At 64.6% G+C, this 114,089-nt stretch carries 105 protein-coding genes and 6 pseudogenes (1 of these 111 running past the window's edge); 62 read left to right on the plus strand and 49 right to left on the minus strand.

What is annotated here, in order from left to right:
• From ACFXIV_RS21455 to ACFXIV_RS21475, 5 genes are all read right to left on the minus strand, one after another.
• The coding region (locus ACFXIV_RS21455) for an AMP-binding protein (protein WP_379421306.1) at window positions 1-352 on the minus strand (352 nt) is incomplete at its 3' end.
• Between the two features lie 40 nt (window positions 353-392).
• The gene (locus ACFXIV_RS21460; protein WP_379396449.1) at window positions 393-1,220 is read right to left on the minus strand and encodes a mycofactocin-coupled SDR family oxidoreductase; all 828 of its coding nucleotides are present in this window, start codon (window positions 1,218-1,220) and stop codon (window positions 393-395) included.
• Window positions 1,221-1,256: 36 nt separating this feature from the next.
• Window positions 1,257-2,009, minus strand: a complete 753-nt coding sequence (locus tag ACFXIV_RS21465) for an SDR family oxidoreductase (RefSeq protein ID WP_379421307.1) — start codon at window positions 2,007-2,009, stop codon at window positions 1,257-1,259.
• Window positions 2,006-2,986: a hypothetical protein gene (locus ACFXIV_RS21470; protein WP_379396445.1), complete on the minus strand. Its 981-nt coding sequence runs from the start codon at window positions 2,984-2,986 to the stop codon at window positions 2,006-2,008. The genes ACFXIV_RS21465 and ACFXIV_RS21470 overlap by 4 nt, the downstream gene beginning before the upstream one ends.
• A 7-nt stretch (window positions 2,987-2,993) precedes the next feature.
• Entirely contained in the window at window positions 2,994-5,618 is a 2,625-nt protein-coding gene (locus tag ACFXIV_RS21475; RefSeq protein ID WP_379396443.1) for a PEP/pyruvate-binding domain-containing protein, read from the minus strand.
• A gap of 487 nt (window positions 5,619-6,105) precedes the next feature.
• Between ACFXIV_RS21475 and ACFXIV_RS21480 the strand changes: the two genes are divergently transcribed.
• A complete protein-coding gene (locus tag ACFXIV_RS21480; RefSeq protein WP_379396442.1) occupies window positions 6,106-6,228 on the plus strand; it encodes a hypothetical protein in 123 nt (40 codons plus the stop codon).
• 7 nt (window positions 6,229-6,235) lie between these two features.
• Here the strand turns inward: ACFXIV_RS21480 and ACFXIV_RS21485 are convergent, their stop codons facing one another.
• Window positions 6,236-7,006 carry a tyrosine-protein phosphatase gene (locus ACFXIV_RS21485; protein ID WP_379421308.1) on the minus strand — a complete coding sequence of 257 codons (771 nt, stop codon included), beginning with the start codon at window positions 7,004-7,006 and terminating at the stop codon, window positions 6,236-6,238.
• Complete coding sequence (locus ACFXIV_RS21490) at window positions 7,003-7,638, minus strand: PaaI family thioesterase (protein ID WP_379396440.1); 636 nt, start codon at window positions 7,636-7,638, stop codon at window positions 7,003-7,005. The genes ACFXIV_RS21485 and ACFXIV_RS21490 overlap by 4 nt, the downstream gene beginning before the upstream one ends.
• 379 nt (window positions 7,639-8,017) lie before the next feature.
• On the opposite strand from ACFXIV_RS21490, the gene ACFXIV_RS21495 reads away from it, so the two are divergent.
• From ACFXIV_RS21495 to ACFXIV_RS21525, 7 genes and pseudogenes are all read left to right on the plus strand, one after another.
• The gene (locus ACFXIV_RS21495; protein ID WP_379421309.1) at window positions 8,018-9,514 is read left to right on the plus strand and encodes a carotenoid oxygenase family protein; all 1,497 of its coding nucleotides are present in this window, start codon (window positions 8,018-8,020) and stop codon (window positions 9,512-9,514) included.
• A 37-nt stretch (window positions 9,515-9,551) separates the two neighbouring features.
• On the plus strand, window positions 9,552-10,244 hold the full coding sequence (locus tag ACFXIV_RS21500; RefSeq protein WP_379396436.1) for a nitroreductase: 693 nt from the start codon (window positions 9,552-9,554) through the stop codon (window positions 10,242-10,244).
• 281 nt (window positions 10,245-10,525) lie between these two features.
• Window positions 10,526-12,430, plus strand: coding sequence for a flavin-containing monooxygenase (locus ACFXIV_RS21505; protein WP_379421310.1), 1,905 nt, complete (start codon window positions 10,526-10,528; stop codon window positions 12,428-12,430).
• Between the two features lie 146 nt (window positions 12,431-12,576).
• Complete coding sequence (locus ACFXIV_RS21510; RefSeq protein WP_379421311.1) at window positions 12,577-13,584, plus strand: transposase; 1,008 nt, start codon at window positions 12,577-12,579, stop codon at window positions 13,582-13,584.
• A 275-nt stretch (window positions 13,585-13,859) separates the two neighbouring features.
• Window positions 13,860-15,323: a wax ester/triacylglycerol synthase family O-acyltransferase gene (locus ACFXIV_RS21515; RefSeq protein WP_379396430.1), complete on the plus strand. Its 1,464-nt coding sequence runs from the start codon at window positions 13,860-13,862 to the stop codon at window positions 15,321-15,323.
• Window positions 15,324-15,343: 20 nt separating this feature from the next.
• The gene (locus tag ACFXIV_RS21520) at window positions 15,344-16,000 is read left to right on the plus strand and encodes a TetR/AcrR family transcriptional regulator (protein ID WP_379396428.1); all 657 of its coding nucleotides are present in this window, start codon (window positions 15,344-15,346) and stop codon (window positions 15,998-16,000) included.
• 193 nt (window positions 16,001-16,193) lie between these two features.
• Window positions 16,194-16,506, plus strand: a pseudogene (locus ACFXIV_RS21525) (transposase); the annotation flags it as partial.
• A gap of 156 nt (window positions 16,507-16,662) precedes the next feature.
• Here the strand turns inward: ACFXIV_RS21525 and ACFXIV_RS21530 are convergent.
• Genes ACFXIV_RS21530 through ACFXIV_RS21540 form a run of 3 tightly spaced genes read right to left on the minus strand, consistent with a single transcriptional unit; the run spans window position 16,663 to window position 20,433 of the window.
• Complete coding sequence (locus tag ACFXIV_RS21530; RefSeq protein WP_379396426.1) at window positions 16,663-18,792, minus strand: molybdopterin-dependent oxidoreductase; 2,130 nt, start codon at window positions 18,790-18,792, stop codon at window positions 16,663-16,665.
• Window positions 18,789-20,171: an FAD-dependent oxidoreductase gene (locus ACFXIV_RS21535; RefSeq protein WP_379396424.1), complete on the minus strand. Its 1,383-nt coding sequence runs from the start codon at window positions 20,169-20,171 to the stop codon at window positions 18,789-18,791. The genes ACFXIV_RS21530 and ACFXIV_RS21535 overlap by 4 nt, the downstream gene beginning before the upstream one ends.
• Before the next feature lies 1 nt (window position 20,172).
• Window positions 20,173-20,433: a ferredoxin family protein gene (locus ACFXIV_RS21540; RefSeq protein WP_379396422.1), complete on the minus strand. Its 261-nt coding sequence runs from the start codon at window positions 20,431-20,433 to the stop codon at window positions 20,173-20,175.
• Window positions 20,434-21,149: 716 nt separating this feature from the next.
• On the opposite strand from ACFXIV_RS21540, the gene ACFXIV_RS21545 reads away from it, so the two are divergent.
• Complete coding sequence (locus ACFXIV_RS21545; RefSeq protein ID WP_379396420.1) at window positions 21,150-21,461, plus strand: hypothetical protein; 312 nt, start codon at window positions 21,150-21,152, stop codon at window positions 21,459-21,461.
• A gap of 192 nt (window positions 21,462-21,653) precedes the next feature.
• Here ACFXIV_RS21545 and ACFXIV_RS21550 read toward each other — a convergent pair whose 3' ends face one another.
• Window positions 21,654-23,480 carry an AMP-dependent synthetase/ligase gene (locus ACFXIV_RS21550; RefSeq protein WP_379396418.1) on the minus strand — a complete coding sequence of 609 codons (1,827 nt, stop codon included), beginning with the start codon at window positions 23,478-23,480 and terminating at the stop codon, window positions 21,654-21,656.
• 144 nt (window positions 23,481-23,624) lie between these two features.
• Entirely contained in the window at window positions 23,625-24,788 is a 1,164-nt protein-coding gene (locus ACFXIV_RS21555; protein WP_379396416.1) for a thiolase family protein, read from the minus strand.
• A 374-nt stretch (window positions 24,789-25,162) separates the two neighbouring features.
• On the opposite strand from ACFXIV_RS21555, the gene ACFXIV_RS21560 reads away from it, so the two are divergent.
• Window positions 25,163-25,333, plus strand: coding sequence for a hypothetical protein (locus ACFXIV_RS21560; RefSeq protein ID WP_379421312.1), 171 nt, complete (start codon window positions 25,163-25,165; stop codon window positions 25,331-25,333).
• A 16-nt stretch (window positions 25,334-25,349) separates the two neighbouring features.
• Here the strand turns inward: ACFXIV_RS21560 and ACFXIV_RS21565 are convergent, their stop codons facing one another.
• Window positions 25,350-25,982: a TetR/AcrR family transcriptional regulator gene (locus ACFXIV_RS21565; RefSeq protein WP_379396412.1), complete on the minus strand. Its 633-nt coding sequence runs from the start codon at window positions 25,980-25,982 to the stop codon at window positions 25,350-25,352.
• Window positions 25,983-26,210: 228 nt separating this feature from the next.
• Between ACFXIV_RS21565 and ACFXIV_RS21570 the strand changes: the two genes are divergently transcribed.
• The 8 genes from ACFXIV_RS21570 (at window position 26,211) to ACFXIV_RS21605 (ending at window position 33,742) form a co-directional block, all read left to right on the plus strand.
• Window positions 26,211-27,002, plus strand: a complete 792-nt coding sequence (locus tag ACFXIV_RS21570) for an enoyl-CoA hydratase/isomerase family protein (RefSeq protein WP_379396410.1) — start codon at window positions 26,211-26,213, stop codon at window positions 27,000-27,002.
• 1 nt (window position 27,003) lies between these two features.
• The gene (locus ACFXIV_RS21575; protein WP_379396408.1) at window positions 27,004-28,149 is read left to right on the plus strand and encodes an acyl-CoA dehydrogenase family protein; all 1,146 of its coding nucleotides are present in this window, start codon (window positions 27,004-27,006) and stop codon (window positions 28,147-28,149) included.
• 24 nt (window positions 28,150-28,173) lie between these two features.
• Window positions 28,174-29,298 (plus strand): acyl-CoA dehydrogenase family protein, encoded by a 1,125-nt coding sequence (locus tag ACFXIV_RS21580; RefSeq protein ID WP_379396406.1) that lies wholly within the window; start codon window positions 28,174-28,176, stop codon window positions 29,296-29,298.
• Window positions 29,295-30,317, plus strand: a complete 1,023-nt coding sequence (locus ACFXIV_RS21585) for an acyl-CoA dehydrogenase family protein (RefSeq protein ID WP_379396404.1) — start codon at window positions 29,295-29,297, stop codon at window positions 30,315-30,317. Before ACFXIV_RS21580 ends, ACFXIV_RS21585 begins: the two co-directional genes overlap by 4 nt.
• Window positions 30,314-30,781, plus strand: a complete 468-nt coding sequence (locus ACFXIV_RS21590) for a PaaI family thioesterase (protein WP_379421313.1) — start codon at window positions 30,314-30,316, stop codon at window positions 30,779-30,781. The genes ACFXIV_RS21585 and ACFXIV_RS21590 overlap by 4 nt, the downstream gene beginning before the upstream one ends.
• A complete protein-coding gene (locus ACFXIV_RS21595) occupies window positions 30,778-31,602 on the plus strand; it encodes an alpha/beta fold hydrolase (protein ID WP_379396400.1) in 825 nt (274 codons plus the stop codon). Before ACFXIV_RS21590 ends, ACFXIV_RS21595 begins: the two co-directional genes overlap by 4 nt.
• 105 nt (window positions 31,603-31,707) lie before the next feature.
• Window positions 31,708-32,604, plus strand: coding sequence for an enoyl-CoA hydratase (locus ACFXIV_RS21600; protein ID WP_379396398.1), 897 nt, complete (start codon window positions 31,708-31,710; stop codon window positions 32,602-32,604).
• A 1-nt stretch (window position 32,605) separates the two neighbouring features.
• Window positions 32,606-33,742, plus strand: a complete 1,137-nt coding sequence (locus tag ACFXIV_RS21605) for a CaiB/BaiF CoA transferase family protein (protein ID WP_379396396.1) — start codon at window positions 32,606-32,608, stop codon at window positions 33,740-33,742.
• A gap of 532 nt (window positions 33,743-34,274) precedes the next feature.
• Here the strand turns inward: ACFXIV_RS21605 and ACFXIV_RS21610 are convergent.
• The gene (locus ACFXIV_RS21610) at window positions 34,275-35,471 is read right to left on the minus strand and encodes an acyl-CoA dehydrogenase family protein (protein ID WP_379396394.1); all 1,197 of its coding nucleotides are present in this window, start codon (window positions 35,469-35,471) and stop codon (window positions 34,275-34,277) included.
• A 708-nt stretch (window positions 35,472-36,179) separates the two neighbouring features.
• Between ACFXIV_RS21610 and ACFXIV_RS21615 the strand changes: the two genes are divergently transcribed.
• From ACFXIV_RS21615 to ACFXIV_RS21635, 5 genes are all read left to right on the plus strand, one after another.
• Window positions 36,180-38,768, plus strand: a complete 2,589-nt coding sequence (locus ACFXIV_RS21615) for a PEP/pyruvate-binding domain-containing protein (protein WP_379396392.1) — start codon at window positions 36,180-36,182, stop codon at window positions 38,766-38,768.
• A 45-nt stretch (window positions 38,769-38,813) separates the two neighbouring features.
• Complete coding sequence (locus ACFXIV_RS21620) at window positions 38,814-39,740, plus strand: hypothetical protein (protein WP_379396391.1); 927 nt, start codon at window positions 38,814-38,816, stop codon at window positions 39,738-39,740.
• A 178-nt stretch (window positions 39,741-39,918) separates the two neighbouring features.
• The gene (locus ACFXIV_RS21625; RefSeq protein ID WP_379396389.1) at window positions 39,919-42,018 is read left to right on the plus strand and encodes a hydantoinase/oxoprolinase family protein; all 2,100 of its coding nucleotides are present in this window, start codon (window positions 39,919-39,921) and stop codon (window positions 42,016-42,018) included.
• Window positions 42,015-44,294 carry a hydantoinase B/oxoprolinase family protein gene (locus ACFXIV_RS21630; protein ID WP_379396387.1) on the plus strand — a complete coding sequence of 760 codons (2,280 nt, stop codon included), beginning with the start codon at window positions 42,015-42,017 and terminating at the stop codon, window positions 44,292-44,294. The genes ACFXIV_RS21625 and ACFXIV_RS21630 overlap by 4 nt, the downstream gene beginning before the upstream one ends.
• Window positions 44,291-45,928, plus strand: coding sequence for an AMP-binding protein (locus ACFXIV_RS21635; RefSeq protein ID WP_379396385.1), 1,638 nt, complete (start codon window positions 44,291-44,293; stop codon window positions 45,926-45,928). Before ACFXIV_RS21630 ends, ACFXIV_RS21635 begins: the two co-directional genes overlap by 4 nt.
• Window positions 45,929-46,111: 183 nt before the next feature.
• Here ACFXIV_RS21635 and ACFXIV_RS21640 read toward each other — a convergent pair whose 3' ends face one another.
• The 4 genes from ACFXIV_RS21640 to ACFXIV_RS21655 all read right to left on the minus strand — a co-directional run bounded on the left by ACFXIV_RS21640 (window position 46,112) and on the right by ACFXIV_RS21655 (window position 47,998).
• Window positions 46,112-46,615: a hypothetical protein gene (locus ACFXIV_RS21640; protein ID WP_379396383.1), complete on the minus strand. Its 504-nt coding sequence runs from the start codon at window positions 46,613-46,615 to the stop codon at window positions 46,112-46,114.
• Window positions 46,569-47,063 carry a tetratricopeptide repeat protein gene (locus ACFXIV_RS21645; RefSeq protein WP_379396381.1) on the minus strand — a complete coding sequence of 165 codons (495 nt, stop codon included), beginning with the start codon at window positions 47,061-47,063 and terminating at the stop codon, window positions 46,569-46,571. Before ACFXIV_RS21645 ends, ACFXIV_RS21640 begins: the two co-directional genes overlap by 47 nt.
• Before the next feature lie 286 nt (window positions 47,064-47,349).
• Window positions 47,350-47,505 (minus strand): hypothetical protein, encoded by a 156-nt coding sequence (locus ACFXIV_RS21650; protein WP_379396379.1) that lies wholly within the window; start codon window positions 47,503-47,505, stop codon window positions 47,350-47,352.
• A gap of 217 nt (window positions 47,506-47,722) precedes the next feature.
• A complete protein-coding gene (locus tag ACFXIV_RS21655) occupies window positions 47,723-47,998 on the minus strand; it encodes a trypco2 family protein (RefSeq protein ID WP_379396378.1) in 276 nt (91 codons plus the stop codon).
• A gap of 743 nt (window positions 47,999-48,741) precedes the next feature.
• Between ACFXIV_RS21655 and ACFXIV_RS21660 the strand changes: the two are divergent.
• The 3 genes and pseudogenes from ACFXIV_RS21660 to ACFXIV_RS21670 all read left to right on the plus strand — a co-directional run.
• A pseudogene (locus ACFXIV_RS21660) lies at window positions 48,742-48,930 on the plus strand (MMPL family transporter); the annotation flags it as partial.
• Window positions 48,931-48,988: 58 nt separating this feature from the next.
• Entirely contained in the window at window positions 48,989-49,600 is a 612-nt protein-coding gene (locus tag ACFXIV_RS21665) for a lipocalin family protein (RefSeq protein WP_379421314.1), read from the plus strand.
• Window positions 49,601-49,771: 171 nt separating this feature from the next.
• Entirely contained in the window at window positions 49,772-50,461 is a 690-nt protein-coding gene (locus tag ACFXIV_RS21670; RefSeq protein WP_379396374.1) for a hypothetical protein, read from the plus strand.
• Here ACFXIV_RS21670 and ACFXIV_RS21675 read toward each other — a convergent pair.
• The 6 genes and pseudogenes from ACFXIV_RS21675 to ACFXIV_RS21700 form a co-directional block, all read right to left on the minus strand.
• The gene (locus ACFXIV_RS21675) at window positions 50,427-50,726 is read right to left on the minus strand and encodes a hypothetical protein (RefSeq protein ID WP_379396372.1); all 300 of its coding nucleotides are present in this window, start codon (window positions 50,724-50,726) and stop codon (window positions 50,427-50,429) included. The genes ACFXIV_RS21670 and ACFXIV_RS21675 overlap by 35 nt on opposite strands.
• Before the next feature lie 761 nt (window positions 50,727-51,487).
• Complete coding sequence (locus ACFXIV_RS21680) at window positions 51,488-51,973, minus strand: hypothetical protein (protein ID WP_379396370.1); 486 nt, start codon at window positions 51,971-51,973, stop codon at window positions 51,488-51,490.
• Between the two features lie 175 nt (window positions 51,974-52,148).
• Window positions 52,149-52,691: pseudogene (gene mhpB, locus ACFXIV_RS21685) on the minus strand (3-carboxyethylcatechol 2,3-dioxygenase); the annotation flags it as partial.
• 68 nt (window positions 52,692-52,759) lie between these two features.
• A complete protein-coding gene (locus ACFXIV_RS21690) occupies window positions 52,760-53,530 on the minus strand; it encodes a hypothetical protein (protein ID WP_379396368.1) in 771 nt (256 codons plus the stop codon).
• 22 nt (window positions 53,531-53,552) lie between these two features.
• Window positions 53,553-54,833, minus strand: a complete 1,281-nt coding sequence (locus ACFXIV_RS21695; protein WP_379396366.1) for an ATP-binding protein — start codon at window positions 54,831-54,833, stop codon at window positions 53,553-53,555.
• Between the two features lie 30 nt (window positions 54,834-54,863).
• Window positions 54,864-55,361: a hypothetical protein gene (locus tag ACFXIV_RS21700; protein WP_379396364.1), complete on the minus strand. Its 498-nt coding sequence runs from the start codon at window positions 55,359-55,361 to the stop codon at window positions 54,864-54,866.
• Window positions 55,362-55,574: 213 nt separating this feature from the next.
• Between ACFXIV_RS21700 and ACFXIV_RS21705 the strand changes: the two genes are divergently transcribed.
• From ACFXIV_RS21705 to ACFXIV_RS21715, 3 genes are all read left to right on the plus strand, one after another.
• Window positions 55,575-55,877 (plus strand): hypothetical protein, encoded by a 303-nt coding sequence (locus ACFXIV_RS21705; RefSeq protein ID WP_379396362.1) that lies wholly within the window; start codon window positions 55,575-55,577, stop codon window positions 55,875-55,877.
• Window positions 55,874-57,082: an AI-2E family transporter gene (locus ACFXIV_RS21710; protein WP_379396360.1), complete on the plus strand. Its 1,209-nt coding sequence runs from the start codon at window positions 55,874-55,876 to the stop codon at window positions 57,080-57,082. The genes ACFXIV_RS21705 and ACFXIV_RS21710 overlap by 4 nt, the downstream gene beginning before the upstream one ends.
• 393 nt (window positions 57,083-57,475) lie before the next feature.
• Entirely contained in the window at window positions 57,476-57,784 is a 309-nt protein-coding gene (locus ACFXIV_RS21715; RefSeq protein WP_379396358.1) for a hypothetical protein, read from the plus strand.
• Between the two features lie 340 nt (window positions 57,785-58,124).
• Here the strand turns inward: ACFXIV_RS21715 and ACFXIV_RS21720 are convergent, their stop codons facing one another.
• Window positions 58,125-58,766, minus strand: coding sequence for a nitroreductase family protein (locus ACFXIV_RS21720; protein WP_379396356.1), 642 nt, complete (start codon window positions 58,764-58,766; stop codon window positions 58,125-58,127).
• Window positions 58,767-58,835: 69 nt separating this feature from the next.
• Here ACFXIV_RS21720 and ACFXIV_RS21725 point away from each other — a divergent pair, with 69 nt between their 5' ends.
• On the plus strand, window positions 58,836-59,249 hold the full coding sequence (locus ACFXIV_RS21725; RefSeq protein ID WP_379396354.1) for a winged helix-turn-helix transcriptional regulator: 414 nt from the start codon (window positions 58,836-58,838) through the stop codon (window positions 59,247-59,249).
• A gap of 127 nt (window positions 59,250-59,376) precedes the next feature.
• Here ACFXIV_RS21725 and ACFXIV_RS21730 read toward each other — a convergent pair whose 3' ends face one another.
• Window positions 59,377-59,871 carry a hypothetical protein gene (locus tag ACFXIV_RS21730; protein ID WP_379396352.1) on the minus strand — a complete coding sequence of 165 codons (495 nt, stop codon included), beginning with the start codon at window positions 59,869-59,871 and terminating at the stop codon, window positions 59,377-59,379.
• A gap of 213 nt (window positions 59,872-60,084) precedes the next feature.
• Window positions 60,085-60,915, minus strand: coding sequence for an alpha/beta fold hydrolase (locus ACFXIV_RS21735; protein ID WP_379396350.1), 831 nt, complete (start codon window positions 60,913-60,915; stop codon window positions 60,085-60,087).
• Window positions 60,916-60,977: 62 nt separating this feature from the next.
• Between ACFXIV_RS21735 and ACFXIV_RS21740 the strand changes: the two genes are divergently transcribed.
• Complete coding sequence (locus ACFXIV_RS21740; protein WP_379396348.1) at window positions 60,978-61,520, plus strand: helix-turn-helix domain-containing protein; 543 nt, start codon at window positions 60,978-60,980, stop codon at window positions 61,518-61,520.
• Between the two features lie 259 nt (window positions 61,521-61,779).
• On the opposite strand, the gene ACFXIV_RS21745 is transcribed toward ACFXIV_RS21740, so the two are convergent.
• Complete coding sequence (locus ACFXIV_RS21745; RefSeq protein WP_379396346.1) at window positions 61,780-62,259, minus strand: nitroreductase family deazaflavin-dependent oxidoreductase; 480 nt, start codon at window positions 62,257-62,259, stop codon at window positions 61,780-61,782.
• A 192-nt stretch (window positions 62,260-62,451) separates the two neighbouring features.
• Window positions 62,452-63,069: a TetR/AcrR family transcriptional regulator gene (locus ACFXIV_RS21750; RefSeq protein ID WP_379396344.1), complete on the minus strand. Its 618-nt coding sequence runs from the start codon at window positions 63,067-63,069 to the stop codon at window positions 62,452-62,454.
• Window positions 63,070-63,144: 75 nt separating this feature from the next.
• Between ACFXIV_RS21750 and ACFXIV_RS21755 the strand changes: the two genes are divergently transcribed.
• From ACFXIV_RS21755 to ACFXIV_RS21770, 4 genes are all read left to right on the plus strand, one after another.
• A complete protein-coding gene (locus ACFXIV_RS21755) occupies window positions 63,145-64,167 on the plus strand; it encodes a GlxA family transcriptional regulator (protein ID WP_379396342.1) in 1,023 nt (340 codons plus the stop codon).
• A gap of 146 nt (window positions 64,168-64,313) precedes the next feature.
• Entirely contained in the window at window positions 64,314-65,276 is a 963-nt protein-coding gene (locus ACFXIV_RS21760) for an alpha/beta hydrolase (RefSeq protein WP_379396340.1), read from the plus strand.
• 72 nt (window positions 65,277-65,348) lie between these two features.
• Entirely contained in the window at window positions 65,349-66,065 is a 717-nt protein-coding gene (locus ACFXIV_RS21765) for an alpha/beta fold hydrolase (protein ID WP_379396339.1), read from the plus strand.
• A gap of 34 nt (window positions 66,066-66,099) precedes the next feature.
• Window positions 66,100-66,300, plus strand: a complete 201-nt coding sequence (locus ACFXIV_RS21770) for a hypothetical protein (protein WP_379396337.1) — start codon at window positions 66,100-66,102, stop codon at window positions 66,298-66,300.
• Window positions 66,301-66,554: 254 nt separating this feature from the next.
• On the opposite strand, the pseudogene ACFXIV_RS21775 reads toward ACFXIV_RS21770, so the two are convergent.
• Window positions 66,555-66,770, minus strand: a pseudogene (locus ACFXIV_RS21775) (ANTAR domain-containing protein); the annotation flags it as partial.
• A gap of 264 nt (window positions 66,771-67,034) precedes the next feature.
• Here ACFXIV_RS21775 and ACFXIV_RS21780 point away from each other — a divergent pair.
• From ACFXIV_RS21780 to ACFXIV_RS21820, 9 genes and pseudogenes are all read left to right on the plus strand, one after another.
• Complete coding sequence (locus ACFXIV_RS21780; protein WP_379396335.1) at window positions 67,035-67,556, plus strand: anti-sigma factor; 522 nt, start codon at window positions 67,035-67,037, stop codon at window positions 67,554-67,556.
• Window positions 67,557-67,939: 383 nt separating this feature from the next.
• A complete protein-coding gene (locus tag ACFXIV_RS21785; RefSeq protein WP_379396333.1) occupies window positions 67,940-68,113 on the plus strand; it encodes a CsbD family protein in 174 nt (57 codons plus the stop codon).
• 311 nt (window positions 68,114-68,424) lie between these two features.
• The gene (locus ACFXIV_RS21790; protein ID WP_379396331.1) at window positions 68,425-68,757 is read left to right on the plus strand and encodes a hypothetical protein; all 333 of its coding nucleotides are present in this window, start codon (window positions 68,425-68,427) and stop codon (window positions 68,755-68,757) included.
• A 60-nt stretch (window positions 68,758-68,817) separates the two neighbouring features.
• Window positions 68,818-69,384 carry a type 1 glutamine amidotransferase domain-containing protein gene (locus ACFXIV_RS21795; protein ID WP_379396329.1) on the plus strand — a complete coding sequence of 189 codons (567 nt, stop codon included), beginning with the start codon at window positions 68,818-68,820 and terminating at the stop codon, window positions 69,382-69,384.
• Window positions 69,385-69,513: 129 nt separating this feature from the next.
• Window positions 69,514-69,635: pseudogene (locus ACFXIV_RS21800) on the plus strand (glycoside hydrolase family 15 protein); the annotation flags it as partial.
• Window positions 69,636-69,844: 209 nt separating this feature from the next.
• Window positions 69,845-69,979, plus strand: coding sequence for a hypothetical protein (locus ACFXIV_RS21805; RefSeq protein ID WP_379396327.1), 135 nt, complete (start codon window positions 69,845-69,847; stop codon window positions 69,977-69,979).
• 178 nt (window positions 69,980-70,157) lie between these two features.
• Window positions 70,158-71,222, plus strand: a complete 1,065-nt coding sequence (locus tag ACFXIV_RS21810; protein WP_379396325.1) for an iron-containing redox enzyme family protein — start codon at window positions 70,158-70,160, stop codon at window positions 71,220-71,222.
• A gap of 6 nt (window positions 71,223-71,228) precedes the next feature.
• Complete coding sequence (locus ACFXIV_RS21815; protein WP_379396323.1) at window positions 71,229-71,879, plus strand: HemK2/MTQ2 family protein methyltransferase; 651 nt, start codon at window positions 71,229-71,231, stop codon at window positions 71,877-71,879.
• Window positions 71,857-72,057, plus strand: a complete 201-nt coding sequence (locus ACFXIV_RS21820) for a CDGSH iron-sulfur domain-containing protein (protein ID WP_379396321.1) — start codon at window positions 71,857-71,859, stop codon at window positions 72,055-72,057. Before ACFXIV_RS21815 ends, ACFXIV_RS21820 begins: the two co-directional genes overlap by 23 nt.
• Before the next feature lie 21 nt (window positions 72,058-72,078).
• On the opposite strand, the gene ACFXIV_RS21825 is transcribed toward ACFXIV_RS21820, so the two are convergent.
• Both ACFXIV_RS21825 and ACFXIV_RS21830 read right to left on the minus strand, forming a co-directional pair.
• On the minus strand, window positions 72,079-72,945 hold the full coding sequence (locus ACFXIV_RS21825) for a lysophospholipid acyltransferase family protein (protein ID WP_379396320.1): 867 nt from the start codon (window positions 72,943-72,945) through the stop codon (window positions 72,079-72,081).
• Window positions 72,946-73,840: 895 nt separating this feature from the next.
• Window positions 73,841-74,299 carry a MarR family winged helix-turn-helix transcriptional regulator gene (locus ACFXIV_RS21830; RefSeq protein WP_379396318.1) on the minus strand — a complete coding sequence of 153 codons (459 nt, stop codon included), beginning with the start codon at window positions 74,297-74,299 and terminating at the stop codon, window positions 73,841-73,843.
• Window positions 74,300-74,428: 129 nt separating this feature from the next.
• Between ACFXIV_RS21830 and ACFXIV_RS21835 the strand changes: the two genes are divergently transcribed.
• The 4 genes from ACFXIV_RS21835 to ACFXIV_RS21850 all read left to right on the plus strand — a co-directional run bounded on the left by ACFXIV_RS21835 (window position 74,429) and on the right by ACFXIV_RS21850 (window position 77,560).
• Entirely contained in the window at window positions 74,429-74,866 is a 438-nt protein-coding gene (locus tag ACFXIV_RS21835; protein WP_379396316.1) for an SPW repeat protein, read from the plus strand.
• A 215-nt stretch (window positions 74,867-75,081) separates the two neighbouring features.
• Window positions 75,082-75,936, plus strand: coding sequence for an alpha/beta fold hydrolase (locus ACFXIV_RS21840; protein WP_379396314.1), 855 nt, complete (start codon window positions 75,082-75,084; stop codon window positions 75,934-75,936).
• 275 nt (window positions 75,937-76,211) lie between these two features.
• Entirely contained in the window at window positions 76,212-76,646 is a 435-nt protein-coding gene (locus tag ACFXIV_RS21845; protein ID WP_379396312.1) for an STAS domain-containing protein, read from the plus strand.
• A gap of 785 nt (window positions 76,647-77,431) precedes the next feature.
• Window positions 77,432-77,560, plus strand: coding sequence for a hypothetical protein (locus tag ACFXIV_RS21850; RefSeq protein ID WP_379396310.1), 129 nt, complete (start codon window positions 77,432-77,434; stop codon window positions 77,558-77,560).
• Between the two features lie 47 nt (window positions 77,561-77,607).
• On the opposite strand, the gene ACFXIV_RS21855 is transcribed toward ACFXIV_RS21850, so the two are convergent.
• The 4 genes from ACFXIV_RS21855 to ACFXIV_RS21870 all read right to left on the minus strand — a co-directional run bounded on the left by ACFXIV_RS21855 (window position 77,608) and on the right by ACFXIV_RS21870 (window position 80,516).
• Window positions 77,608-78,009 carry a hypothetical protein gene (locus ACFXIV_RS21855; RefSeq protein ID WP_379396308.1) on the minus strand — a complete coding sequence of 134 codons (402 nt, stop codon included), beginning with the start codon at window positions 78,007-78,009 and terminating at the stop codon, window positions 77,608-77,610.
• A 102-nt stretch (window positions 78,010-78,111) separates the two neighbouring features.
• Window positions 78,112-79,548: a CHAD domain-containing protein gene (locus ACFXIV_RS21860; protein WP_379396306.1), complete on the minus strand. Its 1,437-nt coding sequence runs from the start codon at window positions 79,546-79,548 to the stop codon at window positions 78,112-78,114.
• Window positions 79,549-79,608: 60 nt separating this feature from the next.
• A complete protein-coding gene (locus tag ACFXIV_RS21865) occupies window positions 79,609-79,764 on the minus strand; it encodes a DUF6131 family protein (RefSeq protein ID WP_379396304.1) in 156 nt (51 codons plus the stop codon).
• A gap of 176 nt (window positions 79,765-79,940) precedes the next feature.
• On the minus strand, window positions 79,941-80,516 hold the full coding sequence (locus ACFXIV_RS21870) for a TetR/AcrR family transcriptional regulator (protein ID WP_379396302.1): 576 nt from the start codon (window positions 80,514-80,516) through the stop codon (window positions 79,941-79,943).
• Between the two features lie 26 nt (window positions 80,517-80,542).
• Here ACFXIV_RS21870 and ACFXIV_RS21875 point away from each other — a divergent pair, with 26 nt between their 5' ends.
• Together ACFXIV_RS21875 and ACFXIV_RS21880 are read left to right on the plus strand one after the other, a co-directional pair.
• Window positions 80,543-81,187, plus strand: coding sequence for a nitroreductase/quinone reductase family protein (locus ACFXIV_RS21875; RefSeq protein WP_379396300.1), 645 nt, complete (start codon window positions 80,543-80,545; stop codon window positions 81,185-81,187).
• 569 nt (window positions 81,188-81,756) lie between these two features.
• Window positions 81,757-82,443, plus strand: a complete 687-nt coding sequence (locus tag ACFXIV_RS21880) for a hypothetical protein (protein ID WP_379421315.1) — start codon at window positions 81,757-81,759, stop codon at window positions 82,441-82,443.
• Between the two features lie 398 nt (window positions 82,444-82,841).
• On the opposite strand, the gene ACFXIV_RS21885 is transcribed toward ACFXIV_RS21880, so the two are convergent.
• Window positions 82,842-83,717 carry an SDR family oxidoreductase gene (locus ACFXIV_RS21885; RefSeq protein ID WP_379396298.1) on the minus strand — a complete coding sequence of 292 codons (876 nt, stop codon included), beginning with the start codon at window positions 83,715-83,717 and terminating at the stop codon, window positions 82,842-82,844.
• 112 nt (window positions 83,718-83,829) lie between these two features.
• Here ACFXIV_RS21885 and ACFXIV_RS21890 point away from each other — a divergent pair, with 112 nt between their 5' ends.
• The gene (locus ACFXIV_RS21890) at window positions 83,830-84,405 is read left to right on the plus strand and encodes a TetR family transcriptional regulator (RefSeq protein WP_379396297.1); all 576 of its coding nucleotides are present in this window, start codon (window positions 83,830-83,832) and stop codon (window positions 84,403-84,405) included.
• A gap of 185 nt (window positions 84,406-84,590) precedes the next feature.
• Here the strand turns inward: ACFXIV_RS21890 and ACFXIV_RS21895 are convergent, their stop codons facing one another.
• Window positions 84,591-84,896, minus strand: a complete 306-nt coding sequence (locus ACFXIV_RS21895) for a muconolactone Delta-isomerase family protein (RefSeq protein WP_379396295.1) — start codon at window positions 84,894-84,896, stop codon at window positions 84,591-84,593.
• Window positions 84,897-85,051: 155 nt separating this feature from the next.
• Between ACFXIV_RS21895 and ACFXIV_RS21900 the strand changes: the two genes are divergently transcribed.
• The 3 genes from ACFXIV_RS21900 to ACFXIV_RS21910 all read left to right on the plus strand — a co-directional run bounded on the left by ACFXIV_RS21900 (window position 85,052) and on the right by ACFXIV_RS21910 (window position 87,258).
• Window positions 85,052-85,966, plus strand: coding sequence for a LysR family transcriptional regulator (locus ACFXIV_RS21900; RefSeq protein WP_379396293.1), 915 nt, complete (start codon window positions 85,052-85,054; stop codon window positions 85,964-85,966).
• Between the two features lie 178 nt (window positions 85,967-86,144).
• Window positions 86,145-86,861, plus strand: a complete 717-nt coding sequence (locus ACFXIV_RS21905) for an SDR family NAD(P)-dependent oxidoreductase (protein WP_379396291.1) — start codon at window positions 86,145-86,147, stop codon at window positions 86,859-86,861.
• Window positions 86,862-86,889: 28 nt separating this feature from the next.
• Window positions 86,890-87,258 carry an SgcJ/EcaC family oxidoreductase gene (locus ACFXIV_RS21910; RefSeq protein ID WP_379396289.1) on the plus strand — a complete coding sequence of 123 codons (369 nt, stop codon included), beginning with the start codon at window positions 86,890-86,892 and terminating at the stop codon, window positions 87,256-87,258.
• A gap of 15 nt (window positions 87,259-87,273) precedes the next feature.
• Here ACFXIV_RS21910 and ACFXIV_RS21915 read toward each other — a convergent pair.
• From ACFXIV_RS21915 to ACFXIV_RS21925, 3 genes and pseudogenes are all read right to left on the minus strand, one after another.
• Window positions 87,274-87,483 (minus strand): annotated as a pseudogene (locus ACFXIV_RS21915) (alpha/beta fold hydrolase); the annotation flags it as partial.
• A 159-nt stretch (window positions 87,484-87,642) separates the two neighbouring features.
• Window positions 87,643-87,849 (minus strand): hypothetical protein, encoded by a 207-nt coding sequence (locus ACFXIV_RS21920; protein WP_379396287.1) that lies wholly within the window; start codon window positions 87,847-87,849, stop codon window positions 87,643-87,645.
• 454 nt (window positions 87,850-88,303) lie between these two features.
• Window positions 88,304-89,191, minus strand: a complete 888-nt coding sequence (locus tag ACFXIV_RS21925; RefSeq protein WP_379396286.1) for an oxidoreductase — start codon at window positions 89,189-89,191, stop codon at window positions 88,304-88,306.
• A gap of 345 nt (window positions 89,192-89,536) precedes the next feature.
• Here ACFXIV_RS21925 and ACFXIV_RS21930 point away from each other — a divergent pair, with 345 nt between their 5' ends.
• Window positions 89,537-89,929, plus strand: a complete 393-nt coding sequence (locus tag ACFXIV_RS21930) for a response regulator transcription factor (RefSeq protein ID WP_379421326.1) — start codon at window positions 89,537-89,539, stop codon at window positions 89,927-89,929.
• Window positions 89,930-90,053: 124 nt separating this feature from the next.
• Here ACFXIV_RS21930 and ACFXIV_RS21935 read toward each other — a convergent pair whose 3' ends face one another.
• The gene (locus tag ACFXIV_RS21935) at window positions 90,054-90,743 is read right to left on the minus strand and encodes an alpha/beta fold hydrolase (RefSeq protein ID WP_379396284.1); all 690 of its coding nucleotides are present in this window, start codon (window positions 90,741-90,743) and stop codon (window positions 90,054-90,056) included.
• A 400-nt stretch (window positions 90,744-91,143) separates the two neighbouring features.
• On the opposite strand from ACFXIV_RS21935, the gene ACFXIV_RS21940 reads away from it, so the two are divergent.
• Both ACFXIV_RS21940 and ACFXIV_RS21945 read left to right on the plus strand, forming a co-directional pair.
• A complete protein-coding gene (locus ACFXIV_RS21940) occupies window positions 91,144-91,884 on the plus strand; it encodes an SDR family NAD(P)-dependent oxidoreductase (RefSeq protein ID WP_379396282.1) in 741 nt (246 codons plus the stop codon).
• Window positions 91,885-92,233: 349 nt separating this feature from the next.
• Window positions 92,234-93,736: a catalase gene (locus ACFXIV_RS21945; RefSeq protein ID WP_379396280.1), complete on the plus strand. Its 1,503-nt coding sequence runs from the start codon at window positions 92,234-92,236 to the stop codon at window positions 93,734-93,736.
• Between the two features lie 29 nt (window positions 93,737-93,765).
• Here ACFXIV_RS21945 and ACFXIV_RS21950 read toward each other — a convergent pair whose 3' ends face one another.
• From ACFXIV_RS21950 to ACFXIV_RS21980, 7 genes are all read right to left on the minus strand, one after another.
• Window positions 93,766-94,860 (minus strand): Gfo/Idh/MocA family protein, encoded by a 1,095-nt coding sequence (locus ACFXIV_RS21950; RefSeq protein WP_379396278.1) that lies wholly within the window; start codon window positions 94,858-94,860, stop codon window positions 93,766-93,768.
• A 94-nt stretch (window positions 94,861-94,954) separates the two neighbouring features.
• Window positions 94,955-96,340, minus strand: coding sequence for a mercuric reductase (locus ACFXIV_RS21955; protein WP_379396276.1), 1,386 nt, complete (start codon window positions 96,338-96,340; stop codon window positions 94,955-94,957).
• Between the two features lie 99 nt (window positions 96,341-96,439).
• Complete coding sequence (locus ACFXIV_RS21960) at window positions 96,440-97,012, minus strand: NADPH-dependent FMN reductase (RefSeq protein WP_354844137.1); 573 nt, start codon at window positions 97,010-97,012, stop codon at window positions 96,440-96,442.
• Between the two features lie 241 nt (window positions 97,013-97,253).
• Entirely contained in the window at window positions 97,254-97,646 is a 393-nt protein-coding gene (locus ACFXIV_RS21965) for a MarR family winged helix-turn-helix transcriptional regulator (protein ID WP_379396274.1), read from the minus strand.
• A 346-nt stretch (window positions 97,647-97,992) separates the two neighbouring features.
• Window positions 97,993-98,694: an SDR family NAD(P)-dependent oxidoreductase gene (locus ACFXIV_RS21970; protein ID WP_379396272.1), complete on the minus strand. Its 702-nt coding sequence runs from the start codon at window positions 98,692-98,694 to the stop codon at window positions 97,993-97,995.
• On the minus strand, window positions 98,691-99,680 hold the full coding sequence (locus ACFXIV_RS21975; RefSeq protein WP_379421316.1) for a zinc-binding alcohol dehydrogenase family protein: 990 nt from the start codon (window positions 99,678-99,680) through the stop codon (window positions 98,691-98,693). Before ACFXIV_RS21975 ends, ACFXIV_RS21970 begins: the two co-directional genes overlap by 4 nt.
• A 337-nt stretch (window positions 99,681-100,017) precedes the next feature.
• Window positions 100,018-100,524 (minus strand): transglycosylase SLT domain-containing protein, encoded by a 507-nt coding sequence (locus tag ACFXIV_RS21980; protein WP_379396268.1) that lies wholly within the window; start codon window positions 100,522-100,524, stop codon window positions 100,018-100,020.
• A gap of 1,077 nt (window positions 100,525-101,601) precedes the next feature.
• Between ACFXIV_RS21980 and ACFXIV_RS21985 the strand changes: the two genes are divergently transcribed.
• The 5 genes in view from ACFXIV_RS21985 to ACFXIV_RS22005 are tightly spaced (each overlapping or abutting the next) and all read left to right on the plus strand, a layout consistent with a single transcriptional unit that may run on beyond the window.
• The gene (locus tag ACFXIV_RS21985; protein WP_379396266.1) at window positions 101,602-108,543 is read left to right on the plus strand and encodes an SDR family NAD(P)-dependent oxidoreductase; all 6,942 of its coding nucleotides are present in this window, start codon (window positions 101,602-101,604) and stop codon (window positions 108,541-108,543) included.
• Window positions 108,536-112,960, plus strand: a complete 4,425-nt coding sequence (locus ACFXIV_RS21990) for a beta-ketoacyl synthase N-terminal-like domain-containing protein (RefSeq protein WP_379396264.1) — start codon at window positions 108,536-108,538, stop codon at window positions 112,958-112,960. Before ACFXIV_RS21985 ends, ACFXIV_RS21990 begins: the two co-directional genes overlap by 8 nt.
• Window positions 112,957-113,268, plus strand: coding sequence for an acyl carrier protein (locus ACFXIV_RS21995; RefSeq protein WP_379396262.1), 312 nt, complete (start codon window positions 112,957-112,959; stop codon window positions 113,266-113,268). Before ACFXIV_RS21990 ends, ACFXIV_RS21995 begins: the two co-directional genes overlap by 4 nt.
• Entirely contained in the window at window positions 113,265-114,002 is a 738-nt protein-coding gene (locus ACFXIV_RS22000; protein WP_379396258.1) for an alpha/beta fold hydrolase, read from the plus strand. Before ACFXIV_RS21995 ends, ACFXIV_RS22000 begins: the two co-directional genes overlap by 4 nt.
• Window positions 113,995-114,089, plus strand: the 5' portion of a protein-coding gene (locus ACFXIV_RS22005) for an alpha/beta fold hydrolase (RefSeq protein ID WP_379396256.1). Its footprint extends 721 nt past the window's final position; the window shows 95 of its 816 coding nt (coding positions 1-95); it begins with the start codon at window positions 113,995-113,997; the stop codon falls past the right edge of the window. The genes ACFXIV_RS22000 and ACFXIV_RS22005 overlap by 8 nt, the downstream gene beginning before the upstream one ends.

Here is a 114,089-nt window from a genome sequence, read left to right on the forward strand (position 1 = left end):
CGTCGTCGCGCCATGTCGTGATCTCGTCCTCCTGCACCCATTCTGGTGCATCAGAACTCCCACAACCGCTGGACCTGCTCAGCGGGCTCCAGTCAAACCGAGTGTTCACCGGAATGACGATCGCGCCCAATCGCAGAGCCGCGAACGCGACAGCTATGTACGCGGGGGAGTTGGTCGCGGTCACCGCCACTCGGTCCCCTCGCTGTACACCTGCCCTCTCCAGTGCGGCTGCAATGTGCGCGCACCGGCGGTCGAGTTCCGCCCATGTCCACCGTGTGGTCCCGGCCAAGACGGCTTCCCGATCTGGTACCCGACACGCATTTTGTATGACAGCGCCACTGATCGTCGGCATCGTCTACACCCTTCTAATCTGGCCAACGCCCAGCAGCGCCCTACAGCGCGCCACCGGCGTCCACAATGTGCGTCGTTCCGGTGACGTACCTTCCAGCGTCGGAAACGAGGTACAACACGGCATTGGTGATGTCGATCGGCTCGGTGAGAGCGACGGGCATTCTGTTGAGGGTGCGCGCCGCGGCCTCGAAGTCGTGGCGGGTCGGAGCCTCCAGGTCTGGCCGGAACAGCTTGTAGGTCGCGTCGTTCAGCACCATGTCGGTAGCGACTGTCGTGGGATGCACTGTGTTCACGCGAATACTCTGTGCTGCCAACTCTTTTGCGAGAACCTTCATCAGCCCGACCAGCCCGGACTTGGCGGCTGCGTAGTGAGCGATGTTCGCGTTGGCGACGAGCGCGGCGAGTGAGCTGATTATGACAATCGATCCGCCACGTCCGCCGGCGACAATATGTGGTGTCGCCGCACGGACGGTTCGCCACACCCCGGTCAAGTTGATGTCGATCATCGTCGTCCAGGTCTCCTCGGACATCTCCAGAGTTGGTGCCGGCGCCGATATGCCCGCATTGGCGACGACGATGTCGAGCCGACCGAGTTCCCCCACCCCGGCTTCCACCGCGGCAGTGAGTGCCCCCAGATCACGAACATCGGCGACGGTAGCCGCAATTCGCCGACCGGCGGCTTCCACCTCTCGCACGGTCTGGTCGAGATCTGGTCGGGTCGCCATGGGGTACGGCACCGACTCGATCGGAGCGCATATGTCGAGTGCGATGATGTCCGCGCCCTCGCGTGCCATCTGCACCGCGTGGGTCCTGCCTTGGCCCCTTGCTGCGCCGGTGACGAGCGCGACTTTGCCGTCGAGCGAACCCATCCGTACTCCTTCTCTTCGTCTCTTCATGTTTCGGTCTCAGCAGTCGGCCGGCTGGCCGACTGGGCGTAAGACAATTTCGTTCACGTCAACGGTGGGCGGCTGGTCCAGCACGAACATGACTGCACGCGCTACGTCGTCTGGATCGAGCATCGGGCGTTGTCTCAATTCGTCACGCAAAATGCCGGTGTCGATGACACCCGGTTGGATCACCGTCACACGCACCCCGGTCCCCACCGCCTCGGCTCGAACCGATGCAGCAAGCGCCGACACGGCCCATTTCGTCGCCGAGTACAGCCCGGGCCGCATGATCCGGCCGGAAACGGATCCCATGATGACCAGATGGCCGCCGGACTCTTCGAGCCGAGGCAACACTGCTCGCGCGCTGAGTGCGGTCCCGAGCACATTCGTCAGAACCATGCTCTGCCACTCGTCCGGATCTGCCCCGCCGTGCCCGAAAAACGACGCTGACAACGCGATCCCGGCATTGATCACCGCGCCGTCGATGCCGCCGAGCCTCTCCGCCACCCCGTCGACGGCCTTTGACACTGCGATCCAGTCTGTGACATCGGCGCTGACCGCCACGGCGGCAGCTGGTCCCACCTCGTCGACTATCGCGGCAAGTTTGTCCGCGCCGCGGGCCAGCAGAGCCGTGCGGTACCCCGCCGCGACAGCGTGGCGAGCCACTGCGCTCCCCACACCCCCCGAAGCACCTGTGATCAGCAAAGTTCGCCGATTTCTTGTGGGCTTCAGGGGGTTGGCTCTCGGCAGAGCGGGCTTCCCGGAAGTCAATGAACTCTCCGGACGAACCCGTACTCGGATTGCCCATAGCCGATAGCACCGTTCGCGGTGCGGACCTCGAGGATCTCGTCGAACGCGCTGAACGTCGGCCCGTCGCGACGCGGCAATCCGATCGGGCACCATCCGCCCCACAGACGCCGTTGGTCGCCGAGCACCAACTCAGTGCCATCAGCGAGGTCATACCTGGTCTCGATCGCGAATCCCGCGATGTCCTTGGGGATGTGGACGTCGACGACCGGAATGGTGCCGGCGTCACTGATAATGCCCCCACCTGTTCTTTGTGAGCCGTCCGGGTGCAGATGCTTGATCACCGCGATATCGAAATCATCAGTGGTGACCCACAAGTAGTAGTACTCCGGGAACTGAATCGAGTCGTCACGGTAGCCCCAGGTGCGGGTTCGGTACCCGAGCGCGGCGATGGGGTAGGTCACACCGTCGAGAACGAAGAACCCCGTCATAGTCAACGGGTGTTGGAAATGTTGGAGGGGCTCCTGATCCTGGTAGCGCGGAATCGACCCCCCGGACCCGAAGTCGATCGGTCCACGACGCGGGGCCAGTATCAATCGTCCTTGCAACCGCGGATGATCGATGACGATTTCGCTTTTCATATCGAACTTGATCGAGTTGCTGTCGAACCGCGAGGCCCGAGCAGGCAACGGCTCGCGCAAATCGAAACTTTTGCCCTTGATCATGAGATTGAGCTGAGCTTTCGTCGTCTCGTGATTCGGCGAGGAGTTCCAATGAAAGAACCCGTACGCCTCGTTTGCGACATCCCAGAACGCGAGATAGATGTGGTCCTTCCAAGGCGGAGCGCCGGCGTCCACCGACTCTCTCGCGGGGTAGCTGTTCGGACCCCATACCGGGTCGAGGTCGTAGAATTCTTGATCTACCGGCGGAGCGAATGATTGTGCAAAAGACATTGGTCTGTCTCCCAAATCTTGCATCGAATATTTGACGATGAAATTCACGCGTGGATCAGGCCGGAACGCTCCGCGCGGACGCAGACCGACGTTCGAGAATCTGGATCGTTCCAGCAGCACCGTCGATTCTGACCCGGTCGCCAGTGCAGATGTGCCGAGTCGCCGACTTCGTGTTGACCACGCATGGAATGCCGAGCTCCCTTGCGACAACGGCCGCGTGGCTCATTACGCCGCCGATGTCGGCGACCAGCGCCGCAGACAAGAACATGAGCGACGCCCAAGCCGGGTCGGTATCTCGCGCGAAGAGGATCTCACCTTCCTCGACGATCGCCTGGGCCGGATCGAGGACCACACGCGCGATACCTTCCACGATTCCCGGGCTCGCAGGTGTGCCGGAGATGGCGCCGATGACCTCGTCTGGTTCCGCTACCACCGGAGTCGGCATTCCACGCCAAGCATCAGGCACGTCGATCGTTTCGTATCGCTCGCGAAGCGCCCTACGAGCGCGAACCAGATCCCGGGCCCCTGGGACGTGCAGATCGCGGATCTCATCGACCGTCAGATAAAATACGTCCTCGACATTCGCAATCTCACCGCTAGCGACGAGGAATTCGCCGCTGCGGCGGATCGATGCGCGCACCACATCCAGTGCCTGCATGAAGGCAGCCTTGGACACACCGCGCATCGGCAGGTAGTGCCGAGACATCGCCAGTACAAAGCGAGCGTGAAGGTGCCGGCGCCGAGGAAGCGATGCCAGCAGTTCCCGCTCGAGCCGACGTCGCCTCGAAATCCGGTCGACCGAGGATAGACGTGGATCGTCGCTATCAGGTCGGCTGCGGTACTGAGCGATCTGGCTAATGACCATGGAAGGGTCCTCACGCCAGCTTTTGTTCGATAGTTCGCCTTCACGCCAGCCGTGGAACCCATGACGGGCAAGAAACTCATCGAGTGTCAGCCGGTCACGCGAGCAAAGCCACATGTCCTCTACCAAGGCACTTTCCTCATGCCCTCCATAGCCTGCGACGATCTCGTGGGCAGAAACATCTGTGGCGGACGCAATACGTCGCAACATTTTGGCGGTGGTGTGAAAGGCCCCCATAGTCAGGTTGACTTGCAGTGCCAAACTCGTGGTGAAGAGACTGATGGCCTCATCCAGAATCTCGATCGTCCGACGAGCATCAGAAGTCTGCAACTCTTCCAGGGCAGTGCGCCAAAACTGGTCGACCCGCGATCGATTCGCGCGCATACGACGCGGGACTACAAGGAAAGGCAATGGCGTGCGCAACAACGATCGGGGATGGTAACGCCTTTTGGATGCGGGTTCCATCCCACCCGGAACCGTAGAGAAGAACTGTCCTATAAGTTCGGCGCCGCTCATCCCCGGCACACGGTCCGCCCACTCCGCCAATAGATCCACACGGAGGGCAGCGCGGCCATAGAACACTCCGACGATCCAGTCCTGTGGACTGGACGGAATCAGAGCCTCTGTTCGAGATAACGCACCGAGGAACCTGAAATGGTTCCGGTTGACATGTTCACTGACAGGTAACCAAACCGACCATGTCATTGGCGTTTCGACACCGGGGATCGACTCCTGCATGTTGGTCACGGTCCATAAACCATCCCGTGCCGCATGTCCGTGCAGCATCGTTGGCTCATCGAGGTCGACCTGCGTCATTCCCGACTGCGCCGTCGCGCGCGTGCCGCGAGACCCGTTGCTCCACACCGTCTCTGCGCGCGTTTGCAGGAGGAAGAGTTCGCGATCGCTGTCCGGCTCGCCGACCATCGCCCACTCGACGTCTTGCGGTGCGCCGAGGGCTTCCTGAAGTGTCAGTCCCACACCCGCGATCAGGGCCAACTCGGCAGGCGAGAGCGCGGGCCGGTGCCGATCCGCTTCCTCTACAGGAACCTTCTCCACCCGGCTGGACACTTCGGAGTATCGATGTGCAGTATCTTTGCCTCGAATCTCGGAGCGGATGATTCGGCGGTCGGATACCGACGCCCAATAACTGTCCGACGTGACATCACCCTTCACGACGCCTTCGCCGAGGCCATAGGCCGCCTCCACGTAAACGGATGACCGATCCCCTGTCGCAGGGTCGAGGGTCATCATCACGCCGGCGACATCGGCGGGCACCATAGCCTGGACGATCACACCCATCGCCAGATCGTCGGTGACGACTCCGAGCTGCTGCCGATACTGGATCACCTGTGCCGTGAAGAGACTGGCCCAGCACCGAACCACATTCTCCAGGACCGAATCAACTCCCTTGACCCACAAATAGGTGTCCTGTTGGCCCGCAAAGGATGCGTCAGCGAGATCCTCGGCCGTAGCGCTCGAGCGCACGGCGACCGCGGCTGGTTCACCGTTGCTCATGTTGGTGTAGGCGTCGAGGATCGACGCACGTACGTCCTCTGTGATCAGGTCAGCGGTAAACAACTCAGCGATACGGGCGGATTGCGCGGTGACTTCGTCCAGGCCCTCGCCGGAGCGCAGGATGGCCTCAATGTGAGACGCAACATCTCCATTGACGCAGCTGCGGTACGCGTCAGTGGTGATCACAAACCCGGTCGGTACATTGAGACCAAGCCCCGACATCGCCGCGAGGCCCACTGCCTTCCCACCGACTTGATGCCGAGACCTGTTGTTGCACTCCGCGATTGACACGATGTGTTCCATGACAGCTCCCGACTGGTTCGATTAGCGGTGCCGATCACATCCAGGTACTCGTTGTGATTCACGGCATAGCCATATTAAGAGATGAGTCATCTCACAAGCAAGCCTTGATGTACCAGGGGCGGCATGGATAGGCGACAACCGAGTTCGCTTGTCCTCCGGGTTGGGCTGGAAGGATGTCGCCGTGCCCCGCTCTGCCCTTGCGAGCTCGACGCCGTCGTGCGAGTTGCACGCAACCCCGATTTCCGGGGGGCGACCCCGCATCAGATTGCGGCCGGCTTTGGGATCCACCTGACGATGTTGTCGAAATGGCTGCGCAAGGCCGACCTCGGCGAGGAACGACCCAACACAGGCTATGAGAACGAGGGCATCGAGCCGACCGCAGTCTGTGCGGCAAGAGCAAGGCCGGCCCACCAGTCCACGACGACCTGGTCTGTCGCAAATTTCTCGACCGAAGCGTCGCGCGCGGACGTGGCCGGACTGTATTGGCATGCCGAGCGCGGATCGCAGCCGCCTCGGAATGGCCGGGTCGATGGGCGATGTCAGCGCGGCCGGCGACCATGCTTCATCGGAGGCTGGTCAGCACGTCCACGTGATCTTCACCGTGAACTGAGCATCACTCAGGGAACAAGAATCTCACGTAGCTGTCGTCGCTGTGCCGGCCCGATACCGATCGATTCGAGATAGCCCCCGAAGGACCCGTGCACTTCAGTGGCTGCACTGAACGCGCTGTCGAGGTACTCGGATCGCACACCGAGTAGCAGGGACGATAGATCTACATCCACTCCGCGGCGGCGCTGAACAGCGCGCAAGTGGTCGACAGCCTCATTGCTTCTGAGGAAGTCCGTCGCAATTGCAGCTCGGTCCACGCCCGCCGCTGCAAGCACTGTGGCGACAACCCAACCGGTTCGATCCTTGCCGGCGGCACAGTGCACGAGCACCCCGCCCGACTGCCGCTCATCGGTCAGTGCGTTTGCGACGGTGCGTATCGCGTCGGACGCGCCCTCCGACCGGATGAAGGACCGGTACGCCTTCACCATGTATGAGAAACGCTCGCCGTCGTCGACCAAGCGTGGCTGTGTGTGTAGAGCAGCGGCGGGCCCGGCATCGCGATGGAACGAGCGGACAACGACCTCGACGCCGGCGGGAACCGCATCCGCACCGTCGGTGTCGATCTCCCATCGGCTGCGCAGGTCCACCACCCGCCCGATTCCCAGATCGATCATCGTGCGCTGCCCGAACGTATCCAGACGATTCAATGCTGACGCCCTGAACAGGACACCAGAGGCTATTCCGGGCTTCGCGCTGTGCGATGACCCGACGTCACGGAAGTTCCAGGCACCCGACAGCTGGGTACCTTGCCCTGCCCTGCTCGGTGTCGGCACGTTCACGACGACGCTGTCTTTGCGATCGACTCGATCGGCACCTCGATGAACAACCCGGTCGCGTCGGCGAGGAGGGTGCCGGTCTCATCATGCGCCGTCGATTCGATGTAGAGCTTGCGCCCGTCACGGCGCGCCAGTCGACCGCGGTACTCGACCTCGCGACCGATACGCACCGGCGCCCGGTATGACACGGTCATGGTTGCGGTGTACCCGGACAACCCATTCATCGTGGACAACACAAAGCCCATCACATCGTCGAATACTGCTGCTACCGGACCCCCGTGCGCGAAGCCGGGCATTCCGGAGCACCCGGCATCGAACGTGACCCGGGCAACCACATCGTCGCCGTCACGACAAAAGCGAGCAGCCAGTCCGAGCGGGTTGTCCTTGCCCGACACCGGGCACCCCGGGTGGTGATCCATTGCCGCACCGTCGAGCGGCGGTTCTTCGGGGATCTCGCTACGGAGATCCTCTGTCGATCGGCGCAACCGAGGACTGGACACTACGGCCTGCGTCAGGTCGCGCGCCACTTCACGAATTCGATTCAACAGATCGTCGTCAACGTCGTGTTCGAGGAATCGATGCCCGAAGTTCCTCAGCGCAGCAGCCGCGTCGGCCCGAGTAGTGGCCGCGGTCATATCAGTCTTCACGCGCTATCTCCTCGCAACCCGAACAGCCAGCTCAGCATTTTGGTATGCAACGTATCATAATGCGGGAGATATCGCAGCCGGTTGGCGGGCCCTGCACGCCCGTGAACGGAAACGATCACTTATCGAATATCCGACATCGACCATCTCCGTCCACGTGTCCAAACTATGCAGTCTACCTGCAGAGTTGATGCCGAAGAGCTCTTCCGAAGCCTCCTCCGTGGAAACGATCGTTTACAAGATGATGGTTTACGGTGTACGGTCGAAGGCAGGAGACCAGGCCGATCTGCACAGGTCGCCGATGCGGGCGATAGCCGCCCTTCACCGATCGGCCGGCCCCCAGTCAGCCATGACCGCAGGAGTGATCACTATGGGCTATCCCATCCCGTCCGACGCCCGGTTCAAGGGCGTGTTTCAGCCGATGCGCTTCGAGGCCACCGTGGAAGAGTGCATCGTCACCCACGGCGAGATTCCCAAGGACTTGTCCGGCGGGTTCTACCGCACCGGGCCCACCTGGAAGCGGCCGACCAAACAAGGCACCAACGGAATCTTGTCGATGGACGGCATGGTCCAGGCCCTGGTCCTGGACAACGGGCGGGCAGATTTCCGTAATCGCTGGATCCGCACTCCCAAGTACCTGCTCGAGGAGAAGCATGGCCGAGGGATGTTCGAGTGGACCGACGGCGACTTCCACGATTGGCGTGTGTGGGGATACGGCGACGTCAAACGTGATCGTTACACGACCGGTGTTCCTCAGGGTACGAACAACGTCAACGTCTTCCCGTTTGCCGGAGAGGTAGTTGCCTCGGGCGAACAGGGAGGCCCGCCCATCGCGCTCGACCCCATCACCCTGGAGACCAAGGGCATCGTTCCGTGGTCCGCCAAACTCGGTTCTGGGATCCATGAGAAGTCCAGCTATGGCGATGCTTCGTTCACAGCTCACCCGAAGTGGGATCACGAGACCGGTGTCCTGTACGGATGGTCCTACCGGGACACCGCACCGTACGTGACGCTGCACTGCGTCAGCCCCGATGGTTCGGTCGACAGCCGTGACCTGCACGATGCCCCATACAACACGGTTGCCCACGATATCTGGCTCACCGAGGACTACATCGTGATGCCGTTCCAGCCGATGGTGATCGACAAGACCCGCATTACCGCTCGCGAGTTGTCGGTCTTCGGTTGGGAGCCCGAGCTGCCGATCGTTCTCGCACTGATTCCGCGGAACGATATCCACGGCGCCATTCGCTGGCTGACTACCGATCTCGAACCGCAATATGTGATGCACACGATGTCCGCGAACTCGACCGGTAACGTCCTGACGCTCGACGCTCCCATCTTCAATCGCCCACCGTTCCCGTTCGAGCAGGACTTCGCGGCCGGCGATGACGTCGCACTGTTCTTCAGCATCGCCAAGAGCGCCTTGGGCCGATGGACGATCGATCTGGACACTGGCGCCACAAAGGCCGAGTTCTTGTCCGACCGGCCCTCGGAGCTTCCGAAGGTCGACGAACGTTTCTATGGCAAGCCCTACAACTTCGGCATACAGGTCGGCGGCGTGAACAAGCGCAATGGGATGTCCATGAACAGCCTGGTTGTCACAAATATGCGCACGCTGTCGGACCAGGAATATGTGATCCGCACCGATCAGCCGGCGGGTGTTCTCGAAGCCACCTTCGCGCCTCGGCGACCAGACTCACCAGAAGGAGACGGGTACGTCATCGTGCCGGTGTCGTGGTGGGCGGAGAACCGCGGCGAATACCTGATCTTCGACACCGACGACATCACTGCGGGCCCGGTGACGCGGATCGAGTTGCCCTTCAAGTTGGGCTGGACCGCGCATGGGCACTGGGCCGACTTCCGCTGAGTCTCCGAACCTGACTATTCGACGAACGGAACCATCGATGACCACTGTGGAAACCTCCGAGACAGCTGTACTCGACAGATTGCTCGACGACCGATGGAGCTGCCGCGGCTTCCGGCCGGATCCCGTGCCCCGCAGCACGATCGAGCGGATTCTCGATATCGCACGAAAGTCGCCGTCGTGGTGCAACACCCAGCCTTGGCACACGATCGTCACGGAAGGCGCAGGTACAGAACGATTCCGGCGGGCGCTGTCCGGACATGCCGCAGCCACGTCGGGCCTCGCGCCGGACTTCGCATTTCCGGAGCGCTACGTCGGCGTCTATCAAGAACGCCGTCGGGAGTGCGGTAGGCAACTGTACGAGAGTGTGGGCGTCGCACGCGGTGACCGAGACGCGTCTGGACGCGAGGCCCTGCGCAACTTCTCGTTCTTCGACGCACCGCACACCGCTGTCGTGACAACTACCGCCGACCTTGGCGCCTATGGGGCGGTCGATTGCGGACTGTACGTACAGACCTTCCTGCTCGCGGCGCAGAGCCTGGGGCTCGGAGCCATCCCGCAGGCGGCGTTCGCCGCGCACTCAGGGTTCATCCGCGACTTCTTCGGGCTCCCGCACGATCGGCTGATCGTGTGTGGGATCTCCTTCGGGTACGCAGATCCGGATCACCGAGCCAACCAGTTCCGCACTACTCGCGCACAACTTGCGGACACCTACGACTGGATTGATTCCTGATGGTCGACGAGTAGGTACTCCTCGACACCGGCGCGCGATCGAGCGCCCGCGGCCATGGCGTCGCGGGCGCTCATTTGCATTTCCTCCGGGCCGATTCGGCCATGTGAGACCTCATGCAGATTGACACCGTTCCGCAGAGCCCTTATATTGAGACAGCAAGGCTCAAAATTATTTCACGCCTTTAACCAGTCGAATGGAGTCCACGCAGCACCCGAACGGCTCCTGTGTGCGGGCGTGGGTCAGTCCGAAGGGAGTACACAGTGACGACCACATCTCCGAATGTGACCGCCGAGAACAATTCGGGGTGCGACCTACTCGATGACGCTCTGCGAGATGCCAACATCCCCACTCTGATCGCCGTCCTCGTGCATCTGACCGGCGATGACAAGTGGCTGCGAGCGCCCTACGCCCCCAAACGCGCGAGGGGACTGGACGATAACGACGACGGCGGTCTCCCCGACGAGATCCAAACCGAGATCAGGATGGCGCTGCGCTGCGCCGTTACCGAGTACGACGCCGGCCTGCTTACGACGACTGCACCGAGTGCCGAACGCGTGACCGAGATTCTCAGTGCCGTCCTTCACGAGCAAGTACCCGTTGAGTATGGGCCGCTACTCAGCGAGGAGCTCGGCATCACCAGCCGCTCGGTAGCGCTCACCGCACAGCCGGCCGAGTCGGGATTCTCCGTCGGTGTCATCGGTGCCGGCATGTCCGGAATAGCTGCCGCACGAGAACTGCAGGCGTCGGGTATCCGGTACGAGATTCTCGAGAAGAACGACGGTGTCGGCGGTACTTGGTTCGAGAACTTTTACCCCGGATGTGGCGTTGACACGCCCAGCAGTCTGTATTCGTATTCGTTCGCACCCAAGAGCGACTGGTCGCGCTACTTCGCCAAACGCAACGAAGTCTCCGAATACTTCGAGGACACGGCCGAAACGGCGCAAATCCTGGATAACGTCGTATTCGGTGTCGAGGTGACATCCGCGACATGGGACGACGACAACAGAATCTGGACCGTGATCGGGCGAACCCGATCGGGCGAGCGGATCGAGCGCACGTACAGTGTGCTCATCTCGGCCGTTGGTCAGGTCAACCGACCCAGCATCCCCGAGCTCGACGGCATTGACACCTTTCAGGGTGTCGCGGTCCACACCGCGGCGTGGGACACGAGCATCGATGTAACGGGCAAGAACGTCGTGGTTATCGGAACAGGTGCGAGTTCCATGCAGCTCGTCCCCGCGATCGCCGATGCCGTCGGAAGCGTCACCATCTTCCAGCGATCCAAGCACTGGGTACTGCCTCACCCCAACTACCAGCGGCCGATCACCGACGAAGTCAAACTCGCCAATGACCTCATCCCGTACTACACACGCTGGTACCGGCTACGCGCGTTCTGGAACTTCGGTGACCGGCTGCACGATTCACTTCAGATCGATCCCGACTGGCCGCATTCGGACCGGTCGATCAACAAGACCAACGAGAGTCACCGTGTCTTCCTGACCGAATACATCAAGCAGCAGCTCGGAGAGCGCCAGGATCTGCTCGATGTCACGCTGCCCACGTATCCCCCGTACACGAAACGTCCTTTGATCGACAACGGCTGGTACGCAACGTTGACGCGTTCCAACGTCCACATCGTGGAGTCGAGCGTCACGCGAGTCACCGAAACGGGCGTCGTCGACAGCGATGGCAACGAGCACCCCGCGGACATCCTGGTGTACGCCACCGGGTTCAAGATCCAGCAGTTCCTGTATCCGATGGAGGTGCGTGGTCGCTCCGGGCGATCGCTGCGCGAAACATGGGGGCCGGACGATGCGCGAGCCTACCTCGGCGTCACCGTGCCGGACTTCCCGAACCTGTTCATCCTCAACGGCCCGAACACCTTTGCCGGTCATGGTGGCAGCGCGATCCTCGCCACCGAATTCCAGCTGCGGTATGCACTGCAAGGAATCGAGCGAATCGCCTCGGGTGCGGCGGCATCCGTCGAGGTGCGACAGGAAGTTTGTGACGACTACAACAGCAAGATCGACGCAATGATGGATGCCATGATCTGGTCCCATCGAGGCACCGAGACGTACTTCCGGAACAGCGCCGGCCGCGTCGTGGTGAACAGCCCCTGGAAATACATTGATTACTGGCGCTGGACTCTCGAGTACAAGTCCAGCGAGTATATCGAAAAGGGCTGATTGATCCCGATCAGGATCAGGAGCATCGGGGCGACCGCAACGCTATGGCGAGCGTCTCGATGCATCCCTGGCGATTCGGTAATCGCCGGGGTGGCAGGTTGAACCAGAGCGCCTGACCGCTGATGCTGCCGGTGGAGGTGGTGCCGGTGGCTCGTAAGCCGGATGTGTTCGTCAGAGCGGTGACTTCGGAGGAAGGCCGCAAACTGGCCGAGATCGCCCGCCGCAGCAGACAGCCGGTACAGATACGGCGCGCGGCGATGGTGATGGCTTCGGTGCAGCATCAACCGGCGGGGTTCATTGAGTTGATGCAGGTGTCGGAATCGTGTGTGCGGCAAGTGATCCGCGACTTCAACGTCAGATCGCCCGGTGCTGCCCCTCGCGACTTGGGCTGGCCGTTCTCCACGTGGAGTCTGTCGAAACTGCGGTATGTATTGCATGTCAACGCAATCGCTGACAGCAGTCGCGAAACGCTACGGCTGATCTTGGAGGCCGGTGGCGTGTCGTGGCAGGCGACCAAGACCTGGAAGGCCAACGACCTGAACTTCAGCGAGAAGATGGCCCATGTGCTCGACCGCTGCGACAACCCGCCCGCCGATGGGCGCGTGGTGTGCGTCGATCTACAACCTCGTCCCGGCCGCGGCTGGTCCAGCCGCCGCAGGCCCGAACGGTTGCGGGCCACAACCGCACCCGGGGGTGCCGCACATGTTCGGCCCGGACCTGCGCACCGGGCAGTTGTACTACCGCATCCGGGACCGGAAGCGGTGGACGGAATTCCTCGCCTCCTCGAGACTCTGCGGGCTCGCTGGCCGGGTGAGAAGTTGTGCCTGATCTGCGACAACTACTCGGTCCACAAACGCCGCGAGGTCCGCATATGGTGCGCGGACAACGCCGTCGAATCGGTGTTCCTGCCGACCAATTCATCTTGGCTCCACCGCATCGAGTGCGAGTTCGCCGCACTGCGGTACTTTGCGCTCAACGACACCGACCACCGCAGCCACGGCGAGCAGGAAGACGCGATCGGCGACTACACCCGCTGGCGCAACCAGCACGCCGAACCGCGGTCCGCGACTTCGCATTCGGCTCCTAGATCCGGGCACCCGGATTACCTACCGAACGCTTGCCGCAGTGCGTTTCCAGGGAGCCTCTCGTTCTGACTACTCGCCGGTAGCCCAACGATGGCCGCAATCCGTGTACTACCTTGCGGACCAGAGTTCTTGGACGTGCGATCAGTGTTTAGTGTTCGCACACAATTAACGAGACGTAACGGTCGATCAAGACCGTGACGTGCCGGCTCACACTACACTCGCTTTCACCCCTCCAGATCGAGGGCTTCACCGTTCGAGCCTGTCAGCGCCGATACGGTGTCGCGCTCCGTGCCGCGATGCACGGAATCACCAGACGTCCGGGATCGACGCTGTGAGCTGTCGGCATGTCCCTGCCGGCGGCCGCGTCCGGCACCGGCACGACCCGGGAGGAATCCGTGGTCCACCAGCACACCCGCACCGCCATCTCGACCGCACGCGCCATCGGCCCTGTGAGACAGCTCGGTTCGCTCGATCTGCACCTGCTCGATACCGAAACGTCCACTACACCACTGCATATCGGCGCGATCACGCTGCTGGACTCCGCGTCGGCGCCGAATGGACCGCTCGATTCCGAAGCACTGCGACAGCTTTTCGCAGAAAGGCTGCCCCTCGTCGCGCCGCTACGCCGCCGGGTGCGCACAGTCCCGTTCGGATTGGACCTGCCCTACTGGGAAGACTGTGCGCAGATCGACCTGAAATACCACGTCCGCGACATCCGGCTGCCCGACGGCGCCGATGATCGAGAACTCGCCGACTACGTCGCGCGCCGCCACGGTCAGCCGCTCGACAGGTCGCGCCCGTTGTGGGAATGCCACCTCGTATCCGGACTCTCGGGCGGACGGCAGGCCGTCTATACGAAGGTGCACCACGCGGTGATCGACGGCGTATCCGCCGCCGAGATCATGGCCGCAATATTTGATATCTGCCAAACACCCTCCGCCGCACTGCCCTCGACTCGGGAGCTACGTCGCGGCCGGACACCGTCGACCGTCGAAATGCTCGCGCGCAGCCTCCCGAACGCACTCACCCGACCGGCAACCCGATTCCGCGCCGCCGTGCGCGCTGTGCCGACACTGCTGCGTTCCGCCGATGATCTACGCACCAAGCACCCCGACGTCCCGTTCAACGGTCCCCTCACCAGCGCCCGCAGCGTCGCATACACATCGCTGCCCCTCGATGAGGTGAAAACTATCAAGAACAGCGTCGATGGGACGGTCAACGATGTCGTGATGGCCTTGTGCACCACCGCGTTGCGCAGCTGGATGCGCGACCGCGGCTTCGCCACGGACCGACCGCTGCTGGCCGCCATTCCCGTATCGGTGCGCACGCCCGAGCAGTTCGGTACCGCGGGAAACCAGTTCTCACTCATGCTCACCACGTTGCCGATCTCCGAGACCGACCCTCGCCATCGAGTGAAACTGTTGCGGGACAATCTGCTCGTCGCCAAACAGCGATTCCACACCCAGTCATCGAACCTGCTCCACGAAGTCACCACACTGGCGACACCACTGCTGCACGGCATGCCCACCCGAGCCGTGATGCGAGCGGCCGCGTCCACTCTCCCTCTGGTCAACCTGCTCGTCTCGAACGTCCCCGGCCCACAGATACCGTTGTACCTCGCGGGAATTCGCGTGTTGTCGAGCCATCCCGTCTCGGTGCTCACCGAGCTGTCAGGCTGCCTGAACATCACTGTCATGTCCTACGACGGACACCTCGACTTCGGAATTCTCGCCTGCCCCGACACCGTTCCCGACGTCTGGGAAATCGCCCGCAACCTCGAGGAAGCACTGGCCGAACTCCACGCCTGACCGACCAAACGGAGCAGGAAATGACCGCCGAACCCATCGAATACGAACCGACGATACCGTCGCGGCAGTCCGGCAAATTCGTCGTCCGTGCCAGGCGTGCATTGCGGCGACGGCGTGCCTTGGCAGCAGCGACCGAGGTCTTCGTCGCACGCGGCTTTCACGCGGCCACGATGGATGAGATCGCGCATCGCGCGGGCTGGACCAAACCGATTCTGTACAAGGAGTTTTCGGGGAAGCTGGAGCTTTATCTGGCGGTGTTGCAGCACCATATCGACGCATTGACCGACGGGGTGCAGCGGGCACTACGCTCGACCACCGCGAATCGGGACCGGGTCCGCGCCGCGATCCAGGCCTACTTCGACTTCGTCGACTACGAGCCGCAAGGGTTTCGGCTGGTCTTCGATTCCAACGTACCCAGCGAGCCCTCCGTACGATGGCGAGTCGGACGCGCAACAGACGACTGCGTGACAGCCGTCTCCACCCTCGTCGCGCACGATTCCGGATTGAGCCCCTACCGATCTCGCATGCTCGCCGCCGGGCTGGTCGGCGCCAGCCAATTCGCCGCGCAGTACTGGATCGACACCGGCCGTGCCGTCCCGAAGGCAGACGCCATCGCGGCGGTGATCACCCTGTGCTGGGGCGGATTGTCGTCCGTACCACTGCAGTCCACCGACTGACTCCGCGCCCGCAAAGCCCTGTGACTCGGGCACGACGATCTCGCCGTGCGAGCGCGCACTCGCGCGCCGCAGAGACCGAAAAGCCTCACCCCATAACCACTCTGGACACGACCATGCCTCAATCACCCGACAACCCGGCACCGACGACACACGATCGTGCCGAGCAATCACAGACCGGCGCCGAACCGACGACCGACAGCGGCGCGGGCCCCGACGCCGCAAACCGTCGAAACTGCACGCGGACAAGGCTTATGACATCGCTGAGCTGCGCCGGTGGGTCCGCGACCGGGGCATCGCCGTCCGGATCGCCGGCAAGGGCGTCGAATCCTCGCGCCTCCTCGGCGCCCATCGGTGGGATCATCGAACGAACCATCTCGTGGTTGACGAGCTGTCACCGGCTCAACCTGCGGTTCGAGCGTAAAGGCATCCACTTCTGCGCCTTCTTCACCGTCGCCGCGGCACTCACCTGCTACAAGAAACTCGCGAAGACGAAATCAGCGACATGAGACACCGTCTTAACCATCGCCGATGGAGATGCCCGCCGGTGCGGATCGGCGTATCAACACCTCGATGCGAGGTCACCCGGGCCCCTCTTCGGCAAAATGCCTTTAGTGCGAGACATGGCATCTGCCGGAGGGCGCCGGGCTCACGATTCGAGCGGGCTACGGCCTAGATTCAACCTCTACCGGTACGCCCGAGAGCCACGACATGAAGCTGAGAGGCTCATAGGTGCCAATTCCGTTCGGCATGAGGATGTTGCAGTTCACGCCAGGCTTTTGTGTCGCAGTGCGTAGGGATTCGGCCCGTGAGTTGCCGTAGCCGTGACTCATCGCCACCACCCCCGGCCTCAAATCATTGTCAATGAATACCCGAGCACTGATTTGGCCATACACTGTCGATACTCGGACGGTGTCGCCGTCGAAGATGCCGCGTGCCGATGCGTCCGCCTCACACATATGCAATGGATTGTCGCGGTTCCTGCCGCGCCGATACCGCGGTATATTGACAAGCCAACTGTTGTTCATGTAGGGCGTGCGGAGGCTGATCATCTTCAGCGAGTCATGCGGTTCATTTGTCAACGTCTCGAAGATTTCGCCGCACCGCTCGATCAGTCCGGACTCCGTGAACGCGGGAGGAAAACAGTCGATCAGGTGATCCGAATGCTGGAGGCACCGATCGAACAGTGAATCTTTGTCCTTCTCGGGAAACATAACGGTGTTCAACGGGCTCTGTCGCAAAGCGTCGACAGTCAGCCCCCTCATACCAAGAACCGCGTCGAACAAGAGAGTCACATCGGCATCTGGATTCGTATCAAGCGGGGAGCTGATGCCCATCTCCTGTGCGATGCGCGCAAGGATCCACCACGCATGCCGGCGGTCGTGTGTCGGCGCCACAACCGCGTCTGTGTATGAAACGTGGGGTTTGGTCTGCATCCCAGATCCGGCAAGGTTGATGTCGGGACGCTCGAGCCAATCCGTCACCGGCAGGACGTAGTCGCACATCTCACCAGTTACGCTGCGGTAGATATCGATGGCGACCAAGAGATCGAGCTTTTCGAATGCGGCCCGCAAGCGTTCCTCGCCTCCTGCTGTGATGAGCGGGTTCCCGCTCCATAGGATCAAGGCACGAATGTCACCGTTCTCGATCAGGTCGGCCAACAGGGTCGCCGGCAGCTGCGAGTAACCGACCGGGTCGGGGAGTTCAAGCGGACCGACGGATGTCTCGATGACCTGCATGGCCGTAAACGGCGGGCAATGGTCGATCAAGCCTGTCGGCTTGAAGGTTCCGCCTGTTCGGCCCAGGTTCCCGGTGACGAAGTTGATCATCTCGGTGAGCCAATAGCAAAGCACACCTTGACGACTTTGGTTGACACCGGTCGACATATAGACGATCGCTGAAGGGGCGGCACAGATCTCGGCAGCAACCTGCTTCGTACTTGCTGCAGGAATACCGGTAACATGCTCGACATTCTCTGGCGAATAGGATTTCACAAACGTCATCAACTCGTCGATGTGCTTACCTCTGGCACGCATAAGGTCGTGATCGAACCCGCCCAATGATTGGATCTCATGGAGCAAGGCTGCGAGAAAATACACATCCGAGCCGGGTTTGATCAGCAACGTCGGCCCTGTCTCGGCCGTCGAGGACTCAACCCGGCGTGGGTTGACGAATCGCACTTTGCCGCCCCGCTCGATGACCCTCCGTAATACGTCCAGGTTGTCCTGGGGAGCCGACATCATTGACCAACGCGACACTCGCGGATTAGCGCCGATGCACAGCAGATAGTGCGTATTATCAATATCGGGAATCATGAAGGAGCTGGTCGAGCCGTAGATGTGTGCAGCACCTGTGGTCTTGTTCGCCATGTCCTGTGTGGCACCGCCGAAACGCATCTTCGTTCCAACCGCCTCCAAGAATGGGTCGTAGCACATAAGGCCGGCGGAGTCAAACGTAGAAGGGTTGCCGTGAAAGACTGCAATGGCGTCGGGCCCATGCTGCTCGCGGATGTCCCGCAGCCGTGAACCGATGTCCTGCAAGCACGAGTCCCAATCAGTCCGCACGAAATTTCCCTCAGGACGAGACTTCTCGCTCGTACGTCGCTGAGGCCAATTGGCTCGATCGGGATCGTTGTGAACGTCGAGAAATCCGAGTCCTTTATGACAAGCGATTCCTCCGGTCGGGTGACCGTGGGTCGGCCGAAGCTCGATCAGTTTGCCACGGTCATCAAGTTCGGCGGTCAGAGGGCAATTCGGCTCGCAAATACGACAGAATGTGCGCTTCGATTGAGTCATTGAGCATCTCCTGCAATCAATGCGGTATGGAGGAGGTGATGGCGTTCGGCGATCTTTACTCGAGGTCGACCGTGTCTGCGCCCCTCACGGCGCTCCTCGCGGTCGATGGCGTGCCATCCCTCCAGTAGAACAACAGATGTCCGCTTTCGTACCTGTGCAAGCACAGCATCGCGGGACAAGGCAAACCGCTCGGGGGACCGGACCGCTACTGCGTCCGCCAGGACATGTCCGACAGTCTCTGCAGCACATTTCTTGTTGCTGCCGATAATTCCCTGACAGCCGCGTTTCGCCCACCCGGCAACATATACACGCGGAAGCACGTGCCCCTCGCTGTCCAGCACACGGCCGCAGTCGTTGACCACCACGCCCCGGACATCATCGAACTGCAGCCCGGGGAGAGGACGGCCGCGAAAGCCTACTGCGCGGAGCACCAGACCAGCATTGACAAGATAGGAATCGCCAGTAGCGCGCGGGCGAACCTTGCCACTACTGTCACGTTCCAGTCGATTGTGCATCACTTCGACCTGCTCGACCCTGTCATTCCCTAGCAACTGGACCGGCGACTCCAAAAACCGCAACACGATGCGCTTATTGGTCGAAGTCAGTGGACGCTCGGCAAGCCGGTGCAGTGTCCTTAGCTTTCGGCGGATCGCGTGGTCGCTAATGTCCTTTTCGATGGAGTCCACACTCGGCAGGCCTTGTTCATCGACCACAACATCGACGCCGCTGAGCCGTTCGAGCTCCTCCAACTCCGGGTTCTTGAATGCCGCCTGCTCGTGACCTCGACGCCCCAGCACCACAACCTCCCTGATCCGCGATCGGCGCAACGCATGGAGCGCGCTATCGGAGACGTCTGTGCGCTCGAGCTCGCGAATCGGCATGGCCAGGATCCGTGCGACGTCGAGGCCGACGTTCCCGTTGCCTACCACAACAGCACGTTCGACGGACAGATCGACGGGCAGATCGCGGTGGTCTGGGTGACCGTTGTAGAAGCTGACGAACTCGCGGGCAGACCAGCAACCTGGCAAATTCTCGCCGACTATCCCGAGCCGTGTGTCGTCCGTGGCCCCGGAGGCGTATAGGACGGCGTCGTACCACGAAACCAGTTCGCTGTGATGGATAACCGTGCCCACCTCAACGTTACCGAGGAATCGCACTCGCTGATCTTGCAGCAGAAAAGCAAAGTGGCGGTCGATGACGAGCTTCTTCTCAGGATGATCCGGTGCCACCCCCGACCGCGCCAATCCCCATGGGGTTGGTAGTCGTTCGAACAGATCGACCTCCACGGCGAACCGTCCCTGTTCGAGCAAATGCTCGATTGCGTAGAGGCCGGCTGGGCCAGCCCCGACTACCGCTATGCGCAGCGGTTGCTTGGACATCTCAACCCCCGATTTCGAAGTACTCGCGGTTGACCGTGGCGTAATGCTCCCATTGCGGAGGCAAACTGCCTTCCTCGTGAATCGCGAGGACAGGGCACACATCCCGGCACGCCCCGCAGTTGATGCAGGTAGCCGGATTTATGTACAACTGCTCCGCCTCGTCGAAGTCGTTATCCTCAGGACCCGGACTGATACAGTTGACCGGACATATTTCCAGGCAAGAGTAGTCCGCGATACACGGGGCTGCGATTACATGGGCCATTATTTGTTCCGTTCCATGGTTGTGCCGTCCGCGAGAACGGCTCCCTGCGCGTTCGCCTTGATGCAGGGCTGCTTCCGCATAGCACCTGCGCCACGAAACTCTTCAGCGCGTACATCACTCGACGGTAGGAAAGCTGACACCACTCAGGCCGGCCCATGAAAAGGTCCGATACAGTCGGAGTCGGCTAGCCCACTCTGCTACAACAATTCCCGTCCCACCATCGAGTCGGCCATGGATCATGGCGGCGCACACGGTACAAGGTCACCGAGGAGTACTTCTCATGCAGTGGCAGGCCTCACGGGTCGAGTTGATTGTGAGATAGGTAATATCTTAATAAATGAGGTCCGTCACAGTCAACCCCTTTCCGATTCTCGTCCCGCCCATCTCTGCGTGGGGATTCCAAAGCTGGACCCTGGGCGTCGAAGCGTTGGGCGGTAGTAGGCACGACCGACCTGCGCTGAAGACCGACTGGTGCTCAGCCCGAGGAACTAGGAACCCTGCCGGCCTGCGATGAGTTACAGCGGCAGTCGCACGACCCGCAGCGGAGAGAGCTCGGCGCAGCGCGTTGCACGACGCATGTGTACGAGCGTTGAATCAGGCGGTCAAGTTCAAACGGTGCCGCACCACCGACCTCCGCTCCACGTGTCAGCGTTCATTGGGCAACGGCTCTGGCACAAAGTTGCTGGCGCCCTGGTGATTTGGGAGTCGAGCTGGCTGTGGCCGAGCATCTGGTATCGAGGCTGGCGATCACGGGGGAGACGATGGCCGAAATTCTGGCCGAGGCCGGGGGCCAGAATTATCGATCCGATCCGATATACACGGCCAGACGGAATATCTCACAGTCGCAACAGGTTTCGACCTCACGGTCGCTGGTCGGTGTGATGCTGGTGCCGCAGCGGGTGCCCGGGATTGACGCCGCGGCGGTGCTGCAACAGGACTACTGCGACAGTCGAGGCTGGTCGTGGGTTGCGGGCCGGGCAGGTCGCTACGGAGCTGGGAATACCGACCATCGATCGGGTCGAAGGTGAAAGCGTTGCGCCCGAGGTTGAAGCGGTTGGTGGCTCGGGGCTGGCTCCATCGGCAGCCCTCGGGGCTGTTCAGTCAACCAATGATGGTGGCGTAACCGGTGATTGACGGCTTTACGCCGCTGTGGGGGCCGATGCCGGCTCACCGAGGCGGGCGGGACCTGGTGGTAGCGAGAGGATCACCACAAACCCCGGCTACGAGTACAGCGATTCGATGTCGGCGGCGTATTTGCGGTGGATAACGCGGCGCTTGAGTTTGGCAGTGGGCGTGAGTTCGTCACTGTCGGGAGCCCATGCACCGGGGACCAGGATGAACTTCTTGATCTGCTCGTTGCTGTTGAGACGCTCGTTACCGCGGTCGACGGCAGCCTGGATCTCTGCTCGCAACTCCGCGGAGTTGACGATTACGTCGATCGGTCGATCGGACAATCCCAATCGCGAAGCCGCGGCCGGAACGGCATCCAGGTCGAGCGTTATCAGCGCGGTCACGTATCGACGTCCGTCGCCGATCGCCACTACTTGGCCGATGAGGGAACTCTGACCCAGGATCGCCATCTCGATATTCGCTGGCGACATGTTCTTACCAGCACTGTTGATGATGATTTCTTTTTTGCGGTCGATGATCTTCACGAAACCGTCCGTATCGATCTCTGCGATATCGCCGGTGTGTACCCAGCCGTCTTCGTCGATCGCAGATGCGTTCTGTGCGTCCGCATTTCGGTAGCCGATCATGTTCATGTCCGCGCGCGCGAGGATCTCACCGTCGGGCCCGAGCCGAATCTCGACACCGGGTAGTGGCTTTCCAGCCGTACCGGTTTTGTACTCGTCGACGCGATTGAAGATATTGAGTGAGGTTTCGGTCGCACCATAGGCCTCGAGCATGGGGACACCGACGGCGCGGAAGAAATACACCACATCCGCGGCGACAGGCGCTCCGCCGATGATGGCGACTTGGAGTCGGTCGAGCCCGAGCCGCGCGAGGATCGGCTCGAACAACGACAACCCTTCACGCCTCCTGAGGCGCAGATCGTCGGTCATCTCCAGTGCGGAAGTGCTGCCCGACTCGAGTGCGCGGGCGGCCTCGAGTCCGAACTGGAGAGCGGCTCGTGTGCGCGACCGCAGTGCGGTGTCCTGCTCGGCCTCGATCTGAGCTTCAAGAGCTACCTGCAGCTTCTCGAACAATCGCGGCGACGAAAAGAGGACGTCGGGATGGGCGTCCTGCAACGCCTGAGGAACGTCGTTCATGGCCGGGCATGCTGTGATCGTCGCGCCGTTGATCAGGGCCATGTGATGACCGTTGATCCTGCCGCCTGCATGTGCCATCGGGAGGAACGACACCAGTGCGTCTTTCGGCATGGGCACGGCCGCGTCGAGTGCGCGCAGTTGCGACATCACCGTCCGGTTCGACCATTGTGCGGCTTTGGGTGGGCCGGTAGTGCCCGAGGTGTAGATGATGCACTCGACGTCGTCCGGTTCGATGCTGCGCCATGCCGAGTCGAAGTCGAACTCCGGGTCCGATGCGGCCTCGAGCTCGGCGAGCGGGACTGTGCCGGGAGCGGCTTCATCGAGAACGACAATGTGATGGACCTCGTGCACTACCGCCTCGAGCGCTGTCTGCACCTTGGCAAGAAATCGTCGTTCCGTGACGACGATTCGGGCACCCGCGTTATCAACTTGATAGGTGATCTGCTCGGGTGAAGAGCTGTTGAAGATCCCGAAGGGAACTGCACCGATATGTGCGGCGGCGTAGTCGACGAGGTGGTTCTCGACCGAGTTCGTCGCAAGGATGGCAAGGCAATCCGCTTTGCGCAGTCCGTGCGCCCACAGGCCCTCGGCGATGGACTTGACCCGTTGACCGGTCTCGCGCCAGGTGAGATGCGTTCCGCCGCCGATTGTTCGAAGCCCGGTTTTGTCCGCGTGCGCTGCGACTGTCCGTTGGAACGCCGCCGCCAGAGTACGGGCAGCGACGGGGGCGGACTCCGACGTATGTCCGTCGCCTGCTGCTGCGGCCACTGCAGTCATCGGTTTCTCCTGACCGTTCTTGGGCAAGTGCCGGATCGAGTGGGTGCGCGAGGACGACCACTCGCAGGCCACTCGACGCGATTAGAGTAGGAATGTCTCAATATTTGGCGGCTGTATCGGAGGACGGCGCGGCAGCCGTCTCGTTCAAACCGCCGTCAGGACGACCGCAGCCGCCATGCCTCCGCCGGCGCACATCGCGACGACCCCGATCCCGGAGCCTCGGCGGAACAGTTCATGGGACACGGTGGTCAGCATTCGCGCACCGGATGCTGCGACAGGATGCCCGAGTGAACATCCGCTGCCCCACGGGTTCACGCGGCTCTCATCGAGTCCGAGTTCGCGCACGGCGGCGATCGGAACGGAGGCGAACGCCTCGTTGATCTCCCAGATGTCGACCGCATTCACTGATACGCCGGTTCGGTCCAGGGCTTTCCGTATGGCCGCGATTACCCCCGTGCCGGTCTCTTCGGGCTCGACACCTACAGCGGCCCAGCCCCTGATTGCGGCGAGGGGGCGAGTGCCGATCCGGTCGGCGGCGTCGGCTCCCGCGATGACCAGGGCCGCGGCCGCATCGTTGATTCCGCTCGAGTTACCCGCAGTGATCGAGAAGTCGGCAATCTCCGGATGCAGCACCCGCAAGGCCGACAATCGCTCCAGGCTGGTGTCCGGTCGTGGATGCTCATCGGTTGCGAAAGCCGCCACCGAGCCATCCTTTTGTGTGACATCCAGAGGAACGATCTCATCCTTGAACTGGCCCGATTCGATGGCATGTACTGCCCGCTGATGTGAGCGCAGAGCCCACGCGTCCATCTCGGATCGGGAGATGCCCATTCGGCGAGCGGTATTCCATCCAACAGTGATCGACATGTCGTGGGCTGGGGCCTCTGACGTAGGACGATGCGATTCGGAGACCCAGTCGACCGTGCGATCGAGCGGTTCGGTGAGTGTTGGAGCTGTTGAGGACGACTGGACGCCGCCCGCCACGATCACATCCGCGGCACCGCAGCCGATGTTTGCAGCAGCGGTCGTTACTGCTGTCAAACCGCCGGCGCAATGACGATTGACGGCCAGGCCGGGAACCCCTCGCAGTCCCACCTCGAGTGCGGTGTATCGAGCAAGCACTCCACCGCCGTAAAGGGATTCGGCAAGGATCACATCGTCGATGCTGTTGCCCTCTGCGCCCGACCTCTTCACCGCCTCTCTGACCACTGGAATGGACAGGTCGGCGGCGGGGACGTTGCGAAGGCTTCCCTTGAACGCGGTGCCGATCGCGGTTCGGCAGGCCGACAGGACGACGACGTCATGCATGAGGGCTCCTCGATGGGGTGGAGCTGCCCAACCCCGGGAAAATATGAGACTATATGTTTCAATAACATAGTCTCAGGCCTTGCTGCACGTCAATGATCGAAAGTCGCGGTCTCATCGCCGCGCGTGTCGAAACCGATGTGTCGCGAGGCCGCTGCCGATGGAGGTCGTCCGTGGTCACGCCCGAACAGATTGCAATGAGCTTCTACCGTGCGATGGCGTCCGGTTCCCGGGGATCCGTCGAAGAGGTCGTGTGCAGGTCTTTCGCCGAGGATGCAACCTTGACCAGGCCGGAGTCGCTTCCGGGGGGTGGGGTCCTGGCCGGCCGTCGGTCGATTGTCGCCTTTCTCGGCCCGGCGGCAGGCAAGGTGCCACTCGTGGTGAATCGGATTTTCACCGACGACTCCGGGCTGAACCTTTTCGCCTCGGTGACAATAACGTTGGCGGGTCGGCCAATGGATGCCCTCGAGTGGTGGACCTTCGACGACGGGCGTGTGCACACCATCCGGGCCTTCTACTGGGACACGGCGGCAATGAGTCAGCGGTGAACTTGGTTCACACGCCTCACTTTGCGCGGTGTGGAGAGATCAGCTGAACCGCTGCTTCCGCGATCTCTTCGGGCGTGAAGCCCTCCGTCTCTCGATACCAGCGAGACACCCAGATGGCCATGCCAAGCAACAGGCGAGTGGTGATCCGCGGATCGGACCACTGAAGTACACCGGCCTTCATTGCTCGCGTAACCGCCGTCGTCCAGATCGACTCGTAGTTGCGACTCCACTCTTGCCAGCGTGCGTATGCCTCGGGCGCAAGACCGATTCCGCCGAACATGACTGCGAGATAGCGCCGGGTCTTGATTGCCGCCTCAATCTGCAGGCGAAGCAGTCCGAGCAAGGCATCCTCAGGGTTGTCGGCCTTGGCCATCAGTTCGGCGGCGCCGGCGCTGAGTTCGTGTGTGAGTCGCTCCAGCACGATTCCCAGGAGATCGTCCTTGGTCGACACGGTCCGGTAAAGGGTTGCCCGCGAGACCGAGAGGCGTTCAGCAACGGCTTCGATCGAGACGGCGTCGTAGCCGCCCTCGGAGAACAGCTGAACTGCGACGTCGGTAACGTCGGCCATGGCGATTTCGCGCCTTGGCCGTCCCGGCCCCCGGCGCTCACGCGCGACAGCCGTTGTCTCCGTGGTGGTGTCGTCCGTCATGGTCGTTGTCATCCTCGTGCTAGGACTTGCGTTCTCACAACCATGGCACATGACTCCGTCTTGTTGTGTCCCGGCACGTCGCAACCCTGCGTGGATTGTTGACCCAGCCGCCGTTGCCCGGATATATTGAGACGGTAATGTTCAAAAAGGCCGGGCTTCGTGCTCGTGCTGCGGTGCACGCTCACGGCGCGTGCTGGACCGCGATCCGGCAATCAGGAGGACAGCACTGTGACCGCATTCGGGGCGCTCGACGTCCGCTCCAGGGACGGAATCTTCGTGATCACGTTGAATCGGCCCGATGTGCTCAATCGGTTCGACGCGACACTCGAACTGGAGTTGACCAGTGCTCTCGCTTCTGTCGCCGATGATCCGACGGCTCGGGTCGTCGTGCTGCTGTCGCAGGGAAAGGTCTTTTCGGCAGGTGGCGACTTCGACCTCATGCTCGAATGCAACGTCGACCTCGAGACCCGCCTCGCGGCGCTACAGCGGGCGCGCAAACTGCTGGAGGTGATCACCACCCTGCCGATACCTCTGATAGCCGGTGTTCAGGGGGCGGCGATCGGACTCGGCGCAACCGTAGCCGTCGGCAGCGACGTTGTGGTCGCATCGCGTAACGCGCGCATCGCTGATACGCATGTGGCCGTCGGTCTGACCGCAGGTGATGGCGGCGCGCTCTTCTGGCCGCAATCGGTGGGAACGCTGCGCGCTCGGCGCTACCTCCTGACCGGGGACGCTCTCACAGCCGAGATGGCCTACGAGTTCGGTCTGGTGACCGATCTGGTCGACGAACCCAGCGAGGTGGAGTCGGCCGCGATGTCGATTGCGGAACGGATCGCCGCGCTGCCGCCGCTCGGTGTACGGGGAACCAAGTTCGCGCTGAATCAACTGACCCGGCAGCGCGCCGGGGAGGTCGTCGAAACGGCGCTGATGTGGGAAGGTGCCACGCTCGGCTCGAATGACCTCGCCGAAGCCGTCTCGGCGTTCAAGCAGAAGCGCGTCGGAAAGTACGAGGGGCGCTGACATGTCCTTGACAGTGGAACAGCGTGATCTTGTCGCGGCCCTGCGAGACTTCTGCCAACGAGAGTGCGGGACCCGGGAACAGCGCAATGCTCTGACTCATAACGGCAAGCACGCACACAGCGACGTTGTCTACGGGAAGCTTGCTGCCGCAGGGTATCTCGGGATCTCGATTCCTGAAGAATACGGCGGCAGCGGGGGCGGGCTCATGGACCAGTGCCTGCTGCACGAGGAACTCTATCGAGGTTTGGCGCCGGTCCACGCCATCGGTTCAACGCATACTGTCGCTGGAATTTACAAGCGATTCGCCACCGAGACGCAGAAGAAATCGATGCTCTCCGCGATCGCCGGCGGTGCGCCCATGTCGATCAGTATCTCTGAACCCGAAGCCGGCTCGGACGCGGCCAACATTGCGTGCAAAGCCGAGCGTGTCGAGGGCGGCTACCGGATCAACGGGCAGAAGACATGGTGTTCTGCCGCGCAGCATGCGGCCTCGATCCTTCTGGTGGCGCGAACTTCCAGGGGTGATCGGCGACAGGACGGTCTGTCGATGTTCGAGATTCCGGCGAACGCTCCAGGGTTGACGATCATCGGTATCGAGACGATGGGCGGTGCGCTGGTCAACGACCTGTACTTCTCCGATGTCTTCGTGCCGGACGCCAATGTCGTAGGCGAGGTGGGCAACGGCTGGCACCAGCTTATGGCCGGGCTCAACGGCGAACGGCTCGTTGCCGGCGTCGAAGCGCTCGGGATGGCTCAGCGGACGTTCGATGACCTGGTGGCGTATCTGCGGGAGCGCAAGCAGTTCGGCAAGCCGATCGGCTCGTTTCAGGCGATCCGGCATCGGGTGGCTGATCTAGCCATCGAAATCGAAGCGTCGCGAGCGCTGGCCTACGCAACCATCGAGGCGGTGGAGCTCGGCAATGCGCCTGCGGAGGAGATCGTCCGCAAGACGTCGATCACGAAGGTGAAACTCACCGAGACCGCGAAGACCGTGGCGCTCGAAGGGGTGCAATTGATGGGCGGGTACGGCTATGCCGTGGAGTACGGCATGGAGAAGAACCTCCGCGATGCGATCGCGCCCACGATCTACGCCGGAACGAACGAGATTCAGCGAGAGGTCATCTCGACGACTCTCGGGCTGAAGTAGCCGAATCGAACCGAGGAGAACTCGATGCCGACCAATGTAGCCAGGATCGACGGTGACCCAGGCAGAATTCGAACCACGGTGCGGGAACTCGTAACCGAGTGGCGGGACCGAGGCCGATACATTCCTCGCAGCGACTCATGGGTCCGGTCTTTCGATCTCGACTTCAGTAAGCAGCTTGCCGACCGGGGGCTGATCGGTATGACATGGCCGGTGCAGTACGGCGGGGGCGGGCTCAGCAACGTTGCCAGACTGACCGCCACCGAGGAACTGCTGCGGGCGGGGGCTCCGGTTGCGGCGCACTGGATCGCGGACCGGCAGATCGGCCCGTCGATTCTGCGTCACGGATCGGAGCGTTTGAAAGAGGAGATTCTGCCCGGGATCACCCGAGGAGATTTCCTGTTCTGCCTCGGAATGAGCGAACCCGGCGCTGGATCGGATCTCGCGGCCGTGCGCACCACGGCGCACCGGGTCGATGGAGGATGGCGACTGACCGGCCGCAAGATTTGGACAAGTGGTGCGCATCGCGCGACACACGCCTACGTCTTAGCGCGCACCGAGAAGACCGAGCGCAAACACGACGGACTCAGCGAGTTTGTAGTCGATATGTCCGAGACCGGGGTGGAGGTTACGCCGATCGTCGACATGGCCGGCGAGCACCACTTCAACGAGGTCGCTTTCGACAACGTGTTCGTGCCCGAGCATCGGCTGATCGGGACCGAAGGGCGAGGCTGGAAACAAGTCCTCGAACAGCTTTCGTTCGAGCGTGGGGGAGCGGAGCGGGTGCTCTCGACGTATCCGGTGCTCGCGGCCATGGTTGAGGAATGCGCTGTCCACGGCGAGCAGTCGGACCTTGCGGAGTTCGGCGCCCTTTACGCGCGACTCAGTGGCCTTCGCCGACTGTGCATGAATGTAGCGCGCAACCTCGATGAAGGGCGGGCGCCCGTTCAGGAAGCGGCAACACTGAAACTCCTCGGCAATGAGTTCGAACGCGACGTCGTCTCCGCAGCGCGAACGATCCTTCGGCACCAGGATTGCGGCCCAACAAGTGTGTTCGGCCAAGCCCTTATCGCCTCGCCAGGGTTCAGCATCCGCGGTGGTGCGTCCGACGTCCTGTTGTCGATTATTGCCAAGGAGGAGGCGAGGGCATGAGCGAACACGATGCTCTCCGAGAACTGGTACAGGATCTCGTCGGTGACGAGGTACCTGAGAACACCGCTGATGTGACATCGCTATGGCGGCGATTCGAAGAGGCTGGACTGCTCGATGTCGGCGTGGACGAGGACCACGGAGGGTCCGGGGGCACGATGGCAGATCTCGCCGTGATCGTCGAGACGACAGGATACTTCGGCTCCCGGGTACCGATCATCGAAACCTCGATCGCCCGTTGGGTTCTTGCAGAAGCGAGCTCCACGGAGCTGTTCACCGGTTTCGTCACGTCGGTACTGGTCGACTTGTCCGAAGAAGCTCTACTGAAAGATCCGGTGGCGGTTCCTTCTGTTGCGTGGGGGCACTGTGCCGACCACGTGGTTCTGTGCCCGAGCGAGGGCAGACCAGTTGTCATCTCGATCGCCGATACCGCCGTTGATGTCGATCCCAAGCTGGACCTGGCTCGGTCCCCGAGCGACACGGTCAGCCTTGGCCATGGGAGCGCTCGTGTCGTTCTCGAGCACGCACCCGACCCCGATACCATCCGGGCCAGGTTCGCATTGCTGCGGGCGGCGGCTGTCTCGGGAGCCGTGCGCGGTACCTACGAACTCACCCGAGACTATGTACGTACTCGCGAGCAGTTCGGCGCGCCGCTGGTAAAGATCCCAGCGGTAGCCTCGGGTATCGCCACGATCCGGACCAAGGTGCTGGAGGCCGACGCTGCGCTGCAGACGGCACTTCCAGATTTGTCCGGACAAAACCTCGAAGTGCGTGTTTCCTCGGCCTTCGCCGCGCGTGTGGTAGCGGCGCGGTGCGCAACGGAGTGTGCCCGCTTGGCACATCAGCTGCATGGAGCGCTAGGGACCACAAGTGAGTATCCGCTGCACCGTTTCACCACCGCACTCTGGGCATGGCGGGATGCTGATCTGCCCGAGCCGGAATGGGCTCGGATGCTCGGCGAGCGTGTGCTGGCGGCTGGCGAGGCGGGGATCTGGGCAGAGATTGGAGCAAGTGCGACATGACAATTGCAGACTCGAGATTTGTTGCGCCGCCGATCGGCGAGTGGGACCTCTGGCCGGACTGGGCCTGTCAGGTTCCCGCGGCCGCTGCGATGCATCTTCGGTGCAGCGAGGTCGGTCCAGGTCACGCAGTTCTCCACCTGGAGGACTCGGTGTGGCCGCTCAACCCGAACGGAGCCACGCACGGCGGGCTCGTGGCGGCCGCTGCGGATCATTCCGGCGGTGTCGCAGCCATTTCCGTGCTCGGCGCAGCAGGGCTTCCAGCAACGGCGACGTTGACCGGCGAGTTTCTGCGGCCGGCCTTCGGCCCCTTGCGGTTCGAGGCCCGAGTGGTGAAAGCCGGTAGGTCACTGGTCTTCGTACGGGTCGATGTCACGAACCGTGACGGGGCCCTGTGCACGACGTTCACCGGCACGTGGAGTCCGATGGGGTCGGCTCCTACACGGACTTCGACGGAGTCGGTGTGAAACTGTCGCCCATCCTGGATGTGCAGGAGGTGGGCTCGGGGCCGGTAGTGGTGATGCTCGCGGGCTTCGGCCTCGACCATCGATTGTGGGACGGTCAAGTGGAGAGTCTGGCCTCCACTCACCGAGTGATCTGTGTGGACCTTCTCGGGACGGGCCGTTCGAGCAAGCCATTGACTGGCTATGCGACTGTCGAACAGGCAGATCTGCTGATCGACACCCTGCACAGACTCAGGGTGGACCGGTTCTCTCTCGTGGGGCACTCGTTCGGCGGGATGGTGGCATTCGCGGTCGCCGCTCTTCGCCCCGACTTGGTCGAGCGTCTGATTCTGGTCGGCAGCAACGGAGTCCGCGCGGCTCGCTCCGACGAGTTTCCCTTCGGGGCGCCGCCCGAGAAGATGTTGGACGCTTTGGTGACAGCCGAGCGGACCAACCCGGTGGCGAGTCGTCGCCGAACCCTCGCAGCGGGCTTCGCCTCGGATCCCGATCCGGCGGTGCTCGACTTCCTTACACGGATATTTCAGGACATGCCGTCGTGGTCCGCCATCGCCTGCTTCGAGCAGATGTACGCGACCGATCAGATCGAGTACATCGGTCGGCTGACGATGCCGGTCATGCAAGTCGTCGGTGAGTTGGATCGTGTGCACCCCGCGGCCGGTGCGCAGTGGCTACAGGCACGGTTGAAGTCGGCAGTGCTGGAGATTCTGCCATCGGTTGGTCACTATCCGATGTTCGAAAGTCCCGCGGCTCTGAGTTCATTCCTGGTGCGATCACTGGCGATGCCAATCCCCAGCGAAGATACGTCCACCAGCGCGCTCAGTTGATGATGGAGCCCACCCCGAGTTGCCGCCTGGCGGAGCCTCGATTCAGGAAGTGGGATGCGGCACTGATGGTGACCAGATGTCGCGCCCAAGGCAGGAGTCGCACCGATGTCGGAGTACAAGTACATCCGCTATGACACGATTGCCAATGGAACAATCGTCCGCATCAAGCTCGATCGGCCGCGGTATCGCAATGCTCAAAACCGCGGGCTGCTCGTCGAACTCGATGACGCGTTCGGTCGCGCGGAGCGCGACGACACAGTTCGTGTGATCATCTTGTCCGGCAATGGGCCTTCGTTCTCGGCCGGACATGACCTGGGCACCGGTGAAATGCGGGCAGAACGGGAACCAGGTCCCGACCAACATCGGACGTTCACGTGCAACGGTGCTACCGGTGGGCCTGTCGAGAGTCGGTATCGGCAGGAGTACCACTACTTCTTCGACAACACGCGGCGCTGGCGTGATCTCAGGAAGATTACGATCGCGCAGGTTCACGGCAAGGTGTTGTCCGCCGCACTGATGCTGGCCTGGTGTTGCGACCTGATCGTCGCCGCTGATGACACCGAGTTCGCCGACGTTGTGGGCACGAGGTTGGGAATGTGTGGGGTCGAGTACTTCGGTCATCCCTGGGAGTTCGGTCCGCGGAAGGCGAAGGAGCTTCTCCTGACTGGAGATTCGATCGGTGCGGACGAGGCGCACCGGCTTGGTATGGTCAGCAAGATCTTTGCTGCGGATCAACTCGAGGTCAGCACCGAACAGTTCGCGCGGCGCATCGCGGAATTGCCGACCATGACCGCGTTGACCATCAAGGATTCGGTGAATCAAAGCGTCGATGCGATGGGTTTCACCGCTGCGCTGAACGCGAGCTTCACAATCCATCAGCTCAACCACGCGCACTGGACCGTCGAGTCCGGCGGCACGTCTGTCGTCGGTACTCCAGCGCTGGGTCTGAGCGAACACCTCGTTGCGGCTCCGATCCGCCGATCGTCACCCACGGAGGCATGACATGGACCGAACGACTACTGCTGCATTGGACGGGATCCGAATTCTCGACTTCAGCAGGGTGTTGGCCGGGCCGTACGCCACGATGCTGCTCGCCGACTTCGGGGCGGAGGTGATCAAGATCGAGCGTCCAGGGGAGGGCGACGATACTCGTAGCTGGGGGCCGCCATGGTTCGGTGAGGAGTCGACGTACTACCTGGCGGTGAATCGCAACAAGCGTTCTTACACAATTGATCTCAAGGATGCGACGGCTCGGGACGAGCTTCTCGAACTGGCGCGGTCCAGTGATGTCGTCATCGAGAACTTCCGACCTGGGGCGATGGCGAAGCTGGGTCTCGGTTACGAGCAGGTGCGGGAGTTCAACCCGGGTGTTGTGTATTGCTCGATCAGTGGGTTCGGATCGGTGGGTGGAGCGCATCTGGCGGGCTACGACCTCATCGCTCAGGCTGCCGGCGGTCTGATGAGCATCACAGGGAATCCCGAGACCGGGCCTGCGAAAGCGGGTGTCGCGCTTGTCGATATCATCACCGGACTGCACGCGACGATAGGCATTCAGACCGCTCTGCTGGAGCGTAGCCGTACGGGCGAGGGCCAGTTGGTGGAGGTGAATCTGCTTTCATCGGTCTTGTCGGCGCTCAGCAACCAAGCCTCGGCGCACATTCTTACCGGCGTCGTGCCGAAGTTGATGGGTAATGCGCATCCGAGCGTCGCGCCGTACCAGCCCCTGACTACTGCGGATCGGCAGTTGACGGTGGCGGCGACCACGAACGGTCAGTTTCTCAAGCTCGTAACCGCGATCGGCCGAGCCGAATTGGCAGAAGACGCGCGGTATCGGACGAACGCCGATCGGGTCGCCCATCGTGAGACGTTGGTGACCGAACTCGAGACGGCGCTGTGTGCGAAGACCGCAGATGAGTGGTTCGAGATTCTCAGCTCTGTGGGCGTTCCGTGTGCACCGATCAACGACGTACGGCAGGCGATCGAGCTTGCCGATCGGTTGGGGCTGGAACCGATCGTCCGTCCCGAGAACGATCCTGATGGTGTTGCGCAGATACGTAATCCGATCTCGCTGGCGCGCACGCCAGCGCGTTATCGCAACGCACCGCCCGCGCTGAATACCACGACCGGTCTCGCAACGTAATGGTGCAGTCTGCGGCAGCGTCGTCGTCCATTCAGAAACTGAGTTTCGGATAAATGGGCTGGCCACCCGAGCTGTATCACATCCCGGAACTTGAGCTGTCGCACCCCGGTCTCCCCGAATGCCGGACGGTCGAGAAGATCGCCGATCAGGTTGGACAGAAGTCCCCGACTCCTTGTCAATCTCGTGCGAGGACCAACTTGGAGCCGGGTCATTCTTGCGGTATCACTGACGACCTACACCCTGGCGTGGTGTTTGCCGAAATCAGCCTACAAGGCATATCCGTGGTTGGCGGCCATCGCCCCCTCGCAACAGACCTTGGTCGCGTCTGTCCGGCCGAACTTGATGCGAGGCGCGGACCACGCATACCGCGGTCGGCGCCTGGGGCGATGGCTACCAGGGTTCAGTGAATGTGGCTTCCCCAGCCTCGCGTCGGGCGGGCGGCGGCTCGCGCCCAGAGCGCTGCCCAAGCATGTCGGAGTCCCGAGACCCCCACTCGGTCAAGGAATGTGGGGCGGCGGCGAGAGGGCGAGGTTCAGTAGGACTTGGGAAGTCCGAGCGTGTGCTCCGCGATGAAGTTGAGCACCATCTCTTTGGATACCGGGCCGATTTTCAGCATGCGGAGCAGAAACCAGTAATTCGACAGCTGGTACTCGAGCGCGACGCCGTTGCCACCGTGGGCCTGGATCGCCGAATCCAAGGAATGGAGGCCGGCATCGACACCGAGAACTTTGGCCATATTGCTCGACTCGCCGGGGTTGAGGTTTGCGTCGTACAGAGCGCAGGCTCGAGCTGTCATCAGCTTGGCGGATTCGATCGCGATCTTCGCTTCCGCCAGCGGATGCGCCACAGCCTGGTGGCTCCCGATGGGAACGCCCCAAACAGAACGTTCGTTCGCGTACGCAACCGCTTTGTCCAGCGCATAGCGCCCGATGCCGATGCAGATCGATGACACGAGCAGGCGTTCGGCGTTGATTCCGGCGAACGCTGCCTTCATCCCGTGATGTACCTCGCCGATAACCTGGTCAGCGGAGACCCGTACGTCCTCGAAATAGACGGTCGACTGGCGTTCGGGCACCTGCAGGGCAGTCGGAATGACCTGGCGTGAGATACCTTCCGCATCGGCATCCACGACGAACAGCGTCAACCGCCCGCGTCCGGTTCGTTCGTCGGTTCCGGTGCGCGTGACGACCAGGACGTACTCGGCTTCCTCCATCCCGGAGATGTAGTACTTCATGCCATTGATGACGAAGGCGTCCCCGTCTGGTCTCGCCCAGGTGTTGATTGCGAACGAGTTGGTCCCGGCGTCGGGTTCGGTGATGGCGAACGAGCTCATCGCAGCACGCTCCGCCAATGGGCGAAGCCAGCGTCGCTTCTGCTCGGGCGTACCGTGCTGGGCAAGAATCGTGCCGTTGACCCCGGCTGAGAACACCGCGCTCAATGCTGGAACGCCGGCGGCGGCGGTCTCTTCGACAACCATGCTGAGTTCCGACAAGCCTGCTCCGCCGCCGCCGTACTCTTCGGGAATATGTACGGCGAGGAAGCCCGCATTGCCCAGTTCGTTCCACAGCTCGGTCGGTGCGGTCTTCGCGTCGACGACCTTCTGGAAATAGTCCGGTCCGTACTTGCGAGAAATCGACGACACCGATCTTCGGAGTAGCCGCTCGTCCTGTGTGGGTTCGAGCGGAAGCGCCGGCTCGACCGGGGTGCGGGAAGGGGAAATTCTCGTCATACCAACTGCTCTCCAGGGTTGGCAAGGTCGTCCACTGGGACTGGCCGCATGATGAATTCGCCTGCGTCACAGGGGTTCTGCTGACCGGCTGAACGTGGACGGTAGCGCTGGGTGCGGGATGCGGGTGGGCTTTTGCGGATGATCGCTGCGTTCATCTTCGCTGGTGACTTTCGAGATCGACGTTGAGCACTGCTGCCTCCAGCAGGTGTATCCCGGTCGGTGGGGCGCTGGGGAGTGGGCCCTCGGGTCAGGGTAGCCGAGCCGGAGCTATTTGGAGAACGAAAATCTCAAATTGGTGTGGTGCCGGATGGGTGGTCCTGTGAGCTTCGGCTGGTTGCTGCGCTCGGAGCGGGATGGAACGGAGCGCCAGACCGATCGTTTACGCGATGGCTGAAGAGCGTTCCGATAGGTGGACGATGTCGATCGTCTTGTATGGCGGCCACTACCAGCGCAAATGACGGCGTCTTCGACGCATCTGTAGATCTTGATCGGCGGTTGGGGAGCGCTCGGCCAGCAAAATGTGAATGATCGTTGACGTGACGCAGGTAACTGTTTACGGTTGTGGGACACGCAGCGCAGTCATCTCGAGGGAACGACCCGGACCGAAACGGTCGAGCGCGATGTCGCCTCGAGATCGATATTGGCGCGCGGATTCGCCCCCTGAACCGTCACGTACCGGAGGATTCATGAAGTACGTACTCGAGCTCGATGAATGAACCCCAGTCGATCGCTTTGATTGGAGGCAAGGCGGTCGGCCTGGGGAAGTTGCTGGCACACGACCTGGCCGTTCCAGAAGGATTCGTCATCACCACCGAGGCCTACTTCGCGTGTATCACAGATGACGTCAGGGAGCGCATCGCCGAAATAGCCCAGGGGGCCCGAACCCACGACCAGCTGACCGCATCGTCGGACGAGATCCGTGCCCTGTTCACCAGGGATCGTCTCCTGTCAGGTGTCGCAGCCGAGATCCGATCGGCGTACGCAGGCCTCGGCGGCGGGCAGACGCCGGTCGCTGTTCGATCGAGCGCCACCGCGGAGGATACCGTCGACGCGTCCTTTGCCGGCCAACAGGACACGTACTTGTGGATCCGCGGTGCGGATGCCGTCGTCGATCACGTACTCAGCTGTTGGGCAAGCCTTTTCAGCGCTGCGGCCATCGGGTATCGGTCGAACCTGTCTGTGTCCACCGAAGATCTCGCGATGGCAGTGGTCGTGCAACGGATGGTTCCCGCGGATGCGGCCGGAGTGATGATGACTCTGGATCCCGCGACAGGGGATCGCTCGAGCATCTACGTCGAGTCCGCCTTCGGACTGGGCGAGGGCGTGGTCAAGGGCGACACCGGCTCCGACAGCTTCTGGGTCGACCACAGTACTTTTGAGACAACGCGATCAGAAGTTCGGGAGAAGGCTCGCGCTTATCGTGTTGTCGAGCCTTCCGATGCGGTGGTTCTGGCCCCAGTGCCCGACAACGAGCGGTACCAGAGGTCGATTTCAGACGCCGAGCTTCGCGCGATCGCGGAACTGGGGGCGCACATCGAGCAAGTACTCGGATCTCCTCAGGACGTCGAGTGGGCACTTGCGCCAGGGCGCAACGGAGTTCGGGATCTGTACCTCCTGCAGACCAGGCCGGAGACGGTCTGGAGTCGAACGCCGCGATCATCGGAAGAGTCGCCGTCGATCGCGAAGGTCGGCTTCGCTCCCGCGGACCCCAACGACGTGAATCTTCTGCACGCCACGGGTGATACCACCGCTCTGTGGACGGTGACCAACATCCAGGAAGCGATCCCTGGTGTCGAGACGCCAATGACATGGTCCTATTTCGGCGAAGGAGGTGAGTACGCCCTGCGGAACCATTTCCACCACATAGGCGCGTTGTCAGCCTCGGAATCTCGGATCCCAAACGATCAAAAGGAATGGATTCTCGGCCTGTTCTACGGCCGGTGCGCCATGCGCGTCGACCTGCTCGCGACGTGGGCGGACCGAGTGCCGGGGATGAGTGGCGAAGCCCTGGTGTCGCAATTCTTCTCCACTCTCACAGGAAGCTTGACCAGGAAAAGCAGCAGGATGTACTCCCTGGCGGCGCTGCTCAAGTTCCCGACCCCATTCCTCTCGGTTCCGCCGCTCATGCGGAGGAACCGTTCGCGCGTCGCGGCGTTCTGGCGAACGTCATTGGAGCGCCTTCCCACGGCATCCCGTTCCGGGGTCGAGCAACTGATCGAGGAGGCGTATGACCATTTCAGTTACAGCTTGGGTCTGCAGGTGCGCCTGACCATGGGTGCGTTCGCCACGGTGAGCAAGATGCTCGCGACTCTGGCGTCCACGCAGTCGGAGGTATCGGTCCACGAGTTGGTCGCGGGGTACGGGGGCCACGAAGAAACCGAGCTGGTCAAGGACATGTGGGACCTATCGCGCGAGAAGATCACGCTCGATCATTTCCTGTCCGAGCACGGTTATCACGGATGGCAGGAAGGCGAACTCTCGAACAAAACCTGGCGTGAGGATCCGTCGATGATCCACGAACAGGTTGCCGCCTATCGGCTCAGGCCGGAGGGTGAGAATCCGCACCAGGCGGAAGCGCGTCGTGCCGAGCAGCGCGTAGGCCTCGAGGCCCAATTCCTGCGTGCGCTTCCGGCGAGACGTCGGCCTCACGGTCGCCTCGTGCTGAAGTTGGCATCGATCTATCTGCCGATGCGGGGGGTCTCGAAAGTTGCTTTTCTGCAAGGCCTTGATGTCGCACGGTCGGCGGTTCGACGGATGGGTGAGTATCTGGTGGCGGACAACGTGATCGACGATGTCGAGGACGTCTTCTACCTCACGCGCGACGAAGTGAAGGGTGTCCCGCCTGCCGACGCTCGGGCTCTCATCAAGCAGCGCAAGGACATTCGTAGGCGATACCAGACGTTCGAAGTACCCGACGCATGGCAGGGCATACCGGAACAGATCGATCCCACCTCACGCTCTGCGATTGAGCTGATCGAAGGAACACCCGCCAGCCCAGGCGTGGTCGAAGGTATTGCCCGCGTTGTTCTTCAGCCGGCGGACGCGCATCTTGCCGAAGGGGAGATCCTGATTGCACGGGACACGGATCCGGCCTGGGCATCGCTCATGTTCCTGTCCTCTGCCCTCATCGCGGACATCGGTGGGGTGATGAGCCACACCGCAGTGGTTGCGCGGGAGCTCGGGATTCCTTGTGTGGTCAACACGAAACTTGCCAGCCGGACGGTATCGACGGGTGACCTCGTCAGGGTCGACGGCGCCAAGGGCACGATCGAGATCCTCGCTCGCGCCGAAACGTAAAGATGAAACTCAACTACCCGTTGAGCGATGAGAGGAAAATAAAAAATGACTGTGACCGATGTGGCCAAAGGACTTCAAGCCGAGTACAGACGCGACCCGGTGTGGGGCCCACTCAGCCACCCTGCCCTCGATACGATCGAGGATGGCAGGCAGCCGTGGAAGGACCACATCTACATCGCGTTCTGGGATCCGAAATCGGCGTCATACGGATTCCTCCATTGGAACGGTTCACCCAATCACCCGACGACGAAAGTCCAAGCCAATATCTCACTCGGTGGCCACGAGTTCGACCTGATCGAGGAACTCCCTCCTCAGTCGACCCATTTCACTAGCGAATCAGCCGAATTCGACCTCAAAGGCACAATCGAGTACAAGCATGAGAGGCTGTCGGGCACACTCACGATGGCCCCGCAGTTCGGTGCGATCGACTACGGGCCAGGCGGTTCGATTCCCGCACTGGCGGATCAAGACCCCCTGCAACACTTTCAGAGCGGTTTGACCTTGACGGGAGCTCTGCGGCTGGACGGCATCGACTACGACATCGATGCACTCGGATTCCGCACCAGGACTTGGGGATATCGGGATGACTCGGAACAGTTCCCAGAGTACTTCTATCTCTGGGCGACATTCGATGATTACGCCGTCTCGGTGATCAAGCATGTGCATCCCGATGGACGTCAGAAGACAGGCGGTGCCCTCGTCAACGGCGCCGAGACAATCATGATCACAGATGTGCATCTGCCCAAGGACCGTGCCGGCTTCGCCTACGAGGTGACCGTCGATCTCGAGGACGGAAGCACTCGGACCCTCCATCGTGATGAACGGGTATGGGGCGGTTGGTGTCCGATCGGTCTGCCCAAGCGCAATGGCCCGACTTTCGCGGCGTTCGACGAGGTGGTCGGATTTACCGATTCCGCCGGCACATACGGGTACGGACTTTCGGAGTACGGATACATCCGGCGAGTGTTCTGACAATGGGTACGAAGGCCGGAACCAGCGCGGATATCCCGGTTCCGCAACCTCATCTCACAACTTGTGGCCGGTTCGGCAGTCCGCATCGTAATACCCTCGGGCACAACGAGATTCAGGTCAAACAGGAGATGTCGGAAATGGTGCAGCACATACGGGGCGGGGCGGAAGAGGTACCGGCATGACGTATGCAATCGGAGTCGACATAGGCGGAACCTTCAGCGACTGTGTCGCGGTCAGCGACGACGGCCGTGTCTTCTATGGCAAGGCGCTGTCGACTCACTCGACGAGTCCCGTGGAGGGCGTACTCAACGGGCTCGCGCAGCTGGCCGAAGCTGCCGGGCAGACGGTCGAGCAGCTGTTGGCAGCGACCGATCAGTTCAGTCACGGAACAACCATCGGGACCAACCTGGTCGTCGAACGTAAGGGTGCCCGAGTGGGACTCATCGCGACGAAGGGACACAAGGACGCGTTGGTCATGATGCGCGGCCGCGGTCGCACGGCAGGAGCCCCGGTAGACCGGGTCCTGAATGTTCGAGACACCGACAAGCCGGCTCCGCTCGTCCCGCGGGAGTACATCACCGAGGTGATAGAGCGAGTGGCGCCCGACGGGTCGATTCTGGCCCCTTTGGACGAGGATGCGGCCCGCCGTAGCCTGGCCGTCCTCCTCGACTCCGATGTCGAGGCAGTCGCTGTCGCCCTGCTGTGGTCGTTCCGCAATCCGTTGCACGAAAGGCGAATTCGCGAACTGATCCATGAGATGCGGCCGGACATATATGTCAGTCTGTCGTCGGATATAGCACCGCGTCAGGGCGAATACGAACGGACGGTGGCCGCGGTCATCAATTCCTATGTGGGACCGGCTTCGAGCCGATACCTCGGTGAGCTCGCCGACCAACTCGCGAGCGGTGGCCTGAGCCGCCCGCCTTTCATCATGCAGTCCAACGGTGGTGTGCTCCCGGTCGATGTCGCGCGGGGCCGCCCTGTGCAGACCATCGGATCGGGCCCGGCGGGCGGGCTCGCCGGAACCGCCGCCATCGCCAAACTGAGTGGTCACCGCAACGTCATCGCGACGGACATGGGTGGCACCTCGTTCGAGGTCGGTCTCCTCGTCGACGGCAGCCCAGTGCTGTCGAGCGAGAATGTCATCGACCAGTACACATTCAAGATCTCGCAGCTCGACGTGCGCTCCATTGCCTGTGGTGGCGGGTCGATCGCACGGGTTGACAGGCACAGTGGTGCACTCCAGGTCGGGCCGGAATCCGCAGGCTCCGAACCTGGGCCGGCGTGTTATGGACAGGGCATCGAACCGACAGTGACCGATGCGGACGTGGTGCTCGGCCTGATCGAGCCCAATACCTTTCTTGCCGGGCGGATGAAGCTCGATCGGCACGCGTCCGTTGAAGCGGTTCAGAAGCTGGCCGAGGGGTTGGGGCTGTCGGTCGAAGCGGCCGCGTCCGGCATCTTGCGAGTGAACAGCAACAACGCGGCCACCCTGATTCGTCAGCGCACGATCGAACAGGGCCTTGACCCAAGGGATTTCGTCGTCTACGCATTCGGTGGTGCCGGTCCGGTGCATGCGTTTTCATTCGCACGTGAACTCGGTGTCTCCGAGGTCATCATCCCACTGGGTAACGGCGCATCGACCTTGTCCGCGTACGGCATCGCCGTCAGCGACGCCAGGCATGTGCTGGAGCAGGAGTGCACACTCCGGGTGCCGTTCGATGCGACAGCGCTGTCCGCCGTCACCGAATCGGTGGAGTCCAGAGCGCTTGCAGAGATGGCGGAGGCTGGATTCACAGGCGACCAGGTACGACTGGAACGCACCGCACTGGCTCGCTACGCCGATCAGTTCATGCAGGAACTGCCGTTGCCAATGCGAGAAGGCACGGTGGACGGGACGATGTGTGCCGATCTCGCTGACGAATTCACCGCCGAGTATGCGCGACTCTATGGGAAGGCGGCGTTGTCGCCATTCCACGCACCGGAGATCTTCGCGGTGCGTGTGACAGCCACAGTCGGGCTCGGGGCGGTTCCGGGCTCAGTGCACGGTGGCGCGTGTGAGAAGCCTGTCGGCACGCGCGAGGTTTTCTGGCCCGGTATCGAAAGCTGGCTTCCGACAGCGGTTTACGAGGGGCAGCCACCCATCGGTAAGCGGATTTCGGGGCCCGCCGTCGTCCAACTTGCGCATACCACCATCTCGGTCGCGACGGACCAATTCCTGCATACCGACGCCTTCGGCAACTGCGTCTTGACCGTGAACGAGGATGCGCACAGATGACTGCCGCCATTACAGACCCCAAATCCGCGATCGTCTGGGACGGTGTGGCGCGTGGATACATTCCCGCAGACCCCCCGCGTGTCGACCCGGCTGTGAACCTGCATCAGACCGCGGTCGACGACATCGACGCGGTGTCCTACGAAGTAATCAGATACTCGCTGATGAACGTGAATCTCGAGCATGCCGATTTGATCCAGCGGCTCTCGTTGTCCCCGATCGTCATGCTCGCCCGCGATTTTCAGACATCGGTGCTCACCGAGACCGGCGAGGTGGTGAATCTCGGTGCAGGTGTGCAGTATTTCTCGAATCAGAACGCGCTGACCATAAAGTTCATCCTCGAGCACCGTGGGGCCAACGGCATCCACGAGGGTGACATGTTCTTGGCGAATGATCCGTACATCGGGTCGTCTCACCAATCCGATGTCACCCTGGCCGCCCCGGTCGTGATCGATGGTCAGCTGTTCTGCTGGTTGTCGAATTCCATGCACCATCAGGATGTCGGAGGTCCGGCACCGGGCAGCCAATGCGTGGAAGCCACCGATTCGTGGCAGGAACCGATGATCTGGCCACCCGTCGTGCTGGTCGAACAAGACCGGCTGCGGGTGGATGTGGAGGAACTGTTCGTACGGCAGAGCCGGTATCCGGGCTTGTCGCGGATGGATTTGCGGGCTGGGGTCGGCGCTCTCGTCGCCACCCGCGCCAAGATTCTGTCGTTGATCGACAAATATGGTGCCGGCACCGTCAAAGGCGTCATGCATCGCGTGCTCGATGCCGGGGAAGCACTGTTCGTGGAGCGGTTGTCCGGTATTCCCGACGGGCAATGGTCGCACCGAGGGGCGATCGAGGGAGCGGTCCCCGGAGATCGCAACACATACACCTATCAGGTCAACATCACGAAGGCCGGCGATCGGCTTGTGGTCGACAACGAAGGAACCGATCCGCAAGCCGGTGGAATCAATCTCAGCTTCGCCGGCTTCAGCGGATGTGTGCTCGCATCACTTACCCAGCAGATTCTGCCGGAATTGGCCGGCGCCTACGGCGGCGCGTATCGACGCGTGGACTTCAAGCCGACTCCCGGACTTCTCAACTGTGCGGATCATCCGGCGGCAGTGAGTTCTTCGGGTGTGTTCACCACCGAGGCCATGATGAACGTCGCCGCCAGTGCTGTGTGCAAGATGCTGGCCAGTGGGAGCGAGGCGACGCGCGAGCTGACACTGGGCGCACCCACACCGAACCTGGCGTCACTCATCGGTGCCGGCATCGGCGCGGACGGCAACCAATTCATGCTGATCAACGCCAACGGGTTGATGGGCTCCCTGGCTGGTCGCGCGGCCCGGGACGGCGTCGACTCGGGCGGCCACTGGTGGATTCCGGACGCGGTGGCGTTCAATTCCGAGGACCTCGAAGCGCAGACACCGTTCCTCGTGCTCGCGCGTGAACTGCTTCCAGTCGGTCTCGACGGCAGCGGAAAGTACCGCGCGGGAGTGGGATTCAAGGAGACGCTCCTTGCCCACCGCATGCTCGGCGGTGCGCTCGTGGTGTATCAGAACGAAACTTTCCCACGCGGACAAGGACTGTTCGGCGGTAACCCCGGCTCATTGGCGACATGCCGGATCAAGCGCGGCTCTGATGTCCTGGAAAAGCTCGGGCAAAGCGTGGTCAACACTTCGATCCGCGATATTGACGGTACAGAAGAGCTGATGGCATACAAGGGAGCTCCGTGCCATATCGGCCCTGGTGACGTAATCGAGTGGGTTTCTCCTGGGGCAGCGGGGTACGGGGACCCACTGCTCCGCGACACAACCTTGGTGCTGGCCGATGTTCGCGCACTGATGCTCGACCCGACGGTTGCCGAACGTGTGTATGGCGTCGTCGTTTCGGATTCACAGGTCGTCGACGAAGTTCTCACAGCGGAGCGACGTCGTGCAGCCCGACGTGAGCGGCTGGGTGGCCGTGAGCCGGGAGATCCGATGCCGGCGCCCGACGGTGCACTGCGCGTCGGCGAGTTGGTCTACGTCGTGGGCGACCGGTGGTGGTGTAATGGCGCCGACCTCGGTCCGGCCACGGCCTCGTACAAGGCGCATGCGGTCCTTCGGGAAACCCCGGTATGTGACATGGGGCCCGAATACAACGCTGTGGACCGGACAGTCGCGGATCGATTCGTCTTGCGCGAGTTCCTATGCCCGATCACCGGCTATCGCATCGACACCGAGATCGCACTCGCCGGTAGCGAGTCCCAGCACGACATACGAATCGGAGAGGCGACCCCGTTATGACAGCCACCGTGTATCAGCGGACCGAAAAGTTGAAACCCGTCAACCCGGACACCGTGATCGGCGCCCTGGCACGTGCGGTTTCACAAGTCCCGGACGATGTGTTCCTCGACTTCAGCGGTGACCTGTTGACCTACCGCGAGGTCGACAGGTTGGCTACGCGCCTGGCCCACTCCCTGTCGAAACTCGGTGTCTCCCATGGCCGGACCGTTGTCGCCGTTCTCGACAACAACGCGGACGCGATCGTCACATGGATAGCGGTGAACAAACTCGGCGCGATCTGGGTTCCGATCAACACCGCCTACAAAGGGGAATTCCTCAGGCATCAAGTCGATGATGCCGGTGCGGCATTGGCAATCTGTGAGCATGCGTACCTACCAGCGTTGAGGGACATCGCTTCCGGCGCACCGGAGCTGAAACGGATCCTCGTTCGAGGTGATGGGGTACTCGACTCGCCTGCGGCAGACGTCGCAGTGGAGCCGCTGGACCGCTTCCGCGGCGATGACGAATCGCCGATCCCGGTGTCGAACGCTCCCGGAGACATCTCAAGCCTGATCTATACCTCTGGCACGACGGGCCCGTCCAAGGGGTGCATCTTCAGTCACAACTACCTGTGCAATCAGGGCAGGCAGTGGCAGCGTTTCGTGCCACAACCGCGGCAGGAACCCACATGGACGTGTCTGCCACTGTTCCACCAATCCGCGTTGGGGCTTGTGATGTCGGTCCTGCTCACCGGTGGCAGGGTGGCGATCGAATCCCGATTCTCCGTGTCCACTTTCTGGGAGGAGATCGAACGGTCCGGTGCCACACACGCTCTGATCATGGCGTCGATCTTTCCGTGGGTGGCGCATGCACCGGACAGCGAAGCGATGAAACGTTGTGTCGGGCAGCTGCATACGGTGACCGGCGTCCCGATCACGCCGGAAGTTCGCAAAGTCTGGAAGGAGCGATTCGGGGTCCGGTTCGTCAACAGCTTCGGGTACGGGCAATCCGAAGGCGTCTTCCTCGCGTTCTCCCCGGAATCAGATCCCGCACCGCTGGGCTCCTGCGGGCATGTCGCCGACGATGACTTCGACGTTCGGATCGTCGACCAGGACGATGTAGAGGTTCCTCCCGGCGAAATCGGTGAGATCGTGTACCGGCCGAACGCGATCAACACGATGTTCTCCGGCTTCTGGCGACGTCCGGACGCCACCGCCGAAGTATGGCGAAACCTGTGGATGCACACTGGCGATCTGGGGCGTATCGACAACGGCTATCTGTACTTTGTGGATCGCAAGAAGGACTATTTGAGGTCGCGTGGTGAGAACATCTCGAGTTTCGAGGTCGAGCGAACGCTGCTCGGCCACGAAGCCATCAGTGAGGTAGCCGTCCACTCAGTCGAATTCGGGCGTAGTGAAGACTGCTTGAAGGCGACAGTCGTTCTTCGGGAAGGCCGGTCTGTGACCGCAGAGGATCTGTGCCTGTGGTCGATTGATCATCTCCCGTATTTCGCGGTTCCTCGGTACATAGAGTTCCGAAAGACCCTCGCGCGTACGCCGAACGGAAAGATACAAAAGTATATCCTGCGCGGTGAGGGCGTCACGGCGGACACATGGGATCGGGAAGCGGCCGGTATTGAAGTCCGCCGAAGTTGACGGCCACTTTCGTTTCCGGTGATGGTCAGTGTTTCTATTGCACAGTAGGACGCGACTGGCCGATTCTCGAAGCAGCGGAAGGGCTCGGTCATTTCTCCAGTACCGTCGTCGAGGAAGCCGACGGAACACTGGGCGATTCGTCGCGCCAATGGCCTGCTTCGGCATCGAGTTCCTGCGCACGAATCAATGATTGGTCCATTCGTCTGCGTCCCGTAGCGGACGGAGAAGGGCGAGATCGACGTATGTTGCCAGCGCGGGTACGAGTGTGCTCTTTCCCGCCTCGATTTGACCGCTGGCGGCCTGACAGGACGCGACCAGGAGTTGTGCCTCCAGGCCTGCTCGGGGGCGGCGCGTGGGGTCAATGCTCTTGCGCAGCTTCGTTGCTCGATCGCATGCCGAGGCGATCTGAGCGGGAGTGCCCTCACGAAGTAGCAAGCGGATTGTGGTGGCCTCGTTGAGTTCTGTTGTAGGCGTTGCGATGCCGTCGCTACCTCGGATGGTCGGTTCGGGGTGCCCGGCGGTCGTGATCGGGAGACCGACGCGAGCCTGTTCATTAGTGATGCGAGCAGCCAATCGAGGAAGCGCGAGAATCCGCGCGGCGTGAGCGCCTTCGTCCAAGCGTTTGGCTGCGCCGTCGAGATCACCACGTAACGCCATGATCCGGGCACCGGTCGCATAGGTGGCCATCATCAACTCCACGGAACCGCCGTCTGTGCCGAGCATCATAGACTTCGTTGAGGAGTCGCTCCGCTTCGCTGAGTTGGTCGCGTTCGTACAGCAGATCGCCGAGCATGGCGCTGGCCAGTCGCGCGGGGTAGGACAGTCTGCCGGATGCAGTTGTCGCGACGTCGAGCGCAATGCGGAAGTTGCGTTCGGCTTCGATGATGTCGAGCTGTTCGTGAGCTGCGATGCCGACCATACAGTGGCTGTATATCAGACCGAATGTCCCGCTGAGCTGCCTATAGTAAGGCGCAGCCCGTTGATGCCACTCACGAGCCTCGTCGAAATCGAACCGGCAGATCGCCAGGAATTCGGCAAGATTCGAGGCAACCGACAAGGTCCACGGAGTCAGCACGTCGGCTCGGGACATACAGTCGGCCACGACTTTGTCCAGGTCGTCGACGCGGTCGCTCATTGCACGTCCGGAGCCCTCGATGAGGGCTACCTCGGCGGCAAGAGCGGATCTGTCACTTTCCGTCGTGGAAGATTCCAGCGATGCATTTGCGAGCCGCAATGCCGTCTGGAGTTCAGCGTATCGCACTGGCGTCGTTGAGTGTCAGTGCAGGGATCGTGAGCCGGCGGTCTGGCAGGTTAGACCCTGATCCGTGACGGCCCGTCTCTGGCAGTGCTTTTCGAAGGTTCGGTATCTAATCACCGAAGGTTGGAGCCGGGGGAGAACCGACATACGGGTGCTTGATGATTCATCCTTTTAGGGTTCTTATCATCGACTGATGAAGGTCCCGTTCCAGCACCCTCGACGGCGAAACAGCCGCGGCGTCACCGCTTTGGCGGCGCAGGCCGTTGCCGGTGGCGAACACCCGCCCCTGCGCCGACAGTTTCGCGGGCACATCGATCACGGTCTCATCGTCGTGGACCAGCCGGCGTGCCAGGTGACGGCCGATATCGTCGCAGCCCGGATATGACCCGTTCAAAGCGGTGGGTCTCGGTGAGCGACTCCCAGTTCTCGCTGATCCAGCGATTACCGGGAGACGGTGACTCGTAGGGCATTGTCAGGCTCCCTTGGACTTCACCGGGCCGACGGTCGCCAAGGACGGCGATCCAGCGCTGGCGGCCTCAAAGATGATCCTCCAGATCGCCCGGGACGGCGGGCTTGAACTTCGCGCGGACCTTATGCGTCTGCGCTGAGGAGATCCCGCCGCCGATGGTGACGACGTACGCCTTGATGCCCGCCTTGCCTTCGTCCTTCACGGCGATGTTCAGCTCGATGGCGCATTCGTCGAGCGTCAGCTTGAATCCGTCACCCGAGTCTGCTTGGGCCGCGGTCAGCTCGGACTTGAGATAGCGGATCATGTCGGAAAGTTCGATCGCGCCATCGGCTGGAATGGTCATGCCGCGCTGCCTCTCGCTTGACGGTTCTTCTCGAGCCAGTTCCAGGGTCGAACGCAAGAATATTGGACCGTTGCCCCGACGTGCCTCGAGACGCGCCGGATCCCGGTCGGTTGCGCCACTACCCCCGAGAACTGGACAGAGCAGAGTGCGTTGCGCTCCCTACAGGCCGTGCCCGTGGTCGCGATCACGGCCGAGAGCGGTCGCAACAGCTTTGCCAGGCGGTTGATCTCGAATCCCGCGAAGAGTCACCATCGCCCCCTGTGAGGGGTCGCAACTTCACTGACACACTTCAGCACTTCAGCCGCTGCCGAGTCACCGACGCCCCGCGAGGGGTCGCAACAAATCCCAGGTGATTGGGGTGAGTCAGGAGCTTGAACCGTCCCGGGTTTGGGGCCGCCGTTACTTCAGTCCTGTGTTCCTGACGGATCTGCCGCAGATCGAGGTTCATGCCGTCACACTGTGCGTGTGTTGTCCCGAGAGGGGGAATCGGCTTTCGGCACCGCTGGGCGGCAGTCGTCTCGGGGCAAGAGTGTGGGGTTCGCCGGTTATGGCGGTCAAGGCTTGTTCGAGGGGTGGGGACCGGTGGTTTGCCTCGCAGGACGGCTCGTCTCGCACTCACAGCCCCGGCGCGTTCGCTGCCGCCGGGCTGGTGGTGGCGTTGATGTTCGTGCACTTGGCTCTACCGCCTGCCCTGACATTATGTGGCCGAAAGATGTTCTGGCCCTTTGTTCTTCAGACGGACCGTCGCGTCGGCCGGCCCGGTGATCACCAGTGCTGGGGTGGTGCTGGCGGCGGTGTTCTGCGTACCTGGGGTGTTGCGGCTGATCACGCTCACTCAGCTGGGTATCGTGGCCGGCATCGGTATCCTGCTCTACACCTTCGTTGTGCGCACGCTCGTGGTCCCAGCTGTGTTCGCCGTTCTCGGCGACCGTGCATTGATCGAATCATTGAGATCGACGGGCGAGTACACCGCCAGGAAGGACAGGCATGATGAATTCGAACCGACTGCGTCGGCTTTCGTCGGCTATCGGTGTAGCCGTGGCCTTCTCGATCTCGGTCGCCGGAATCGTTCCCTCGACGTCTGCGCACGCCGATCCACCGGCACCGGTCGCCGGACTTGATTTGGGCCGGTATCTCGGCACCTGGTATCAATTGGCCGCGATACCACAGTATTTCAACCTCATCTGTGCCAGGGACACGCGTGCGGACTATGCACTGGACGCATATGGCGATGTGTCGGTGCACAACTCGTGCACGACGTGGTCCGGCAGCGTGAACGAGATCCGCGGCACGGCCACGGTCACTGATCCTGTGACGGACGCGCAATTGCACGTCAGTTTCCCCGGCGTGCCGACCCAGGACGCGCTGTACGGCCCGACCAACTACATCGTCACCGCCCTCGGCGACGACTACTCGTGGGCGCTGGTGACCGATCCGAACCGTGTGTCGGGATTCGTCCTGTCACGCACCACAATGCTGGACCCCGCCCAGTGGCACGATGTCAGCGCCGCGATCACGGCGGCGGGGGAGAACACCTGCTGGTATCTGACAACCCCGACTACGGGCGGACTGGACCGCTTCACGCCATTGTGCGTGGACTGACGTACCGATAGCGCACTTCGAGGGTCGGCGTGGGTGCCCATACGACAGGCCCGGGTCCGTGTACCGCAGACAGGTCGCCCGAATCTGGGCCGCCGCCGGAGGCACCTGGAAGTCCTACGCCTCTCAAAAACGCCGCGCTGATTGATCAACTGCGGTCTGACAGCGGCCTCAATGTCGGTGTGGGCGCGGATGATGAGGGGGGTAAGTGAATCTCAAGCTATCGCCGAGGAACTCTTCGAGTCGCTTCGGCGGCATGTGATGATGGCGCGGTTGTCTCCGGCTGGAGGCGCGCTGTTCGCGTTGACGAAGATCCGGCAGTCGTATTCAGTGAGTCGCAACCGACCGCTGTATTTCGAGCTCGCCGACCCCGTTCAGGGCATGGAGCTGGTCACAAGGCCGACACTGGCAACGGTCCAGATCGACAACCAGACAAAGCAATTCGGGCCTGACGGCGAATACTACCGATGGTTCAACCGCGCGGCTGGCACCGCCACTCGGCAAGGACGATCCGCAGGATGTCAAGATCGGCTACTTCGGCTACTCCGGCACGACATCATCCACCACAAAGCCCGGGTCAGCGACGCACGCCGTGAAAAGCGCGTCGTCCTGAAATGGTTCGACGAGGGCGAGGAAATCGCCCCCGGTCGCACCCACTATGCGGACCTGTTCAGCGGGTTTCCGTGGGCCGAGCTCGGTGCGGTGGTGCTGGACCCGCCACCGTTGGCGCCCGTGGACACACGGCTGGCGTCGACTCCGTTCGACGCCCTAATGCAGCTGCCGGGCAATCCCGGCAGCTACTTCTTCCCCTTCAGTCTCGCATCCCGAATCAGGAGGCGGGCTTGGGCTTGCCCAGGTTGCTGACACCGTTGATCGCATCGAGGATGTTGACGATGGCGTGGGTGCCGCCGTCGAGTGCCGAGCTGCCGGAGTCGAGCATGGCGGAACCGGAGGACGAGCCAGCCGAACCCGAGGACGAGCCGGCCGAACCCGAGGACGAGCCGGCGTTAGCCGAACCCGCGCCCAGGCCGGTGGCGGGGGAGCCGGCAGCGGAGGCCGCAGCGACCGGGCCGAGGAACAGGGCGGCGGCAGAGAGGGTGGCGGCGGCAACGATCTTGCGAGAGAACACTTATGGAGCTTCCTTTCCCAGACAGATAACGACGCCATCACGGCGCATAACAAAATGTTATAAGAAGAAATCTGAAGATCCACTCCTATTATTGTGTTAATGATCACAGTTAATAATGAGCTAACGGAACATTTTGCCGAGATGACGCTATTTGATCTTCATTCCGCCCGCAGATTCAATGATCAAATTCGATTGCTTTTTCTACGGTGCTGCGTATCGGCCTGCGGCGGAGGAGATCTCGTGGCGGACCTCCGATCCGGGCACGGCGCGACCTCGAGCTGAACGACACGCTCGGGAACCCGCTGGCATGACGGCGATCCGGCGTTCCCGAGCGGGGTATCGCGCAACGCGAGGGCGGGACGCGCTCAGAACGCGATGCCGTCCTGGATGTCTCTCCCATGCTGTGCTGCAGGGGTCGGCGGCTCGGCGTGACCCCACTGCAGCGCGTACACGCGCCGCCGCACGCCTAGATGGTCGCGTCGGTGCCCGTCGGCACGGCGTCTGGCTGCAACGGTAGGGAGGAAATCGTCCTCGGTCGCACCCACTATGCGGACCTGTTCAGCGGGTTTCCGTGGGCCGAGCTCGGTGCGGTGGTGCCGGACCCGCCACCGCCGGCGCCCCGTGGGCACACGGCCGGCGTCGACTCCGTTCGACGCCCCAATGCAGCTGCCGGGCAATCCCGGCAGCCACTTCTTCCAAACGGGCGCCCTCGACAGGATGGACGGTCACGGCAAGTGGCGGCGACCGTTGCTCTCGGGTCGTCAGGAAGGGGTGCCGGCGGTCCCTGAGCCGGACCCGGAACCGGTACCGGGGATGCTGTAGGGCGGGAGGTTGCAGATCAGGGTTGCGGCGCTGCCGGTGCTGGGGCAGGGCAGGTAGGTGACGTTCACGTCCTGCGCCTTGGAGCTCTCGACCGATCCATCCGAATTCAGTTGTGACACAACGATGTGATGGATCCCGAGGGTCGTCGGAGTGAAGCCGGCGTAGGCGACCCCGAAGGCCGGGCCGTCGGTGCAGCTCGCCGGCACCGGACTGCCGTGCAGCGGCTGCCCATTGTCGGTGAAGGTGATCGTGGCGGTGGTGCACGGACTGATCTCCGCGAGCACCTGCCACGAGTGGAACGGCCCGCTCTGGCCGAGATCGACATCCACTTTCGAGATATCCGCCGAAGCGAGTGGGCTGCCCAGGACACTGACCGCGCCGGCGGCAAATGTGCTCAGCATCAGGCTGCTTCGCTTGAACTTCATTCGATCCCCTTGTGAAACAAGATTATTTCAGTTCCACGGAGCGTAACGACAACCTCTCCGCCGGGAATCCCCCCATTTCCCGGGTCTCGCCTGTCAACGCCGACCTGGAAACACCACAGGTACAGCGGTCATCAGCACCAGCGGAGGGTGATGGTGCGGGTGTTGCGGCCCTTCCAGAGCCGCCGCCTTGCTCGTCCATCCATGCGGTGGTCCAGTGGTCGATTTCGTCGAGTTCGCCGCGTTCGAAGGTGTCGAGGACGTGATGGTCCCAGCGTGGGTTGATCGGAATCATCGAGTGTGATCCGGCCGCGTAGTTGACGCCTGCCACCAGCACGCGATGTTCGCTGCGGGCGCGCTGCGTGGATGTCGGTTCGCGGCCTTCGATGAGCGACTCCGCAACCCGCTGTGGAGCATTGGCGAGGGTTGGCACCGGGGGGTCGTGGGACAGCCCGCCTGACGCGATGAACAGAACTCGTTTGCCGGGAGCATGGGCGGCATCGCCCAAGGCTGTTCCCATCGAACGGATTCGGTGTGGCGGTCCGAAGGGGGCCGCGACGCCGTTGATGAACACCGGTACCACTGGAACGCGGTCGATTCCACCGAACAGAATCTCGAGGGGCTGCACGAATCCGTGGTCGACCGCCATCCGCGCCGACACTGTGAGATCGATGCCGCGATCCAGAACGCCTTGCGCCAGCTGTTCGGCCGCATCCGTGTCGTCCAGGATGCGCGCCTTGTCGATGGCCGCAGGGCTGTCGCGTGTGGGATCGATCAGAGACGAGCCGGTCATCCTGTAATCCCCGCTTCGCCCGCACAGCGAAGCTCATGGGAGAACGAATAGGCGTTCAGACGGGTGGCTAGCGCATCAATGCGTTGGATGGATACACCGGCGGGCAGCCGGATCTCGGCGTGTGCTCGGCCGTCCCGCTCGTGTACCGAAATCTCGGCCAGCGGTTCGTCATCCTGAAGTTCCTGCCGGACAACGCGATTCACCGAGTCATGCCGCAGGGCGACCTTGTTCACCTTGCCGACCGCGGTGACCGGAATTGCTGGGATGGTATGGAGATACTTCGGAGCCGCTGCGGGCTCGGGCGCATGCTGGATGGCCCACTCGCGAAGTTCGTCTGGATCGGGATCCGCTCCTGCGCGCAGCACCAAGTACGCGGCCGGCACTTCGCCCGAGTGTGGGTCCGGCCGCGGAACGACCGCCGCTTCGGCTACGTCGGGGTGTGCGAGCAGTGTGTCCTCGATCAGCTGGGGATCGATATTGTGGCCGCCGCGAATGATGACATCCTTTGCCCGGCCGGTCAGGTAGACGAAGCCATCGGTGTCGATTCGGCCCAGGTCCCCGGTGATCAGCCATTCGCCGATGATCACTCCGGAAGGATCCGGCTGCGGACCTGTGGGACCGGAACACAGATATCCCGGAAACACGCTGGGCCCCTTGATCGCCAGTACGCCGAGCTCCCCGGTATCGCAGTTGTCGAACGAAAGTCCATCGGCTGCCAGCCGGACCGCTTTCACCTGCTGATAGGGGAGCGCCCGCCCGACCGACATGAACCGGCTGGGGCACACTCTCTCACAGTCGGGTGTAGTCCCGCTGGTCCTGCTCGAACGTGGTCAGGATTTCCGGTGTCAGGGTCGGGCGGGTATTGGCGACCGCGATCAGGTAGTCCTCGGTGGTCGCGGGTGCGTCCGTGCTGTCGCGCACTGCGCGTTCGAACGCGGACTGCGCGCCTGCACGGGCTGCGTATTCAATGTCAGCGGGGGTGAATTGCGCTGTGGCGCACACCAAACGGTCGACGTCGATGGTCTCGGCGGCGGGGCCGAGATATCGTCGCCAGATCGCGTTCCGTGCCGGTGCGTCCGGAGGGCCGACCGGAATCACGTAGTCGAATCGACCGGGCCGCAGGAATGCCGAGTCCAATGAGCGGACCGAGTTCGTCGCGCAGATCAGCAGGCGGCTGTAGTCCTCGCGGAACGTCGGTATCAGCTTGAGCAGCTCGTTGGTGACTCCGTGCGCAGGGCTTGTGGCCGTACCCGAACGCGTGCCTGCGATCTCCTCCACCTCATCGATGAACAGCAGCAGCTCGTCGAGTTCGGCCAGGTCGGCGAATACCTCGCGCAGCGAGGCCGCGAGTCCACCTGTCGCCGCGGCGGCCAGCCGGGAGGGAAACAATTCGACAAACGGCCAACCAAGTCGGGACGCGACCGCTTTCGCGAAACTGGTCTTTCCGGTCCCCGGTGGCCCGAACAGGATAACGCTCTTGGGTGGCAAGACCCGATAGCGCTCGGCCACATCGGGATTCACCAAAGGCAACACGACCCGGCGTTCGATGATCTCCTTCTCCCGGCCCATCCCGGCCATCGACTGCCACAGTCCCGGTGGAAGCAGCCGCCCGCCCAGTTCGGTCAGCAGGGTGGACTGCGCGGGCGCCAGTGGTTCCAGCAGCTCGTAGTAGACGAGGCCCGTCCGGCGCAAGTACCCGGAATTCTCGAACGCCGCAGATCCGGTGGCGCCCTCGGGGACGAGGGTGCAGATCCGCCGCACGCCGTTCGACCGCAGCCGCCGCTCCAGTTCGGCAAGCAGTGCGCTGCCGATACCGCGCCGCCGCCACCGCGCCGCCAGCGCCACCAGCAGGACCCAGGCCCGCTCGCCATGGATCTGGGCGACCGCCATCCCGACCATTTCGCCACCGACCTCGGCGACCACCGCCGCCTCCCCAGCTCGCGCGGCCGCCATCACCTCCGCCAGCGCGAACACCGGCTCGTCCGCAGTAGGCACACGGCTCTGCTCCCAGATCTGGATCCCCTGATCCAGATCATCGTCACGGAACTCGCGTAGTCGCCATACCGGCATAGATCTGCCTATCCGTCCCCCGTGAGGTGCTCAGAGTGGTCGACGGGAAGGTCGAGCCCAGTGGTCCGAGCCAGGCGTCGAGGCCGGCTTGGTCTGCATGCCGGGACCTCGGCCGGTCAGCGAGCGAGCGGCCGGGGTCCGTCCGAACAGCTTGCCCAGGCTGCGTGGGCGGGGTGTGGGCTGGTTGCCGGTTCCCTGTCCAGCGATGGTGCCGGGTGCACTGGGTGCGACATCGGTGGTGCCTGTGTGGGTGTAGTCGGTAGGGGCGTCCCGGCGGGTGGCTTCGAGTTCCCGGCGGGCGGCGCGTCCGCGGCGGGCGCCGGCCGGTAACACGCCCAGCCCGGCGATTCCGATGCCGCCGACGACGATGCCGTAGCGGGACAGCGCGCCGGTGGATACGGTCACGTGATAGCCGATTACCGCGAAGTTGCCGGTCGATGCATGGTCGCTGCCGCCGTTGGCGAATACTCCCGCGACGCCGATGAGCACGGCGACGATGAGGATGGCGAGCCCGACGATGACGATCATGACGATCCTTCGGATCTGTTGATGTTCTCAGTACACGCCGAGCAAATCCCGATGGCAACGCTGTAGGCCTACAGAATTGGAAGGACCAAGGTCACCAACTGCAACGTTCCGGAACCCAGCCCGTAGGTCGCCGATCGCACGGTGAGCCGCTGTTTCCAAGACCGGCGTCTGGGTATGTCGAGTTGGCATAGGTCGAGGAAGAGGGCGATTGCGATGCGGCAGGCACTCACGGTGGGTTTCGAAGAAGCGTTTCTGCTGGTCGATGATGTCGACGGCGCGCCGCTTCCTCGGGCCGATGAGGTGCTGAGCCGGCGGCTGGCCAATCTCGGGGCCGACGATTCGGCCCGATTCGAACCCCGTCACGGCACCGGTGCCACACGACGGCGGATCGCCGCACGCTTGGGCATCGGCGACCTCGTCGATGCTTTTCGACTGACGAGCGAGGGTATGGCCCTTTCCGCCGACGGGCATGATTGCTCCGCCGCATTCGCGCAACCCCGCGGATCCACACCATGAACGAAGACAACGATCAAGGCCGAACCAAGGAGCGCCATACCACTGACGGGCCGGAGCAGGGCCACGGTGATCTGGTCGCGCAACCCCACACCACCGACGAAGGCGGACCGATCATTGCCGCGGAAGCGGCGGCGGCGCGGGCCAGCACGACGCAGAACCCGCTGGGCAAGCCCGGGCGGCGATTCGATCCGCGATCGCCGTTCATGGTCGGCATGGCAGGCGCTGCCGGGGTCGCGGTGACCTACGGCGCGATCCAACTAGTGATCGCCGCCAGTCAAGTGCTGGTCTTGATCACCATCGCGCTGTTCCTGGCAATAGGTCTGGAACCTGTCGTGTCGTGGCTGGTTCGGCCGTGGTTTCCGCGATGGGCGGCCGTGACCGTGGTATTCGTGGTCGCGATCGGTTTGCTGGCCGGGTTCCTCGCGGCCGCGATACCGCCGCTGGTCACCCAAGGCAGCGCGCTGGTCCACAACGCTCCGGACTACGTCAACCATCTTGCGCAACGATATCCACTCATCGACGCGCTCAACACTCGTTTCCATCTCCAGGACCGAGTCCAGCAGTGGGTCGGATCCGATCCCTCGAGGCTGGCCGGTGGTGTCCTCGGCGCGGGCCGCCTCGTGTTCAGCATCGTCAGCGGCACGGTGATCGTCGCTGTGCTGACCGGCTACTTCATGGCGAATTTCGCTGAGGTTCGCGCCTCGATCTACCGGCTGTTTCCGCGCTCGCGCCGTCCGCGAGCGATCCTGATCGGCGACGAGATCTTCGTGAAGGTCGGCGGCTACATCCTCGGGAATCTGGTCATTTCGGTGATAACCGCGGTGTTGACCTTCATCTGGCTGCTGATCTTCGACGTGCCCTACCCGCTGTTGCTGGCCATCCTGGTCGCCGTCCTCGACTTGATCCCGGTGGTGGGTTCCACCATCGCCGGGATCATCGTGGCCCTGGTGGCGCTCACCGTATCCCTGCCCGTCACAGTGGCCACCGTCATCTTCTTCATCGTCCTGCGGTTGTTCGAGGACTACGTACTCGTGCCCAGAATCATCGGCAGAACGGTCCGGGTGCCGGCGATCGTGACGGTGGTGTCGGTTCTGCTCGGTGGCGCGTTGCTCGGGATAGTCGGTGCCCTGCTCGCCATCCCGGTCGCCGCAGCGGTGCTGCTGATCATGAGTGAAACGGTGTTGCCGTCTCTGGACGAGCGCTAGCTATCGGTGTTCGGCTCAATAGGCAGGCCGCGGCGGCGCTGCTCGGCGCGGCGGCCGGCGTTCTGCGTCCCGCTCGGGTGTTCCTCGGCAACACCGAACCCGGATTGTGTACGCCGATGGCGCTCATCGACGTCGGCGGATAACGCCCGCCCCATTTCGCAGTGAACTGATTGGGGCCCTGCGCTGGTCCGGAGCGGGGGCATGCTGTGTCTCGTCTTCGGTCGGGTACCTGCAGCGCGGACTCCCCGACCACACTGCCGCTACAGTCGCGCTGTTCAAGTCTGGTGGGCGAGCAGGCATGCCTGTCTCGGCGGGTTCCTGGGAAGCTCTGCCCCAGGAACAGGGGGCGCTCAATCCCGCTTCAAAGGAATTTATTTCACGTATCTTCGGCGCGTGAACACCAAGAACCGCACGGTCCGAGCAGGATTCGCCGCTGTTGCCCTCGCGGCGGGCCTCGTCGCTGTCGCGGGGCCGGCCGCAGCCGAAATACCGCTCACACCCGCCACTGCGGATCCGATCTGGGGCGCGACCACCGGTCCCATTCCGACCGGTAGTGCCGTCGCCGCCAGCCAAGGCAGCTCCCAGGCCGGACTGCCGAACCTCGCGGGTCCGCTGCTCGCTGCGCCCGCCGACCTCCTCAACGTCCTGCTCGGCGGTGCGCGCCCCTGCACCCTGTCTGCCACCTGCAACGGGATCGGATAGCACCTCCGCCACCGCAAGACGAGAAATGCCCTTCGCTCAATGGAATCTGTTGGGCGAATGGCATTTTCGATGCTTCAGGCGATCAGGCCCGGCCGACCTCGAAGCGGGCGAAGCGGGTCACGGTGTCGGAAGCGCTCTGCTGCGCGAACCCCGCATCAGTACGCCATTACGCACTTATCTGTGGTAGGCCCTTAGCGTCGGCTCTCGGACCGCTGTTCAGGCGAACTCGAACTATGGTGTCCAGCAACGTATCTCGACGCTAGCGCCGCATCTGGGGCGGATGCACTACTACCCCCTGGTCGACCGAGGATCTGATTCGTGGATGCTGGGGGTGACGAGGCTAGGTGGCGTAGCGCTCGGCGAAGACGACCTGTTCCAGCGGGCGCCGGCCTGGGTGCGGTGGGATGGTGGCGGAGTGCCCGATCGTCACGATGACGGCGATGGCCAGATCATCTCGGTCCTCGATGCCGATCGCCTTCTTCACCAGATCGGGATCCCAGCCGTTCATCGGAGCCGACGCCAGCCCCAGCGCCGTGGCCGCGAGCATGGCGTAGGTGGCGGCGATCATGGCGTTCTTCACCGCGTTCTCCCGCAACAGTCCGCGATCGTGCAGGTCGCGGAATTCCGCCCGGCTGTCGAACATGGCGGTGAACTCAGCGTTCCAGGCGCCGCTGCGCCCGGCCGAGTCGGCGATGTCGGTGTTCGGCGCCTTCCATGCCGCACTGTCGGCCACGAAGACCAGCGCCACCGGCGCCTCCTGGGGCTGTGGCTGCCCGAAGGCAGCCTCCGAGAGCCGGGCTCGCCCGGCCTCGCTGGTCACTACCACGATCGATCGGTCCTGCATGTTCCAGGCGCTGGGGGCCTGCATGGTGAGCTCCAGCAGTTCGGTCAGCACGTCCGGGTCGATCGGATCGGGGAGGTAGTGGCGGACGGTTCGGCGCCGGTGGATCGCTTCCGGGACAGACAAGGTATCGGCTTTCATGAAACTAACTATCAGAGAGTGGCAAACTTTTTGAAAGGAGGCACCTTTCGGTTCGTTACGATGGTCGGGGTGCGCACACATGTCGAATCCTCGGGCCTGCCGGCCGATGTCTTCTCCGCTCGCTGCCCCACTCGTCAGGTGCTGGACCGGATCGCCGGCAAATGGACGGTCCTGATCATCGACGCGCTCGCCGGCGGGACCATGCGCTACACCGATCTGCAGCGCCGCATCGAGGGCATCTCCCAGAAGATGCTGACCCAGACCCTGCGCGAACTGGAGACCGACGGTTTCGTCATCCGGACCGTCCATCCCACCGTCCCGCCGAAGGTCGAATACACCCTCACCCCACTGGGTTACAGCCTGCGCGCCCCGATCACCGCGCTGCGTGAATGGATCGAGGCCAACATCAACGAGATCGAAGCCGCCCGAGCGGGTTCGCGGCAACACCGTGACTCGGCTGACCAACAGTCGACGAGTTCCTGACCGTCCCGCAATTCGGTGCCGTACGGGCCTTTCGGAACGGATTCCGTGGAACGAATTCCGGAACGGTCGCCATTCCCGGTCTGACCGCGCCCCTCGGCGAACGGGTTTCGCCGAGGGGCGGCGTCGGTCAGTTGTAATCGGAGACGAAGCCGAAGTTGAAGTGGTGGCCCTTGGAGGTGCAGGAGATCACGCCTCGGAAGCCGCTGCCGGTGCAGGTCGCGCCGCCGTAGGTGAGGGTGGCGTCGGGGCCGTAGGGGGAGTTGGAGCCGGGGACCGGGCCGCCGCCGGTGAGCTGGGGGCTGCCGGGGCGGCCGTGGAGGCCGAGGGGACCCAGGGCGGGGTGCGCCGGGAGGAAGGGGACGTCGATGGAGATGTTCGAGATCGACAGGCCGTACCAGCGCATGTCGTAGTTGGTGATGTCGCATCCGACGTCGCCGTTGGGGCGGATGGCGCAGCTGGCCAGGTTGCTGTAAGTGAAGTAGACCGTGTCGCCCACCAGGTAGTCGGCCGGGTCGGCGACCACGGTCTCGGCGTTCGCGACCGCCGATCCGGAGATCGATGCGGCGGCTACCGCCAGGGCGGCTCCGGCGAGGGCGGTGCTGATGCGAACCGGTGATGCCATGGCTCTCCTTCGGTGATGATCGTGCTCGGATTGCGGACGTGTTGCCATCGGGCACAACGGATTTCGTGTCACGTCCGTCGGCGCCACGCTAGTGGGTCTCGCTGGCAATTCACTGTCAGGCGTCCTCAGCGGTCGCGTGCGCAGGCGATGGCTCAGATCGCCCACCAGTCCGAGGCGCCCGAGCCGCGGTTACTACCGGAACCCCTTGACCGGCTATGCGCTCATCAATCGCCGCACGGCGGCGGCGACTTGTCCGGGTTGTTCGGCAGGGATGATGTGTTCGGAGACCGCGTCCTCGAATTGCGCGCCGACCTGTTCGGCGTACCGGCGCTGGTATTCGCGCATGAGGTCGAGATTGCGGGCCTGGTAGCTGGCGGCGTGGATCGCCGAGATGACGACGATGCCGGATTTCGGCGGTTGTGGTGGGCGGCGGCGGAATTCGTCGATCGCCGCCGCGACGGCCGCTATCTCATGGCGGGTTTGGGCGAGGCCGGCGGGGGTGAAGTCTTCGGCCAGGCTGACGGCGTAGCTATCGGCGGGGAACTTGCGCCCGTAGGAGCGGGTCAGTATTCGCATGAACGGTGGGTAGTGGCTCAGCGCCTGCTGTACAGCGAGGATGCGGTCGGTCTTCTTGACGGTCGGCGTCCAATTGTCGTAGTTCGGAGCGGCTTCCGGTGTCGGGTCGATGAGGACGAGCCCGATCGGCGACAACGTTTCCGCGGCGCGGCGCACGATCAGCCCGCCCATACTGTGGCCCACCAGGATCAGCCGCTCCGGCGCGAGCTCCTCGACCAATGCCACCAGAGTGGCCGCCATGTCGTCGATGCTCTGTGGCGCGTCGGCACTGCCGCTGCGGCCGCGACCGGCCCGGTCGTAGGCGACGGTATGCGCGCCATCCGCCAGTAGCGGTGTGACTCGATCCCAGAGTGTCCGCCCGGCACCCGCCCCGGATTCGAACACCACCCAGGTATCCCCGACACCAGAGACTTCGAAGTAGATCTCGGTGCCGCACAACATCAGTCGGCGCCCAGGAACATTCCGCATCGCGGCCACCCTTCAATCAATCCCAACTTTGGTAACGATACCAAATATGGGATAGTAGCGGTATGGACCCCACCGAGTTGCTGCTCCACCCGGTCCGGTTGCGCATCATCCACGCGCTGTCCGGCGGCCGGTTGCGTACCGCCGGCGAGTTGTGCGACCGCATGCCCGACGTGCCCCGGACCAGCGTCTACCGGCACCTCGCCCTGCTCACCGAGGGTGGAATGCTCGAGATCGGCGATGAGCGGCGCGTGCGCGGCGCGGTGGAACGCTCCTATCGGTTGCGACCCGACCGCCCGACCGTCTCGCCCGACGTGAGCAGCGTGATGACGTCGGAAGACCACCGCCGAGGGTTCGCGGCCGCCATGGCCGTCCTGATCGCCGAGTTCAACGCCTACCTCGATCGAGCGGACGCCGACCCCGTGGCCGACTCGGTCGGTTACCGCCAAGGCACCGTCTGGCTCAGCCCGGAGGAGCTCGACACCATGCTCATCGGCTTCCGCGACATCGTCGCACCCCTCGCCGCGAACAAGCCCGGGCCGGGCCGCAGACCGTACTTGATCAGCCCGATCCTTTTCCCGGGCGAGGAACCACCATCGCCGAGTTGACAGTGCGCCACTCGACATCCGACACCTCCGACGAACCCCTGTGAGCCCATCGCTATGTCGATGTTCGGAAACGATTCTCAACACCTGGAGAGTGTGGTTGACGTGATCGGATCGAGTCCGAACGCGCTGTCGGGGCGATCGGTTGAGGCACAACGGTTGTCGACGATGTGATTGACGCTTCGGGCGGTGTCGACAGGGCCTTCGCGGCAGCGCCCCGAGTGTTTGTACGGTCGGGCTGTGCGGAGGTCCGACGCTTTCGTCACGCCGACACGATTTCGAAAACCGGATGGGTGCGGGCGTTGTCGAGGAATTGCTGTGGTGATGAGTCCACATCCACATCCAGGTAGGGCAGCACGAAGAACCGTCGATACAGCGCCACAATGGGTTTGGGAACGTGTGGCGGTCCCGTCACCAGCGATGCGCGGAGTACCTCGGCCGCTTGATCGGTGGGCAACTCGACGGCTGTCACGGACTCGAGGTGCCTGCCCTGGCGCAGCGTCGCCTTCCCTTGCGCCGCACGCAGGTTGCGCACCCAGTTCACCGTTCCATAGGACGCGACTAGATATCGTCGGCCGTGTTGTTCGAACACCGCCAGCGGCGTCTGGATGGCGTGGCCGGTACGCCGTCCGGGCACGGTGAGGACACGGAAGGTCCACATCGGCAATCCGGCGCGTATTACGGTCCGCATCCACGCGTTGGATGCCCTGACGCCCCACCCCGCTCGATACGGCTTGGCCATGATTTCGAGGGTTCACCTGTCCACGGGTGAAGGCAAGGGCCCGAGGGCAGCCTCGACGAAGTCGGGTCGGCCAGCTGGGCCGGTCGTCGAGCCGACAGCGGCGTGGTGATCGCGGCCACTGAGCCGACCGCCGGTTTTCGGTCCTCGTCGGCAGGTACGCCCTGGATATGCCTCTTCCGACCTGACAAGGTCCTACTGGTGCTGATCCGGCCCGCCTGCCCAGGCCGGTGGGAGGATCTCGGTTGAAACGTCGGCGATTTCGCGAAGGCGGGCGGGGGTGACGCCCATGCGGCTCAGTTGGATGAGACCCTGGGTGGTCATGATGACATTGGCGCTCAGGGCTGAGAGGAGTTCTTCGTCGGCCGGGCCGGTGGCGATCATGGCGCGGCGGAGGCGTTCGGCGACAGCGCTTTCCATGGTGGCGGTGGTGCGAGCGCCGATGGTCGCGACTTCCGGGATGCGGGTGCCCAGGTGGGCGATGCTATTGATCATGAGGCAGCCGCGGCGGTCGGGGTGGGCGGCGCAGTCGTCGATGACGGCATGGCAGAGGGCGCGGACGGCGGCGCGCGCCGATCCGGGGGCGGATTCGATTGCCGCGCGGACGAATCGGGCGCGCTGGTCGCAGTAGCGTTCGAAGGCGGCCAGGAACAGGCCGCGCTTGTTGCCGTAGGCGCCGTAGATGCTGCCGTTGCCGATGCCGGTGGCGCGGGAGACGTCCTCGACCGAGGTGGTGTCGAAGCCTTGCGGCCAGAAGAGTTCGATCGCGGCATCGAGCAGCGCCTGCTCGTCGAACTGTCGCGGTCTACCCATGGGACTCACCGTATCAATCTGCGATCTCGAGCACTCTACTTGTTCTGGAGGCGCGCCTCCATAATACTGGTTGACATGTCCTCAATATCTTCCGACACCGCCCGTCGCCGGGTGGCGATCCTCGTGTTCGATGGTGTGAAGATGCTCGACTTCGTCGGTCCCGCCGAGGTTTTCATGGAAGCCAATCAATCGGTGAACGGGTACGAGGTGGTCTTGCTCTCGGCCGACGGGCGGGATGTGCAGACCTCGATCGGTGCCCGGGTCGCGGTGAGCGGTGCGGCGGCCGAGGCCGGGAGGTTCGACACCGTGGTGATTCCGGGGAGTGAACTGCCGGCCTCGGTGTTCGTGACGCCCGAGGTGCTGGCGGCGGCTCGGCATCTGTCCGCGCACACCCGGCGGCTGGTGTCGATCTGTAGTGGGACGGCGGTGCTGGCAGAACTCGGGCTGCTCGACGGGCGGCGGGTGACCACGCATTGGAAGTACGCGCCGGATCTGGCCCGGAGGTTCCCGGCCGTGAAAGTGGAGCCGGACGCGATTTTCGTACGGGACGGCAATCTCTACAGTTCGGCCGGGGTGGCGGCGGGCGTGGATCTGGCCCTCGCCCTGGTCGAGGAGGATCACGGTGCCGACGTGGCGCGGCGGGCGGCCCAGCTGCTGGTGGTGTACATGCAGCGGGCGGGTGGGCAGTCGCAGTTCTCGGCTTCCCTGACCGGCCCGGTGCCGCGCAGTCCGCTGGTGCGCACGGTCGTCGATCTGATCTGCGCGGATCCGGCCTACCCGCATACGGTGCAGACCCTCGCGGCCCACGCCCGGGTGAGCGTGCGGCATCTGACCCGGCTGTTCCGGTCCGAGCTGGAACGCTCACCGGCCGAATACGTGGCGTTCATCCGCTTCGGCGTCGCCCGGGACATGCTGCACGCCGGGTGCTCGGTGACCGAGGCGGCCATGGTGGCGGGATTCGGCAGCAGTGAGGCGCTGCGCCGGGCTTTCGTTGCCCGCCTCGGCGTTTCGCCGCGCCAGTATCAGCAGCGTTTCCGCACGACGGGCTCGGCGAAGTGGCCTGCGCTGCCGGAGTCCGCCATCGCGGCCGTGTCCTGAATCGGGGTTTTCACGGCCCGCAGTGAGGGGCGGCGCGCCCAGGTTCCAGATGAAAATATCTCGTCACCGCCGCAGCGGCCACCGAAATCTCCTGAACGGCACCGTCGTTCATTGTCCCTTCCATCACAGTAGAAAGGCACACAACCATGTCTGGAAACCCGCACGGCATTTCGCTCGAACCGGCCGCGCAAGAGTTCGTGGACGCCACTTCGCAGCCGCCGTTCCTGTACCAGCTGCCGCCGGAGGAGGGCCGTAAAGCCGTTGACTCGGTGCAGGATTCGCCGATCTTCAAGCCGGAGATCGACGAGGAGTGGATCACCGTCGAGGGTGGCCCGACCGGGTCGGTGCGGGCGCGCATCGTGAAGCCGCAGGGCGCGGCCGAGCCGTTGCCGGTGATCGTCTACACGCACGGCGCGGGCTGGGTGTTCGGGGACGCGCACACTCACGACCGGCTCGTTCGTGATCTTGCCGTCGGAGTGCACGCCGCCGTCGTGTTCCCCGAATACGATCGCTCGCCGGATGTGCGGTACCCGGTCGCCAATGAACAGTCGTATCGAATCGCGCAGTGGGTCACCACCGATGGGGCGAGCAAGGGCCTGGATGCATCCCGGCTGGCCGTCGCGGGCGATTCGGTCGGCGGCAATATGGCGATCGCGCTGACGCTCATGGCCAAGGAGCGCGGCGATGTCTCCTTCGCCCAGCAGGTGCTGTTCTACCCGGTCACCGACGCCAACTTCGACACCGGATCCTACGAGCGATTCGCCGAGGGCTACTTCCTCACCCGCGAGGGCATGCGGTGGTTCTGGGACCAGTACACCACCAGCGCCGAAGACCGTGCGCGCATTACCGTTTCGCCGTTGCGCGCCACCACCGAACAGCTCGCCGGATTGCCGCCCGCGCTGGTCATCACCGCCGAAGCCGATGTGCTGCGGGACGAGGGCGAGGCGTTCGCCGGCAAGCTGCGCGATGCGGGCGTGCCGGTCACCCAGGTGCGCTACGGCGGGATCATTCACGACTTCGTGATGGTGAACGCGTTGCACGACACGCATGCCGCGAAAGCCGCTGTGGCGCAGGCGGTCGCGACATTGCGCGCGGCGCTGCATCCCTGACCGCACCGCCGGGCGAGCCGATCCGCGCCCGGCGCAACCGTCCTGTCCGATCTCGACCCCGGAGCCATCCCCATGACCACCACCCCGACAGTCATCCTGGTCCACGGCGCGTTCGCCGATTCCTCCAGCTGGAACGGCGTCATCGAAATCCTTGCCGCCGAGGGCGTTTCCGTGCTCGCCGCGGCCAACCCGCTGCGCGGCCTCACCGCCGATGCCGCCTACGTCGCCTCGGTCGTCGACAGCATCGACGGACCGGTCGTGCTGGCCGGGCATTCCTACGGCGGCAGCGTCATCAGCGTTGCGGCGCAAGGGAAGCCCCAGGTCACCGGGCTCGTCTATCTGGCGGCCTTCATTCCGGAGGCCGGTGAGAGCGCGCTGGCGCTGACCGACAAGTTTCCGGGCTCGACCCTCGGCCCGACCACCCGCCCGGCGTCCTACCCGCTGTCCGATGGCGCCGATGGCACCGAGTTGTACATCCGACAGGACGAATTCCCGCAGCAGTTCGCCGCCGACGTGCCCGCTGCCGCCGCCGCGGCCATGGCGGTGACCCAACGGCCGGTGGCGCTGGCTGCGCTCCAGGAACCGGCTGCGGCGGCCGCGTGGACGAGCATTCCGGCATTCGCGCTGCTCACCACCAACGACAAGAACATTCCGCTGGAGGCGCAGCGGTTCATGGCCGAGCGCGCGCAGGCCGAATCGATCGAGATCGCCGCGTCGCACGCGGTGACCGTGTCCCAGCCCGGCGCGGTCGCCGAGCTGATTCTGCGTGCAGTGCGGCAGTCGAACTGACCCGTCCGGTGCGGTCGGCCGGCTGAGGGCGGTCATGCACACCGACGCAGTCCTCCCCGTGGACCGCGTGAACCCGTTCGACCTGTCCACGCCGGTCAAGGTGTTCAGCCGAATCCGGTTGCCGGACACCCATGCCGGGTATCGGGTTCGGCCGTGCGCGGAACGCCCGCGGATCGACGCGGGACTGTTCACCCGTGGGGGCTGGAAGGGCTGGATGCGGCGGACACCCTGGTGATTCCGGGGACCGCCGATCCACTCTGATCGTTTTTCGAACACTTCAGCGACGCGGGCGGACGGGATGGGGGAGCTGGTAACGACCTCATCATCGGTCGGCCACGATCGGGCAGCGAGCGGTTGAGAAGGCCGAGCTGTTGGTATGCGCTTAGATGTCGGCGCAACACACAACCCCGACGGTTGAGCCGATACGAGGGTCGCGCCCCACGTGCATTACCAGGACGCTGGGGCGGGACCCTTGTCCAACCGATGTGGTCAGCGGGGGATGCGCTCGTGCAGGGTGAGCAGGATGTGATCGAACGCCGACACCGTGCCGGGCTCGGCCGGTGGCACGGTGGGCAGCTCGGGTAGCAGCTGCTCGGCCAGGGCGCGGAGCTTGGTGTTGGTTTCCTGTGAGCGCCACACCAGCAGCTCGAATGCCTGCTCGTCGCTGATGCGGTACGTGCGCATCAGTACTCCCTTGGCCTGCTCATTGTTCGTCCATTCCTTCGGCATGACTGCACCTTTCGGTCAGGGGAGGTGCGGCATCGTGGAGGCGAAGATGTCGTGATACCCGCGAAGCGGACGGTGAAACGGTCGGGAGTGGCCGCCCCGGCGGTCTGGTGATGCCGACCGACCACGAGCTGGTCCCGGGACGATGAGTCCCGGCTGTTTCCCGGCCACCGCACGGGGTACGCGCTCAACGACCACGAGCCAACGATGGCAGATCGGGATTGATCGATGGGGTGGTGACCGATGAGTGGAACCCCTCAGGATGCTGGGATCGGCGGCAAGTACTGGCCGGCGACCGTGCTTGTCGATCTGTCGAACGACGGGAGGGCGCGTGTGTTCACCGACGGTGCGGTCCCGGTGTCGCTGTCCGGTGAGGTGGCGGTGCGGCTCCCGGCCGACGCCCGAGAGCTGGCCATGCTACGCGCGCTCACCGAAACCATCATGCTCACAGCCGATTTCACGATCGATGTGGTGACCGATGTGCGGGTGGCGCTGGACGAGGTGGCCACCGCGTTGATCGCGGCAGCCGTGCCGGGCGCCTGGATCGAGTGCGGCTTCCTCTTCGACGAGCACCGGATGCGGGTCCGTGCGGCGGCGGTGACCAGCAGCGATGGCGGGCTGATCGAGCATGCCTTCGGCTGGCGCTTCGTGGAGGAACTGACCGACTCGATCGCGGTGAGCCGTGCGGACTTCGACACTGTGCGGTGCGGATACCCGGTCGTCGTCGAGCTCGTCCGGTGTCGCGGAGACACGGGCCGGGAGTAGCCCAGGAACGAGGACACAGTCATCGGCGCGGCGGCTACGGATCCGATTGCGTCCGTGTGTGTTCCGATGGTGTGTCGTCTGCGGTCATGATCGGCTCCTCGGGCGGGTTCTCGTCGCCTGCCCGGAGAAACAAACTCCTTGTCGTTGTTCGTTTCTCGCCTACCCCGTCTCGACGGGTCTATGCACTGACCTGTCGAGCCGACTCGCGCGCCCGCACGCGCCGCAGCGTAGCGCCCGATCGCCCGAGCGCGCCCGTGCGGCGAAAGATATCGCAGTACTGCGAAATGGACTGAGGCGACGTTTCGGGTGCGGGAACGCGGGTAGGCGAGGAACGGGTCACGTCGGTGGCCCTCGAGTACGGCACCCAAGGGAAGGAGACGATCATGAGCGCAACCGACAAGGCGAAGAACAAGGCCGACCAGCTCGCCGGCAAGGCCGAAGAGAAGGTCGGCCAGGCGACCGGCGACAAGCAGCGCGAGAATCAGGGCAAGGCCGAGCAGGTCAAGTCCAACCTGAAGGACGCGGGCGAGAAGGTCAAGGACGCCTTCAAGAACTGATGCGCGGAGGCCGCCGCACCGACGGTGCCGGAGCGCCGTGCCGACATCGTCGTCCGGCAGCTGCGGTCCGCGGTCGCGGAACTGCTTGCCCGGCACCGGATCTGGTGGCGCGCCACCCACGCCGTCCCGGCCTGATCACGGACCGCCACGGTCCGGTATCCCCGGTCCCGTGTTGACCGGGCCGTGGCATTCGGGTCGCGCGGTTCGCCACCGCGCGGCCCTTGGCCGGGATCGGTGGATCCGCGAGGGAGGCGAGCGAATCGCGACAGCTGAGGCGGAGAGTCGGCCCATCGCTGACGAAGGGAACTCTCATGGCGTATCGGCGCATCGCAGTCACCGATGCGGTTGCACGGCAATCGTTGTCACGGCTCGAGTTCGTGGACGCCATCCTTCGCGCCGCAGTCGGCCCGGAACGAATCTACGTGGTCGTCACCCGTCTGCTCGGGGGGCCGGATCGGTTTCGGCTCGATGGCCTTCGGTCCTCGCGGAGTGTTGTCCGTGCATTCGCGAATTCGCTGTTCTCCGGGCCGATTCTGGGCGAGTTGGCAGACATCAACGTGATCGACCTGATCGATCGTGCCTGGGACGCCGGCCTCGTCGTCGCCTCCGGCGCTGGGCACATGAATGCCCGACAGATTGCATGAGGTGGCAATCGCCCGGCTCGAAGGAGTCGGGCGAGACGATGAGACGAGAGGAGAACTCCGGTGTCAGCAGAACTCGAAGGCGTTCGCGTCCTGATCATTACCGCCAATACGGGGGTGGAGCGCGACGAGATAGCGGTACCCAGGGATCAACTGCGTGCCCGCGGCGCGCACGTGACCCACGCCGCGGTGGAAGCGATCGATGTGTACACCTACCGTCACGATCTCATTCCGTCCGAAACGCTGCGGCCGGACGCCGCTCTCGCCGATGTGGATCCCGGCGGGTTCGACGTATTGGTCATTCCGGGTGGCACGGTCAATGCCGACAAACTCCGAACCGACTTCGGGGCAAGGGAACTGGTCCGATCCGTAGTCGCGGCCGGCCGTCCGATAGCCGCGATATGCCATGGTCCGTGGCTGCTCGTCGAGGCGGCGGTGGTGGCGGAGAGGACGGTGACCTCGTATCCGTCGTTGCGCACCGATCTGATCAATGCCGGCGCGGCCTGGGTCGACGAGCCGGTCGTCCGCAGCGATGGCGACGGCTGGACGCTCATCACCTCACGCAATCCCGACGATCTACCCGATTTCGTCGATGCCATCGCCGCGGAGTTGAGCGTCCGGACGTCGTGACGCAGCGGTCCGCCTGTGCTGGCGAGGAATTAGTGTCTGCGAGCACGCGGACGCCGAACTCTCCGGAGCCGGGTTACGGTGCGGGGTAGTTCCGTTCGGCGAGCAGACGGATCAGGTGCGCGGTGTTCCGGGTCGGGGTGTGCCGGCGGTGGCATGGTCGCCGCGGCCACGACAGGGTTGCCCGAACGGGCGGAGCAGGGAGCCAATTACGACTACCGTACGTGTGGATCCGCGACCAGTGCCTGGCCGGGGGAGTAGGGGTGAAACGGGTGAGGGCACCGTCAACGACGATGGCACCTCGATGGTGAGGGCAGCGGTCGAGTCGCGACACGCCCGCTGTCGGCAGGGTTGGCCCGAATGGCGAGCGCGTGCCCGTTAGGGAATCATGCATGCGGGTAAACGGCAGGCAGGAGGTGGATGAACGTGGTTATTATTATTTCTCGTTCTGCTGCTCGCCCTCGTGTTCGCTGGACTGGGATTCCTGGTGAAGGTCCTGTGGTGGATAGCCATCGCCGTGCTGGTGGGCTGGGGATTGGGGTTCGTTTTCCGCACCGCTGATTCCTCAGGCGGCCGTGGGCGCTGGTACCGCTGGTAGCTGCTCACGGTTTGTCGGACATCAGGCAACCCATCTCTGCCCGGTGCCGTCGATTCTCGCGCATTGGCGAGCAACATCCCGGCAGGCCGAACGATCTCCCGAATACGCAGGTCCACACCTCGCGGGGTATCTCCGCCGATGCTCGTGGCGACCCCGTTTTCGTTCGGAGGAGTTGATCATGCCGACCGAGACCACTACAAGAAGAATGCTCCCGCCACCGTGCGGCGAGCTGTCGGCTGCGGTGATCGACGCGCTCGGGAAGCCCGCCGGCTCGCTGATTCCGGCAGCATCGGCGCCCGCTGATCCTTTCGGCCGCGACCTGCAGGTGGCGCTGCATACGTGCTATGGCCTGCACTATCAGGGTTTCGACGGTGTGGATGCGGGTTGGGAATGGGATCCGGGCCTGTTGAGTGCACGGGCGGAGCTGGAACGCCGTTTTCTCGAGGCGCTGCGCGCGGAGACCGTTGCCGGCGATGATGTGGAGACCGAACTCGAGGAACTGTTGATCGTTCCCGATGAAGAGTCCGGCGTCGCAGCCTTTCTGCGGGACCAGGGCGAGCCCTGGCAGGTGCGCGAGTTTTTCGTGCACCGCTCGATCCTGCACCATCAGGAGGCCGATCCGTACGCGTGGTTGATTCCGCGGTTGCGCGGTCGGGCCAAGGCGGCGCTCGTGGCGGTGGAGTTCGACGAATTCGGCGGTGGCCGCGCTGACAGGATTCATCAGCGGCTGTATGCGAATCTGCTGAAGGGGGCGGGCCTGGATCCGTCGTATCTGTACTACCTGGATGTCGTGCCGGCGCCGATGCTCACGATCGTGAACATGATGTCGCTGTTCTGTCTGCATCGCGGCCTGCGGGGTGCGGGTGTCGGTCATTTCGCGGCCGTGGAGATCACGTCCTCGCCGGCGTCGCGCCGCATGGTCGAAGCCTTGGACAGGCTCGGGGCAGATCCGGCGTGTATCGCGTTCTATCGCGAACATGTCGAGGCGGATGCGGTCCACGAACAGCTCATGCGACGCGAGGTGATCGGAGATCTGCTCGCACGCGAACCGGACACGCGTGCGTCGATAGTGTTCGGAATCCGCGCCACGAATCTGCTCGAGGACCGTTTCGCCGATCACGTGCTGAGCTGCTGGCGTGACGACCGTGGGTCATTGCTCGGCCCGGAAACTCTCGGCGCGAAGGAGGACGATTCGATGGCTCGCCTTGCGGGTAAGAAGCGAATTCGTGGCTATTCGCGGTAGGTGCTGGTGATTCGCACCGCTGGTGTGTATCGGCCACAGGCCGACACACACCTGCTCATCGCCGCGATGACCGATGCGGGCATTCCACCGCACGGTCGTGTTCTCGATGTCGGTACCGGAACCGGGGTACTGGCGATCGAAGCGGCCCGGCTCCAGGCCGGGTCGGTCACTGCCGTGGACATCTCGCGGGCCGCGTTGGCCTGTGCGTGGATGAACAGCCGGCTGCGGGGGCTCGAGGTCGAGTTGATCCACGGCGACTTCCGTTCGGTGTTGCGCGGCCGGCGCTTTGAGGTGGTGATATCCAATCCGCCGTATGTGCCATGCGCGGACAGCGGTCCGCCGCGGGGTGCGGCGCGATGCTGGGACGCCGGGGCAGACGGCCGGGCGGCCGTCGACTCCCTGTGCCGGCTCGCACCCGAATTGCTTTCCACGACTGGAACATTGCTGATGGTTCATTCCGCATTGTGCGGCGTCGACGACACCCTCATCGGCCTGCGTGAGGTGGGGTTGAAGGCCGCGACAGTGGCCAGGGCGAGTGTCCCGTTCGGCCCCGTGCTGCGCCGGCGCGCCCGATGGCTGGTCGATCGCGGACTGTTGGGCCCCGGCCAGAGTCACGAGGAACTGGTGGTCATCCGTGCCGATCGAACCCGAAAATAGCCGACGCACAATCACTTACACCGCCGACGGGCCCATGCTGATCGAGGGACCGGTGCAACTGGTGACCGAGCAGGGCCGCACGATCGTCTGCCACCGATGCGTGGTGGCACTGTGCCTGTGCCGCCGCTCGGCGATCTACCCGCTGTGCGACACGAGCCATCGCAGACGCCGCCACTGACCACGTCACCGGGGACTACCGCTAGCCCGTGAACGGGTTGCGACGCTCGATCAGCCGCTTGTACAGCGTCTGCTGGATCGTTTCGCGGACCTGATCGGTGACCTCGAACATGGTCATCGGATCGTCAGCGGCCTCGGGGCCGTACGCGCCGGTGGAGATGGGCTCACCGAACTCGATGTGCCACTTCGACGGCAGCGGGATAGCGCCCAGCACACCCAGGTGCGGGAACAGTGGCGTGACCGGGAAGTACGGCAGCCCGAACAGCCGGGCCAGCGGCGTGAGGTCGGCCAGCTTCGGATAGATCTCCTCCGAGCCGACGATCGAGCACGGGATGAGCGGCACACCGGTCTTGAGGGCCACCGAGGCGAAGCCGCCGCGCCCGAACCGCTGCAGCTTGTACCGCTCGCTGTAGGGCTTGCCGACGCCCTTGAAGCCCTCGGGGAACACGCCCGCCAGCTCGCCGGTGCGCAACAGCCGCTCGGCGTCGGTGGGGCAGGCCAGCGTGTGCCCGGCCTTGCGGGCCAGCTCGCCCAGGATCGGCAGCTCGAAGACGAGGTCGGCGGCCAGCAGGCGAAGCGCCCGCTGCTTGGGATGGCGATCGTGCACGGCCACCTGCAGCATCAGCGCGTCCAGCGGCAGCACGCCGGCGTGGTTGGCCACGATCAGCGCGCCGTCGAACTCGGGGAGATTCTCGATGCCGCTGACCTGCACCCGGAACCACAGCTGCGACAGCGGCCGCAGGGCCGGCAGGATCAGCGACTCCAGCAGGTGCTCGTCGAGGCCGAACTCGTCGAGCCGGTAGTCCCCGGTGAGGCGGCGACGCGCGAAATCGACCGTGCCGCGGACGCCCGCAGTGAGATTGCCTCGCACCAGATCGCCGAGGGTCACGGCCGGGCCTCGAAGTCGACCTCATCGGGCCGACCCGCTGCGGCCACATCGCATAATCCTGATCCCGGCGAGAAGTTTCGTCCATTTCGAGTCGATCCATCGAGGATCGATGCCGTTGGTGGCGCTGCGTCCCCTACGAAGTCGTCGAGTCCCCGCACCGTGGCCGGGCGCGGCTGGAATCCGAGGTTGGCCGGTATCGGGTGGACAGAGCTGATCTGCTCGGCGGTGGCTTCTCGCGGCCCTATGAACGAGCGGCCAACGGTGCCGAATAGTGGCTGCGAGCGTCCGACCAGCGCGGCGAGTTTCCCGATACGCATGAGGTGAACCACCGTTCGATTCGTTCTGGGAACTGCAATCGTGGAGTGTGGAGCACAAAACGGGACGACCGGTTCGATGGTATCTCGGTCCAGCCGCGCCCACCGGCGTGGGTGACTGCTTCGACCCTCTCGACCGGGTCGACTTCGGGGGTTCGTCCCACCGGCGCCAGGTGAGCGGAAAGCCCTGTGGGCCAAGGAATTTCGGAATCCACACCTACCCGCACCAGCACCGGCCAGCGCCCGTGCTCCAGCAGGTCGCGCTCGCGGTGGCTCGGGATATCGCAGACCGACGCCCGCTCCTGCGGCATCGTCGACTTAGACCGGGCGACTCGAGTTGAAGGCCGCGTGGCGAGGGCAGCCGAATATGGTGGGGGACAGGGTTGTTCACCTTTGTCCGCCAGGCTGTGAGCGCGTCCACCAGGGCGTCGGCGATGGTCCGGTCGTCGGCTATGGACAGGGCGGCCATGATGCGGCGGTGGTCGATGTGGCCCAGGTCCGGGCGTCGGTTCTCGCGCATCCAGTCCGCGATCTGGTATTCGGTGGCGCCGGTGTCGGACCAGCACGCTCGAGGCCTTCTCCTACTGCGACCCTTCGGCCGAAGGGATCCCGTGAGCCAGGTCGGTCAGTGTGTCGACGAGGGGGGTCAGTCGCCGAAGTTCTTCCAGGTGTGTGGCGCTGAGCAGGGCGAGGGTTTGCTGGCCGGCCTCGGTCAGGGTGAGGCGGACGACTCGGCGGTCCTTGCCTTCCTCCCGGTTGCGGGCGACGAGCCCGAGTTGCTCGGTGCGATCGATCAGTTGCACCACGCTGTGGTGGCGGGCGCTCAAATATTCTGCGATTTCACCGACGCTGGGCCCGCTCGGGTCGAGATGACCCCGGATCGCCAGCAGCAGTTGGTGTTGAGCGCCGGTGAGTCCGACGTCGGCGGCCCGCCGCTCACTCCAGTGCAGGAACCGGCGCAGTCCGGCACGGAACGCCAGCAGTCTCGAGTACTCCTGGTCGGTAAGAGGTTCAGGCGGCGACATCGACTCATATGTCATGACGTGATAATATCACAGAGTGACATATAGACCGGCGGTGATACGGATCGGTTCCGCGTCCCGTCGTGGCCGATCGCGGCCGTCCGGTGCGAAGTGTCTTCATTAGGTGTCCGAAGGGTGGTGGAAGATATGGCTACTGAGGCCATGGGCAGCATGAGCCTGCATCCCGACATCGTGGAGTTGCGGGCCAAGCATGAGAAGTACGAACTCGCCGCGATGGAACCGGCCGCCCAAGCGGTCACCGGCCTGATGTTCCTGACCGGGCTCTACATCGCGATCTCCGCGTGGGTTGTCGGATTTACCCGGTTCCCGACCTTGACCGTGAACAACCTGGTCGTTGGGATCGGCTTGGCGGTGCTGGCGCTGGGGTTCGCCTCGATGTACGGGCGGATCCACGGCATCGGCTGGACCGCTCCGCTGATCGGCCTATGGATGATCATCACGCCCTGGGTCGTCAGCGGCGATGTCGCCCGTACTTCGACGATCTGGAGCAACGTGGTGGCCGGTGTGGTCGCCCTGGTGCTCGGGCTCGGCTCGATGGCGCTCGGCATGCGCCAGACCCGTTGAGCGCGAACCGCTTTCCATAGTGCGAGCCGGACTGTCGCTGGGTTCGGCTCGCACCTCACACTCACGCGGACGAGGCAATCGTCCCCTGCGGCGAAGCCAACCTCGATACCGGCCGGTTGAACCAGGCCGACCGGTGATCTGGCATCGCTGTGTCGATGTCGTCGTGGGCACACCGGTCGGGCCTCTTCGCGGACAACGACGTCCAGAAAGAGGCGATGACAATGATGTCGGCCACCAGTCGGCCCGCGACCCTGCCGTTGCTGAAAGCCCTGCACACCGGGTCCGGCGAGCCCCTTCTACTGCTGCACGGGTTCATGATGTCCCCGCGCTGCTGGGAGCCGGTCGCGGCGCGACTGTCGCACACGTGTGAGGTGTTCGCCCCGGCTTTGATCGGCCATTGGGGCGGACCCGAGCTGCGGGGCCGATACCTGAATGTCGCGGCGCTGGCCGACGAGGTCGAAAACCAGCTCGACGAATTAGGTTGGCGCACCTGCCATATCGCCGGCAATTCGCTCGGCGCCTGGGTCGGTTTCGAACTGGCCCGCCGGGGCCGTGCTCGCACCCTCACCGCGATCGCGCCGGCCGGCGGCTGGGGCTACCCCTCGCTGCTGCAACTGCGGATCGGGCTGAAGTTCCTGGCGCTGGTGCCGATCGTGCAGCTGGGCAAACGACTCGGTCCGGCGCTGCGATTCAGCTATCCCGCCCGCCGGTTCGCACTGGCGGCGCTCAGCGGCGACCCGTCGGCAGTGCCGGCCCGCGCGGTGACCACGGCGATCACGGCGGCACTGCACTGCCCGGCCATGCTGCCGCTGCTGATCGGCGGCCTGCGCATGCCCGGACCCGACCACCTGTCGACGCTGAAAACCCCGGTACGCCTGCTGATCTGCGAACACGACCGGGTGACACCCAACCTCGCCTACACTCAGCGTTTCCTGCGCGAGCTGCCCGACTCGGCCGACCGCATCCTGGTGCACGGTGCCGGACACGTCCCCATGCTGGAGGCGCCCGACCGCATCGCCGCCCTGATCGCCGAGCACGTCCACGCCAGCCTGCATCAGCGCGCCGCGTGAACATGCTCGGCACGCCACGGATATCCATCCGTCCACCCGACGGACCCGCAGATCCCGCCCCTGAGCCAGACGGAAGATCATCGCGGATCGCAATGAGATACGTGCCCGTGCGAAAGGTAACGGGTTTGTCTCGCTGTCGTAGCGGGTATTCTGTGTACACGGTTGACACCCACCAGCCCAGTCTGTGCCACGGTCGCGGTATAGGCGACAAACAGTGTGGCAGAACCCCATTTTCCCGGGTTGTCACACATATCTGGACAAGGGATCTGATCCTGATGTCGAGTTCCTTCATGGTCGCAGCCGGATCCACACCAGCCCAGCGTTGCGGCCCGCCCACACAGCTGGGCATCACCCACAGCAGGCCGTCGCCGTCGACGACGGTCCTGACCGCCACCGGCGAGATCGACTATTGCACCGTCGGAGCATTCCGCGAACATCTCACCGAGGCCATCGATACCAGCGGCCGCCTCGTGGTGGTGGACCTGTCACGGATCACCTTCCTCAGCATCTCCGGGCTGCTGGCCGTTCTCGATGCCGACGACGCTGCTCACCGCCACCACATACGCCTGCGAGTGGTCACCGGACCGCGCTGCGTGGACCGGCTGTTCGAGGTCTTCGGCCAGGCCACCGACCTGGCAATCACCCATACGATCGCCGCCGCCTGCACACCGGGGCCACGAGCCCTGGCACCTGCGCGCACGCTGCCCTGATCGGATCGCCCAAGACGGGACGTGGCTGTGCCCCGTCCACGAACGCATCCCGCCTCCGCAATCCGCACCAGCCGGTGGTGAACCGTCAGCCGCAAGCGCGGAGGCGAGAGTCCATGGTGCTCATAGGTTGTGCAAGATCACCGACCACGGCCTCCTCGATCCCATGATTTCGCCGCGCTGGTTCCGCTGGCAGATGGTGGCACCGCAGCCCTCGCACGATCGCAGCCCAACATCACGGTCTTCCACCACTCGTCGAGCGGACTCGGGTCGGGCCACACTGCAGCCGGTTCGCTGAATTCCCATCTGCTGGCGAACTTTTCGCCAGATTGCTCATTCACCGCCGCAGCCTGTTCGCCGAGTTTGTCGACGGTGCCGCTGCTGATGACGCCACCTCTGGGGTGGGGCGCTTTCCTGTGCCCGGATCGAGGCAATTGTGTCGGCCCGATGAACGTTGATGATTCCGGCTGGGCCGCCATGACGTACCTCCTCGTTCGCACTGCCGCTGCGATTTGCAGTGCAACTCACGTTTCAGCACTACCCGCCCACCGGAGTTCGAATCGTCGAAGAGGTCGGCTGTCGCGTCTTCGAGAGTTCAACCTTCGCAGTGGCCGAACTCGGCCCCGGTCGTGGGTAACAGAACGTGGAAACGTCGCGGCCGAAACACCATGGGCCGCGCTCCCTCCCGAACTCCTCGTCCTCCGTGGACTGCGCGGGCGATGCGGCGCAGCAATATCTGCGGTCCCGGCGTCTCGCGCCGACGACGCGGTCGCGGCTTGTCCTGAACCATGTCCGCGAACAAGCCGGTGACCGGTCACCACACAGTGGATCGTATTCGGGCGCTGGCGATTCCGCCCACGACGAAGGTCGACCGGGTGATCGAGCTGGCCACCGGACTGCCGAGTTTGCGCGCGTGACTGAGCAGCGATCTGGGGCAGCGGCGCGCGATCGGAAAAACGCAGAATCAATGTCGGGGGCTGTGCGACGGCTGTTCTGGATCAGCGTTCCGCTGCTTATCACCCGACTTCGAGTCCGGATCGACCTTATCCGCGCGCTCCCACTCCTTGTCCAGTTCGGTTCGCGAATCCGCTGCCTCGCTGCGATGCACGTCGGCCTGCTGGGCAAGCTGCTCGGCCTGTGCCGCCTTGGCCTCAGCTTCGGCCTGTGCCGCGCGACTGCGGGCAGCGATCTCCTCCGCCCGCGCCTCCCGCTGACCGACCTCGAGTTCCTGTTTCGCCGCGCGGTCTCGGATGCCCTTGGCTTCGACCCGCTGGTGTTCGCGCCGTTGGCGCATCAACACCCAGGCCACAAGCACAATGACCACAACCGCGACGACGATGATCACGATCACAATGGTGGTGCTCATCTTTCGACTCCTCGCATTCTCCCCCGGGAATCCTTATGCCACTCGACTACCCCCGAGCTGGGAAAATAAGCGATCAGAGCTCGCTTTCCCTGGGACCTGTATCTATTCGCCTGTGGTAACTGCCGCGACACTCTGGACCGCGTGCTCAGCGGCTTGCATCTCGTTCGCGTAGAGCAGGCCGTAGGTGAAGCCGTTCTCGCCGCCTGCCGTGCCCGCTGCTGTGGCGGTTCGCCACAGGAATTCGGTCGAGACGACGCTGTCGTTGTAGTCGCCGAGCAGGCGCTGAATCTTCTTGTAGTGCTTGATATTCGACTTTGCCCGCGCGGGCTTTCGAACGGGTTTGTGCAATTCGGCGGCATAGCGTGCGCGTTTGGCGGCTTTATGCGCGCGGTGCAGCGATTCGTGTCGATGGTTGTGCAATGCGGTCACCAACCGGCGGTCGGCTTTGCCCGCGGCCCGGCGGGCCCGCTTCACGAGTTGGCGCCGCCGGATCCGTCGCCCGAACGGCGGCTGTGATTTCCATGTCTGCAGGGTCGCCAGCAGTCGCAGGTAGCGGGGCGAGTTCATTGCCTCGGCAAGAGCATTGCGGCTCGGCAACTGCCGAGCCTGCAGCGTCGCGTCGATCCGCGCAGCGACAGGACCCGAGATGAGTTCGGGCGGTAGGGCGTTGAGTTCATCGGCGAGGCGTCGGCGCTGGACGTGGCAATCGCGTATGTCGCCGAGCAGCGCTGCGTACCATTTCAGCTCGTTGTCGATCTCGCCGATGGCGCGGCGGTCCAGCAGCTTGCCGAACACGCGTAGCGTGCTGCGCAGTCGCCGCGTCGCGACACGGGTGTCGTGGATTGGGTCCTCGCCTCGGCGTAGCCCGACGTCACCGACGAAGATCAGGTCGATCTGTGTGGTCATATATTCGTGCATGGCTTTTTCCGCCCGCGAACTGGTGACGGGCGGTCCGGATCGCTCCGGGAGTACATGAGACAGCTTGGAGCGGTAGCTCGACTCGCGGGCGCCTGCCTCGGCGAGCCGGTCGCGCAATACCGCCGGGACTTGGTCGGTGTGAGGGCCGAGTTCGACCTCGATCTCACGCCAGGCAACCAGTTCAGCAGGCCGGTCGGCTGCGGTCGAGTCCACAGTGTCGTCATCGATCTCGACGATCAGTTCGCCGTCCGAACCGAGGATGCGGTGACGGCGGCGCAAGGTATGAACCCTGGCGACCTCGTTCAAAGGCCTACCCAGTGCTGCGCCGTTGACGACCTCGGCGAGTTCGTGCGGCAGCTCGTCCGACAGTTGGGTGGTTACTTCGACGCGACCGGACGATTGGGGGATCTTCAGCTGCCAGCCGGATTCGTCGTCTCCTTCACGGCGACGCAACGTCAGGTCGTGGGCGAGCAGGTCTCGCTCGGCGGTGTCGAAATAGGTACTGGTCAGCTCGACCGGGATCTCCTCGATGCGGCTATTCGCGACAAGGTCGTCGAGCCTTGGAAGAGTGAAGTCCCGGTCGACCGCCCATTTGCTCTCACGTTCGAGTACGTCCTTCATGCGATAGCGCATTCCCTGCAAACCACACGTCAAACAGGGCAAAAGCGAGCGATTCAGGGGTCAATAGTAATGGCGACGGCCGCCGACAGCGCGGCCCATCGACCCGAACAGCAGTAACACGAGCCCGATGACGAGCACCACGATCCCGATGGTCCAGAGGATCGGGATGCCGAATATGAACCCAACGAGGAGAAGGATGATTCCGAGAATGATCATGGCCACCACCTGGTTTCGCTGCTGTGCTCGAAGGGCCCGAGAAGCCCTCCGGTGCTGATATCGGTCATGACGCGCATACCCTCACATCGGCGGTTCAATCAGCGCACCGAATCGTCCAATGTCCCCAGCCTTTTGCAATGTCTCTACGACGAGTGGCGTTCGATCTGGGCGTCCGTCTATGAGATGAGCGACCGTACGTGTAGCGACAGCGCGGCGGCTAGTTCGCTGCGCGGGTAGAGCCCGCGGCTGCTGACCGCATCGAGTGCGAGTCCGTCGACCGTGGCGAGCAGTATCGCGGATCGCGTCGAGGGGGCGGGGATGTTAGAGGCGGCCAGCTGGGTCTCGAGTTCCCGGCGAATCTCGGCCAGTGTGCGGTGTTGGATGTCGGCGAGGGTTTCGTTGGTGGCGGCGCGCGCCGCGAAGGAGACCATCACCCGGGCCTCGTGCTCGCGTTCGTCGTCGAGTGGAAGCAGTTGGGACAGTGCGGTGATCAATCGGTCGGTGAGGGGGGCCTGTGGGTCGATGGCGCTCATGCGGGCGCGCACCCGGGCGGTGAGCTGTTCGAAGGCGAAGGCGTAGAGCTCGTCCTTGGTGGTGAAGTGGTGCTGAACGGCGCCGATGGAAACCTCGGCCGCGGCGGCGATCTCACGGATGCTCGCGGCGTCGAGTCCCCTCGATCCCGCGATGGCGAACACCGCGTCGGCGAGCTGCTCAGAGCTGGTCGATCCGTATTTGCGCACATCGACAACCATACACTCGTATGGAACAATACGAGTGTATGGAATTACTTCGAAAAGCCCGCTCGCGCACCGTGATCACCGGTTCCGCGGCCCTGACCGCCCTGGTATGGATCACGTGGAAGGTCGACCCCACGGCGTCCTCGTCCCCGCTGGTTCCCTCCGTGGAGTCGGCGCTGCTGCTCGCCAACATTCCGCTCACCATCGTGTGGCCGAGCCGGAAGCGCGCCGTGGCGGCGGCCTTCCAGCGCTATCTGCTCAATCCTGTTGTGCGCCTGTTGTTCCGGATCGGATTCGTGCCCTTCGGCTATGCGCTCGTGGAGACGGTGGGGCGGCGAACCGGACGGCGATACCGAACACCGGTGGGCAACGGATCGGCCGGCGACGTCTTCTGGATCATCGCCGAATACGGGTACCGGGCCGGATACGTCCGCAATCTCATGGCCGAACCCACCGTCCGGGTGAAACTCCGGCAGGGCTGGCGCTTCGTCTGGCGCACCGGCCAGGCGAGCGTCCTTCCGGACGAAGATCCGCTGGAAAGGCAACGGCGACTGGCTCGTTGGCGACCACTGCGGATTCTCAACGCGATCATGGTCCGCGCGCTGGGCGCCGACCTGCTCGTCATCCGGATCGACTTGGACGAGCCTCCGGGCACGGTTCGGAGACGCGGTCGCGCACTGACCTGAAGTGCTGCAGCCCGAGGTAATTGCTCACGTATGGGGTTCGTGAGGTAGTCATATCGAGGGCGCCCCAACGGTTTTCCATTGCCTCAGTGGAGCAACTGGCGGCGTCGCGTGCTCGTCACCGTGGATCCGAGTGTGGTTGTGCCCAAAGCATTTCCGACGTACTGGAGCTGAAAGGCTCGCCGTCAGCGGGCAAGGCCACCCCGATGGCATGCGGACGGCGGTGAGCGTCGTGACCGAGCGAGAAGCATTGCCGGTGGAGGAAGTTGGCAGCGGACTCGCCTCGAAGCGCGCCATACCAGGTGCCCGCGTCCGCGTCCAGATTTAGGATCGGTCAGACCGAATAGCCTTGCGGTACGAATGGTTCGGACGTATCAAGTAGTCCAGGTTTTATCGAGGCGGGTCGCGGTACCACCGTGTTCGAGCCTGGTTTCGGCGAGAGAAGACCTCACGTGGTTGACGGAGTGCTGCTGGATACGAACTTCTTGTCCCTGTGGCACAACGGATCGTGTGAGGCGCCCGAGCCGGGTGCTTACTATGCGAGCACCACGACCCTGCAGGAGCTCTACAGCATGCAGGCGCCGCAGGGCTGGGGGTATCGATATCTGCTGCCGTGCCTCGCGAGGGACCATCTGTGGGGTCTGCCCGATATCAATCACCTCGTCGCGCTGTACCGGGGTCGAGTACTCAAGGGGCAGGCGGGGATGGCCCGCACCGACAAGTTGCTGATCAACTTTCCGGCCGGTCTCGCAGGTCATGGTTTCGCCGCCTACCTGGAGAAGTCGCATCAGGCGGTGGCGAATGTGCAGAATGCGCGGGCGTTCGGACTGATCGAAGGCATGGCTTCGGTCGCGATCGACCGAAACATCGGGCGGATCGTCGGGGTTCGGGCTCGGTTCCTCAGCGACGTCGAGGTGGCGCCGCTGCCGTTGACGATGAGTGAGATCACCATTGCGGTCGATCTGCTGCAGGAGGTCCTGCGTGCCAGGATCAACCTCAAGCAGCATCGCCGAAACTCCTTCAACGACTTGCTGATCCTCGCCACGGCGCTGCGATGGGGCCTTCGGCTCGAGACCGACGACAGGCTGCTGCTCGAATTGGCCTTGCGGGCCGGAATGATCCAGACCGACGACGCCAGCGGCGTCGCGAGCCTGATTCCACCAGCCCCTGCCACCGGTACCCCGGACTCGCACGAGTCGAAGCGCTACATCAATTCTCGATGGCGGGCGCGGCGTCCGGCGAGCCCTCCGCGGTCCTGACCTGACGGTGGCACACTGCTCAACTGCGCGGCACGGGACGATGCGATTCCGCTGAGCGCAAGGATTCACCGCTGTGGCCGTGTCTGCTTCGCTGGAACGCGAGAGGAGTCATGCCATGACCGGCGCTTGCCGTTGCCACCGGTTCATCGACCGCTCGCGGCGAGGACGATTCGCGGTCGTAAATTCGGCTGCCGTGCCGCCGAATCCTTCAGAAATTCTGAACGTATCTCGAAGGACGGCCGGATTGTTCGCCCGCGCGCACATCCAGCGCGCCCCAATCTGTTTCGAAGGAGTTCCTCGATGACCGGGCAACCACGCCCGACTCGCAAGCCGGTACCGCCACCCGCTATCCGATCATCGGAATAGCGGGTGACCGCACCGCGCCGGTGCGGCCCGGCTCAGTCCTGGAAGTAGTGGCGCTCGGCCAGGTCCGCGAGCAGCGTAGGGCCGTTTGGAATCCAGCCCAGCGTGTCTGCGGCGGGTCCACCGTCGCCGGTCATCGGCATGCTCCACATCATGCCCAGCCAACCGAAGTGGCTTACCGCGTCGGCGGGGTCGATCGAGGTGGTCGGCACACCGAGCTGGCGGCCGACGGCCTCGGCGATATCGCGGGTCGCCACGCCAGGATCGGCGACCGCGTGCAACACCGTTCCGGCTTCCGCCTTGTCCACCGCCAGTCGAAACAGCCGCGCGGCGTCGTCCCGGTGCACGGCCGACCAGGCGTGCGCGCCGTCCCCGACATAGCCGGACACGCCCTTCTCCCTCGCGATCTCGACGATCCGGCGGATGAATCCGCGGTCGCCCGCACCGTGCACCGTCGGCGGCAGACCCAGCACCACCGACCGAATGCCGCGTTCGGCGAGCCGGACCGTCGCGGCGGCCGTGGCGCGGCGGATCATCGGTTCATCGGCCACACCGGGCTGACCGGTGTCGAACGAGACCAGGCCGGAGGCGATCACCAGCGGCCGATCGGAACCCGCGAGAACGTCGCCGAACAGGTCGACTACCCGGCGATCGATGCGCTGATTCTCCTCGAACTGGGAGAAGTCGTGGAGGAAAGCCAGGTGAACCACCCCATCGGCCTCGTCGGCGGCCGCACGCAGGGTGTCCGGATCGAGGAGATCGCCGCGGCGCACCTGCGCGCCCGCCGCGGTCAGGGCCGCGGCCGAGGCGTCCGACCTGGCCAGGCCGACAACCTCGTGACCTGCGTCGATGAGCTCGGGAACGACGCGGGAACCGATGAAACCGGAAGCTCCGGTGACGAATAGACGCATGAGAAGACCTCTCGACTCGTGATGTCAGCATCTGTCATCAGAATAGTCCTCATGTCAGCATCTGTCATCACTTCTACGTCAGTTGCTGACGTCACTGTCCTACAATCACGGAATGGGTCGTTGGGAACCGAACGCGCCGGGCCGTCTCGGCCGGGCGGCGATGGAGCTGTATCTGGAGCGCGGCTTCGATCAGACCACCGTCGCCGACATCGCCGAGCGAGCCGGGCTCACCGAGCGCACATTTTTCCGGCACTTCGCCGACAAGCGTGAGGTGCTGTTCGGCAACCAGCAGATCCTGCACGACATCATCACCAACGCCATTGCCGAGGCGGATGATTCAGCGCCGCCGATCGCGGCGATGGGGGCGGGCCTGGAGGCGGTGGCCGAACTGATCGGGCAACGCCGGGACTTCGCCCAACAGCGCCAATCGGTGATCGCCGCGAACCCCGCACTCCAGGAACGGGAACTGACCAAGCTCGCCGCGCTCGCGGCAAGCAGCGCCCAGGCGCTACGCCTGCGCGGCGTCCCCGAGCCCACCGCCGGCCTCACCGCCGAGGCCGGCATCGCGGTCTTCAAGATCGCCTACACCACCTGGGCCGAATCCCCGCCGGACCGCAGCCTGGCCGAGTTCATTCGCGAAACGCTGGCCGAACTCGAGGCGGTCGCCACCGGAACGGCGGTCCAATAGACATTTCAGCGGGTGGCTCGACACTCGGGAGCCGCGCGACGTTCAGTCAGCAGGTCTCGCCAATCACCTGATCGGGCCGCCGCAGGCGCATCGCTTCACGGGCGCCTCGCCGGCCCGCGGATCCTCGACGGCGGTGATCGTCTATTCCAGCATGCTTGGGGGCGCGCTGCGCACCACGGTGGATGTCATTGCAGCGCACCGTCTTCGCGGCCCGGGTCATTGGGGTGCGATTCGAGCGGGGTGATCCCGATGGTCATCCAGGGGCGCAACGGCAATGTGCTGAGAACCTCCTCCTGTAGCTCGACTTCGTCGCCCGCTCGCCAGATTCCGATGCTGCGCAACTCGCCGACCGGTCGCCACAGTCGCGCCAGGTTGCCGCTCGCCGCCAGTTCTCGCGCTCGCCGGGCCTCGGCCGCCCGCCGGCGGTCCACCTCGTCCTGACCGGTGCCTTCGGGGATAGCGGTGGTGATCTCGACCAGGAACTCTCGCATGGTCTCGCTCCATCCTCGACAGGGTGCGCGGCCGAAACCGCAACGCCGATAAGTTCTTTCGGATCTCATCGTTGCCGGGATGATCGTGGTGACGCCACGACCGAGTTCCTGCTCTGTGATAGGCGTAGCCTCTTACCCGACCTAGCATGATCGGTGTGGAGCTGCGTCAACTCAGATACTTCGTAGCGGTAGCCGAAGAGCTGAATTTCGCGCGGGCAGCAGCCCGGCTGCTGATCGCCGGGCCCTCGCTGTCCCAGCAGATCAAGGCATTGGAGCGCGACCTCGGTGTCGTGCTGTTCGAGCGCGACCGGCGATCGGTGTCTCTCACCACAGCAGGTGCGGCACTGCTCCCCGCTACCCGTACCCTGCTGTCCCGAGCCGACGAACTACGAGGCCGTGCTCGCCGCTTGGCCGGGTCGGAAACGGTCCGCCTCGGATACGTCAATTGGCTACCCGCCGACCTGACGGCGCGGACTTCGGGCGCCGCTCAGGTCCACGTCGACGCGTGGGTCGCGCCCTCGCATGCTCAGGCGGCTCGCGTCGCGGATGGCAGTCTGGACCTCGCGGTGTGCTGGATCTCGACTGCAGACCTGCAGCGATTGGGGCTGAGGGCCCGGCTCCTGGGTGCTGACCGTCTGCACGCGGTCGGCCGTGACGATGCCGTCGGCGAGGTCGCTGCCAGAGATACCGACATTCTTCTCGACGACGATGTGACGTCGTGGTCGTCATGGAACAACTACGCCGAAGAGTTGGCCCGCGACACTGGTGCGCGCGCGGTCCACATCGGTGACGGAGGCATTACCGGCCCGGCGTTCCATGACCACGTCCGCCGTGGCCCGCGCCCGATTGTCAACTCTCCAAAGGGACAGACCGAGCAGTTGCCGCCCGGACTTGCGCGTCGGCCGATCGTCGCGCCGCAGATCTACTGGACATGGTCGCTGGTGTGGCGTTCTGGCGAGGTCCGCTCGGCCGTGCTGGCTGTGGTGGACGCACTCTGCGGCGGCGTCGGCGACCTCGATCTCCATAGCCCGGATTCCTGGCTCCCCGCTGACGATCCGCACCGGCAATAGCCGTCGAGCCCGCGACCTCGGCTGCGAGCTTGCGGCTTCCACGTCGAAGGATTCCGGTCCTGCTCAGAGGCCATTTCAGCGTTGACCGCCGATCTCCGCGCGGCCTACCGTTCGACTCGTAGACCGGTCGTCCACTTCCGTCGACCAGCCCGAATTCCGACTCGGAGAAAGGCTCGCCATGAACATCGATCGGCGACAGAAGGTCGCAGTCATCACGGGGGCGTCACGCGGTATCGGTGCCGGTCTTGTCGAGGCCTACCGCAAGCTCGGTTATGCGGTCGTGGCCACCGCACGATCCATCACAGAATCCGACGACCCCGCAGTGCTCACCATTGCCGGCGACATTGCCGATGCGGCGACCGCCGACCGCATCATCGCCGCCGCGGTGGAACAGTTCGGCCGGGTAGACACACTCGTCAACAACGCGGGCGTGTTCATCGCCAAGCCGTTCACCGAGTACACCGACGAGGATTACGCGGTCGTGACCGGCGTCAATCTGACCGGGTTCTTCCATATCACCCGAGCAGCGGTCGAAGCCATGCTTTCCCACGGCGCCGGTCACATTGTCAACATCACCACGAGCCTCGTCGACAACGCCGACTCCCGCGTCCCGTCCGTGCTGGCCTCGCTGACCAAGGGCGGGTTGCAATCGGCCACGAAATCCCTCGCCATCGAATATGCACGTCGCGGCATCCGCGCCAACGCCGTGTCGCCGGGCAACATCAAGACGCCCATGCACGACCCGTCCACCCACGACGCCCTGGCCGCCATGCATCCGGTCGGGCGGATGGGCGAAATCAGCGACATTGTTGATGCCGTCGTTTTCCTGGAGACCGCGCCCTTCGTCACCGGCGAGATCCTGCACGTAGATGGTGGTATGAGCGCCGGACACTGATCATCGGGACAACGACAGGAGAATCGCAATGACCACCGATCCCCAGGACGAGGCGATCCTGCGAACAGTCCTCGACCAGTGGAAGCACGCCGTCGATCAGCATGAGCCACAACGGGTCGCCTCATACTTCACCGAAGACGCGATCTTCCAGGGTTTGCATCCGTACACCGTGGGTCGAGCGGGTATCGCCGAGTACTACGACTCCCAGCCGGTCGGCCTGGCGGCCGAGTATCGAATCCTCGAAACCCGCCGCCTCACCGACGATCTCGTGCTGGGCTATCTGGACGTCGACTTCTCTTTCACCGACCGCCCGACCCTCGCGGTAAAGCTCAGCGTGCTGCTCGAACACGACACGCGCGGCTGGGCTATCGGTCACTACCAGGTCTCGCGACTTTGAAAGATCGGGCGGGGGTCAGCTGTTGAGGAAGGCGAGCAGATCGGCTTCCAGCGCGGTGCGACAGGCACCGAAAATGCCGTGGGGCGCACCGGGATACACGCGCAGAGTGGCGTCCTTGATCAGCTCGGCAGATTTGAGGCCGGCAGCGGCGATGGGCACGATCTGGTCGTCGTCGCCGTGGGCCACCAGCGTGGGCACGTCGATGCGAGCGAGGTCATCGCTGAAGTCGGTTTCGGAGAACTACGGCTCGTCCCTTCGCCTGCGAGATTCTTCGTGTTCTATTGCCTCGGAACGCAATCCGGTGACGAAATCGACGACGAACAGGGGCAAGGGGAACCGTTTCCGCCCGCGTGTATATCCCTCTCACAGCTGCGCCACGACGCCCTAGCAGACCACGGGATCCTCTGATGGCGTGGGCGAACCATCCGTACCGTGCAGGAGCTGTCGACCGACGACCACCTGGTGCCCGGCGTCTATGAGGATCCGATATGGATTGGCAAACTCCTCGGCCCAGTATCCGGTCGCATATCGTGAGCCGTCCTTCATCACCCAGTAACTGGCACCACTGACGATAAAGAGCACCTTTGCCATTGCGAAAGCTCCTCTCGGATCCCATATGCCCGTTAATCGGAAAACATTTGGCAACCGAACCGCAATATCCCCGATCCTACACAACGGTCTGCCCCGTGCCAGCAGGCCTTCGGTCCGCAGCCGGCGCCAATCAGCAGCGGTCCCTGCAGGAAATAGCAACAGCGACAACCGCTTTCGCGATGCCCTGGGAACTCCGCCCAATGGCATCGCTGCGTTGGCGCGGATTCCCTGGCCGCAGCCCGCCCGGGCCCGCGGCTTGGCCGCTGCCGGACTCGAGTCACCACCGAACTTGTCGTCGGCCCTGATCGTCGAATGGCTCAGCTCGCTGGGAGAAACAACCTGGTAGCTGAGCGAGATCCCGCCGGGCACAGTTGACTTCACTCGGGCCCGTCGGGTCCGTCCGGGTGAGGCGGCGTGTGTACCCGTCCCGCGATGGCGGCGAGTTCGTGGCGCGTCATACGCCGTGGCTGGTGAGTTCGAGGCGCGCTTGCTCATCGAGCGTGATGCGACCGGATCGGATGTTCTCGGCCAAGTGCGTGCGGGTCCGGGTTCCGGGAATGAGCAGGATATTGGGGGAGAGGTCGAGCAACCAGGCGAGCGCGATCTGGATCGGCGTTCCCCCGAGACGTTGCCCGATCTCGGTGAGGCGTGGGCTCGTCAGGATCTGGCGGCGGGCGGTGCGGGACATGCCCAGCGGACAGAAGGGGACGAAAGCGATACCGCGGCTTGCGGTTTCGGCCAGCACGTCGGCCGAGCCCCGCTCGACGATATTGAACAGATTCTGTACGCAGACGATCGGTGTGCGGTCCAGCGCACGCAGGAGGTGCTCGCGTGAGATGTTGCTCAGTCCCATCCCGTCGATCAGCCCGGCCTCTCGGGCCCGTATCAACGCGGTGAGCTGCGCATCGAATCGGGAATCGGGCGCTGCCCGGTCCGTGACGCGGAGATTCACCGCGCTCAGACGCTCGGCGTCCAGGGTCCCGAGATTCTCCTCGATGCCCATGAGCAGCTGATCGGGCTCGTCGTATGGCAAGACGGCCCCGTCGTCGCCGCGTCGCGCCGCGACTTTGCTGACGATCACCAGATTCGCGGGGTACGGGTGCAGTGCTTCCCGAATGAGCTCGTTGACGGTGCCGGGTCCGTAGTAATACGCGGTGTCGATGTGGTCGATACCGCTCGCGATCGCCGTGCGCAGCACTGCCAGCGCCTCATCGCGGTCGCGCGGCGGCCCGAAGACCCCGTCGCCCGCCAATTGCATGGCGCCGTATCCGATTCGGTGGACTTCCCGGCGGCCGAGTGTGAACGTCCCCGCCTCTTCGATCCCGGCTACAAGGTCCGGCATGGATCCCTCCTGCGCTGTCTCACTGCTGGCCGACGTGGTCGGAATCAAGACTCGCAGCCAGGCCGGTGAGTCATCACCGGAATCCGGTGATGACTCTTCACCTGCTCGGTGGAGGCGCTATAGCCGATGCCCGCGGTCATGTGAACGTCATGAAAACTGTTCGCAGATTCGTTGCTGAAAGATTGCGGATTGGTATAGTGTCGTAGTCGTTCGATCGCGGCACCGACACTGTGAGCCCAGGATCGCCTCCATTCAGCTCCATCGCGCTGCGGATTCGACAGTCGGGGACCCGCCTTCGAAGGATGCATCATTAGCCAATTCCCGCGCTCTGCAACAGAATTAACGCTGCCGCCGACATCCGCGGCTGAGCCCAGCAAGGTCCTTGTCGTCGAGAGCAACCCGGCGATGGCAGAGATCGAGGTACTCGTGCTGGCCAACGCCGGCCATGAGGTGATTTCTGCCGGCAACGCGCAGCGCGCTTTGAACCTCGCTCGGCGATGGAATCCAGACCTGGTGCTGCTCGAGCTGGACCTGCCGGACCTGCCGGGCGCGAATCTGTGCCGACAGCTGCGGAATCGTGCACCGATTCCGATCATCGCGGTCTCCCTCGATGGCAATCCCGATGCCATCGGTGACGCCTACGCGGCCGGTGCGTGTGACTACCTGCCCAAACCGCTCAGAACCGGTGAACTGCTCGACCACATCCGTGTCCATCTCACGGCACCGAAGGTGGCCTGAGACATCTACCGATTCCGCCGTGTCGCCGGCCGGTCAACTCATCACTGCGTGGGGAAACGGCCACAGCGTCGCTGTCGGCCCCACTGAGCGTGCGGCCGACAGCCTGTCATCGCTGACCGCTGGGTCAGACGGCTTCGGCCGCGTTTTGGATGATGGCGGCGACCACTTCGGGGCGGGACACGTAAATGGCATGGCTGCCAGGCGTTTCGGCCACGGTCGCGCCGATACGTTCGGCCATGGATGCCTGTGCCGCAGGCGGAATCATCTTGTCCTCGGTGACGTGCAGGTACCAGCTGGGCTTGGACCGCCAGGCGGCCTCGCTGATGGCCCCGCCGAGCGCTTCCACACCCCACGGCACCTGGGAGTCGGCCAGGAACTTGGCATCCTGCGCGGCAAGGTCACCGGCGAAGGAATCCGGGAACTTGGCCCGGTCCAGGAACAGATACCCCTGCACCGGCGGCAGGATCGGCGGCTGCGGGCCGTCCTGCGGGAACGTGGCGAGCAGCGCGTTCACCGATTCGCCCTTGTCCGGTGCGAACGCGGTGATGTACACCAGCGCGGCCACTTTCTCGTGCGTCCCGGCCTCGGTGATGACCGCCCCACCATAGGAATGCCCGACCAGCACGACCGGGCCGTCGATTTCGTCGAGCACCTGACGGGTGGTCGCCGCGTCGTCCTCCAGCGACTTGGTCGGGTTCTGCACCACCCGCACCTCGAACCCATCCCGGGTCAGCTCGTCATAGACACCCCGCCATCCGGCACCATCGACGAAGCCACCGTGAACCAGCACGACGGTCTTGTCCTGCGCAGTCATTCGAACTCTCCCTCTGCGAGTGAATTGCCATACGGCACAACCGAATATAAAGCGCGCGACAGCTGAGGCATCCGTCATTTGACGTAGATCGGCGACACTGGAGCGATCAGCAGATGACAGACAGTCAGAGGCATAACCACCCGATCTCGGCTCCCCTGTAGGTCGAGACAGCGTTGCCGCGGCGGGGCTAGCCTGATGGGTGGGTCCGGGATGTGGCTTGTCCGAAGGACCGGTATGCGGGTTGGAGCCGGTCGCGCTGGAGTCAGGAGCCCGGAACCTGGTGCGGTGCAGAACGTCCGCTACTGCCTGTGGAAATGGTCGTAGTCGACAGCGGCATCGGCGACGTCCCCGATGCCGGGCGAACGGTTCGATCAGATCAATCACGAAGTGAGGAGATCCGATGTCGGAACTGTCTGGAGTCTCTGCGTTGGTGACCGGCGGCACCAGCGGAATCGGGCGCGCCACCGCGCTGACATTGGCGCGGCACGGTGCACGGGTGGCGCTGTCGGGGCGCGACGAGCAGCGCGGCAAGCAGGTGGTCGCCGAGATCGAGGCGTTCGGTGGCACAGCGGTGTTCATTCCGGCGGATCTGCGCGACAAGGCATCCGCGCAAGCGCTGGCCCGTGACGCGGTCACCCGGCTCGGCAAGATCGATGTCCTGGTCAACAACGCGGGCATCTACCCGTTCGGCCCGACGGAACAGACGACAGAAGCCGATTTCGACGCGGTGTACGCCGTCAACGTCAAGGCACCGTATTTCCTGGTGGCCGAGCTCGCCCCCCAGATGGCCGAGCGAGGCCACGGCGCGATCGTCAACGTGACCACTATGGCCGCCGAATTCGGTGCGTCCGGGATGAGCCTGTACGGGTCCAGCAAGGCTGCGGTGGCGTTGCTGACCAAGGCGTGGACCGCCGAGTACGGGCCCCGCGGGGTGCGGGTCAACGCGGTCAGCCCCGGACCCATCCGCACCGAGGGCACCGCGGCATTCGAGGGCCTCGACGAGCTGGCGGCGACCACGCCCGCGGGACGGCCGGGAACACCGGAGGAGATCGCCGAGGCCATCGCCTTCCTGGCCGGCAGTCGAGCAGGCTACGTGTACGGCGCGATACTGCCGGTCGACGGCGGGCGCATCGCGATCTAGCCCCTGAGAGCCGGTGGTACCCGGACTCATCTGCCCAGTGGTGTATCGGTGCCGACCGGTAGCCGGGTGGGTTGAAAGGGTCTCGCGGACGTGATCGAATTGGAGCACGACGGGACGGTTGGTCGTGGCAGCTGGACTGCTTCGCGGTGTCGATCTGCAGGCTGCCACGGGGTATACGGTGTTCATGACTCTCTAGAAGCACCCGTCGCGTCTATCTGCGTTTCGGTCTCGACACGAGCACTCGACTCGTGCTCGCCGCCTGCACGCGGCCGGGTTGTCCGCGGTGCCGTGAAGGACACCGACCCACGACCATGTGGCCGTCGCTCTATGTCTGTGGACAAGGAGAGAGATGTCTGAGCCGAACTACACAACCGATGCCGCCGGAATTCCGGCACCCAGTGATGACCATTCCCTGACAGTTGGCCCGGATGGCCCGATCTTGCTGAACGACGCGTATCTGATCGAAAAGATGGCGTCGTTCAATCGTGAGCGCCTGGCGGAACGGCAACCGCATGCCAAAGGCGGCGGGGCGTTCGGCACATTCGAAGTGACCCACGATGTCAGTGCCTACACCAAGGCCGCTGTGTTCCAGCCCGGCACGCAAACCGAAGTGCTGGTGCGGTTTTCCGCCGTCGCCGGCGAACAGGGATATCCCGACACCGTGCGGGATCTGCGTGGGTTCGCGGTGAGGTTCTACACCGAGCAGGGCAATTTCGACCTGGTCGGCAATAACACACCCGTCTTCTTCGTGCGAGATCCGATGAAGTTCCAGGACTTCATCCGGTCACAGAAGCGCCGCGCCGACAACAATCTGCGCGACAACGACATGCAGTGGGATTTCTGGACGCTGTCACCGGAATCGGCGCACCAGGTGACCTGGCTGATGGGCGATCGCGGCATCCCGGCCACCTTCCGGCACATGAACGGGTACTCCAGCCACACCTACCTGTGGATCAACGCTGCGGGCGAACGGTTCTGGGTGAAGTACCACTTCAAGACCGATCAGGGCATCAAGTTCCTCACCCAGCACGAAGCCGATCACATGGTCTCGATCGACATGGACTACCACCAGCGTGATCTGTGGAAAGCGATCGAACAGGGTGAGTATCCGAGCTGGACCCTGAAGATGCAGGTCATGCCGTTCGACGACGCGAAGACCTACCGCTACAACCCCTTCGATCTCACGAAGGTATGGCCACACGGTGATTATCCGCTGATCGACGTCGGCACGATGACCTTGAATCGCAACCCGGCCAACTACTTCACCGACATCGAAGAAGCGGCATTCGAGCCCAGCAACGCAGTACCCGGCACGGGCCCCAGCCCCGACAAGATGCTGCTCGGGCGCTGGTTCTCCTATGCCGATGCGCACCGGCACCGGATAGGCATCAATTACAAAGAGCTACCGGTCAATTCGCCACACGGCACCGAGGTCCGATCGTGGGCGAAAGACGGCGCCATGCGCCACCACAACCCCGGCGATCCGGTGTATGTGCCCAACTCGAAGGGCGGACCGCACGCCGATCCCGCTGTAGCGGGACCGTCTGCAGGTTGGTACGCCGACGGCGAGATGGTGCGAACCGCCTACACGCTGCGCGCGGACGACGACGACTGGGGACAGGCTCGCACCCTGGTCCGGACGGTTCTCGACGACGACGCCAGGACACGACTGGTCGACAACATCGTCGCGCACCTGTTCGACGGAGTGAGTCAACCCGTGCTCACGAGGGCGTTCGTATACCTGCACAACATCGACGAGGAACTCGGTGACCGAGTCGAACGAGGAGTACGGGCCAAGCAGGCGCAACACGAACCGACCGCGGAGCGACCGAAGGTCGGCCACACGAAATAGTTTCGGCGATCCGCGATGGATGCGTCCGGTCAACAGTCGCCCATGGGCCAGTCCTGCTGTGTAACACGGAGACCCGTGTTGGATGACTGCACGGCGTCATCGAGCAGATGGGTCAAGCGCAGGGCGTGGTCGAAATCGGGGGTGGTGTGTTCACCGCAGGTGATGTCGCGGGCCAGCGCGCAATACATTGCCACCACATTGACCGCAGCGTCCGGCAGCGTGTCGGGGGGCTCGTCAAGCTGTTGACGCTCGCCGTTGAGGCTGAGGGTGAGCCGACCCACCTGGAAGCCGTTCGGATTACCGCCGGCCAGCAGGATTACTCCTTCGGTCCCAACAACTTCGAACGTGAACGGTGTGTGGAGTGGTCGGTTGCCGGCGACTTCGACGGCCAGGGCGCAGCCGCTGATCATGCGTGCCTGTACCAGTAGGTGGTCGGGTGCGGTGCGTTGGATCTGCTCGCCGGTGTCGGTGAGCGTGACGGTCGGGTACTGCAGGGTGGTGAGGGCATCGAGGCTGTCGATTCCGCCGAGTACCAGGATCGCCAGGTCCAGGGTGTGACCACCCATGACCGTGATCAGGTTGGCGCCGCTCTCGATCTTGTTGAGGTAGGTGTATACCGCCGGTAGGCGCGGCCCGAAACCGGCAGTGCTGGAAAGAATCCGGGCGGTCAACGGTCGGCCGATCGCGCCGGCGGCGATCAACTCGGCGGCGCGGCGCGCGGCCGGGCTCATGCGGGCCTGCAGGCCGATCGCCACGTGCGCTGCATGGGCCCGCGCGGCGGCGGCCAGCTCGGCGGCTTCGGTGTGGTCGCGCCCGAGCGGCCACTCGCAGTACACGTGCTTGCCCGCCGCAAGGGCCGCGAGAACCAGGTCGCGGTGATACGGCACTTTTACGCACACCGAGACGATGTCGATGTCGGACGCCGCAATGAGGGCGAAGGGATCGTCGTAGGCGGCGCGCACACCGAACGCCGCCCCGGCGGCGTCGGCGCTGGCACGGCTGGTGGTGGCCACAGCCGCCAGCTGCGCGTCCTGGAGGCTGTGCAGTGCCGGGATGTGGGAATCCTTGGCCCAGCTGCGATTCGGGTTGGCGCCGATGACACCGACGCGCAGCGGCCCCGTCATGGCATCCTCACGCTACCTCTCCATATTCACGAGTTGCCTTGAGCCGTAGGCCCTTTGGATTGGGGTTGTGCACCCCCGCATGCCCCGGCACGGCTCAGGCGAACATCGTGAATAGGGTGTTGAGGCCTTCGGCCAGGAGCGGGTGGGTGAAGATCGCGTCGGCCATGGCGGTGTGGGTGAGCTTGCCCAGCATGGCGACCTGGATCATGGTCATGATCTCGCCGCCTTCACTGCCGAGGACTGCGCAGCCCAGGATCTGCCCGTTGTCCGCGTCGACGACGGCCTTCATGAAGCCGCGCGTCTCCCCGGTCTCGATGGCCCGGATGACGGCGCTCATCGGGAGCTTCGCCACCCGAATTGCGTGTCCGTTCGCCCTTGCTTCGTGCTCTGTCATGCCGACGCGGCCGAGCTGGGGGTCGATGAACACCGTGTACGGGACGATCCGGTCCCGCGTGCTCGCCTTCTCGTGCCCGATCAGGTTGGCGTGCAGAATGCGGTAATCGTCGTAGGAAGAGTGGGTGAAGGCGGGGCCGGGCGTGACGTCTCCCATCGCGTAGACGCCGGTGACAGTGGTGTTCAGGTACTCATCGACCTCGACGAAGCCGTGGTCGTCGAGACGGACGCCGGCGACCTCGGGGGTCAGCGCCTCCGTATTCGGGATGCGGCCGATGGCCGAGAGCAGGTGTGACCCTTCGAGCGGTCGCTCACCGTCGTCCGTGCGAACGGTCAGCCGCAGGCGACCGCCGTCGGTCGGCTCGACCCGGACCGGCGTCGACGAGGTCGAGACCGTGATCCCGTCATCGCGCAAGAGAGCGGCGACCTCGTCGGAGACGTCTTCGTCCTCACGCGTCAGCAGGTGCGCGGCGTGCTGGACGATGGTGACCTCGCTGCCGAACCGGCGGAACATCTGCCCGAACTCCAGCCCGATGTAGCCGCCGCCGACGATGACCAGGTGCTCCGGGAGCTCGTCCAACTCCATGATCGACGTCGAATCGAGCACGGGGACCTGGTCCGCGCCGGGGATCGCCAGCGGCTTGGGTCTGGCACCCGTGTCGATGACGATCACCGGTGCGCTGATCTGCCGCCTCCCGCCGTCGGTCGAGGCGACCTCGACCGACTTCGGCCCGGTGAAATGAGCCTCGCCTTCGATCAGGTCGAGCCCGTCCTGCGCCAGGCGGCTCGCGTAGTTCTGCCGCGCTCCGACGACCATGGCCCGTTTGCGCTCGCGCACCGCGGCCACGTCCACCGATACCGGACCGATCCGCACGCCGTACTCCGCGGCACTGCGCGCCTGGTGGGCGAGGCGGGCACTGGCGACCATCGTCTTGGTCGGGGTGCACCCGATGTTCACGCAGACACCGCCGAGTTGGCCACGCTCGACCAGCGCCACCTTCTGGCCCGCCTTCGCCAGTTCGACGGGAAGGAACCGGCCGCCCTGGCTGGCTCCGATCACGATCGTGTCGTAGCGCTCATGGGCCATTACGTCTTCTCCCCTCGTTCTCGTTGAGCCGGGCGGGTCGGTCGCGGCGGCGGGAAGCCACCGGCACGGCACGCATGCGCGACCGGCCGCGCGAATCGGTCAGCCGAGCTGGGGGACCACGCCGTGGACGCTGTCGATGAAAGCGCTGAAATCCGCCATGAACCGGGTGAGGAACTGCCTGGTCGAGTCGTCGAGGACATCGCCGTCCGGGGTGAAGACATCCGGGCGGAACTGGATGTAGGCCTCCGGCGAAGTCATCTGCGGGGAATTGCAGTAGCCCAGGACACTGCGCAGGCTGAGCTGAGCAATCGCGGTGCCGATCTTGCCCGGCGAGGCGCCGATGACGGCGGACGGCTTGAGGGTGAACGAATTGTCGCCCCATGGGCGGCTGGCCCAGTCGATGGCATTCTTCAGCGCACCCGGGATCGAGCGATTGTACTCCGGCGTCACGAACAGCAGTGCGTCGACGGCGGTGATGGCCGCCTTGAGCGCGCGGCCCTCGGGCGGGTAGTCGGCGTCGTAGTCGTGGTTGTAGAGCGGCAGATCCTTGATCGGAATCTCGGTGAACGTCAACTGTGGCGGTGAGAGCCGGATCAGGGCCTTGGACAGGATCCGGTTGATGGATTCCTTGGACAGACTGCCGATGATGTAGCCGACGGTGTAGGTACTCACGCGATGCCTCCTGACCAGAGATTTCCGATACTGAACGGAGCGCCTGGCGTCGTCGACGCACGGCGGTTTCGACGGGAGTGCAAGGGTCAACGTAGCACTTCACAGCGGTCGCGTCGCCCGGGTATCGGACGCTGCCGGTCGGATCGGAAGGACTCTTTCCGGGTGCGGTCCCGATCGCCCTGCGAATCCGATGCCGCCCCAACAAGATTCGCCAGAACTGCGAGACCTCCCCGGCGTCGATTCAGTCGGTGGTGTCGCGGATGGATGTGGTTGAGGACAGGTTCGTCTCGAGTTTCGCCAAGGCGCGGAGCAGCTGTCGTTGCTGGCTCGTGCTCATGTCGCCGACCGTGTCGGTTTCGAGGTCTGTCCACAGTTGCTGGATGCGGCTGCGTAAGGCCATTCCGGCTGGTGTCGATTCGACGAGGGTGGCTCGGCCGTCGGTTGGATCTTGGCGGCGACGTACGAATCCGGCCCGCTCGAGGCGCTGCACCGTGCGGGTCATCGAGGCCGAATCCGTATCGAATTCGGTGGCCAGGTCCGATTGGCGCTGCGGGCCGGTGTCCCACAGGTGCATCAGCAGAAGCTCGTGGCCGGGATGCAGGCCCAGGCCCTGAAGTAGTTGCCGGGCACGCATCGCATGCAGGCGTGTGGCTCGAATGAGAGCATTGCTGACCGGGCCACCAGAAGCAGCCGTCGATGCAGCGACGCGACTGCGAGATGCTGGTCCGGTCGTCATGGAGACCAACGTATCGCAGCTCAGTAGACGTGTAGTCGACGACCCGAGCCCAACGTCGGCCGGGGTTCCATGGTGTCGGTCGTGTTCCGGAACAGTTCGATCGCACGAAGTGCTGTCTTGGACAGGTAACCCCCCGGAGAGATCGATCGGGCCCGGTCGGCATCGTGCCGGGCCCGGTCGCATACCCCACGCGTTCGTCGGCGGGATGTCGTGTCACACAGTGGTACTCATGTGGCGGCCGTGGTCAACGCAGGACGAATCCACCGTCGACGACCAGGGTTTGGCCGGTCAGTGCGGCGGCTGCGTCGGTGGCAAGGAAGGCGACCGTTGCTGCCGTGTCGGCCGGGACGAGTCGACGGGCCAAGGCCTGCCGATCGACTTGGGCGGCGAAATCGTCGTCGGTGTTGACGGTGCGTGAGCCGGGAGTGTCGGTGAGGCCGGGCGCGACCGCGGTCACCGCGATGCCGTCGGATCCGAGAGCCCGTGCCAGCGACCGCATGATGCCCGTCAGCGCGCCCTTGCTGGCGACGTAGGGGAGTAGGGCGGGTGCGGGCGGCTCCCAGAGGGTGTCGGAGGTGACGAGCACGATCCGGCCGAACCCGCGCTCTGCCATGCCCGGCGTGAAGGCCTGAGCGAGCCACAGCACCGATTCGACATTGACCGCCTGGACGTGTCGCCAGGTCTCGGCATCCAGGTCCTGCAGCGAAGCCTGGTCGAAGGCGCCCGCACTGTGCACGAGAACGTCTGCGCGGCCGAAGTTTTCGAGTACCTGCGCGGCGGCCTGCCTCGTGGACTGCTCGTCCGCGAGATCGACCTCGATATCGCCGCCGCGGTCGAGCACGACGGTGCGGTGCCCGCTCGCCCGCAACTCGCGGACGATGGCCGATCCGATCGCGCCCGCGCCGCCGGTGACGACGGCTACCCGGCCGGTTGTCGTGGCGGTCATGGCTTCAGCACCAACTTCCCACTGGTTACGCCTTTTTCGAGCCGGCGGTGCGCTTCGGCGGCTTCGGCCAGTGGCAGCGTGTGAATCTCGGGGACACTGATCGCTCCGGACGCGACCCAGCCGACCAGCCGCTGCAGCGCGGCACCCGCATCGGCGAGGCGGTGTTCGAACCAGATACCGAGGTTGAAGCCGATGAGGGCCTGGCTGGGTGCGGGGTCGTACAGCAACGGTTTCAGGGCTGCTGGGTCCAGACCTTCCACGGTTCCGGAGACCGAACCGTAGACAACGACCCGTGCGAACGGCGCGAGAATCGTCAACGTTTCCATCACGCGTGCGGGCCCGGTCATCTCCAGCGCGACGTCGACGCCGCGGCCGCCGGTGAGCTCCAAGACCTGGTCGGTCCAGTTCGGGGCGGTGTAGTCGACGGCGTGATCGGCTCCGAGCCGCAGCGCGATCTCTCGCTTGGCCGCGGTAGCGGCACCGGCGATCACGGTGGCGCCCTTCAGCTTTGCGATCTGCACGGCGTAGCTGCCCACGCCACCGGCCGCGGCCGGCACGAAGACGGTCTCACCGGGCCGGAGGTGGGCGACCTCGTCCAACATGATCGCAGCGGCCAGGCCGGAGACGACGATGCCCGCGGCCGAGTCGGGTGACAGGCCAGGCGGAATCGGGATCAGACTCCCGGACCAGGCCACCGCGAGTTCCGCATAACCGCCGGAGGCATCGTTTCCGACGGTGCCGAACACCGGTGTTCCGATCGGAAGGTTGTCGACGCCCCCACCGACCGCGACCACCGTCCCGGCTACCTCCGCACCGGGCACGAACGGGACGGGCGTCGGGACCGGGTACACGTCGCCGCGGCGGCGCATGACGTCCGAGAAGTTGACCGCGGCGGCCTGGACGCGGACCACCACCTGGCCCTGACCGGGCACCGGGTCGGGCACGTCCACCAACTGCAGGACATCCGGTCCACCCTGTTGCGTCATCTGGATAGCTTTCACGTCAGAACTCCCCTGGGAGGCACGGCACTGCGTCGTCGGTGGTCGGTGGCGCTGCAGTCAGGCATTTACCTGTCCTAGTCAGGCAAACGGCCGACCAGGGCATCCTATTCCACGTGAACGTGACTATCTGTCCGGGCGCAACAAGACTCGCCGAGATCGAAGGCGCGTCAACCCCATGACATCACCCAGCGAGCAGCGGGCCAGACCTGACACCCGTTCAGAGTCGATATCGAGATGTTCTGGCAGGCATGACGATCGTGTACCCCTCACCGCGGCGGTCGGGGCCATCGGGAGTCCGAGCGGGGATCCGGGCTTCCGAGGGTCAGTATGCGGAGTTGACGTTGTCCATGGAGCCGTAGCGGGCGGCTGCGTAGTTGCAGGCGGCGGTGATGTTGGCTACGGGGTCGTAGATGTCCCAGGAGGTTCCGGCGACGTGGTAGGCCTGGAAGGTTGGGTCGATGACCTGGAGCAGGCCTTTGGACGGGGTGCCGCTGGCGGCGTTGGAGTCGTAGAGGTTGATGGCGCCGGGGTCTCCTCCGGATTCGCGCATGATGTTGCGGTGGATGGCGTCGTAGCTGCCCGGAATGCCTTGTGCGGCCATGATATCCAGTGCCTGACGGATCCAGCCGTCGAGGTCGGAACCGTACACGCCGGATTCCGCCGAAACCTTGCCGGAAAGACTCATGGCTGCCGGAGTGGTTTGTGCCGGTGTTTGCGGGACGAGTGCCGATGCCTGGGCGGTTGCCGTGATCGTTAGTGATGCGGCTGCCAGGGCGTAGATGGCGAGACGGCGGGCGGTCCGGGTGCGTGGACGGGGTCCGGTGGCCATTGAGTTCCTCCTCGGGAATTTCGGTGCCGGGCACATGTCGCTCCGTTGCGACTTGCGGGGCGAATGAGCCCTGGCGGCGTTTCCGGGGGAATCGGCCGCGTCGGCAGTGAAGACAGCATTGGTTGCGGGCCTGTGTCGGCACGACGGCCGATCTCCCCGAGACATACCTATTTCTGCCTTTGCTCAATCCGCCGCGTCGCCGGTACCCGGATCATTGACCCAGGCGTGGCGGGCCGGTTCCGACCCGGGGCGGCCATCGGCTCCATTGCCGTCATCATCGGGTCGCTGGAGAGGCTGGCGACGCCTCGGCTGCTCTCCGATGGCGCCCTCGCCGGCCGGTCTCGGCAACGAGCATCCCCATGCTGACGAGCAGGTCCTTTCAAGGCAGCGTCGGACGGCTGCTGGTGTATCCGAGAGCGCTCGGCCTCGTCGTCGCCTGCCTGGCCTGCGGGGTCCTCTTGGCACTCCAACCGTCGTCGGCCTTCAACTCCTCGGCTGCCGGCGTGATTGCCGTGACCTACATCTTGCTGAGGAGGGATCGCACTGACTCCGAACCGCTAATTCGCTTGCGGCGCGGTCGGATTGCCGTGCCGACCGTGCCGATCGCTATCGAACATCGGCGCGCTACATCCAAATGCGTTGCCGCAACGCATCTATCGCGGGAAACTGAGGGGCGAAGGCCTACATATCCATGGGACCTGCGGAAACACCCAGAGTTGATGGCATCGGGAACCGTACCCGGGAAGATCCATAACCAGGGGCAGAACAGTTCCTCGACGAGTGCGTTGTTATGTCCGTTATTCATTTCCTCGGATAAGCGGCGAACGTCATTTTCCTCGGTTGTACGCATTGCATCCGCCACCGAACGGACGCGGTGGGCGAGTGTCATCGCGGCTTCGAGACCACACCACCACGTCGGCGCGGGAACGCTTTTGGCGCATGGCCGCTTCATTTGGTCTCTTTCGCGGAGGTAGGCCCGCCTGCCCATGGCGAGTAAAATTTGCGTTCAGTCGGGATCCGCCGGACGCGTGAGCGTGTACGACGGGGCATCTGGTGTCTATCGCGGAGAAGATGCGTATGCCTGGCACGCCGAATACGCGAGACCTGGTCGTCGTCGTCACCCCATTCGCGGAGCCGAATGCCGCGTTGGTGGTGGCCGTGGAGCGTGCCGGTGGGCTGGGCGTCCTCGACCTGGGGTACAGGCCGGACCTCGCGCGTGCCGCGCTGGCGGACGTGTGCCGGTGGTGGACGGGACCTTTCGGTGTCCGCGCCCCGCCCGGCTGCGAGCTCACTCCCGCCGATCTGCCCGACCGAGTCGACACGATTGTGTTGCCATCGCCCCTGTTGTCACCGGGTGCCCGATCGCCGTGGCGCACCGCCGGCGTCCTGGGCAAGCGGCTACTGGCCGAGGTGGTCTCGCTGGACGAGGCGAGCGTGGCAGTCGCGTCCGGTGCGCAGGGCCTGATCGCCCGGGGATGTGAGGCGGGTGGCCGAGTCGGCGAGTTGACGACGTTCGTGCTGCTGCAACAGCTCCTGGCCGCGCCGGAAATTACCGCGCCGGTCTGGGCCGCGGGTGGAATCGGAGTGCATTCGGCAGCGGCTGCCCTTGCCGGCGGGGCAGTGGGCGTCGTGCTGGATACCCAGCTGGCGTTGACAGCGGAAATGGATCTGCCGCCCGCCGTCGCCGCCGCAATCCGCGCGATGGACGGCAGCGAGACGGCGGTCGTCGGCGGCTATCGAATCTACGTGCGCCCCGACTTGCCCGTGGCCGGAGCGGGGGCGGGCGTACCGGATCCGGCCGCGCGATTCGGTGCGCGTGACCTGCGCACTCAGGTGCTTCCGGTCGGCCAGGAAGGTGCCGTGGCCGCGGAGCTGGCGCAGCGGTATGTCACCGCCGGAGCGGCGGTCCAAGCGGTACGCGCCTCGGTTGCCGCAGATCTGAACACCGTCGCCGAGCGCAGGCCGCTCGCGGCCGGGTCGGCGTTCGCCGCCGCACATGGCCTGCGGGTTCCCGTGGCACAGGGACCGATGACGCATGTCAGTGACAGGCCGGCGTTTGCCGCGGCCGTCGCAGGCGCGGGCGGCCTGCCGTTCCTCGCACTGTCGCTGCTGTCCGGCGAGAAGACCACGGCGCTGCTCGAGGAGACCGCGGCTCTGCTGGGCGACGCCCCGTGGGGAGCCGGGATCCTCGGGTTCGTCCCGGGCCAGGTACGGGATGCTCAGCTGGAGGCGATTCTCGCGATCCGCCCGCCCTACGCGCTCATTGCGGGCGGACGGCCCTCGCAGGGTGCGGAGCTCGAGGCGGCAGGCATCCCGACATTCCTGCACGTGCCCTCGCCCGGGTTGCTCGATCAATTCCTGGCTCAGGGCTCGCGGCGGTTCGTCTTCGAAGGGCGCGAGTGCGGCGGCCATGTCGGTCCGCGCAGCAGCTTCGCACTGTGGGATGTCCAGGTCGAGCACCTGCTCGCGTTCGGCGAGCGAGCCGCCGCAGCGGGTGAACGATTCTTCGAAGAGCTGCAGATCCTCTTCGCGGGCGGGATTCACGATGAGCGATCCGCGGCGATGGTGGCCGCCCTGGGCGCTCCGCTGGTCGAGCGTGGCGCAGGGATCGGGGTGCTGATGGGCACCGCCTACCTCTTCACCGAGGAGGCGGTGGCGGCGGGCGCCGTCATGCCGGCCTTCCAGCAGACGGCACTGCAGTGCGATTGCACAGTGCTCCTCGAGACCTCGCCCGGGCATTCCACCCGGTGCGCGGACTCACCGTATGTGCGGGCCTTCCTGGACGCCAAGCGACGGCTCGTCGCCGATCGAGTACCCCAGCAGCAGATGTGGGCGCAGCTCGAGCAACTGAACCTCGGCAGGTTGCGCATTGCCAGTAAAGGTCTGCGACGCGAAGGCGAGCAGATCGTCCCGGTCGGCGAGGACATCCAGCGGGCCGACGGGATGGTGATGATCGGCGACGTCGCCGCGCTGCGGTCGGCCACGACGACCATGCCCGTGCTGCACTCCCAGGTCAGCGACGGTGCCACCGGACTTCTGGCGGCGCGCGCGGCCGAGCTGGGCTTCGACGCCGACCTCGGTGTGCCCCGGGAGGGGGCCACGGCACCGCTGGACGTGGCGATCATCGGGATGGCCGGTGTATTTCCGGAAGCCGGGGATCTGGCGCGGTACTGGACGAACATTGTCAACGGGGTGGACACCATTACCGAGGTGTCACCGGACCGGTGGGATCCCGAGCTGTATTTCGACCCGGAAGCCGTTGGACGCGCCGGCGGGCGGAAGACCCCCTCCAAGTGGGGCGGGTTCTTGCCGGATGTGCCGTTCGACGCTCTCGATTTCGGTATCCCGCCCGCATCGCTCGCCGCCATCGAACCGGTGCAACTGCTCGCGTTGGAGGTGGCTGTCCGCGCGCTGCGCGATGCCGGATACCGGGCGTTGGATGACGGAGCTGGCGGCGGCACCGGTCGCGAGTTCGATCGGGAACGCGTTTCGGTGGTGTTCGGCACGGAAGCGGGCACCGACCTCGGCACCGCGTACGGGTTCCGGGCCCTGTTCCCCGGCTACTTCGGGAACCTGCCGCAAGCGCTGGATGCTCATTTGCCCGCCTTGACCGAGGACAGCTTCCCCGGCGTACTCGGCAACGTGCTCGCCGGCCGCGTCGCCAACCGGCTCGACCTCGGCGGCGTCAACTACACGGTCGACGCGGCCTGCGCCTCATCGCTGGCGGCCCTGGACGCGGCCTGCAAGGAACTGCGGGCCGGAACGAGCGACATGGTGCTGTGCGGTGGCGCCGACACCCACAACGGCATCTGCGACTACCTGCTTTTCGCCGCGGTCGGCGCCCTGTCCAAGAGCGGGCGGTGCCGCACGTTCGATGGCGCGGCGGACGGCATCGCGCTCGGTGAAGGGGTCGGATGCGTGGTGCTCAAGCGCCTGACCGACGCCGAACGCGACGGCGACCGCATTATCGCGGTGATCAAGGGCCTGGCAGGCTCCAGCGATGGGCGCTCGCGCGGACTGACCGCTCCGCGGCCGGAGGGCCAGCGGTCGGCGCTGGAGCGTGCCTACCGCATGGCCGGTGTGTCGCCCGCTCGGCTGGGTCTCGTGGAAGCGCACGGCACCGGGACAGTTGTCGGCGACCGAACCGAATTGTCCACACTGACAACGTATTTGACCGAGGCCGGCGCATCCGCCGGAGCCTGTGCGCTGGGATCGGTGAAGTCCCAGATCGGGCACACCAAATGCGCTGCGGGGCTGGCCAGCCTGATCAAGACAGCGCGGGCAGTGCACGCGGGAGTGCGACCGCCGAGCGGTCACCTGCAGCATCCGAACGAGTACTGGCAGCGCGAGAACAGCCCGTTCTTCTTCGATACGGCTGCCCGGCCCTGGTGCGCACCCGCATCCGAACGGATCGCCGGGGTGAGCGCTTTCGGCTTCGGGGGCACCAACTTTCATGCGGTGGTCGCGGGCTACGGCGGCGCGCCCGAGCCCGCGCACGGCCTCGATGAATGGCCCGCCGAGCTGTTCTTGTTCCGCGGTGTCGACCAGGCCGCGGCGGTGCGGGAGATCGATCGCCTGGCCGAGTTGATCGCGGCCAACGACACGGCGGGGCGGCCCTGGCGGCTGCGCGACCTCGCACTGACCGCCTCGCTGCATCCATCGACTGCGGATGTGCCGGTACAGGTCGCACTCGTGGCCGGTGACCTGGACGAACTGGCCCGGGGATTGGAGTCGGCCCGCGCGTTCCGGACCGATCCATCCGCCGGACTGTACGCTCGTGCGCCGGATGTCGAGCCCGGGCAGGTTGCCTTTCTGTTCCCCGGTCAGGGCTCCCAGCGGGTCGGGATGCTCGCCGACCTGTTCGTGGCCTTCCCCAGGCTGCGGACCCTGTTGGCCGACGACAAGGCCGCCGGTGCGATGTTCCCGCCCGCGGCATTCTCGCCGGAGGAGGTGGCGCGGCAGCGAGCCGCCTTGGCCGACACCAGGATCGCGCAGCGTGCGCTCGGAGCGGCGGGCATGGCCATGCATCAGCTGCTCACCTCGCTCGGTGTCCGGCCCGACGCCGTGGCGGGTCACAGCTACGGCGAGTTCGTCGCGCTGTATGCGGCCGGTGTATTCGGTGCGGACGAGTTGCTCGACCTGAGCATCGCGCGCGGGGAGGCGATCCACGCCGCGGTCGTGTCCGCGGCGGACGGGGATCCAGGGGCGATGGCAGCCGTAGCCGCCACCCCGCAGCGGGTCCGAGCCGTCCTCGGCGGGAACTCCGGCTGCCGGACGGTAGTGGTGGCAAACCACAATGCTCCCGATCAGACCGTCATCTCCGGGCCCACCCCCGCGATCGACGCCGCCATGGCCTGCTTCGGCGAAAGTGGGCTGAAGGCCACCAAACTTCAGGTGGCGTGCGGCTTCCACAGCCCGGTCGTCGCCGGAGCAGCCGAGCCGCTGGCCGCAGAACTCCGTCGGCGATCGATGGCCGAACCGTCGATCCCGGTCTGGTCGAACACGACCGCGTCGCCGTATCCCGAAGCGCCCCAAGCCATTCGAGACATGCTGGTGCGGCATCTCACCGAGCCGGTGCGCTTCGCGGACCAGATCGAGGCAATGTACAACTCCGGCATTCGAGTGTTCGTCGAGGCCGGACCGGGCCGGGTGCTGACCGGGCTGGCCGGCCGGATTCTCGCCGGGCGCCCACACACGGCGGTGGCCTGCGATGTGCCGGGCGAGCCCGGGCTGCGACGGCTGCTGCTCACCCTCGGCGAACTCGCGGTGGCGGGCGTGCCGGTCGACCCGACGCCGCTTTTCCACGGCCGGGACGCGACGACCGTGTCGACGTCCGCTGTTCCGCGCCGACCCGGATGGTTCGTGAACGGCCACCTGATCCGGACCGCCGCAGGCCAGTACCTCCCCGGCGCACTTCGGCCGGCCCGCGAACTCGCGATCCAGCCCATCCCAGCGACGGGACAGGCCGAACCCGACCGCGACGGCGCGGTCCTGGAGTACTTGCGGTCCACGCGCGAGGCGATGGGTGCCCAGCGTGACGTCATGCTGGCGTACCTCGGCGCGCCGCGGCGGGCACCGCCCGCGAAGACGCCGGTGCTTACCGAGGGTCTCGTACCGCTCGCCGAGGAACGGGGTTCAGCGGGTGCCGACGTCCCGGTCACGCCGGAGCGCGCACTCGAGGCGGTGCGGACGATCGTCAGTGAACGCACCGGCTATCCGGAGGACATGCTGCAAGCCGATCTCGACCTGGAAGCCGATCTGAGCATCGACTCCATCAAACGCATCGAGATCGTCGGCGCCTTGCAGGAGCGCACATCGTTCTTGGGCGTCGGTGCGGTCGAGACCGACCAGTCGGCCGTTGAGGAACTCGCACAGCAGAAGACGCTGCGAGCGATCGTCGATTGGCTCCTGGCCCGGGTGGGCGATTCCCGAAGGCCACCCGAGCCGAGAGAGGCGACCACGAAGAGCGAGCAATCCGGACCGGAACCGCCTGCCCCGGAAGGGTGTTCGCGTTATGTGATTCGGGTCGCTCCGCTACCCGCACAGCGAGGCACCAACGGGTCCGATCCGGCGAGATTGCTGGCCGGGCGCCGGTTCGCGATCACCAACCCTGATCACGGCGTGAGCCGAGAACTGGCAGGGCTGCTGCAGCGGCACGGTGCCACGGTGCGCCTGCTGTCGCCGGACGGTGACGGGCATGGATCGCTGTCGGACGCCGACACGGTCGTTCACCTGGGCGCCATCGCTCCGGAGGGGCAGGTGCTGCCGGACGGGTTCGGCGACATACGCGAGGTCGTTCTCGGCGGGGCGCAGCGGCTGTTGGTCGTGACCGGGTTCGGCGGCGGCTTCGGTCATGATTCCCGGGACGGGCGAACTGCGGGCTTGGGCCTGCACGGGCTGGTGCGAACGATCGCGCGGGAGTTCCCGGAGCGCGTCGTGCGCGCCGTCGATGTGGACCCCGAGGATCCCGCGGAGCGGATTGCCGCGCACCTGCTGGCCGAATTGCTCTGGGCCGGTGAGGAATCGCCTGTAGTTGTGGGGTACCGCGACGGCCGGCGCGTGTCCCGGCGCATCGAGCCGGCCTCGCTGGAGCATGTGGGGGCCGCACCGGCGGCACCGGATCTGAACGCTTCCTCGGTTGTCCTGCTGACCGGAGGCGCTCGCGGCATCACCGCCAAGGTGGCGATGGGAGTGGCCCGCGCCACCGGGTGCCGCATCGAATTGCTCGGCCGCACACCGCAACCGACCGATGACGAGGATCCCGCGACCGCGGACGCACGCGATCCGGTATCGCTGCGGCGTGCCGTGATCGACCTGGGGACCCGGACGCCGGCCGAGGTCGAGGCGCGCACCCGCCGGCTCCTTGCTCAGCGGGAGATCCGTTCCACGCTGGCAGAGCTGAACCGGTATGCCGCATCCGTGCGCTACCACGCCGTCGATGTCCGGGATGTCGAGGGAGTGCGCCGTGTCGTCGAGGACATCTACGCACAACACGGTCGGCTCGATGGCGTGGTCCACGGTGCCGGTGTGCTGGACGACCGGCTGCTGCGCGACAAGAGTCCCGAGGGATTCGCGCGGGTCTATTCCACCAAGGTCATCGGGGCCCGGGCGCTCGCCGAGGCTGTTGACCCGGAACGCCTTGCCTTCCTCGTACTTTTCGGCAGCGTGTCGGGCGTTTACGGCAACCGTGGCCAGGTGGATTACGCGGCTGCCAACGACGCCCTGGATACCCTCGCGCACATCTGGGCGAAACGCTTTACCGGCCGGGTCGTGTCGGTGGACTGGGGGCCATGGGCCTCGCCCGTGGGCGGCATGGTCTCGCCTGAGCTGTTGCGGGAGTACGCCCGCCGGGGCATCGGGGCGATCGACCCCGACGAGGGCGTCGCCTGCCTGTTGCGGGAGCTGGCGCAGGGCGACGGGGATCCGCAAGTCGTGTATCTGTGCGGATCTCCCGAAGCGTTCGCCGCCGATGCCGGCGCACCGGCCGCGCTGCAGCACAGTGGTTTCCGCCATGACTGAGCGCCACGGCCCTACCGGCCAGGACATCGCCGTCGTCGGGATCGGCGCGGTGTTTCCGGGTGCGCCGAACGCTCGAGCGTTCTGGCAGAACATCGAAGCGGGCGTGGACGCCATCACCGAGGTGCCCGCCACCCGCTGGGACCCCTCCTACTTCCAGCCGGACCTGCCTGCCGCGAGCGACCGGATGTATTGCCGCCGAGGCGGATTCGTCGACGACCTGGCGACCTTCGACCCCGCGGCGTACGGCATCATGCCGGTCGCGGCGGCCGGCAGCGAGCCGGACCAGCTGCTGGCGCTGCGCGTGGCCACCGAGGCGATCGCCGATGCCGGCGGCGAGGACCGCCTGCCCGATCGCAGCCGGGTCGGGGTCATTCTGGGCCGCGGCGGCTACCTGTCGGCGGCAGGTGCGCGCCTGGACCAGCGGGTCCGTACGGCGCATCAGCTGGTCACCACTCTCCGCGAGCTGGTACCGGGGATCGCCGAGGACCAGCTGGTGCGCGTGCGCGAGGCCTTCCAGGAACGGCTCGGCCCCGATCGGCCCGAGGCCGCGATCGGGCTGGTGCCGAACCTGGCGGCCTCGCGCATCGCCAATCGGCTCGACCTGCACGGTCCCGCGTACGTCGTGGACGCCGCCTGTGCCTCCGCACTCGTCGCCGTCGACCTGGCCCGCTCCGAACTGGCCACCGGCCGCTGCGACCTGGTGATCGCCGGTGGGGTGCACCACACCCACGACATCGTGATGTGGTCGGTCTTCACCCAGCTCGGCGCCATCAGCCGCCGGCAGATGATTCGCCCGTTCCATCGCGAGGCCGATGGCCTGCTCATCGGCGAAGGCACGGGGATGGTCGTGCTCAAGCGGTTCGCGGACGCCGAGCGTGACGGCGACCGGATATACGCCGTGATCCGCGGTACCGGCGTCTCGAGTGACGGGCGGGCAGCGAGCCTGATGGCACCCCGGATGGAGGGTCAGGTGCTCGCGGTGGAGCGGGCCTGGCGATCCGCCGGCCTGAACCCCGCCGAGCCGAATGCGATCGGTCTGCTGGAGGCCCATGGCACGGCGACACCGGCCGGTGACCAGACCGAGCTGGCCACCCTGACCAGCGTCTTCGGGCCGGTGATCGGAGCGGCGCCGGACATCGGGATCGGTTCGGTCAAATCCATGATCGGCCACGCCATGCCTGCCGCCGGGATCGCCGGTCTGATCAAGGCCATCTGTGCCGTCCACCACGGTGTGCTGCCCCCGACCCTGCACTGCGAGGAGCCGCATCCCGGGTTCGCGGGCAGCCGGTTCGTCCCCATCACCGAGGCTCGGCCCTGGAACAGCCGGGCACCCGCTCCGCGCCGTGCCGCGGTCGACGCGTTCGGGTTCGGCGGGATCAATGCCCACGTCATCGTCGAGCGGCCGCCCGACGGGCATACCGTTCGGAGGCGGCTCGCCGGTTCCGCCGGTGCCGTCATCGAGAGTCCCGATACCGGCTCCCGCCGGAACGGGCACAGCTCCGTTGAAGGTCTGCTGCTCCTCGTCGGGGCAGGCCCCGAAGAGATCGCGCGCCAACTCGAGGCAGGCGACGAGGCGCTGCTCGCGCAGGCGGCCACCCTCCCGCGCACCGACGGCGGTCCGGCCCGGCTGGCGATCGTCGGGCCGAATGCGCAGCGGATTGCGTTGGCGCGCAAGATCGTTGCCCGGGCAACGCCGTGGCGGGGCCGCAACGACATTCACTTCGCGCCACGGCCCCTGCTCACCGACTCCAGTGGCCTCGCTTTCGTCTTCCCCGGCCTGGAAGCCGGGTTCGAGCCCCGCGTGGACGAAGTGGCGTCACACTTCGGGCTACCCGTGCCTGCGTTGCGGCACGGCGAGGACTTCATCGATCAGGCCGTCGACCTCATCGCGATGGGTCGAATACTCGCCGCGGCGCTCGGCGAGCTCGGCGTGGTTCCCGGCGCTCTGACCGGGCACAGCCTGGGCGAGTGGACCGCGATGATCGTCGGCGGCCTCTACCAGCGCGAAGGGATCGACGCATTTCTCGACTCGCTGCGGCCGGGTTTCGCGAGCCCGCCCGACCTGGTGTACGGGGCGCTCGGATGTTCGGCCGCGCAGGCAACGGCCGCTCTGGGCGACCTCATGGGCCCGGACGGCGTCGCGCTGACGCACGACAACTGCCCGCATCAGTCGGTCATCTGCGGCCGCCCGGACCGTATCGACGCCGCGATCACCCGGTTGCGCGGAGTCGGCGTCCTGGCCCAGGTGGTGCCGGTCCGAACCGGATTCCACTCGCCGATGATCGAGCCCTTCCTGGGGCCCGCCCACCAGGCGTTGCGTCGACTCCCGCTGGGACGGCCCCATATTCCGGTGTGGTCGGCGACCTCGCTCGAACCCTTCCCGGATGCTGCCGATGAGATTCGGGCGCTGGTCATCCGGCATCTCATCGAGTCGGTTCGGTTCCGGCAACTGATCGAGCGCTTGCACGCTCGGGGGGTGGTGGCCTTCGTCCAGGTCGGGCCGGGCAGCCTGCCCGGATTCATCGAGGACACGCTGCGTGGCCGGGAGCACCTGGCCGTGTCCGCGGACGTTCCGGAGCGTGGCGGACTCGACCAGCTCCGCACTGTTGCCGCCGCTCTGTGGGTCGCCGGACTCGCACCACGGTTCGAGCGGCTCCCCGGTGCCCGGCCGCCCGGTGCGCCGCGCGGCACCACGATGCGACTCGATTTGGGCAACCCGCTGATCCACTTCGACGGAGCCCTTCCACCGCTCGCTACTTCGTCCGAAAGGCCTTCCGGTGCAAGGGTTTCCGGCGACCCGGTCCTGGCCGAGCTGGACGCTCTCGTTGCCGAGGTGACCGCTGATGCCCAGGCGGTCGTCGAGGCCTGGCGAACCAGCGGCGGCCCGCCCGCGCCGGTCACCCCCGCAGGCGATGCCGTGACCCGAGTGAAAGGCACCACGACGCAGGTGTTCTCGCTGGAGCGGATGCCGGAGCTCCTGGACCACTCGCTGCGGCCCGTGCCTCCCGGCTGGCCGGACCCCTCCGACGGCTTCCCGGTGGTTCCCCTGACGGTGATGCTCGAGGTGATGGCCGATGCCGCTCGCGACCTGATTCCCGGCCGGGCAGTGATCGGGTGGGTCGACGTCCGTGCGCTGCGCTGGCTGGCCGTGGCGCCGCCGACGACTGCGACGATCCGGGCAGTCGCGCAGGGCCGAGGGATCGACGGCGTCGACCGCGTCGCGGTGACGATCGAGGGTCATTCGAGCGGCACGGTCCTCCTCGCCGCACGGTACCCGGAGCTACGGGCGCCGAGCTGCGAGCCGCTCACCGGTGAGCGGCCGCCCGTGGTCGACGCGCCCGAGGTGTACACCGAGCACTGGGCCTTCCACGGCCCACGTTTCGCCGGCGTCGCCAATATCCTGTGCAGCGCCGACAACGGCCATCGCGGCGTGGTGGTGAACCTGCCGACGCGGGGCGCGCTGCTCGATGCGGCGGGCCAGCTCATCGGGCATTGGGCTCAGATCAGCCTGGACGCCGACAAGATGGTGTTTCCCGTGGGCTTCGCGGCGATTCACCTGTACGGTCCGCATCCCGCAGTCGGGGAACTACTGACGCAGACGGTGTGGATCCGCGAGGTCACCGCCCGGCAGGTTCGTGCCGACGCCGAGCTCGTCGACGGTTCGGGTCGGCTGTGGGCCCGGATCGAGGGCTGGACCGACCATCGATTCGCCAGCGACGAGGTCACCTGGCCGATGAAGTTCGCGCCCGAGTCCCGTGGCGTCGGCGAGATGCAAACGGGCGGTTGGTGTTTGGTCAAGGAACGGTGGCCGGACAGCGGGTCGCGTGAGCTGGCCATGCGCGGTTACCTCTGTTCCGCCGAGCGTGCCGAGTACACGCGGCTCGATCCGATCGCGCAGCGGCGGTGGTTGCTCGGCCGGATCGCCGCCAAGGATGCGGTGCGCAACTGGCTGTGGGCGCGCGGTGGCGGTCCCATCTATCCGTGTGAGCTCGCCGTACTCGACGACGAGGCCGGATCACCGCACGTCAGCGGCGGTCGGGTCCCTCGCGGCCTGCGGGTCTCGATCGCCGCCACCGACTGCCGCGGGCGGACTCCAGGATTCGGGGTGGCAGTTGCCGGGATAGGTTCGCTCGGGATCGATATTCAGGCTCTTGCAGAGCGCGACGGCGATCCGGCGACGACGGCAGCCCGGTTCTCGGCGGCCGAACGGGCGGTCGCCGAGGCGCTGGGCCCGCCCACCCGTCCGGGCGACCTCGTGGTCACCGACTCAACCCCTGACGGTGTTCTCACCGTGGCCCTCAGCGCATCCGATCACCCGGTTCGGCGGGTTCGGACCACGCGCGTCGGAGCGGCGGATGCGGCATTCGTCGTCGCGTGGACGGACCCGGCTTCGGAAGACACGGAGGAAGAGCCATGACAACCGACGGCACCGGCAACCGTGTCTTCGACGAGGTGCTCCGCATGCTCACCGAGGTGATCGGCGCGGACTTCCTGCTGGATGTCGAGATCACCCCGTCCACGACATTCAGCGACGACCTCGCGATGGAGAGCATCGAGCTGGTGGCGCTGGGGGAGAAGCTCGAGCAGCGCTACGGCGAGCAGGTCAACTTCGTCGAGTTCGTCGCGGACATGGACATCGACGAGATCATGGGGATGGACATCGGCGGCCTGGTCGCCTACATCGAGAGATGCCTCGCGCACCCCTCCGAGGCGGTCGACCGATGACGTTCGTGACCGCACGCGGGGCACGGTTCCACACGGTGGAGCTGGGGTCCTCGGGACCACGGGTGGTGATGCTGCACGGGTTGTTCACCGGAAGCCTCGCCTCCTGGTATCTGACGGTGGCTCCGGCGCTTGCCGCCCGCACCCGGATCCGGCTCATCGACTGGCGTGGCCACGGCCTGAGCGAGCGCACACCGTCGGGCTACGGCTCCGGCCAGATGGCGCGCGACCTCGCCGCGCTGACCGAGGACCTGGAACGCTTCGCCGTCGTCGGACACAGCTTCGGAGCGATCGTGGCAGTGCGCTTCGCGCTTGCCCAGCCGGGCCGCGTCACCCGGATGGCGCTCGTCGATCCGCCGATCGCGGACGGCGCACGGCCCTGGTGGACACCTGACGAAAGCCTCCTGACCCGCGAGCAGGCGCGTGCCGCCTCGCCTTCCGGCCTGCAGAACCGGGCCGGACTGGCCCTGTGCCGGTTGATCGAGGAGACGACGATCCTGTCCGAGCTCGAGGCCGAACCCCCGCTCTCCGGAATGGACCTGCGAGAACTGGCTCGAATTCCGACGATGATCGTCGTGGGCGCCGAGTCGCCGTACCGCGCGGCGGCCGAGGGACTCGCCGAAGGCAGGCCGGGGATGTCCTGCCGGGTGCTGCCGGGCGGCCACGATCTGCCGGTCACGGCCAGGCGACCGCTGGTGGATCTCCTGACCGGCTTCCTGGAGGTGCCCGGTGGCTGAGGTTTTCGCGAACGGTCTGCGCTTTCACGTGCAGCGGGTGGCGCCGGCTCGGCATCGGCCAGTCCCGGGCGACCACCGCACGGCCGT

This window comes from Nocardia sp. NPDC059236 (assembly GCF_042754085.1).
Lineage (GTDB): Bacteria > Actinomycetota > Actinomycetes > Mycobacteriales > Mycobacteriaceae > Nocardia.

Coding starts and splice junctions, on each gene's coding strand:
- ACFXIV_RS21765 (WP_379396339.1), top strand. CDS start 65,349: ATGACCACCACCCCGACAGTCATCCTGGTCCACGGCGCGTTCGCCGAT.
- ACFXIV_RS21965 (WP_379396274.1), bottom strand. CDS start 97,646: ATGCGTGCCCGGCAACTACTTCAGGGCCTGGGCCTGCATCCCGGCCAC.
- ACFXIV_RS21640 (WP_379396383.1), bottom strand. CDS start 46,615: ATGGCCACCTATGCGACCGGTGCCCGGATCATGGCGTTACGTGGTGAT.
- ACFXIV_RS21730 (WP_379396352.1), bottom strand. CDS start 59,871: ATGGCATCACCGGTTCGCATCAGCACCGCCCTCGCCGGAGCCGCCCTG.
- ACFXIV_RS21475 (WP_379396443.1), bottom strand. CDS start 5,618: ATGGAACACATCGTGTCAATCGCGGAGTGCAACAACAGGTCTCGGCAT.
- ACFXIV_RS21680 (WP_379396370.1), bottom strand. CDS start 51,973: ATGAAGTTCAAGCGAAGCAGCCTGATGCTGAGCACATTTGCCGCCGGC.
- ACFXIV_RS21850 (WP_379396310.1), top strand. CDS start 77,432: ATGTCCGCGAACAAGCCGGTGACCGGTCACCACACAGTGGATCGTATT.
- ACFXIV_RS21665 (WP_379421314.1), top strand. CDS start 48,989: ATGAATTCGAACCGACTGCGTCGGCTTTCGTCGGCTATCGGTGTAGCC.
- ACFXIV_RS21950 (WP_379396278.1), bottom strand. CDS start 94,860: ATGACGGGGCCGCTGCGCGTCGGTGTCATCGGCGCCAACCCGAATCGC.
- ACFXIV_RS21860 (WP_379396306.1), bottom strand. CDS start 79,548: ATGAAGGACGTACTCGAACGTGAGAGCAAATGGGCGGTCGACCGGGAC.
- ACFXIV_RS21670 (WP_379396374.1), top strand. CDS start 49,772: ATGTCGGTGTGGGCGCGGATGATGAGGGGGGTAAGTGAATCTCAAGCT.
- ACFXIV_RS21575 (WP_379396408.1), top strand. CDS start 27,004: ATGTCCTTGACAGTGGAACAGCGTGATCTTGTCGCGGCCCTGCGAGAC.
- ACFXIV_RS21690 (WP_379396368.1), bottom strand. CDS start 53,530: ATGTCGGTCGGGCGGGCGCTCCCCTATCAGCAGGTGAAAGCGGTCCGG.
- ACFXIV_RS21970 (WP_379396272.1), bottom strand. CDS start 98,694: ATGACCGCCACGACAACCGGCCGGGTAGCCGTCGTCACCGGCGGCGCG.
- ACFXIV_RS21610 (WP_379396394.1), bottom strand. CDS start 35,471: ATGACGAGAATTTCCCCTTCCCGCACCCCGGTCGAGCCGGCGCTTCCG.
- ACFXIV_RS21810 (WP_379396325.1), top strand. CDS start 70,158: ATGCCGACCGAGACCACTACAAGAAGAATGCTCCCGCCACCGTGCGGC.
- ACFXIV_RS21500 (WP_379396436.1), top strand. CDS start 9,552: ATGACCACTGTGGAAACCTCCGAGACAGCTGTACTCGACAGATTGCTC.
- ACFXIV_RS21840 (WP_379396314.1), top strand. CDS start 75,082: ATGACAATGATGTCGGCCACCAGTCGGCCCGCGACCCTGCCGTTGCTG.
- ACFXIV_RS21535 (WP_379396424.1), bottom strand. CDS start 20,171: ATGTCCAAGCAACCGCTGCGCATAGCGGTAGTCGGGGCTGGCCCAGCC.
- ACFXIV_RS21925 (WP_379396286.1), bottom strand. CDS start 89,191: ATGCCGGACCTTGTAGCCGGGATCGAAGAGGCGGGGACGTTCACACTC.
- ACFXIV_RS21700 (WP_379396364.1), bottom strand. CDS start 55,361: ATGATCGTCATCGTCGGGCTCGCCATCCTCATCGTCGCCGTGCTCATC.
- ACFXIV_RS21980 (WP_379396268.1), bottom strand. CDS start 100,524: ATGGCCACCGGACCCCGTCCACGCACCCGGACCGCCCGCCGTCTCGCC.
- ACFXIV_RS21890 (WP_379396297.1), top strand. CDS start 83,830: ATGGGTCGTTGGGAACCGAACGCGCCGGGCCGTCTCGGCCGGGCGGCG.
- ACFXIV_RS21645 (WP_379396381.1), bottom strand. CDS start 47,063: ATGAGCGACCGCGTCGACGACCTGGACAAAGTCGTGGCCGACTGTATG.
- ACFXIV_RS21990 (WP_379396264.1), top strand. CDS start 108,536: ATGACTGAGCGCCACGGCCCTACCGGCCAGGACATCGCCGTCGTCGGG.
- ACFXIV_RS21620 (WP_379396391.1), top strand. CDS start 38,814: ATGACTGTGACCGATGTGGCCAAAGGACTTCAAGCCGAGTACAGACGC.
- ACFXIV_RS21780 (WP_379396335.1), top strand. CDS start 67,035: ATGAGTGGAACCCCTCAGGATGCTGGGATCGGCGGCAAGTACTGGCCG.
- ACFXIV_RS21460 (WP_379396449.1), bottom strand. CDS start 1,220: ATGGGTTCGCTCGACGGCAAAGTCGCGCTCGTCACCGGCGCAGCAAGG.
- ACFXIV_RS21710 (WP_379396360.1), top strand. CDS start 55,874: ATGAACGAAGACAACGATCAAGGCCGAACCAAGGAGCGCCATACCACT.
- ACFXIV_RS21740 (WP_379396348.1), top strand. CDS start 60,978: ATGGACCCCACCGAGTTGCTGCTCCACCCGGTCCGGTTGCGCATCATC.
- ACFXIV_RS21835 (WP_379396316.1), top strand. CDS start 74,429: ATGGCTACTGAGGCCATGGGCAGCATGAGCCTGCATCCCGACATCGTG.
- ACFXIV_RS21935 (WP_379396284.1), bottom strand. CDS start 90,743: ATGACTGCGCAGGACAAGACCGTCGTGCTGGTTCACGGTGGCTTCGTC.
- ACFXIV_RS21530 (WP_379396426.1), bottom strand. CDS start 18,792: ATGACTCAATCGAAGCGCACATTCTGTCGTATTTGCGAGCCGAATTGC.
- ACFXIV_RS21955 (WP_379396276.1), bottom strand. CDS start 96,340: ATGGCCCATGAGCGCTACGACACGATCGTGATCGGAGCCAGCCAGGGC.
- ACFXIV_RS21885 (WP_379396298.1), bottom strand. CDS start 83,717: ATGCGTCTATTCGTCACCGGAGCTTCCGGTTTCATCGGTTCCCGCGTC.
- ACFXIV_RS21785 (WP_379396333.1), top strand. CDS start 67,940: ATGAGCGCAACCGACAAGGCGAAGAACAAGGCCGACCAGCTCGCCGGC.
- ACFXIV_RS21520 (WP_379396428.1), top strand. CDS start 15,344: ATGACCGCCGAACCCATCGAATACGAACCGACGATACCGTCGCGGCAG.
- ACFXIV_RS21865 (WP_379396304.1), bottom strand. CDS start 79,764: ATGATCATTCTCGGAATCATCCTTCTCCTCGTTGGGTTCATATTCGGC.
- ACFXIV_RS21515 (WP_379396430.1), top strand. CDS start 13,860: ATGTCCCTGCCGGCGGCCGCGTCCGGCACCGGCACGACCCGGGAGGAA.
- ACFXIV_RS21985 (WP_379396266.1), top strand. CDS start 101,602: ATGCCTGGCACGCCGAATACGCGAGACCTGGTCGTCGTCGTCACCCCA.
- ACFXIV_RS21735 (WP_379396350.1), bottom strand. CDS start 60,915: ATGCGGAATGTTCCTGGGCGCCGACTGATGTTGTGCGGCACCGAGATC.
- ACFXIV_RS21695 (WP_379396366.1), bottom strand. CDS start 54,833: ATGCCGGTATGGCGACTACGCGAGTTCCGTGACGATGATCTGGATCAG.
- ACFXIV_RS21480 (WP_379396442.1), top strand. CDS start 6,106: ATGCCGAGCGCGGATCGCAGCCGCCTCGGAATGGCCGGGTCGATGGGC.
- ACFXIV_RS21945 (WP_379396280.1), top strand. CDS start 92,234: ATGTCTGAGCCGAACTACACAACCGATGCCGCCGGAATTCCGGCACCC.
- ACFXIV_RS21895 (WP_379396295.1), bottom strand. CDS start 84,896: ATGCGAGAGTTCCTGGTCGAGATCACCACCGCTATCCCCGAAGGCACC.
- ACFXIV_RS21705 (WP_379396362.1), top strand. CDS start 55,575: ATGCGGCAGGCACTCACGGTGGGTTTCGAAGAAGCGTTTCTGCTGGTC.
- ACFXIV_RS21555 (WP_379396416.1), bottom strand. CDS start 24,788: ATGCATGACGTCGTCGTCCTGTCGGCCTGCCGAACCGCGATCGGCACC.
- ACFXIV_RS21845 (WP_379396312.1), top strand. CDS start 76,212: ATGTCGAGTTCCTTCATGGTCGCAGCCGGATCCACACCAGCCCAGCGT.
- ACFXIV_RS21875 (WP_379396300.1), top strand. CDS start 80,543: ATGGAATTACTTCGAAAAGCCCGCTCGCGCACCGTGATCACCGGTTCC.
- ACFXIV_RS21550 (WP_379396418.1), bottom strand. CDS start 23,480: ATGACTGCAGTGGCCGCAGCAGCAGGCGACGGACATACGTCGGAGTCC.
- ACFXIV_RS21540 (WP_379396422.1), bottom strand. CDS start 20,433: ATGGCCCATGTAATCGCAGCCCCGTGTATCGCGGACTACTCTTGCCTG.
- ACFXIV_RS21720 (WP_379396356.1), bottom strand. CDS start 58,766: ATGAAAGCCGATACCTTGTCTGTCCCGGAAGCGATCCACCGGCGCCGA.
- ACFXIV_RS21760 (WP_379396340.1), top strand. CDS start 64,314: ATGTCTGGAAACCCGCACGGCATTTCGCTCGAACCGGCCGCGCAAGAG.
- ACFXIV_RS21830 (WP_379396318.1), bottom strand. CDS start 74,299: ATGACATATGAGTCGATGTCGCCGCCTGAACCTCTTACCGACCAGGAG.
- ACFXIV_RS21750 (WP_379396344.1), bottom strand. CDS start 63,069: ATGGGTAGACCGCGACAGTTCGACGAGCAGGCGCTGCTCGATGCCGCG.
- ACFXIV_RS21495 (WP_379421309.1), top strand. CDS start 8,018: ATGGGCTATCCCATCCCGTCCGACGCCCGGTTCAAGGGCGTGTTTCAG.
- ACFXIV_RS21880 (WP_379421315.1), top strand. CDS start 81,757: ATGCAGGCGCCGCAGGGCTGGGGGTATCGATATCTGCTGCCGTGCCTC.
- ACFXIV_RS21585 (WP_379396404.1), top strand. CDS start 29,295: ATGAGCGAACACGATGCTCTCCGAGAACTGGTACAGGATCTCGTCGGT.
- ACFXIV_RS21605 (WP_379396396.1), top strand. CDS start 32,606: ATGGACCGAACGACTACTGCTGCATTGGACGGGATCCGAATTCTCGAC.
- ACFXIV_RS21565 (WP_379396412.1), bottom strand. CDS start 25,982: ATGACGGACGACACCACCACGGAGACAACGGCTGTCGCGCGTGAGCGC.
- ACFXIV_RS21615 (WP_379396392.1), top strand. CDS start 36,180: ATGAATGAACCCCAGTCGATCGCTTTGATTGGAGGCAAGGCGGTCGGC.
- ACFXIV_RS21755 (WP_379396342.1), top strand. CDS start 63,145: ATGTCCTCAATATCTTCCGACACCGCCCGTCGCCGGGTGGCGATCCTC.
- ACFXIV_RS21975 (WP_379421316.1), bottom strand. CDS start 99,680: ATGACGCAACAGGGTGGACCGGATGTCCTGCAGTTGGTGGACGTGCCC.
- ACFXIV_RS21870 (WP_379396302.1), bottom strand. CDS start 80,516: ATGGTTGTCGATGTGCGCAAATACGGATCGACCAGCTCTGAGCAGCTC.
- ACFXIV_RS21770 (WP_379396337.1), top strand. CDS start 66,100: ATGCACACCGACGCAGTCCTCCCCGTGGACCGCGTGAACCCGTTCGAC.
- ACFXIV_RS21940 (WP_379396282.1), top strand. CDS start 91,144: ATGTCGGAACTGTCTGGAGTCTCTGCGTTGGTGACCGGCGGCACCAGC.
- ACFXIV_RS21490 (WP_379396440.1), bottom strand. CDS start 7,638: ATGACCGCGGCCACTACTCGGGCCGACGCGGCTGCTGCGCTGAGGAAC.
- ACFXIV_RS21995 (WP_379396262.1), top strand. CDS start 112,957: ATGACAACCGACGGCACCGGCAACCGTGTCTTCGACGAGGTGCTCCGC.
- ACFXIV_RS21635 (WP_379396385.1), top strand. CDS start 44,291: ATGACAGCCACCGTGTATCAGCGGACCGAAAAGTTGAAACCCGTCAAC.
- ACFXIV_RS21600 (WP_379396398.1), top strand. CDS start 31,708: ATGTCGGAGTACAAGTACATCCGCTATGACACGATTGCCAATGGAACA.
- ACFXIV_RS21655 (WP_379396378.1), bottom strand. CDS start 47,998: ATGACCATTCCAGCCGATGGCGCGATCGAACTTTCCGACATGATCCGC.
- ACFXIV_RS21745 (WP_379396346.1), bottom strand. CDS start 62,259: ATGGCCAAGCCGTATCGAGCGGGGTGGGGCGTCAGGGCATCCAACGCG.
- ACFXIV_RS22000 (WP_379396258.1), top strand. CDS start 113,265: ATGACGTTCGTGACCGCACGCGGGGCACGGTTCCACACGGTGGAGCTG.
- ACFXIV_RS21910 (WP_379396289.1), top strand. CDS start 86,890: ATGACCACCGATCCCCAGGACGAGGCGATCCTGCGAACAGTCCTCGAC.
- ACFXIV_RS21630 (WP_379396387.1), top strand. CDS start 42,015: ATGACTGCCGCCATTACAGACCCCAAATCCGCGATCGTCTGGGACGGT.
- ACFXIV_RS21920 (WP_379396287.1), bottom strand. CDS start 87,849: ATGGCAAAGGTGCTCTTTATCGTCAGTGGTGCCAGTTACTGGGTGATG.
- ACFXIV_RS21590 (WP_379421313.1), top strand. CDS start 30,314: ATGACAATTGCAGACTCGAGATTTGTTGCGCCGCCGATCGGCGAGTGG.
- ACFXIV_RS21905 (WP_379396291.1), top strand. CDS start 86,145: ATGAACATCGATCGGCGACAGAAGGTCGCAGTCATCACGGGGGCGTCA.
- ACFXIV_RS21580 (WP_379396406.1), top strand. CDS start 28,174: ATGCCGACCAATGTAGCCAGGATCGACGGTGACCCAGGCAGAATTCGA.
- ACFXIV_RS21855 (WP_379396308.1), bottom strand. CDS start 78,009: ATGAGCACCACCATTGTGATCGTGATCATCGTCGTCGCGGTTGTGGTC.
- ACFXIV_RS21790 (WP_379396331.1), top strand. CDS start 68,425: ATGGCGTATCGGCGCATCGCAGTCACCGATGCGGTTGCACGGCAATCG.
- ACFXIV_RS21625 (WP_379396389.1), top strand. CDS start 39,919: ATGACGTATGCAATCGGAGTCGACATAGGCGGAACCTTCAGCGACTGT.